The following is a 115343-nucleotide window of genomic DNA, read 5'->3' as shown; positions in this document are numbered from 1 at the left end:
TATTTTTTTTAGAATTTATATATCAGATTCTAGCTATTTAACTGCTATACAAATTCTAGTTAAATAATATACTAAAAAGCCCTTAAAAAACATCTATTTTGGATTTTAAGGGCTTTAACTTTATGATAAAATACTCATCTAAATATTCATTACAAATACATAATAAATATATAATAAGCCTAAAAAAATTATATAAGAATTAAAATTTCATTGTTTTAATATTACTTCAACATTATTTTAATATTGTTTTAATGTTGTTTTAATATCGTTTTAGTATTACTTTAATCTTACTTTAATATGTTTTAATAAAGAACTTATCTCGTCTAAATAATATATGTTTAGCACATGAAGAACTCTTGTACAACAAGTATAAAGGAGCAACCTTTCATCTTCATTATTATAATTTTTATTGCTTGCATTATATATAATAACCACATCAAATTCAAGCCCTTTAGATAGATATGAAGGCATTATTAACACACCGTTTATATACTCGTCATCATCTTTTGTTATACATTGTACATCAACATCATTCTCTTTTACAAACTCGTATACTTCTCTAGTTTCACGAACTGTCTTTGTTATGATGCCAATAGATTTATAATTTTTCTGTTTATAATCTTTTATATCGTCATATTTGCAGAATTAAAGAGTTTATAAAATATTTCATATTGTAATGGAGTGTAATCCTATGCTTCATCTATGATTACATATTTTTATAGTAGAAAGATAAATAGTTTCTAATCTTCATTAATATCCTTTTCGCTATGCTTTTCATCCTTAGATACATTCTGTTCATCAAATCTCTTATTCTTAAAAAACTCTGGATGTTGTTTTACTATCTGTTCAAAAAATCCCGGATGCTGTTTCATCATTTGTTCAAAAAATTCTTCTCTATTAAAAAAATCTTGAAATGCTTCCATACGTGAACTATAAAACTCTTTTCCTTCTTGAGAACTCTCATGTGGATTTGGACGTGAATCCATATGTCCCATTCCAAAGCCTTCTCTTCCATTAAAACCTAAGCGTTGACCAGGATATGGTCTTGAGTGTGGTCCCATATGCGACCCATCAAAATTAATATTATCATCATTTTTTATAGTTCTCTCCAACTCATTAGTAATCTTAATAAGAATATCACTTAGAATGCTTTTTTCTTCTTTTTCTAAAATATCGAATATTTTATTAGTTGGGTCTTCTTCCTGCTCAATTTTATTAATTTCATCCATACCTTTTGATGTTAGTCTTACTACCATTACTCTACGGTCTTTTTCTGAAGGGGTACGAGTAATAAATCCTTGATTTTCTAGTTTTGAAAGCAATTCACCTAAAGATTGAGGTCTCATATCAAGCAAATATGATAGTTCTTTTTGAGTAATTTCTGGCTTTATTTTTAGCATAGATAATACTCTTCCTTGACCTCTATGCGTTCCTCTAAAAAAACCATGTGATTTATGATTTTGAAGGTGAAATTTATGTAGTAATGATTGTACTTTAAAAAATTGCTCTAATAAATTTTCATCTTGAGTTTCATTCATGATTTTTACCTCCTAAATTAATTATTAATTTTGTAATCATGCACTTTACTAATTATATAATTTTTTTCAAATAGGTCCTTTAAAAAGGTACCTTACTTGTATTGAGTATAAGAGCAAGCCTTGGATTTGTCAAATACTTTAATACTTTACTACACTTTTTATGCTTTTTCAGCACCATAATAAAATACTTGTATTGTCTCTTTTAAATAAATAATCAAGTTTGATTTTTCAAATTAAAAACTACAATATATTATTACAAAATAAAAATACCCAATCAACCTAAATAGTCCAATTGGGTATAAATTCTTTAAAAAATCATTTTGTATTTAAATAATTATCTTTGTATTTGAATTTTTATCTAACTCTAATCTTTATCTAACTCCAACTTTTATTTAACTCTAGCTATTAGAGAAATTGTATTAAAGTACTTACCATCTTCTACTTCCATCATTTTTTTATCATTTTTTGCATAAGAATTATCGCAGTTTAACCAATCTTGCCATGCTTCTTCATGACAATTTAAAGCTTCACATTTCTCTAAAATCACAGACTCCGATTCTGACCAAAGTTCATTCCACCATTTGATAGAATGAAAATTCATATTATCTTGCCAAAATGGAATAAGTTCATCAGGTATACAATCTACAAAATCTTGTTTTAATCCTGGCATTGCCATTGCAATTATTCCACCCTCTTTTACAAGAGGCGATATGTGATTTTCTAAAAAACCTTCTTTGTTTCCAAAGTAGTGATAAGAGTGAACACTTATTACTGCATCAAAGAAACCTTCTGCGTAAGGTAATTCATGTGCCTCTGCTTGTATTGGAAATATTTTATTATCTAAGTTAAAGTCCTTAAATCTTTCATAATTCTCAGTTGGTTCTATCCACAAATCTGTTGCAAATACAGTTGCATCAAATTCATTTGCTAAAAATATAGAAGATATACCTCTTCCACATCCCAAATCTAAAATACGCATTCCCTTTTCTAATTTTATCTTATTTGTCATTTCCTCTAGTATTTTTATACAATTAGGCCCCATCATGTTTTTCATGAGGAACTCTTTGTCATATTTATTACTTTTCGTAAATATCATTCTATCTTTCCTTTCCTTATAAATTATTATTTATTTAAATTGTTCCTATTTTAATGTATATACTAATTAATCTATTTAATTTAGCGGATATTTGACACTTTACCTTTTATTATACCATTTATTCTCATAAATATAATAATTCTATTATTTTAAAATTAATATTTATAATAATTTAAAATAAATACTTATAAAATATAGTTTATCATAATAATACTATAAAAAAACATCGAAAAATAAGTATTCTAGAGAGGAGTAGTAAAAATAGCTTTGATATATGTTAGTTATAAAATATGAACAAATAAAGAAGCAAATAGACATGAACTTTGGAATAACTAAAAGAATCTAACTCTGCGACAATTTTTTAAACTCTCCAGAGAGCATTACGACACTACATTATAAAGCTAATTAAGATACTATTCTAAAAACAATAAAATAAGCAGTCAGTAAACACAAATTTTTACTGACTGCTTATTTTTGTTTTCTTAAATTCTGGAGTAATAAAATCATTTTCAAAATTCATAAAACTCCAATCATCATCAATATTTTTAATATCAAATTCTATGTCTAGCTTTTTATAAAGTTCTTTTGCTTTAATATTAATCACTCCTTTATAATAATATTTAACTGATACATATTTATACAAGAGTTCTATAATATGCTTATACTTTAAAAGTCAACTATATCTCAAAATACTGTGAGTATTAACTCATTTTAAAGTATAGTTTATTTTTCTAGTATACGTTTTATCTCAATACTCTTGCCTATAAATATCCGTTTATTTTAATATACTTTATTAACCCTGTCAAATACTATTATTTTATATGAGCTATTCTCAATTTATTTATTATTCTAATTATATTTACTTATTATCTTAATTCTTATTGACTTACTATCTTATAGTTACTCTCATTTATTATCCTAATCCTGTTAATCATTAAGCTCCTAACTACCTAAACTTTTTTTAAATTTTTAGGAGGCTTTTTTTTAACTTCAATAATCTTTAAAATATCATCAAGCTCTTTCTCATTCTCCACTCTATAATTTATCCATCCTCCACTTCCACAAGGGTATCGCTTATCCCAAAATTCATTTGTCTTTGGCAATAAGTTATCCAGTATATCTAATAGCTTATCTACATCATTACTTCCAATTTGAATAGTTACTGTAAAGCAATCTTTCTCAAAAAACACATAAAATAGATGCATTGTTTTATGTGAATACTTATATCCCCAGCCATAATTATTTCCAAAAGGAAATCTTAATTCTTTACGTAAATCATATTTTTTATCTAATAAATTCTCAAGATACAAAATAAGGTTAAAATGATTTTTGCCCACATACTCAGAAATCTCTTTTTCTGATGGCATGACACTTTTATTCAACATTCTTTCATACAATTTTAATCACCACTTTTGATTTATTTTTAATCTGAAAATACTAGTATCAAAATTATTCACTTTTTTTACATTCCTCCACAAATTCAATTGGATGTTGAATAATCTTAGAAACTTCTTCTACAGAATACCCTTCATCTAAATATCTTCTAGCTATAACTTCCATAGATTCTCCTACCTCGATAATATGTTTATCAGGGTCATAAATACGCACTACCCTCTGTTGCCATTCATATTTTAGTGGTTGATGAACATACTCTACATCTTTATATGATTTAAGTTTTTCAATAAATTTATCAAAATCATCAGCTTCAAAATAAAGTTCCATATTGTGTGATTTTTGCACAACTGTATCTGGATTTAGCCCTGTTAACCATGCAAAATCCTCTTGTATTGCAAATCCCCCACTAAAAGTTACATTTCTACCTAAATCTAACACAACTTTTTGGTCAAACAATTCTCCATAAAACTTTTTTGACACTTCTACATTATTTACTGCCAATAATGAACATTGATATTTCATAAATGTACCCCCTAATTTCTATTATTATTTTATTATATCAATTTAAACTTGAAAGCTATATGTCATATTTACAAAAATTATTTGATTATGTATTTTACACAACTACAATCTCCATACAAAAAGCTACCCTAAATATAGTTATTTAATTGATAACTAAAGGTAGCTTTTTATATTGAATTAATAGAATTGTCCATCATTAATTTACACTCATGTTTAATTTTATTTTGGTTCATATTACAATCCACTTATAATTTATAATTTTCCAAAGACAAATATACTATACATCATAAATATACTGTATATGATTTAGGTTTATATTATACAAGCTCTCAAAATTTCTAAAAATAAGTTTTCATATTTTTAGGTATCATGTTTTATTTTACAAATAGCTACTATTTTTCTTTAATCTTCTTTTCTTATTTTTCTTTAATACTTCTTAACCACGCTTCAATAAAAAGTATATCCTCTTCACTTATATTATCATCTGCATGCAGTGATAATAATAAACTTTTTATAGAGGAATCGTGAATATTCCTAAAAAATTCTCTTGTTTCAACATTCAAGTAATATTTTTCATCAATTAAAATCTCATATTGTGTATATTTATTTACCTTTTTAGAATTTAAAAATCCTTTAACTACTAATCTAGATAAAATAGTTAAAGTTGTCGTTTGCTTCCATTGATATTTTTGCTCCATAGCTAAAATAATATCTTTTGATGTTATTTTGGAATCTACTTTCCATATAAACTTCATTATCTTCAATTCTGATTGTGGCAGCTTTTTTATCGGCATAATAAACCTTTGCTACTCAGAATATAGACAAGCAATATCCACAGTAAAATTTTCATCAATTTAATTGATATTATATTCATTTAAATTACTGTGATTTTATAAGATTTTCTCAATCTTAAATTCTAAAGTTAGCTATTTGTACATAATAAACATATGTAAATAGTGTCAAAATTACTTTATATTGCTTAGTTTTATGAAATGTCTTGTACTCAGCTATATACTTCTGGATACTTGTCTCAGTAGCTCTCCCTTCTTTTAAGTTTTTCTTTCTAATTTTAAGCATTTATATTTTAGTAATCTTACTTCTTTTAATTTTGACTTATTGCTTCTCTAGCTTTTAAAAAAATAATCTATCATTTACGATTTTAAATATTATAATCTCAATCTTAATTTATGATTTTAAATATTGTAATCTCAGTCTTAATAATTACACTTTATATAATTAAATTTTGCTAGTTTATTGAATATTCGTTTGTATCTTTTATAATCCAAACCTTTTCCTCAACAGCTCTTTATAGCTCTAATTTAATTCAACATATCTAGACATCTATACTTTATATCACTAAAAATCAGACACCAAAACTCTACTTTAGTAGAGTTTATATGGTCAAAAAATGTCTATTTAAAATACTTTTTCGCTCTAAATACAAAGTTATAATAAAATATTTCTCTAATAATTACATAAAAGTTTTTCTAATTAAATCTGCTCTTAAAATCTGATTATCGTCTTCTCAAAATTAAAAACTACTATATTATAATTCTATTTTAGTAGAATATTTTTGTCAATAACATTTTAAGTATTATTGAAAAATATTAAAAAAAAGGGAACTATTTAAAGAGTTTAACAATCTTACAATAATTCCAAAATATATTATTCCTATGAAAATTTTGATACCATGAGTAACTTAGCTCTAAGCGCATAAAGCAAAAGTTACTATTTTATTTAATAAAACTTGACAAGAAAAGAATTTATATTTATTCTACTATGATAGAGTATTTTTGTCAATAAATAATAAAATTATTTTCAAAATATTTTCATTGTTCACGCTTATTCATTATTTCATTATAAAATATTACTTTAATAGTGGTAATTTTAAAGTTATTTTTAGACCTTGACAATTATCACTTATGATATCTAATTTACCTTTGTGTGCATTTATAATACCTGCTACTATTAAAAGCCCTAGACCATGATTCTGACCTTTAGCATATGCATCACTCAAATTATATTGATGCTTCAATAAATAACTAATTTTATCTTTACTTATACCTTTTCCATCATCTTCAATAGTTATATAGCAAAAATCTAAATCAGACCTTGAAACTACATTTATATTACACCCATGTTGATTGTGAGTTATGCTATTTTGTATCAAATTGCTAATTGCTCTTTTTAATAACTTTTTATCTGCATCTATAATAATATCTTCATCCAATATATTAAGCTCAATATAAAAGTTATTATCCAAATTATTATTTATAAAATCAGAAACAACCTCTCTTAAGAAAGCAGAAACTCTAATTTTACCGCAATCTAATGCTTGCATATTGTATTCTAATTTAGAGACTAAGTTAAGGTCGCTTACTAATTCCCTAATCTTAATACCTTGATTACATATAATATATACTTGCTCATGTTCTCTTTGAGAAAGATTTTTACTTTCCTCAAGCTCTCCAGCATATCCTATTATCATTGAAAGTGGTGTTCTTATATCATGAGATATTCCTGCAATCCAATTAGACCTAGCTTCTTCTCTTTTTCTAAGCTTTGCATTTTTTTCCTGTAATTCTCTAGATACAGAGTTAATAGATTTTGAAATATCACTAAGTATCCCCTTTTCTTGAAGAAGTACTGGCTCGCCCTTTGAAATAAGCTTCATCCCTGTAATAATTGGCTTTATAGATTTTATCATTTTTAATCCTATAAATAAAGCTATTAAAAAAGTAATCATTGCATTAAGCAAAAGCATAATTAATATTAACCTTGGAAATTGGTCTATTTCATTAATAGTATAAGTAAGGTTAAACCTTGTGTACTTGTCTTTGGGATATCCTGTAACTAGAAGCCCATCAGGATGCTCCCATACATACACAGGATAGTCTTTTAAAAAAAATTTTGAAAACTTAGCTACATCCGTTAAAGTATAATGCTTTGGTATTTCGTTTGGTAAATCATACTCCCATATTCTGTCCCCATTATCATCAATTAGCATTGCCCAAGCTTGATTTTTGTGTAACACCTCTTTACTAGATTCATCCAAGACAAACTTACCATCCTTTAAAGTTAACTTTTCTTCAAGCATCATTAAATTTGCTTTAGTTTCTCCACTATTGCTTGTATCTGATTCGCCAGAGTATGGGTATACAAAAGTTACATATGAAAATATCAAAAATCCTGCTATGTTTAAGATAATTAGAAATAATGAAATCAAGATACTTGAACCTATAAATCGTCTTAATATATACTTTACACTATCCAAAATTAAATCCCTCCTCTTGAAATCTTCATATGGCATAAATCAATTAATAATTAACTTATATCCAAGCCCTCTTACTGTAAGAAGATGCTTAGGAGAAGATGGAGCTTCTTCTATCTTTTCTCTAACTCTCCTAACATGTACCATAAGAGTATTTTCATACCCATACATGTCATCCCCCCATATAGCTTGACATAGTGCATCACTAGTAACAATTCGCCCTTTATTTTCATAAAGCTTTAAAAGCAGGGAATGTTCTTTAGCAGTTAAAGATATTTCTTGTCCATCTTTTTTCACACATGCAGTATTTAAATTTACAACAACATAATCTCCTAGTTTAAATACTGGCAACTCATCTTCCTTCATAGGAATATATACACGATTTAATATACCTACTAACCTTAAAGTAAGTTCTTTAGGTAAAAATGGCTTTACTATATAATCATCAGCCCCTAAACCTAGACCAATCAATCTATCTTCATCCTCTCCTCTTGCAGAAAGAAAAATAACTGGTATCTTAGACGTTTCTCTAATTTTTCTCATAATAGAAAAGCCATCTCCATCTGGCAACACTACATCTAAAATTGCACAGTCTGGTTTTATATTTTTAAATACTCTCACAGCTTCTTCATAACTAGATGCTAGAAAAATTCTATTAAATCCCTCTTTTCTTAAGATTTCATCTATCATTTTTAATAATTCTTTATGGTCATCAACCACAAGTATTTTTTTATCCTTTATTGTTTCCATAATCATCACCCTTCCTAAGTATATCATATACCCATTTTTATAACTTTACCTCAATAGACTATTTAAGGTTATTGTAAGGTAAACTTCAGCTAGCTGAAATGTAAGTGCTTTATTGTATTAATATAAGCTACAAACAATGCTATATGTAAGTCATAAAAATTCATACTAAATTATAGAAAAGAGGATAAAACATATGGAAATGATAATTAAGACAAACAGACTTTCAAAAGAATACAATAAAATATTTAGAGTAAAAGACTTAGACCTTAGAGTCCCAAAAGGAGCTGTATATGGCTTTTTAGGTCCTAATGGTGCTGGTAAATCCACTACTCTTAAAATGCTACTTGGACTTGCAAAGCCTACACAAGGAAATATTAGTATTTTAGGCAAAGAATTAAACGATAAAAACAGGATATCAATCTTAAATGACATTGGCTCATTGATAGAATCTCCATCATACTATGGACATTTGACAGGACTTGAAAATATGACTATTATGCAAAGACTTTTAGATTTACCTAAAAAAAATATACATGAAGCCTTAAAAATAGTAAGACTAGAAAATCAAAAGAATAAGAAGGTCAGTCAATATTCACTAGGTATGAAACAACGTCTTGGTATTGCCATGGCAATAATGAAGTTTCCTAAATTATTGATACTTGATGAGCCTACAAATGGACTTGACCCAGCTGGAATTGAAGAGATTAGAGAACTAATAAAATCTCTTCCAGAAAAATACGGTATGACAGTTCTTATTTCCAGTCATCTTCTAGGTGAAATTGACCAAATCGCCACATCAATAGGAATAATAAATCATGGCGAACTTGTTTTTCAAGATAGTATAAAAGAACTTCATGATAAAGGTCAAAGTCATATTGCTATTAAAACACAAAATCCAATATCTGCTCAAAAACTTTTAAATACACAGGGATATATGTCACTTATACAAGATGGATATTTAACTATTGAGAATTTAAAAGATACGGATGTAGCTAAAGTAAATAACATACTTGTACATTCAAATATGGATGTGTTTAGAATAGAAGAACATAAAAAGAGCTTAGAGGATATATTCCTTGAACTTACTGGCAAGGCGGTGACTTTATAATGAAATATCTTAGTTTAGAATTCTATAAGATTAAAAGAAAGAAAATTATTTTGATGACATTTTTATTTGTAGCTGTTGAGATAATGTGGTGTATCATGAATTCAAACAGAGCTCTTACAAAAAATCCAGACATGCTAAGTGGATTTGAATATTCATACATGATTATGAGTTTTACAAGTTTAAACGGATTATTTTTTCCTATTTTAATATCAATAATTACTTCACGAATAAGCGATATAGAGCATAAAGGAGATACATGGAAACTTTTAAAAGCTTCTGCTACACCCTTAAATAGTATTTATTTTTCTAAATTTTTATGCTCAACTATTTTAATATCAGTATCTATACTCTTACAAATATTAGCTATTTTAGGTTTTGCATCTTTTAAGGACTTTATCGAACCATTTTCCATGTCCTTAATTATCAAATATACCTTAGGCACAATACTTGTTAGTATAGCTATAATAGCACTGCACCAATGGGTTGCAACTGTATTCCAAAATCAAATGCTTGCTGTTACGCTTGGTATGTTAGGTAGCTTTATAGGTTTAACATCAGGATTATTTTTTCAAGGTATTCGTAGATTATTTATATGGTCTTATTACATAGAATTAACGCCTCTAAATTATGCCTATGACACTGCCCTTGGTTCATCAGTTTACAAAGTAAATATGAATTTTTCAATGACTGTTTTAATCTTCTTTGTTGGAATGTTAATTTATTATATTGGAAAAAATCATTTATTAAATAAGGAAATATAGGAGGGATTTAAATGTTAAGAAAATCAGTTCTGGGAGAAATCCTAAAGTTAAAAAATTCTTTTATATGGTATATATTATTGTCTTTGCCACTTATAAGTGTGCTAATTGGTTCTGGAAACTTTTATCTAAATCAAGGTGTCCTTAAGAAAGAATGGTATAGCTTGTGGACTCAAGTTAGTCTATTTTATGGTGAGTTTTTCTTTCCTATATTAATAGCAATCTTTTGTGCCTATGTTTGTAGACTTGAACATATGAATCATAATTGGAATAATGTAATGACACTTCCAATCAATTTAAAAAATATTTTTTTATCTAAGCTTATAGTTATTTCAATACTTACAGCTATTACTCAAATTGTTTTTGTTATTTTTTACATAGTTGCTGGAAATATGATTGGATTTTCCCAAAGTGTACCTAATGAACTTGCTGGCTGGATTGTTAAGGGTTGGATTATTTCCATTTCAATAGCTTCTATACAACTATACCTATCTATAAAGATTAGAAGTTTTGCTACTCCTATTGGTATCAGTCTTTGCCTTTCTCTATTTGGAATGGGCTTACTAGTAGCACAACCTTCTATTGGAATATTTTTCCCATACTCTATGTTAGGAAGTGCTATGGGTATTATAAAGCAATCTGCTTTAAATGTTAACGATACTATAGTTACAATATGTGTTGCATTTGCTACTACTATAATATTTTCTGAAATCGCTAAGAGAAACTTTAGAAAAAATGATGTTATATCTTAATATTATAATAAAAGTATATATGACAAGATGGCGTCACCCTTTTGTATTATAATAAATAAAGTATATATGATAAGTAATTCAAATATATTATTTATAATCTTTAAAAAAAGAAATTATGGAACAAACATGGGAAATCGATACTTACTTCTAAAAATTCACCTATTTTTAGTATCTACTCTTCCCTTGTTTATTAATATAAAATATAATATGTATAAATGAAATTCAATCTAATAATATGACTGAAAACAAATTACTAAATTGGTAAATAATTGTAAATAAAAAGAAGGAGAAGAAGAAAAGATTATTTATATTTTATACGAATTGTAAAAGAGCAAAGTTATAATAAAAGATGATAAAACTAGTGATAAGACTATAGTACATTGCTATTTTATTTTCTAGAATTAGCCTTAATCCACAGGAGGATAAATTAAAATGATAATTAGACAAGAAAAAGCCAGTGACAAAAATAAAGTATATGAAGTTGTTAAGTCTGCATTTGCAAATGAAGAATCTTCTGACCATGATGAACAAAACCTTGTTAATCGATTAAGAAATAGTACTAGCTTTGTTCCAGAACTTTCACTTGTAGCTGAAGACGATGGAAATATAGTTGGCCATATTCTATTTACAGAAATAAAGGTTAAAAATAATGTACTACTTGCACTAGCACCAGTATCAGTTTCTCCTAATGTTCAAGGTAAAAAAATAGGTTCAAAGTTAATTGAAGAAGGACATAAAATTGCAAAGTCAAAAGGATATAAAGGTTGTGTAGTTTTAGGTCATGACAAATATTATCCTAAGTTTGGCTATCAAGTGGCAAGTAAGTTTAATATAAAAGCTCCATTTGAAGTACCAGATGAAAATTTTATGGCTATAGAACTACTAGACAATGGGTTGAAAGAAGTATCTGGTGTTGTAGAATATGCAAAGGAGTTTTTTGAACAGTAGTTATAAATTATGATTAGTAATTTTGTTGAATATTCAAGAGATAAGGAGTGATATGATGGGTGAACTTTCTAAATTGCCAAATATAGGTCCTGTAGTTGAGGGTCAATTAAACCAAGTTGGAATCACAAACTATGAACAGTTAAAGGAAATAGGTAGCAAACAGGCATGGTTAAAAATAAAATCTATTGATGCTTCTGCATGTATTAACCGTCTATATTCATTAGAAGCTGCAATTCAAGGCATCAGAAAAAGTCAATTATCTTCAGATGAAAAGGAAGAATTAAAAGAATTTTATAATATATTTAAGTGTTAGAAAAGGAGTGTTTATATGTTTGAATCAAGATGTGGTGTACTCTGTAATAGTTGTACAAGAAAAGAGAAAGTAAATTGTAAAGGATGTACTCAAATGAAAGGCCCATTTTGGGGTGGTGAATGTAAGGTTAAGACTTGCTGTGAAAGCAAAGAACTTAACCATTGTGGAGAATGTGATACTTTCCCTTGTGATATGCTTTCAAATATGGGAAAAGACCAAGGTTTTGACCCTACAATAAAGATTGAACAATGCAGAAAGTGGCTAAATGAAGAAAAAGCTTTAAATGATTCTCTTAATTAATCTAATTCATGGATTGAAATACATATTATTTTAAGATACATATGATGAGTGATGTATTATAAAAGAGCTAAGTAAATAGTTTTAATTATTACTCAAAACTGATATTTAGCTCCTTTATATCTTATATTTAACTCTTTCATAATCACTCTTTAGCCTTTTATAATTATTCTTTAATTCTCTATAGTTATCTTTTAGTCTTTCATAGTTATTTCTAGCTCTTTCATAATTATCTTTTAGTCTTTCCAATAATTGTATGCCTTTTAATAAAATAAATTAATTGCTTTTAATCTAAGTAATACCAGACACTTTATCATTTAATCAATATTTACTTTCCCATAAAAATGGTCATAGAAAATCAATTCTTTATACTTCACTTTTTGCCTGTTTTTTGGTATGATTATTATGTTAAGAAAATTAATATAATTTAGTATTATCAAATTAAATTAGTTTACATTTTCCTAAAAAGTTTATTTAAACACCTTATATGACGTCTATTAAAAAACTATCTTTCCTTTTAAAATTTTTAGCTTAAAATAGGAGGTAAATATTGTGCATAATAAACTTTTGTCAATTACCCAATTAGCAAAACTTAGAAATCTTACAAGTGAAACACTAAGATATTACGACAGAATAAATCTTATAAAACCTAACTATGTAGACCCTAATACTAAATATAGATATTACTCTATCCTTCAATACGAAGAGTTAGGAACTGTAAAAGAATTAAGACAATTAGGAATGTGTATCAATGATATTACAAGTTATTTTAATGACAGAAATTTCCAAAAATCTATTGAAATTTTTGAAAAATACCAAGAAACACTTCACTCAGAAATCAGAGAAAAAATAGAACTTGAAAAGGTATTAAATAAAAAAGTTGAATTTTTAAAACAACTAAATTCTCTATCTCCAGTAAATACAATTACAGAGCTTACACTTCCAGATAGATATATGATTACCTTTGATGAACCAACTGGTGGACCTCATGAATTAGCTCTTGCTGTAACTGAATTAGAATCTCATTTAAATGAGATTGCTCCAATTGTTGCAAGCGATAGAGTGGGTGCTTATGGTAATGATTCGATTTTAGACGAATCGCAAGATTATATTCCTCTATCTCCATTTATATTCGTAGAAGACAACGATGTACAGTCCTCTTTAAAAAAGCTTGTTCCAGGTGGATTATATCTTTCTATGTATTATGATGGTGATGAACTTGAAAGATACCATCCGTCTTTTGATTTTATAAAAGAGTATATGAGTGAACACAACCTATGCCTTAATGGTGATATTTATCAGATATTTAAAATAGATGTGACTCTTACTAGTTACTTAAATGAAACGCTTATGGAAATTCAAGTTCCAGTAAAAAAAATATAGTCTATTACATAAAGGCTATGATTGTTAGCTTACCATAGCCTTTTTACTTACTTTTCTCCATAGTCTTTTTACTTACTTTTGTGATTCCCAATCTGCTGGGTATGTTACATATATAAACCTAGCATAATTAGGTACTGAAAACTTTATACTACTTCCTTTTGGTATAAGTATTAGCTCCCCTTCAGATGCTGTTATCTTTCTGCCATCTATTAATATGTCTAAAGTTCCTTCTATTATATAGTCTACTTCATCATAATTTAATGTCCAATCGAAAGTTGTTTCTTTCATTTCCATAATTCCACAACCTAATCTTGGACTTTCTTCTAAGGTAAATAAATCTTTTGTATAAACTATATCATTTGGATTGCCAGTATCTAATCTATTACTTTCATCTACCTTTACTCTTGGTAATCTTATAGAAGTTATTCCACTTATATCTTTGTGTCTATCAAAATCCACATTATTTTTAGAACCATTTAAATTTTCTTCTATTATTTGTCTAACTAATACTTCCAATATATCTTTATCTAACGTACTTATATCCATCTCTTATTACCTCCTTAACTCTTATATTAAACTCTATAGCATCAATACTTTTACTCATCTGTTACTCATCCGCAAATTCAAGAGAATCGACTATTCCAACTATAGTTGCATCTATTGGAACACTCTGTCTTTCTATTGAAGTTCTGGCAGCAGAGCCTCTCGTTATAAGGACTAAATCTCCATTCCCTGCCCCTGCATTATCTGCAGCTACTAAAAAGCCTTCTTTATATGTATCTTTAGCATTTAATAGTTTCACAACTAAGAATTTTTGTCCATTTAACTTTTCATCTTTTCTTGTTGCCCATACATTACCAACTATTTTTCCTATCTCCATAAGTCTCCTCCACTATATTCTTTTTACTGTTATATTATGTATTCTTATAAAATCCATAGCTAATGGAGTTATTATACTATTTTGACTTACGATAATATCCTTAGTTCCATTTATCATAGGCTTTCTCAAATCAGACTCCGATATAAGCCTTTTATGCGTCAAGTCTATGCTAAACTTATCATCTATTTTTACTTTTTCTTCATTCAATATTTCTTTTTTAAACTTTTCCTCACTAAATGCTATTTCATTAAACGCTACTTCACTTAATGTTATCTCATTTAAATCCTTTATAATCTTTACTCCATATTTACAAATACCATCTTCATACGCTCTGTATTTATTGTATAGTGTTTTAGGTGCAGTGTCTTTATAGAGTTTGTATTCTATTCCTCCATCTAACACATATACTTTCTTACCTTTCATAAGCATTTTTAATAGAAATCTTTCTTCATTTGAAAAACTATTTCCTAATGCTAAATTGCAAATACCTCTCATACAAAGTTTTGATACTATTACTACATCACAATCTTTTGTATCATTATCAAATATTTCTATATTAAACTTATCACTTAATAAATCAAATTTACTTTTATCATTTTCATATAATATAACTAATTTTTTTCTATTTTCATTTTCTATACAACCAATATTCGTAATATTTATTTTTTTGTAAAGTTCTTCTACTATAATCTCTATAAGATTGTTATAATCCATAAGCTTTCCTTTCTAGGTGTATAGCTATCTCTTTATTATCTTTGCAATACTTCCTTTTGAAAATGCGCATGCATTTGCCTCATCGTAATCTATGTGCATATAAGTTTTAAACTTATCACTAACTCTAACAACTACATCATCAAATATTAAAGGTCTTTTTCCAAATACTTTAACTTCAACTATCTCATTGTCTACCACATTAAATTTTTTGGCATCTTCTATCGACATATGTATATGTCTTTTTGCTACCATAAGACCTTTTTGAAGTTCAATTTCCCTTTTTTCTGTAGCTATTTTAATACCTAAGGTATTTTCTAAATCTCCACTTTGCTTTATTGGTGGCTTCAATCCTAATATAGAACCATCTGTTAAAGATATTTCTACTTGTGTTTCCTTTCTACAAGGTCCAAGAACTACAACATTTTTTAATGTACTTTTTGGTCCAATTATTGTAACTCTTTCTTTACAAGCATATTGACCTGGTTGAGATAAATCTTTTAATTTTGTTAATGTATATCCTTTGCCAAATAGTTTTTCTACATCTTCTTCACTTAAATGTACATGTCTTCCTGATGCTTCAACTTCTATAAATACTTCTTTTTTAACTCTACTTACTACTTCTTGTACTATTTCATTTAATAGGTTTTCCATAAATATCCCCCAACTACTGGTATTGTCCAGTTCTTATTTTATAAATCATAATCCAGAACACTGATGACAATCTATTAAGAGCTTTTATTAAATCTTCTCTCTCAACTTCTCCATATTCACCTTTAAACGCTTCATATGCACAGAGTTCAGCTTCCCTAGTACTAGTTCTTATACTATTTATAAGTACTACTTCTTCACCCATTTTATAAGTTGGAAATTCATGACCTATACCAAAATATTTTTTAGGATTATGAGATTGTTCTCTCAACTCTTTTTCAGATAGACCTAAAAGCTTAAAGCTATCTAATTTTTCTTCTAACACTTCACATCTCATTATCTTCCTTACAAACTCTAATATTTCTTGTAACTCATTTACTAATTTTCCCAGACCTTTTTTGTTACATAAAACTTGAACCTCTAGTATTTTTGATTCTAATGAGTCTATTTTGCCTCTTAAAATTATCCTCTTATGGTCTTTAAATACTAATATATTTCCATTTAAATGAGTCATATGTTCTGGCTTTTCATTTAACTTAGCTCCAAATACAGTTTTGTATTTATAAGATTCTTCTTTTACAGTTTCTTTTATGACTTCCTTATTTTCATTGTTTGTATTTGAAATATTATCAATATATTTTATTTCAATTTTTTTTTCAGCTAAATAAGACTTTGCTAAAGGAGTTATAATCTGACCTTTTTCAATGTAATATTCAGTTATATTCCCTTTGTTTTCGCGCATTTCTTTTCTTATTTGATTTTCTGTTAAAACACTCATTTTATCACATCTCCTATTAGATGTATAAAAGGGGACTCCTCAAAATATATTGACATCCCCTTTTTATCAAATTTAAATTTTATTTACTATATAACCTATTAGTCAACATTTACTTTTGGTAATATAGCATCTACTTCAAAGTGTGGTCTTGGTATAACATGAACAGATATTAAATCTCCAACTCTCTCAGCAGCAGAAGCACCTGCATCTGTAGCAGCTTTAACAGCTCCAACATCACCTCTCACCATTACTGTAACTAAACCTCCACCTACTTGCTCTTTTCCAACTAATTGAACATTGGCAGCCTTAACCATTGCGTCTGCTGCTTCTATTGCTCCTACTAATCCTTTAGTTTCTATCATCCCTAATGCGTTTGCGTTTGCCATAATTCTTACCTCCAAAATTTTATATTAATATTTTTTAAAATTATTTTAGTTTTTTAAAATCTAACATAGCTCTAAAGCTATCTTTTTTACTAATACATTTATTAGCTCTTCTCTATCCATAGAGTCAAATATTGATTTTTCTACTTTAGAATTTGTGCCTCTAAGTTCTTCTATTTCTTTAACTCCATAAGCTATTTTCTTTATATTTAATAAATCTAATGGTCCTACATTATTTGAAGTTGAACTTCCACCTATAGCTCCACACCCTAGTGTTAAGGCAGGTGATAAGTTTGTTGCTCCTCCTATTCCTCCAAGTGCAGATGGTGCATTTACTATTATTCTTGATACTGGCATATTAAGTGCAAATTTCTTTACAAGTTCCTCATCATTAGCATGCATTGAGAATGTGTGACCAGCACCTTCGTTTAAAAGTATCTCTCTAGATTTTTGCATAATAGATTCAATATTTTCCTCTACATAAAATGCAAGTATTGGAGTCAGTTTTTCTCTAGAGTAAGCTACATCATTTCCTACTCTAGATTCTCTTGCTATAAGCACTTTAGCATAACTTGGCACATTACTTAAATTAGCTAATTTAGCAAGTGTTTCTACACTCTTTCCAACTATTTGAGGATTCATTGTTCCATTTGCTCTTAATATAAATTTAGACAGCTTTTCACTTTCCTCTTCATTTAAGAAATAAGCTCCTTGATTTTTCAGTTCATTAACAACTATCTCTTCCATAGATTTTTCTACTATTATAGATTGTTCAGATGCACATATTACACCGTTATCAAAAGTTTTAGAATCTAATATTCTTTTAACTGCTAACTTAATATCTGCACTCTTATCTATAAATGCTGGTCCATTTCCTGGTCCTACACCTATGGCAGGTGTTCCTGATGAATAAGCAGCTCTAACCATAGCTTCTCCACCAGTTGCTAAAATAAGTTTAGTATCTTTATGCTTCATTAATTCATTAGTACCTTTAAGGCTAGGATTAGTTATACCTAATATAATATCCTCTGGACACCCTGCTTTTATAGCTGCCTCACTTATTATTTTTATAGTCTCAAGTATACATTTTTTTGCATTTGGATGTGGTGAGAAAATTATTGAATTTCCTGATTTTATAGAAATCATAGCTTTGTAGATTACTGTTGATGTTGGATTTGTTGATGGTATAAGCCCTGCTACTACTCCTACTGGTGTAGCTATATCAACTGTTTTTTCTTCTTTATTTTCACCTATTATCCCAATAGTCTTCATATCTTTTATGGCTTCATATAACATTTTAGATGCAAATGTATTTTTAACTATTTTATCTTCATATTTTCCAAATCCAGTTTCTTCGTTGGCCATTTTAGCTAATTTAGCGGCATTTTCATATGCTGCATCTGCTATTGACTTAACTATTTTATCTATTTGTTCTTGGCTCATTCTAGAAAGTTTAACTTGAGCTTCTTTAGCCTTTTTTACAAGATTTCTAACTTCTTGTATAGATAATAAATCTTTATCTAAAATTTCCATATCTATTTATCCTCTCTAATCAATTTATCAACTAAATCTACTAGGTCTTCTTTTTTCAAAGAGTTTAATTCTTTATTAGTCAAAGAAGAATTGTATTCTCTAGCTAAATTTTTTAGTTCTTTTACATTCATGTTTAGTAAGTTTCTATTATTAGTAACCCCATCTCTTACTGGTTTTACTTCTTCTAAAGTTTCTATATTTCCATTTTCGTTTTCTTCAACTTTTATATCTTCTTCTAATGTTTCTATATTTGTATTTTCTTCAATTTTCACATCTTTTTCTAAAGTTTCTGTATTTGTATCTTTATTTTCTTCTATCTTCATATTTTCTTTGATTGGTATTTCGCTAACTTTATTATATTTTTGAGTAGCTCTTTCTTCTTTTTTCAATAAATTATCAGCTACTTCTTTATGTATCCTTGGTATTACATGAGTTGCTCTTAATACTCCAACTTTATTTGCGGCCACTTCTCCAGCTTCTATAGCTGATTTAACTGCTCCTACATCTCCAACTATTGTTAATGTAACTATTCCCGCTCCTACTTTGTCAATGCTAAGTATATTTACACTAGCAGACTTTACACATGCATCACATGCCTCTATTGCAGCAACATATCCTATTACTTCTATTAAACCTACAGCATTCATTTATCTTTAAAACCTTGTTGGGTCATCAGCTACAGATTTAACAGCTTCAGCAAAAGCATCACAAGCTGCTTTACAAGCTGATTGAGACCCTGTAAGCAATGCTCCACCAAAGTTTGTTTCAGTTGGAGGTGCAAATAATTCACATAGACTTACATCTGCTGCTTTTAATGCTGCATCTAGTGCATACATAGCTTCTAAAGGTGGTGCTACTAAATAAGCTATGGCTTCTCCTTCATTGATTCCTGCCACTTTAGAAAGATATGTTCCTGTTCTAGATACACAGTGAGCATAATATACTATTGAATCATCATCATTTGCACTTATAAAAGTTGATCCATATTCTAGAAAATCAACTACTGCATTTAATCCACTTCTTACTTCAGCTGGGCTTGGTCCTGCTATTATACCTAATACTTCCCCAGCAAGTTTTGTTGAAGCATTTGTAGCTCCTGCATACATTGACTTTGCATATACAACATCAACTTCTGAAGCTTTTGTTGCTTCATCAAGGGCAGTATATGTCACATCATCACAATCAGCAGTTATAAACCCTAAACTTTTATGGTCTGAATTTAATTCTAGCTTTTGTGCAATTTCTGGACTTACGTTTGAAATCATTTTAATTCCCAATATTTTAGGACGAATTATATCATTTTTCATAACTTGTACTCCTTTAAGTTATTATTTTAAATCAATTCCAGAAGCTTTCTTATCTAAAATTGTTTTTATAAGTTCAGCTATATGTGCACCTGCTTCAACAGCAGTAGTTCCACCTTTATGGATGTTTGATACCACTGTTCTCTTAGCTTCTGCTATACCAACTTTAGGCTTGTATGTAAGATATGCTGACATAGATTCTGCTGTAACAAGACCTGGTCTTTCTCCAATTAACACACATACCACTTCACAACCTAACTCTTCACCTAAATGGTCCATAGCCCCAACTCTACAATGTTTAACAAATACAATATCTCCTACTTCAATTCCATACATCTTTAAACCTTGCTTTATAGCCATAATACAATCATTTGAGTTGGCTTCTATAGCAGCTGAACTTAGTCCATCACCTGCCATTATTAATACCTTTTGATTTGTACCTATTTGCGTTTTTATAAAATCTATAGTTTCACTTGAAAATTTTCTTCCAAGGTCTGGTCTAGTTAAAAATTCATCTTTATCCTTACATAAAGTTTCTATTTTTATTAAGTTGCTATTTTCCACAAAATCTTCATCTACGTAAGAGAAAACAGCATCTTGTGCAGCAGCATGGTCTGCTCTAAATCTTAAAACTGTTTCTGTTTTATATCTAGCTCCACATCTACCTATACCTATTCTTGCAGGAGTTTTAGATTTCATATCTAAATAGGCTTCTGCATCCTTAGGATTTTTTACTAATAATTGCTTTTTTAAATCTATTTCCGTTATATCTTCTATGCAAGCATCATCATCCACTGTACTTTTATTTACTTTGTCCACTGTATTTTCAACAACTTCATTTATAACGCTAGAATCGATTTGACCAGCCATTTGATTTACTAACTGCTCTACTAATGCTTTTAAATCTTTTTCATTCATACTTAAGACCTCCTACCCTAATAATATTGATGCATCTCCAGCTTTTTCTGTTAATTTACCATCTTTAGAGAAGCCCATTTGTTCCATCCAAGCATCAAACTCTTTTATTCCTGTAAGTCCAAACATTTCTCTAAGTGATGCTGTCTCGTGGTATCCTGTAGTTTGGTAGTTAAGCATTACATCATCTCCATGAGGTATTCCCATAAAATATGTACATCCAGCTGTAGTTAATAATATCGCTAAATTTTCCATATCGTTTTGGTCTGCTTTCATATGGTTTGTATAGCAAACATCAACACCCATTGGCAATCCATGTAATTTACCCATAAAGTGGTCTTCTAGTCCTGCCCTCATTACTTCCTTTGCATCATATAGATATTCTGGTCCTATAAATCCAACTACTGTGTTTACTAAAAATGGCTCAAACTTTTTAGCAAATCCATAACATCTAGCTTCCATAGTAACTTGGTCTATTCCATGATGTGCTTCTGAAGAAAGCTCTGAACCTTGCCCTGTTTCAAAATACATTACATTTGGACCAGTAGCTGTCCCATGCTTTAAAGCTAAATTTCTTGCTTCTTCAATAGTTGCTGAATTGAATCCAAAAGCTTCGTTTCCTTTCTCAGAACCAGCTATCGATTGGAATATTAAATCTGTTGGAGCTCCATTTCTTATAGCTTCCATTTGTGTCGTAACATGAGCTAACACACAAGTTTGAGTAGGTATTTTATATTTTTGTTTTACTTCCTCAAATCTCTTTAGTACTTTAGTTACACTTTCAACTGAATCATCAACTGGGTTTAATCCAAGTACGGCATCACCTATTCCAAAAGTCAATCCTTCTAGAAGTGAGGCAAGTATCCCATCTGGGTCATCTGTTGGATGGTTTGGTTGAAGTCTAGCTGATAGAGTACCTTCTTCGCCTATTGTTGTATTACAATGAGCTGTAACTTTAATTTTTTTGGCTGCATAAACTAAGTCCATATTTGACATTAGCTTTGCAACTGCTGCTGTCATTTCTGAAGTTAATCCTCTTGATATTCTTTTTATATCTAAACTACTTGTTTCACTATCTAATAGCCACTCTCTAAGTTCTGAAACAGTCCAGTCCTTTATTTCACTATAAACTTTTTCATTTACACCATCTTGAATTATTCTTGTGACCTCATCTTCATCATAAGGAACTGCGGGATTGTTTCTTATATCCTCTAATTTTATATGAGATAAAACTACTTTCGCTGCAACTCTCTCTTCGGCACTTTGAGCTGCAAGACCAGCTAGCTTATCACCAGACTTTTCTTCATTTGCTTTTGCCATTACGTCATATAGCCCTTTGAACTGATAAGTACGCCCAAATAATTTTGTCTTTAAAATCATCTCCTTACCCCCTTTTTTAATTAAAAACTAATGTCTTTATTACTACAGGTAACACTTTACCTTCAGCTATTGGCTTTCCAATATCTATGTAGTCTCCATTTTCAACCTTAATACTATCTATACAAATAATATCTTTTTTGTAATCTAAAACTGCACAAATAGATTGTCCTAGTACTTTTGCCATGTCATTTTCTATAATTACTACAAATGGCAAGTCATTTTCTATAATTTCTTTCATACCACTTACTAATCCACGTGCATACTCTTGTATTTCTAAAAAGCTTGGATTCTTGCTTCCTTCTATAGCTATAACAATTTTTTGTAAGTCATTTTCTAACTTAAACCAATTTAACTTATTTTTTATACTTTCACTTAATGCCTTTTCATCGCTAGTTTCTTCTTCTCTTGATAGTTTTAAAACAGGTAGATTTTTAAGTGGAAAATCCTCACTTGTATAAGTTATAGTACTTCCACTTACTTCAGTCGTATGAGAACCAGCACCTACTACTGTAGCTCTAATAGTCTCTAATGGAGTTATTACATTTATTTTTTTTAGTTCCTCACAATTTTTTATTGCTTGCCCTAATAAAATACCTAAGTCTCCATATTTAAAATATTCATCTATGTTTTTATCATAGTAGATGTAATCAGCGACCCCACCAGAAAAAGATATGTTCTCTATCTTTTCACTTAAATTTATAGATTTATTGGTTACTATAAACTCAAATAGACTTGTTTTCTTTTTTATTCCTATACTTTGTAGTATTAAATCAACCATTATATCTATTATTGGCTTTGTATTTTCTATAGTTGCTATAGTTCCTATTTGAAGTCCTAGATTATAATCTTTTATAATTTTTTCTATCTTAGGTGATATATAAGTTATTTTTTTGCTATGCTTGTCTATTTTTATAAGTCTCCCACCTATATCTAGACAACCAGTATCTAAGACTTCACCTCTTTTAAATAAAGCTAAATTACTAGTTCCGCCACCTATATCTAGATTTACAACACTAGTTGAATGATTTTTAGAATAAATATGAGCCCCTGCTCCTTTACCAGATATGATACTTTCTAAATCTGGTCCTGCTGTTGCCACCACAAAGTCTCCTGCAAATCCACTTAAATTATGAAGTACATAATTTGCATTTTCTTTTCTAGCTGTTTCACCAGTTATAATAACTGCACCTGTATGTATGTCTTCTTTAGATATATTTGCTTTTTTATATTCACTATCAACTATGTTTTTTATTTCATTTCCATTTATCTCATTGTTGGAGATAAGAGGTGTAAAGTATATTTCACTTTTATATACAATTTCTTTGTCTATTATACTTATCCTAGGTACTGAAAAACTAGATGCAGTGTTTTCAACTATCAATTTAGAAAATATTAGTTGAGTAGTACTTGTCCCAATATCTATCCCAACACTTAATAACTCTTCTCTCATTTTCTCACCTCATAATTTAAAAGCATTTCTTAAACAAAGAAGTTAGATTGTTCTATAGACTATCAATATTTTTCTTCCAATGACCTTATCTCATTTAAATATTCAAATAACTCATCTATACCTACATCATCTATTGTGTCTACTTTAAATATTTTATTGACTCCTGCTAAAGTTAATCTTTCTATTCCTAAATCTATTTGATTTTTATCTAATTTATTTATCTTAGTCATAATGCCTATAGTTTCTTTACAAAATATACTTGCAAAGCCTGGTGCCATATAATTTTCTTCTTGAGTTGCATCATAAACTATAGCCACTACTTTAGCATCTACAGCTGTAGTTATTAAAGCGTTATACAATGCTCTATTTTCCATATATTCACCTGGGGTATCTATTGCATTTTTATAAATTTCTATTGACTGTGTTTTCTTATATCGAATCTCTAGTTCATCTAGTTTTTGGCAAAGAGTAGTCTTTCCACTACTTGTTTTTCCCATAAAAATTATATTTTTCATTTTATGTCCTCGTTATCTTAGTTGATGAAAAATTCAACATCTCACCTAACACTTCTAATACTTCATTTAATGCAGATTCTACAGAACTTACATCTCCAGATATTACTAAAGACCCACTAAATCTATCTATAAATCCAAGCGATATATCTGATGATTTTGTTGCCACATCTGCTGCTATTATTGAAGCTTCACTCGGCGTTATTGTAAGAATACCGATTGCATCTTTTCTATCTAGTATTAATCCTAACTTTTTGTATATATCCTCATTTGGATTAGCTATTATATGAGCAAGTGTTACTTGCTTTCCTGGAACATATTCTTGTATAATTCTTTGTTTAGTTTCTTCGCTCAATTTTGCCCCCTAATTTTTATTACATTTTTACTTGATTTTATTTAGTATTTCTATTATGTCTTCTTCTATGGGAACTTTAGGATTTGCATTAGTGCATCCATCTTGAATAGCCAAAACTGCTATTTCACTCTGTAAATTACTTAATTCTTCCAAACTTACATTGCATTCTCTCAATTTAATTGGCATGTTTAATTCTTTTTGTAGCTTTTTTATTTCATTAACTAAACTCTTCACACCACTTCTTGTATTTGAAGTACTAAGACCTATTAACTTTGATATTTGTGCATATTTTTTTGCTGATAATGAGTAGTCTGTATTTGAATATCCTGTGATATTAGCATTGTATTCTATTACATGTGGCAATAATATTGCATTTGCTCTTCCATGTGGTATATGAAACTTTCCACCTAGAACATGTGCTATGGAGTGATTTATTCCTAATGATGCTTGATTAAATGCCATTCCTGCTAGACAAGATGCATTATGCATTTTTTCTCTAGCCTCTAAATCATTTCCATCCTTATATGCTTTCAATAAATATTCAAATACTAGTTTTATTGCCTTTTCAGCAAGTGCATCAGAAAAATCATTAGCATTTACTGATACATATGCTTCTAATGCATGTGTCAAAACATCCATTCCAGTATCTGCTGTTATAAAATCTGGTACTGTTTTAACCAACTCTGGGTCTAGTATCGCTATATCTGGAATTAATTCATCTGACACTAGAGGATACTTTGCACCTTTTTGCTTATCTGTTATTACAGAAAATGATGTTACTTCTGAGCCAGTTCCACTTGTTGTTGGTATAGCAATAAATTCGATTTCATTAGTTCTTAAAATTTGCTTTGAAAAGTCCTTTATAGCTTTAGCTGCATCTATTGCAGAACCTCCACCTAAAGCTATTACTGTATCTGGCTTTATATTTTTTAATACTTCGATGCCTTGTACTACTGTATCTATAGGTGGGTCTGGTACTATATCACTAAATACTTCATATGTACTGTGTTTTAAATTCACCAAGATTTTATCTATAGTTTTTGATTTAACCATAAAAGGGTCTGTTATAACCAATACTTTTTTATCTTTTATCTCTTGTAAGTATTCTAAAGAACCTACTCCAAATTTTACTTTGGTTTTTATTTCAAAATTATTCAATCTAATCTCCTCTTTTATAAAAACTTATTTAAAATTAAACAATTGTTAAGCAAAAGCCCCACAGAACAACCTATGGAGCTTTTATTAAGCTTTCAATATTTCGTTATGACATTATTTTAGTAAATATTGGATTTTAGTAAAGTCAAGAATCTTGTATATTAATACTTTATGTTATGCTTTTTCTTATAAGCTATATGAGATATAAATTCATACATTATACCCGCAGCTGTAAGTGAAGTAACATTTCCAGCATCATATTGTGGCGCAACTTCAACAAGGTCATAGCCTACTATATTTAAATCCTTTAATCCTCTTATTATTTCTAATGTTTGGGCAGATGAGAATCCACCTATAACAGGAGTTCCTGTCCCTGGTGCATATGCTGGGTCAACAAAATCTATATCAAATGTAAGGAATGCTTTTGAATCACCAACACGTTGTTTAATTCTTTCTATTATTTCTTCTGTAGTCATCTTATGACATTCAACAGCTTTTAAAACTTCATATCCTAAATCAGTTGAATGATACTTATCTTCTTCACCATAATAACCTTCTCTTATTCCAACTTGAATTGATTTAGATGTATCAACAAGGTTTTCTTTAGCAGCATGGTAGAAAGGTGTTCCATGACTATAAGGCTTTCCAAAATATTCTGCTATTGTGTCATAATGAGAGTCAAAGTGTATTAAAGCAACTGGTCCATGAACCTTATGACAAGCTCTTAATTCTGGTAATGTTACACTATGGTCTCCTCCCATAGCTATTGGAATTACACCATTTTCAAAGATAGGTAACATACCCTCTGTAATTACATCAAATGTATCTTCTACATATCCTGGCACAGAGCCTAAATCACCATAGTCTACCCCAGAACAATAGTCAAATATACCAACATCAAGAACTGGATTATATGGTTTACAACCTAGAACTGACATTTCTCTTATTGATGATGGACCAAATCTAGCACCAACTCTAAATGTAGCACATGAATCAAATGGTATACCAAGAACAGCAAAATCTACATCGTCTGTTGTAACTACATTTTGTAATCTCATGAATGTTTTAATTCCTGCAAATCTAGGTGATTTTAAAGAATTTATTGTTTTATATTTAATCATAACTACTCTCCCCAATTTTTATTATTTTTGTTATTTTTTTATCAAATTTATTTTAAGCTTCAGATACACCATCTTCTTTTTCCATCTTAAGAACGTATGGAACTGCAATTAATTTTGCAAATATTATACCTATTATTCCACCTACGATTTGACCAACAAGTATTGCAATAACCAAGTTTGGTTGAAAATTGACATTGAAAGCTATAAAATCTCCTAAAGAATATCCTGCACAAACTAAAAATGACATAGATATTACTTTACTTGTCGGTTTCATATCTTTAACTAGTCCAAAAATTGCGATACCATTTGCCATACATGCAACTAATCCAGCACTACCTGCGCTATCTAGTCCAGCTATTGAACCAAGTTTTTCCAGTGGCTTTTTAAAATACTTACGTATAAGGTAAACCATTGGAAATGCTCCACAAAGCATCATTGCAATACTCCCTAGAAGCTCAATAGACCTAAACATTTCTTTCTCATCTGCAAACATTGGGTCAAATCCCCAACTCCCAAATACTTTAGTGAAAATACCTGTATAGTGTTCAACAATAGATGATACTACGACTATTATTAATATGCTTGTAAGACCTTTTCCAAAATACATGAATCCTTTTATCATTCCATTAGGGAACAACTTTAACCCTAATGCAAGCAACACACACACCACAACAATAGGAATTAGATTTTGGAAAATCATTAGCATACTTAAATTTAATGTATAGTTAGAACTTCCTACTGTAGAAAGTGTCGTACGTATCGTAGGATTTGTAAGTAATGCAACCATATATGACGTGAATACTCCAAAAGGTACTGATAAAAATCCAGACATAGCTCCTAAAGCTAAGTACTTGTAATCTTTTTTATCTAAAATTGAAAGTCCTATTGGAATATTAAATGCCACTGTAGATGCACACATAAATCCAACTGCTAATACTATCACTAATATTTCACTCGTTTTCCCAATCTCTATAGCTAAAGCATATGAACCGCAATCTGGTGGCATAATCATAGATGCTGCTACCACTGGGTCTGCGCCAAACATACTAAACAACTTTCCAAATATTTTCTCTACCCCGACTTTTAGATACGGAACAGATACCATAAGACCTACTATTGGTATAAACATCGTTGCCATAGTATGTAAGCCTTCATCAAAAGATTTAGCTAGCTCTGATTCTTCTTTGAAAATCTTTGCTAATCCTCCAGCTACACAACAAGCCATGATGATATACAGTACTGAGTCTCCTAATAATTCCATACAGTATACCCCCTATGTACTAAAAACATTAATCAGCTCTTTATTACTTAATTTTTATTATATTTCTTATGCTAATAAATACTTCTTATAGTGCCTCTACAGATTCTGTAAAGTTAGGGTCATTTATTATATCTAAGTAATGGTCAAAGTTTTCATCCTTCATAAATTCTATACAATCAGCTGCACGAGTTCTTCCATATTCCCAATAGAAGTCATGGTCTTTACCATATGTTATTTGAACTAATGACCATAAAGACCAATGTGCATTAACTAAAAACTTACTTGTAAGTAATCTTGCTCTTTGCTCTTCTGTTGGTTCTCCACCAAAGTATGTTCTTACATAAAGCTCTTCTTTATCTTTTGGAAGAGGATTTTCTACGCACACACATGCCATATCGTAAAATCTATCATTTGTTCCACCGTATTCCCAGTCTATTACACGCATAACTTTTCCATCATACATAAAGTTTTCTGCTAGTGTATCATTGTGACAAGGAACTAATTTTTGTGGGTTATTTTGATAAGCAATTTCTATTATATCTACTTTTTCTGTTATACTATCCCATCCATCGTATCTCTTATCAAATCCATTTTCTTTAAGTATTTGTAAGTACTCTTTCATCTTAGCTATTGGGTTAAATACACTTTTAAACTCCATTCCACTATCGTGGTATTTTCTCATAATTTCTGCTGATTTCATAACTACATCTGAATTATTTATAAAATCCTCTGCATGCATTGTATCTGATTTTATAAATTCACAAAGTTGTGAACCTGTTTTTGGGTCATAGTAATATATTTCTGGAGCTATTCCAAGACATGACATTAAAGAAGCATTGTGCTTTTCTGCTGGACGATTTATATATCCTGCTGTCCCTACTCCTGCCACACGCATTGCTATTTGAGTGCCATCTTCAATCTCAAGCTTAAAGTTTTTATTTGTAAGCCCGCCTGGCATTATTTCTATTTTGCTAAGTTCTTGGCTAAATGCTGTTTTTGTTAAATTAATTAACCTAAGGAAATCTTGAATTTCATACGGTTGTATTACCTCTCCAAATACTGACATATTTTCTCTTATACTTTCATTTTTCATAATAATTTCTCCTTTGTATGATTTGTTTTTGATTAAAACTTTTTCTATTAAAAACCATTTCCCTTTGATTAGAATTCTATATCTTTGTGCAACACAAAGGTCAACACTATTTTTGTTTAATTTTTTGTTATAATGAATTTTTTTATATATTCTTTGGGTTTTATCTCTATTTGTGCAAATAAAAAAGGGGTTATCTCAAAATGGATTTTGAAAGTTTTGTAAAAAATAATGATTTTGGAATTAGAATAGCAGAAGGTCTATGAGCATCTAAATAAATAAAAGAAAATTCAAAATCTAAAATAAGAAAAGATATTGTAAAATATATTATATAATTTCGAATTTTCATATAAATAAATAGAATATAGAATAATGTAATATATTTATGTCATATTCCTTATGATAAAATTGAACTATGTTAAGGGGGAATTTAATATGCCATTTACTGAAATATGTGTTTATCAAGTCAAGCCACAAAAGGTGGACGAGTTTGAAACGCTTATGCTTGAAGTTAAGAGTTTTTTAGAAAAGCAAGAGGGGTTACTTTTACTTCGATTTACCAAAAGAGAGTATCACATAGACTTAGAACAAATTAAAGAGGGGCTTCCTCCTCCCAAACTTACTCGCATTGTAAAAAGCGTTAAGTATATGCTTTATTGGGAGTTTGACACGAAAGAAAATTATGGAATTGCACAAAAAAACCTTTATGATAGTTATTGGAAATCTATCGAAAAGTGCTTAATAGTGCCACATGACTAAAAAAAGAAACCACATTCTGTTTTGTATAGAATATAGTTTCTTGAATTTTAAATAATTAAAAGCAATCTTTTATTTTTTGAATTTTCTAATTTTATAGTAGACAACTTTATTAATTAACTCTTAAATTTTTATCTTCTCTACAAAACTTTTTTCTTATTAAGAAATATGCAGAGATTACAACAAGTTCTATCGCTAAAAATATACCATAAGTAGCTATAGAATCTATACTGTCTATACCATTTCTAAAGAAAATTAATGCTACTCCTGCTACTATAATTCCTATAGCATTTTTACCTATAGCATTCTGACCAAAACCATAAAAAGAAGGGAAATTTCCTTTTATCTCAACAACTGTCAAAATCAATCCAATTACTATAAATAATGCTCCTACAACTTCCATAATCATACTAGCCATTTTACACCCTCCTCATTAGAGAATTAACCACTACTATAAAAATATCTTGCTTTTATAATTACATTATATATTCAATTGAACATTTTTGGAAGCATTATTCAAAAATAATTTTTCATTCTATTTAAATTTATTTTTCATATTAAAATCATCCCAATTTTTATATAAATATTAATCTAACCTGTATAGTTTTATATATTAGAAGGCTTGTAAATAAATTTATTTTATAAAAATCTATTCACAACCTCTTATATACATTTATATATTATCAAGAAAATAACAGCTAAATAACCAATATTTTTTTAATTATTAATTTTGATTATAAATTTCTTCAATCTCATTCTTACTCAAATCAACTAGTTCATAAATTTCCTTTAGACTATGTCCTTTGTCTTTCAACCTTATGATAAATTTACGATTTATTTGTAAAGTTGTTTCATTTTTTCCTATTTCTATTCCCTCTCTTAAAACTTCTTCTCTAAAACTTCTACTTCTATCCATAATGTAAGCACCTCTTTTCAGATTTAATAAATATTCTTCATTACTACCTAATTCCTTTAACCTATCTAATGCCTTTTTAACAATAGTATCATTCTTAGCTATAACCCTGACATCCAAGTTAGAAGGATTATTGATAAGTTTTCCCCATAATATAATTCTATCTACTATGTTATCATGTCTATTAATCTTAGGAAGCTCTACAAAATACAGCACTGTTTTCTTTGAATAAATCTCTGGATGACCATCCATAGTTAATCTCATACAATTTACATAATCATCTATTTGCCTATATTTTACATGATTTAGTATATGTATTCCAATAGTTTTTCCAATATCTTTATATTTCTTGCCTTCTTCTAATTTCTTTCCATGTACAAGATTTAAGTAATACTCAGCTCTTTCTCCATAGTCATCTTCAAGGGCTCTTTGCATTTCAATATTTATATGATTCTTTTCTTCATCCTCGGCTAAAATGTCTAATCTAGGTCTTTTCTCGCCAATATAATTAATAGTTGGGTCAGTTTCAACTCTGATTATCTTCTTGATTTGTGTAAATGGCTTAATGTTTTTATTGGCATTTGGAGCATATTTTATAATATCATTTATGAAATTTGATAGTAAATCATAGTCATTATGTAAGGTAAATAGTGATTTAAATACTTCATCATATTCAGGTTTAGCATAACCATCTTCTGTTATAACTTGACCAATATTTTCATCTGTTAATATTTCTTTTGGAATTAGATTTCTAAGTTTGTCTAGCTCCTCATTAGAAAAAATATCTTTTTTTAATATATCATTTATTTTACTTGTCCATTCTCTATCTTTTTCTTCAACTATGCTTCTTCTATACTCTTTTGCAGTTTTTCCAATTTCTAAGCCATATTTCATCCCAACACCACTTTCTTTTATTATATCAATTATTTATTGAATAATCTTCAATTTCATATCCTTTCTTTCTGTTTTTTATATTACTTTAAAGTGTAATTGGAGGTTTTATTGGTTAAAATTAGCTTTATTTTTCTCTTATATTTATTATTGTCCAAACTTGTATTTTTTAAAATAAAATAGAGCATGTTATCCATGATTTTTAAGAATCACAAATAAAACACTCTATCAGTAACATTTTATATTAGAGCTTATTTATAATATATTACAATAAGATTATTCCTACTAAAAATCTTATTACTCATGATTGATTATTAGATATATTATATAAATATTTAAAGCAAATACGATTGATATTATTCTTTATTATACAATGTGCAACCCGTTTTCTTATTAAAAAGCTGAGCCCATTCTTCTGTACAGTAAAAAACAATACACTCCTGATAACCATCTCCCATGAAAAATAACTGTTTGATATTTTTTTCTTTTTCAAAAACTTCATTCATAAAATATAGCATTTTTTCATTAAACCAGTCATAATTAACTTCTACTTCACACATATACGGATTACTATTGTAGTAAAAACTTATTGTCTGCATGCCAGTTCCTTGATTGAAATCTACTTGGCTTGTGTCTTCTACAATTTGTGTGATTTCAAATTCATTGTTATTAATAGATAAAATTCCTTGCAAAAATATGGTATACATATCATGTCCTTCTACATCAAAACTGTATACTTGAGAAGATTTAGGTATCCATATCCCAGTATTGTAATCGTAAGAACCCCTGCCAAGAATGGTTAAAAGCATGGCTGTTTTATTCATTGAATCTAATACCTCTGATGGCATGATGTTCCAAGTATCTTCAAGATGTTTAATTGCTTCATCTGTAATGCCATGAATACCCAATTCTTTAAGAGTATTAGCTACTTCCTGAAAAGTCATTTGATTAGAATCTACCATAATATTTTCCTCCTTAGATAAGCTACTATTACCTTTTTAGTTATTATTTCAATCACTTAGCCAATAAAAAATATCGTGCATAATGTAATTATAATTTTATTTTCTATCAAATCTGATTGGTTTGCAAGCTAATAGTATCAAATCAAATTGGACAAAACAACTTTGTTATTTCTTTGAAGCAGATTTTTAAATATCTGAATAAAGTCAAGAAAATACTATCTTCACAGTTTTCCCTGTAATAAAATCTAGTTTTGTATCTATATACGTCCCTTTTTGAATGAATTTCATTCAATAGATAATTTAAAAAAATACTTGAGATTTAAAGAAGTTTTGAGTTAAAAATTTACAACAGGATAGAGTATTATATGTAATATTTTTTATGTTTATATTTCGCTTTCTCTTTATGTTTTTAGTTTTATTTTTTTGCTTTGTATTTTTATCTTTTTCTGCCTTTTTCTTTATTTTTATTTGTCTTTTTATATTAGTTTCTATTTTTTAGCAGTTACAATATATGAAGTATGATTCACTTTCTTCCATGTAATATTTCTAAAATCTACAGATAACAATTTACATATTTCTTTTTCTGAGTACATTTTTACATCTCCATCTTTGCTGTACTTTATGAAAACATTCATTATATGTCTAAATAAAAATGGTTGCCAACAGTCACAAATTATCAGGGTTCCTTTTGGCTTTAATACCCTACATACCTCTGACAATACCTTATCGGGTTTAGGATAATGATGAAAAGAATCATTACAATATACAACATCAAAAAATTCATTTTCAAATGGCAAATACTCTGAATCTCCTAAAACTAAGGTAGCATTCTCTTTTAGTTTATTTTTTGCTATATCTAGCATATTCTCAGAAATATCAATTCCATAAGCCTTTTTCCTACAATCTTCATTTAAAATAGCTTGTAATACTGCTCCTGTTCCACACCCTAAATCTAAAATAGTATCATATGAAATATCTGAAAGTGTTTTAAGTAAGACTGGATAAAGCTTTCTTGCATGTTGCCCCTTTATGTCTTGGTCATAGGTATCCGCTTGATTATTAAATGTTTTTCTTGATTTTTCTTTTATATCTGTCATATCTAAACTCCTCCTTTCTTATATTGTTCACAGTATATCACGGGTAGTTCTTTATGCCAATGAATGATATTCATTCACTTTAAATATTTAATATAACTATATTAAGTTCTCTATACTTATATTAATATTCAATTTATACTATGTGTATTATGATTAAGTTATATTACACATATTATGATTAAGTTCCATTATTCATATTATTCTTAAGTTATGCTATATATATTATATTTATTTAGTCAATTTGACCTTTTTATATTTTTTCTCTCTTCTAACTTTTATAAAACAATCATAAAATAAAGTATCATAATAATTACTCATACTTATCACGCATTTTTCTGTTTTATCTGTGACCTTTTATCTTGTCTCTGTAAATTTCACAATTAATATTTTGCCCTAACTAGTTCCTACCTTTAAAAATTTATTTTTAGAACCTATCAATTTTATTCTTTAATTGTCTCTTTACTTTAAAGATAAATCGGTCACAATACTGTTCGTTTTTTACCAACAGCTCATATGCATCCATAATCCCAATAGATTGTACGAAACCAAAAATACCAACTGCCAATCCCAAAAATACAAGTGAATGATATTCTGTCCATTCAATGTACCCTCTAGCTGTTACCGCAATAATAAGAATACCAACCACAAACAAAAATGTACTTGGAATAGCAACTAACTTGTATTTTTTCTTGATTGAAATATATTCCTTTGATAATTCTTTCAAAAACTCATAATCAAATAACAATGGCTCTTTTCTCAAGATTTCATAATCTTCTTGTTCTGTAAACATCCCAAGTATAACAACACCAATACCTAAAACAACACACACTGCTATTCCTAAAATATGCCAACTTGTATGAGTTGGAAGCATTACATAAGGAATACCTGCTAATGCCCAAAACAAAAAACATAAACCCAAATATTTACATTCTCTTTTCTCATTGATAAGATAACCTCTTGCCACTTCCTTGCTTACATAATATCCCTTTTCATTTGTTCCTTTTATTGATTTCTCATCTTTTAATAAAAAATCAATTGATACTTCAAAGATATTAGATAGTAGTAAAAGTTTTTCTGTTTCAGGAAATCCTTGATTGTTTTCCCACTTACTAACCGCCTGTCTTGTTGTTCCGATTTGTTCTGCAATTGCTTCCTGTGATAGCCCTTTTTCTTTTCTCAACTTAAATAATTTTTCACCAAAATTCATATATTATTACCTCCTGTGATTTGATATCCAAATATTATCAAACTATTATGTTAAATTCTATATTTTAAGAAATGCACATTGTCAACTTCAAGTTGCACTCATGTAATTTGTTGCTAAAACATGATTTTATAATAATTTTTGCTTCTCTTTTTGTATTATAGCATCAATGGAAATCTAAATCCTTTCCTTTCTATTTTGGAAGTAATATTTATCAAAATATGATTTTATTAAGTGTACAAACATTTGATTAACAATAGGCTTTTGATTTATGTTCTAAATACAGCATATCCACACATTGAGATTCCCCTTCAAAAATTGGCTCTGGATAATTATCTATAAAAAAGTTTTTAACCTTATGTGAATAAACAAATCCAAATTTCTCATAAAACGGGATTCCACTTTCAGCTGTACCCACAATCATTGATGGATACTTTTCACTATAAACATCTAAAATATGATTTATCACCTTTGATGCATAGCCCATATTTTGAAAATGTTCATATGTAGCAATATTTTTTAATTCACATGTTTCTTTAGAAATTTCATTTACAACTGCTATACAAGTGAGTTCATCATTATCATACAAAGCATACATAGTGCCTTCATCAAGATACTTATCAATCATTACCTCATATGGGTCAGCCACCAACAAAAGGTCAATATGACCTTTTTTATTTTTATCTATCGTTTTTATTTCTATCATATATATCTCCTCTTTTCAGCATATATTTCTTTTATGTTTTTGATACACATAACTAAATGATAATACAATTAGAACACTGAATGATTATTACTATCTAGTATTACTATCTGGTTTTATTGTATTTACTCCTTTTTAGTTTTTAATACTAAATTGATAATAGAATACATTTTTAGAAGAATCAAGAGTAATTACAACTTATAGGTTAAAAAAACTTTAATTGTGTATATGTATCTGATTTCTTATAGGCTTCTATAATGTCTTTCATCTCTGTCAAAATACCATAACGACCACATTCTTTTTTTAGTACTTGTTCACATCTCTTTCCATTCAAGCTAGGACATACATAATTTAGTCCATATGTCTTTTGATACTGAAATACTAGTTTTTGCGATATATTCTTTAAATGCTTATAAAAAAACTCTCTTTGACCATTACGCATTGTCATTCCATACATACAATAGATAAACTTTGCATTAGCCTTATGTGCTTTTTCAACAATTGCTCTTATCTCATTCTCATTGTCAGTCAAAAATGGTATCAAAGGTGTCAATAATATCCCACAAAATATTCCAGCATCATTAAGCTGTTTTACTGCTTCAAATCGTTCAGAACTTAGACTCACATTAGGTTCTATTTTCTTTGCTAATTCGTCATTTGCAGTGGTTATAGTCACTTTGACAATGGCAGAATTATTTCTTGTTATTTCTTTCAAAATTAGTATATCTCTAACTACCAAACTACTTTTTGTATCAATAGATACTCCAAAATGATTTTCTGAAATTAAATTCAATGCTTGTTGAGTAATGCAAAGGTCTTTTTCAAAAGGATTGTATGTATCAGACATGGCTCCAATACCGACAACTCCTTTTTTTCGCTTTGAATGTAACTCCTTTTTTAGAGTTTCTATCACATTTTCCTTATATCTCACTTGGTCAAAATTTTCTATGTTGTATACTGTGCTACGACTGTCACAATAAATACAACCATGAGGACAACCACGGTAGAGATTCATATTATAATCAATCCCAAACCATCTTGAGTTGTCAAATTTAACTTTCTGTAAAATTTGTTTTGCTGGTATACTTTTAATCATTATTAACCTCTTTTACTATCAGCATCTATAATATTCTTTAAGGAATTCACCCATGTTTCTAACGTTTGAGTTAAGACCAATTGCTGGTCTAGAATAGCCTTCCCTGTTTCTGGTACATTCGATTTTGTATTTATATTTTCCTCAATATACGACTTTAATACTTGTATGTTTTCTTCAATACTACTCAAGCACAGTTTTTGCTTTTCTGGTGTAAGACTGTATAAATTTACTATTACAGCATTGAAATCCAGAAAAATATTTACTGGCTTTGAAGCTGTATCAAACATTAAATCTAAAAAATGCTTTTCACCTAATTCTGTTAAAGAGTAAATTGCCTTTTCTGGCATTCTCCCCTCTCTTACAACTGTACTTTGAATATAACCTTTTTCTTCTAACTGAATTACCTTCTTATAAATTGATGGTGTACTGATTTTAACCCAACGTGATATATTTCTATATTCCACCACTTTCTGTATATCATAAGCACTCTGAGGCTGTTGCTTTACTATCCCAAGTACAATTAAATCTATTGTTGCCATAAAAATTCTCCTCTCGTTTTCTCTCTATTGACAAATACTATAAATTATAGTAGCATTTTCTGTATTACTATAAATTATAGTATTATATTTTAGAGCTAATGTCAATAGAAAGGGAGTGTTTAGCATGAAAGAAAGCAACAAAAAAATTGAATTATTAGGGTCTGCCCCAATACCGAAAGCATTGTTATCTATGGGATTACCTACTATGATAGGTATGATGATAACTGCATTGTACAATTTAGTAGATGCATACTTTGTGGGTGGCCTTGGAACAAGTCAAATGGGTGCTATATCCGTTGCATTTCCACTAGGTCAGATTATTGTGGGATTAGGATTATTATTTGGAAATGGAGCAGCTTCCTACATTGCCAGACTCCTAGGTCATGGAGATAAGGAAAAAGCAGGTAAAGTTGCTAGTACAGCTATTTACAGTAGTATAATAGTCGGTATATTATTTATTATTGTCATTATGATTCTTCTCAATCCTGTTTTAAAATTATTAGGAGCTACAAAAAGTATTATGCCTTATGCAATGTCTTATGCCAGTATATATGTCGTATCATCTATTTTTAATGTGTTTAATGTCACTATGACTAATATTGTCACAAGTGAAGGAGCTGCTAAAACAACTATGTGCGCTATGTTATTAGGTGCATTGCTTAATATGATTTTAGACCCAATATTCATTTATACTTTTGGAATGGGTGTAAAAGGCGCTTCAATTGCAACTGCTCTTTCTCAGATGGTTTCAACACTTGTTTATATAGGATACATTTTTAGCAAGAAAAGCATGTTTAGTTTTAGAATTAAAGAATGTTGTTTTTCAAATGAAATCATGTCAGAAATATTAAAGATTGGTGTACCTACCTTAATATTTCAGTTATTGACTAGTCTCGCTATTACATTAACTAATATGGAAGCTACAAAATATGGTGATTCTGTAATAGCTGGAATGGGTGCAGTAACAAGAATAATGTCTTTAGGTAGTCTTATCGTATTTGGGTTTATAAAAGGATTCCAACCAATTGCTGGTTATAATTTTGGTTCAAAGAACTATGATAGATTACACAAAGCAATAAAAACATCTATAGAATGGACTACTATATTTTGTGTAGTACTTGGTCTTGTAATGGTGTTTTTCCCAACAGCTATAATTTCACAATTTACAAGTGGTGACGTGTTATTGATTGAAAATGGTAGTAAGGCTCTTAGGGCAAATGGATTTTCATTTATGTTATTTGGTTTTTATACAGTGTATTCTACATTATTCCTTTCACTAGGAAAAGCAAAGGAAGGTGGATTTTTAGGCATGTGTAGACAAGGGATATGTTTTATTCCTATAATCTTGATTATTCCTATATTTTGGGGATTAAATGGTATTTTATATGCACAACCAATAGCTGATTTTATAGCTGCCATAGTTGCAGGTTTTATGGCGATAAGACTACATAAAGAGCTTCATATTTTAAAAATAAATTCCATTTCTTCTAAAGAATAAATCGAATTTAAAGTATGTGTCAGTTATATAAATCGACTATCAAAGAAGCTTCATGTATATTACTTATACAAATCGACTATCAGAAAAGATACAAAATTATTTCATGTATTTTGTAGGCTTAATTAACTCTATTAGCACTTATAAATTAATTTATCTATTTATATGAATTAACCTACTTCCTAACAGGCAATAATATATATTAACATATATTTTTCACACAAATCATACTATTAATATGTGGTTAAATAATCCTTTTTCTCAAACTACTTGTTATTTTATCTATTCACTTGTATCATGGGATTATAATTATTTTAGGAAGGGAGACATTATATGCTTTCACAAAACGATATTGATATACTTACACAAGGTTTATCTTTTTGGGATAAACTCACTGACTCTCAAAAAAGCTTATTAATCTCTTCAGCCAATATATCCCACTTTGAAAAAGGAAACTCAATTCATAGTGGTGATAGTGATTGTGTTGGTGTTTTGATTATAAAGTCTGGAACAATACGCACATACATACTTTCAGATGAAGGGCGTGAGGTGACACTTTTCCGTCTTGATAGTGGTGATGTATGTATATTATCAGCATCATGTATTCTAAATACAATAACTTTTGATGTCTATGTAGATGCTGAGACAGATTGTGATATTATACAAATTAGTTCTTCTGTTTTCTCAAAATTATCTACAGAAAATATTCATGCAGAATTGTTCTCGTATAAACTAGCCACTGAACGTTTTTCTGATGTTATGTGGGCAATGCAACAAATCCTTTTTATGAGTTTTGATAAGCGTTTGGCATCTTTTTTAGTTGATGAAATAACTAAGCAAAGTAATACTACTGTAAATATGACTCATGAACAAATTGCTAAGTATATGGGAAGTGCGAGAGAAGTTGTGTCGAGAATGTTGAAATATTTTGCTAGTGAAGGTCTTGTATCTCTATCTCGTGGTGGTATAAAAGTGTTGGATAAAGATAGACTTCGTTCTTTAACATTATAAGGGGATGACTCAAAATAAAAATTTAAATCATCTCCCTTTTTATACAAAAATTGAATATCATACATTATAGCTTAATATTTTATTAGATTCATTTTTTTATTTAAATACATCTAATGTTCCTATTTAATATAATAAATAAAAAACATTGACTATTTATCTAACACTTTTTATTTATTATTCTAATAAACTTCTTTTATTTCATTCTCAGTTAATGTAGAATATTTAAATTTGGTTAATGTATCCTCTAATTTAAAACCATTCTTCTTTAGCATTATTATAAATCCAGAGTCTTTTCTTCTAGCTTCTTCCTTTTTAGCTCTTTCTTCAATTTCTTCTTTAAAATTTCTACTTTTATTCATAATGTAAGCACCTCTTTTTTATTATATCAATTCTTCATTAATTTAATTTTATTTTTCATATAATTACCTTCTGTTTTTATAAATACGGATAAATTTAGTTTGAATTTTTATTTGCTAATAAAATAGCTTAGTTTTACTTCTATTACTAATATGAAATAAATTTGAATTTTTTTGAAAAGCTTACTCTTATGATTAGTGTAACTTACCTGCGATTTTACCTGAAACTTTTTTATCTATTTCATCAAGAATATGAGAATATATATTTTTCATTGTTGCATTAACAATTCAAACACTACATTTCAATATAAAACATTACATTTCAAATTGAAATCTTATATTTCTATTTGAAATGTAATATAAAGAAATATAATATTATTTTATTAAATTACAAAAAATATTTTCATAAAATTGTATTAAATCAATTTGATTAACAGTTAAATTACAATAAATCACATAAAAAAACAAATAAAATATTATTAATCTAAAAAGTTGGCATATTTTGTGCTTTTATAATTTAACATAAATCTAAAATTAAATAAGGAGAAGAAAATGAATAAAAAACAGTTGATGAAATTCTTACTTGTTGCAGCTATACCAATAATTGTATGGAGCTTACCTGCACCACAAGGATTAAAGAAAGAAACTTGGGATATTGTTGCTTTATATCTAGGTTTACTAGCAGGTCTTGTTATTAAACCATTTAAAGAGCCAATAATTACCTTAATCATTGTAGGTGTAGCCCTTATGTTTATGGATGAGTCAATACTACTTCATGGATATTCGGATAAAATGACTTGGTTTTTAGTTGTTGTAACTATTGTCTGTACAGCATTTGTAAAGACAGGACTAGGAAAACGTATGGCATACAACCTTTTACTAAGAGCAGGAGATTCTACTCTAGGACTTGGATACTTAATGATGATAAGTGATTTAATACTTAGTCCTGCTACAGGGTCAAATGCCTCTAGAACAACTATTATATATCCTATATTTAGAAATATCGCAGAAGGTGCAGGTTCTAAGCCTGATGATGAGCCTAAAAAATTGGGTGCATATTTAACAGTATTAACATATGTAGTCTCTCAAGGTACAGCAGCATTATTTTTGACAGGTATGGCAACTAATGCGATAACAGTTTCTTTGGCAGCAAGTATGTTAGGTGTTAACTTAACTTGGGGAACTTGGTTTATGGCATCAGTTGTACCAGCAGGTTTATTCTTACTAGTAGCACCACTTATAGTCTATAAAATATATAAGCCAGGTTTAACTCACTTAACAGATATTAAGCCACAGATAAGAAAAGATTTAGATTCATTAGGTGCTATTACAAAACATGAAAAGATACTAGTTGTATTCTTTATTCTTGCAATTCTTGGATGGATGTTTGGTGAAAAAATACCTTTTGTAAACTTAAATATGCAAGTAGTAGGATTTGTGTTCTTAGCATTGGTTCTTATAGCAGGTATTTTAGATTGGGACGATGTTATTGGAGCTAAAGGAGCATGGAATGTATTTATATGGTATGGTGCCTTTTATGGTATTGCTGGTTCGTTAGCTGATGCAGGTTTTTACAATTGGCTGGCTGATAAATTAGGTACAGTACTTAATCTATCAGATGTAAATGGATTATTAGTTACAATAGTACTATTGTTAGTGAGTTTGGCAGTTAGATACTTCTTTGTATCAAATAGTGCATTTGTAGCATCTTTTTATCCTGTACTATTTGCAATAGTTTTATCTACTAAAGCAAATCCGATGGTAGTTACATTATTACTAGCATTCTTTGCAAGTTATGGAGCTTTATTGACTCATTATGGAAATGGAGCTGGTCTTATAGCCTTTGCATCAGGATATGTATCTCAAAAAGATTTCTGGAAAGTAGGTACTATCATGGTAATGGTTGCATTAGCAATATTCTTAGTAATAGGCTTACCTTACTGGAAAGTAATTGGATTATGGTAAGTACACATTAAATTTATATACTGGAGATGAATAATTATGCTAGATTTACTTATTGTAAATGGACATGTAGTAGACCCTAAAAATAATGTAAATGGGAATAAAACAATTGCTATATACAATGGAAAAATAACTGAATATAAACATGGCGATAATGCAAAACACACAATAGATGCAAGAGGTAAATTTGTTTTTCCAGGGTTGATTGATGCACATGCTCATATGTTTGCAGATGGAACTGAAATTGGTATATATCCAGATAGCACCTATCTTCCAACTGGTGTTACTAGTGCAATTGATTGTTCAGCAGGGGTAGCAAACTACCAACTCTTTAAGTCTTCAATTGTGGCTAGAAGTAAAGTAAATATAAAAAGTTTCTTGCAAGTTTGTTCAGCAGGATTAGTAACTACTAGCTATCATGAATGCATTGACCCAAGGTATTTTAATCATGAAAAAATAGAACGAATATACAATGAAAATAAAGACAATATATTAGGTCTAAAAATAAGATTAAGTGAAAATTTAGTAGAAGGTCTAGGAATAGAGCCATTAAAAGAAACTATTAAAATAGCTGAAAAAATAGGATGCCCTGTTGAGGTACATTGTACAAATTTACCAGTTCCTACAGAGGAAGTATTAAATATATTAAGACCAGGAGACATATTTGAACATGTATATCAAGGTGTTCAAAACACTATCCTCGACTCAAATGGCAATTTATATGAATGTGTAAAGAAAGCAAGAGAAAGAGGAATCATATTTGACACAGGAGAAGGTAGAAAACATGGTGATTTTGAAGTCATGCTAAAAGCAAAAGAACAAGGATTTATAGCTGATATTTGTAGTACAGATTTGGTGTTAGAAAGCATGTTTAGAAGACCTATATTCTCTCTACCAAATCTTATGTCTAGATACATGTGTATGGGAATAAGTCTATATGATGTTGTAAAAATGACAACACAAAATCCAGCTAAACTTATGAAAATGGAAAATCAAATAGGATGTTTATCAGAGGGTTCAAATGCAGATGTAGCAATATTTGACATTATGGATGTTAAACAAACTTATACAGATTGGAAAGGTAGTAAATTCGAGGCAGATAAATTATTAAAAACAGAAATGACAATTAAAAATGGATTTATAGTATATTGTGCCCCAGATTACATATATGAAAATTAATTAGGAGGAAAAAAATGGGTTGGAAAATATTATTACCACAAGAAATAATGCAAGAAGGAAGAGATTACTTAGAAAGTAGAGGACATGAACTAATAACTGGTTCAGGCATGGAGACTAAAGATATAATAAATGATATAAAAGGTATTGATGCAATTATAGTTAGGTTATCTAAAATAACGAGAGAGGTATTTGAAGCTGCTGATAACTTAAAAGTAATAGTACGTCATGGTGCAGGATTTGATACTGTAGATTTGGAGGCTGCAAAAGAATTTGGTGTTCAAGTATTGTATTGTCCAGTAGCAAATAGTACTTCTGTTGCAGAGGTAACACTAATGTATATGTTATATTGCTCTAGAAATTATACAAGAGTAAGAAAAAGTTTTATAGATGACTATTATAAAGCTAAATTAAGAACTCCTAAATGTGAGCTTGATGGAAAAACTGTAGGAATTATTGGATGTGGAAACATAGGTTCAAGAGTTGCTAAGATGTGTATGGATGGATTCAATATGAAAGTGGTTGCATATGACCCATATAAATCATCTAAAGACTTCCCACAAGGTGTAGAAGTAACTAGAGATATAAGCAAAATATATAAAGAAAGTGATTTTGTTTCTGTTCACTGTCCAACAACTTCTGTCACTAAACATTTTATAGGAAAAGAACAGTTTAGTATGATGAAGGAAACAGCATTTTTTATAAATGCAGCAAGAGGAAGTGTTGTAGATGAACAAGCTTTATATGAAGCATGTAGAGATAATATTATAGCAGGTGCTGGCTTGGATGTATTACAACAAGAACCAGTAGATTCTAAAAACCCTATATTATATTTAGATAATGTTGTGGTATCGCCTCATATAGGAGCAGCAACTAAAGAAGCTACTAATAGAGCCTCTTTACACTCTGCAATTGGAATTAATGAGGTGTTTGAAGGTAAAAATCCTACTTGGCCAGTAAAATCAATAGATTGGGACAATGCAACTATATACAATGATTAGTAAACAACAAACACTTATTAGGAGGAACTTAAAATGACAATAGGAAATAGAGTATATTTAAAAAGAGATTTACCAGATAAAGAACTTGTAAAAAGATTTAGTGTATTACCAGCAGCTAATGTAGGAGACTGTATGTGTAGGTCAAGTGCATTAAGTTCAGAAATAAAGTTAATGTCTTCACCAAAAAACAGAATGTGTGGAGTTGCATTAACAGTAAAATCAAGACCAGGAGATAATTTAATGCTTCATCAAGCTCTTAATATAGCTCAAGAAGGAGATATAATAATACTATCTAATAATGGAGATAGAACACAAGCTATCATGGGAGAAATCATGTACAAATATCTTGCAGATTTCAAAAAGGTAGCAGGAATTGTAATAGATGGTCCAATAAGAGATATTGATGTTATATCAAAGTCTAGTTGTCCAATATATGCTACAGGAACTACTCCAGGTGGTCCATATAAAGAAGGTCCTGGAGAAGTGAATGTACCTATATCTATAGGAGGAATTGCTGTTAATCCAGGAGATATAATATTAGGAGACCAAGATGGTGTAATCGTAATCCCTAAAAATGATGCAGCAGACCTTATTGATAAAGCAGAAGCAAATGCTCAACAAGACCATGCTAAAGTAGTAAAAGCTTCTGAAGGAACTGCAAATAGAGAATGGGTAAAAGAAACATTAGAAAAAAAAGGTGTACAAATTATAGATGATGTTTACAGAGTTTAGTAATAGATGACTTCTACTCTATGTCTATAAAATATTTATACATATAAATATTAAAATAAAAATGGATGTGTCTCAAAATGAACTTTTTAGTTCATGAGGCACTCTTTTTTGTATGAAATCAATTATATTTTCATCATTTCAACAATGAAAAAGAAGCTTATCTCTATTTTGAGACAGCCCCATTTTTTATTTTATTCAATGAACATTTTATTCAATGAACATTTTATTTAATGAAGATTTTATTCAACAAACATTTTATTTAATAAATATTTTATTTATCATATATTTAATTTGAAAGTTGATACTTTTTAAGTTTACGCCAAAGAGTAGTAGTACTGATACCTAGCTGACTTGCAGTAACAGATTTTACTCCATTATTTTTCTCTAATGTTTCAAGAATTAATTTTTTTTCATAATCTACAATTTTATTATCTGCCAAAGTAGGAGAATAATCTATTGTGGATGTTGAATTTATATCCTTTCGAAAATGTGGCTCAGAAGTTAAAATTTCAGAAACTAAGTACTCATCTATAAAATTATCATCACACATAACTACTAGTCTTTCTACTATATTTTTTAATTGTCTTATATTACCAGGAAAGTCATATCTACTTAAAATTTTAAGTGCAGAATCAGATATTGACACTGGTTTGTTATAATGAGATATAATAGCATATGTCAGTTGTTCGATATCTTCTTTTCGCTCTCTAAGAGGAGGTAAATCTAGCTTCAACACACAAAGTCTGTAAAATAAATCTTCTCTAAAATTATTATTATCAATCTGCTCCACTAAGTTTTTATTGGTAGCTGTTATAACTCTTACATTAATAGGTACAACTTTAGTATCACCTATTCTAGTAACTTCCCTCTCCTGCAATACTCGAAGCAGTTTGACTTGGACATCTTTAGAAATTTCTCCAATTTCGTCTAAAAATATAGTCCCATTATGTGCCAATTCAAAGACACCTGCTTTCCCTTCATTTCTAGCACCTGTAAAAGCTCCCTTTACATATCCGAATAGTTCACTTTCAAGTATATTTTCAGGTATAGCTGCACAGTTTATAGCCACAAAAGGTCCATTAAATCTATTGCTATAATTATGTATACTTTGAGCAAATATTTCTTTTCCAGTGCCAGATTCGCCAGTTATTATTATTGTAGAATCAGATTTAGCAAATTTCTTAGCCATATTTACTGAGTGCATTAATGCATCACTTGAACCTAATATATCGTTAAAATTGCTTTTTGCACAATGAGATTTTGAAATTAAACTCTCTCTTATTTCTTTTTCTGTTGATTGAATATTTTCGATATCTTGTATGGTTGCAACACATCCAAAATGCAAACTATCAATTATAATTGGAAAACAATCAAATGTGAGAGAAGACCCTTTAAAATTAATTATATTGTTACATAAAGAATGCCCATTTTTCAATGAATCCGAAATATCACCAGAAGTTAAATAATCTTTTATAAATTTATCAACTTGGTTAAATAGTAGCCTTTTTGCTTGATTATTTATAAAAAGTGGTGAGTGATTTTTATCAATTGCAATTATACCACTATGGGTACATTCTAGAATTTCTTCTGTAATAGAGTTATTTATTCTCTTTTCAATTCCTATGTTATATAGATGAATTGCTTCATTAATAGATGCATGAATAGAAGACTTTTCAACTTCAGTCTCTATACAGGGCTTATTGTATTTAGAGGTGATTTCTTTTGTTGTTTTTCCACCTATGAAAATTTCAGTACCATTATCAATTAATTCTTTTATTGTATCTTCAAACTCATAAAGAGAATTTAACTTGGGTATTTCTAAGTCAAAATTGGAGATTTCTTTGAATCGCTTAGCCGTTTTATATGATAATTCTAAACCTATAAATCCTATTTTTGAGGAATATTTAAGTGCTTTTTTGTACGAATAAAATATGTCTTCATATTTATATCCAATATCTACTATAGGAATTGAAACATGCTTACGCAATAAATCAACATTTTGCCCACGAGTAATTATTACTTTAGTGCCTAAGTTAATTAGGTTATCTGCTAGTTCTATAGTTTCTTTACCTGTAGCAATGTATGATGGAATTTTTATATGTAGTTCTTCAAGCACTTCATATACAGTATCTGAAAATAACTTAGAAGGAGCAATAACTACTATCTCGTTTTTCATATCATCAAATCTCCTTTTATTAATCTATTTTTAATCTATTTTTTATTTTATATATGTATTCTATTAATACCTTGTACTCTCATTTTACCATGATAAAAGGGGATGTCTCAAAATAAAAATTTGAATCATCTCCTTTTTTATACAAAAAACAGAAAAGGAGTTCCTAAGAACCCCTAATCTATATGATAATTGCTATGTAAAAAAACAAAAAACACATTATAATTATTTATAATCTTATTTGTCGTCTTACTTGTAATATTCAAATATCTATCCATAAACATAAAATAATATTATCCACAAACAATAATATACAAACAATAAATAAAAATAAATATATTATATATACATATTATAAACCTCAAAAAATTCTTCAGTCGTAACTGTATCTAACCATTCTTTAGAAGGATATAAAAACTTATATTGATTGTTTTTAATAAGACTATCATCTATAGTATCATAAATACAAGATAGCAATGATGCAGACTTCACAAAAGAATTACAAAACTCCTTAGATACAAGAGATTCCAATACCTCCAGCATAGTTTTTTCATCTAATGATTTACTTGCAGCAATATAAGATGGTAATGCTATAGCTCCATCATCAGGGTATGACATAAATAAATCGTTATTATTAGCACGCTTTGCATATATACTAGGAGTTATTGCTAATCTATCCGAACCATTTTTTACATCATTAAATGATTGTATTGGCATATCTAATATAATTGAATTAGATAAAAATCTCTCCACGTACTCTTTTCCATATCTACTCCATATAGCTTTAACAACAGATTTCGCACCAGAGTTATTTATACCACCAATGACAGTTTTTGTATCAGCGTCAATTACGTTTTTTATAGAATCTGTTAAACCCTTGTAATTCTGGTTATAAGAAAATACTAATGGTATAACCAAAAATGGAAGTAATCTTTCATCGAAATATATAGATGATGATTTAATCTCACTTTTAATATTGAAATAGCTCGATAACGAGTACAATTTACTTGAAAACTTTGAATAGATATTCTTGTCTTCATACACTTCTAAATCTGTAGAAACTATAATATCAGGAATTAAAGCATCTGGTTTTTTTAAATACTCATTGAGTTTGTAAGGATAACCTATACCAAAATAAGTTACCTCTAAATTAATATCCTTCTCTTTTAAAGACATAATTAAATTATCTAAATAGTTTTTCTCATATTTATGAAGTATACAAATATTGCTCCAATACAGCCTAACATTTTTCATAAAGAGTCTCTCCTTTTCTTAATTTATATTGACATTCTAATTGAAATTCATATATATCTTTAAGTTTCCCTAAGATTTCTTTTTCTTCTTTAGTCTTATTGATTACTTTGAAGATTGAACCATTTTTCATTATTATACGCTTCTCTGCTATAAGTGCTGTATGAGGGTCATGAGTAACTATAAAAATCAGCTTATCACTTTTCAATAAGATGTCTAATGCAACATTTTTATTTATTCCAGCATTCTCTATTTCATCTATCAAAACAATAGGATTATTTGAAATGAGAGCAACATCTGCAATCATCAAGGCACGTGTCTGTCCCCCACTCAATGATGTAAGGTCTTGAGATAGGGAAATAGGTTCTGCTGTTATGGAGTTTGCTACATCTAATACTTCTTTGATTGAGACAGAAGTATTGTTTTTACATTCTTTATGTATAACTAAAAATTCCTCAACTGTAGAATCAAGAACAAACCTCATGTTTTGGCTAAGATGAGAAATTAGATTTGTAGAAAATTTATTTCTTTCCTCAATAGCAACTTCCATATTATCAATGACTACTTTTCGATTAGTCAAAGAATCTTTATTGACAAACTGCTCTATATCTTTGATTAACCTGCTTTTACCAGAGCCAGTATTACCTACAATAGAATAAATATGACCTCTATAAAAAGTTAGAGATTCAAAGTTCTCTGTATTCCCAAGTTTGTTTTTTCCAGGATATATGGTTACACTTTTCATTAAAATTCACCTCTAAAATTCATTTTAGAAACTATGCCTTGTTGGAATTCATCACCAATTCTACATTCCCCAATACAATAAGAACATACTCCACTTGGCATTGTATGTCTTAATAAATGTTCGTCATTGTTTGGAATATTAGTACTTTTTATATAGTTTGAAATTAGCTCTACACCAAAACCAACTAATCCATCTATAAAGAATATATTAGAATTAGGATTTATTTTTTTTATATTAAATGATATTATCTCTCTTTCTGCTTGCGATACCATGTCTATTTTACTTAGAACTATGGCATCACTTTCACTTAACATAGGGCCTAGTTTTTGAGGAGTCTTAAAGCTAGATGTACAATCACATACACATATGTGTAATGTTTTATTTGTTGCAGGTGAGCATCTATTGCAAAGCCCAGCAGTTTCTATTAGTAAAATATCGCTACTTTTATTTTTAGCCCAAAGTATAAGTTCGTTTATGTTTGAGATAAGAAAATGGTCTGGACATATATCTTTACTAAGTCCAACAATATAAGGTATATTCAATTTTTTATATATTAAATCATCATCAGTAGCTAGACAATCTATCTTACATATTGAAGGGTTAAGCCCATTAGACTTCAGATAAGGAATTAAATGTTTTATTAAAGCAGTCTTCCCTACAGAAGATGAACCAGAAATTAATATAGTTTTCATGGCTTATGTAAAATCTCCTTTCATATTTTGTTAAGAGATATGATAGCATTAAAAACTACTAAAAACTGTATCAAATGAGACAATTAATAAATAAACTTGATTGAAAATAATTATCAATATTATTGAATTTTGGTAAATACTATGATATTATTTCAATCAAAGTGAATATTTATCAGAAAAGGTGATGACTTTGAATGAGAAGGAAGTACTAATAAATAGCAAGTTATTTTCTGAAAGATACATTGTAGAAGATAAGATAAAAGCAAAGAGTTATAAAAAGGGTCAATTTATAAGCGATTTTTTTGATAAAGAATATTATGTAGGTGTAGTCAAAACAGGACAAGTATCCATCTATTGTATATCAAGTGATGGAACTGAAGTTAACATGTCTATTCTAAAGGAAGGAGATGTTTTTGGAATTTCTAATATATTTGATGAAGAATCCTTAGATACTGTACTAAAATGCAAAAGTGATGTTTACGTAGTTTTTTATCCAAAAAAATGCTTTATAGATATGATGAAGTTGGATATTGCTGTTGCTTTAGAGTATTCAAGATATTGTAATAGAAAAATACAATTTTTACTTAGAAAGGTAGAGTTTTTAAATATACAATCTAGTAAAAAGAAAGTTATTGAATACTTACTAGAAAAAGCTAGTAAAAATGACACTGTGCTATTAGAGTGTTCTAAGGAGGAGTTAAGTAAAAGAATTAGTGTAAGTCGAGCATCTTTATATAGGGAATTGCAGTCATTACAAAATGAAAATTGTTTAGAACTTGGTAAAAAGTGTATAAAAATATTGAATAAAGAAAAGTTAACACAGATTCTATATGAAATATAAACTTAAATAACAGATTCTATATAAAATATAAAATTAAATACTAGGAGGAAGTTTTTATGAAAAAGAAATTATCAATATTATTACTAGCAGCATTAATAATAATTTCATTGGTAGGGTGTACATCAAACCCACCAGAAAAACAAACAAAAGAAGAAGCTAAAGTAGTTGCAAAGGTGACAGCACTAAAGGGTCCTACAGGAATGGGAATGGTCAAAATGATTGGTGATGAAAACGATAAAAAAGAAAAGGATTATGAATTTTCAATAGCAAATTCTGTTGATGAAATTACACCCAAGCTTGTTAACAAAGAGCTAGATATTGCTGCTATTCCTGCAAATCTGTCATCTGTTTTATATAATAATAGCAATGGTGAAATAGAAACACTAGCCATTAATACTTTAGGAGTCTTATACATAATTGAGAATGGAAATTCTATAAACAGTGTCGATGATTTAAAAGGAAAAACGATTTATTCTAGTGGTAAAGGCTCTACTCCTGAATATGCTTTGAATTACATATTGAAAGAAAATGGAATTGACCCGACTGAAGATGTCAACATAGAGTACAAATCAGAACATACAGAATGTTTGGCGGCATTATTAAATGATAAAAATGGAATAGCACTACTTCCCCAACCATTTGTAACAACAGCATTGACTAAGAGTGATAACTTAAGAGTAGCTTTGGATTTGACAAAAGAATGGGATACTTTGAATAAAGATAAAAATACTGAAAGTGCTTTAGTAACAGGAGTTGTTGTTGCACGAAAAGAGTTTATTGATAAATATCCAGAAAAGGTTAAAAGTTTCTTAGAAGAATATAAGAAATCAGTTGATTTTACAAACAATAATATAGAAGAAGCTTCAAAACTTATTGAGGAAAATGAAATAGTACCATCTCAAATAGCAAAGCAAGCAATACCAAAATGTAATATAACATTTATAGAAGGTAATACAATGAAAGATAAATTAAGTGGATACTTACAAGTACTTTATGATGCTAATCCAAAGTCAATAGGAGGAAAGATGCCAGGTGAAGATTTCTACTACACTCAAGAAAATTAGTAAAGCTCATATACTAGCAATAATCTTTTGGCTTATAGTTTGGCAAATAAGTAGTATGATAATTGGTCAGGAGATACTTTTAGTATCTCCTTTTTCCTCTTTAAAAAGGTTATTCGAATTATCTATGAAGTTTGAGTTTTGGCAATCTATACTCTTTTCTTTTATGAAAATAACAACAGGATTTATATTAGCTTTTATCATTGGAATAATATCTGCCATAATAGCATCTAATAAAAAAAATTTTAGGATACTTATTGAACCCTTAATACTGACAATACAATCTATACCAGTAGCTTCTTTCATAATATTATCTTTAATATGGATATCTTCAAAGAACCTGTCTATTTTTATATCTTTCTTGATGGTATTGCCAGTGGTATATAGAAATATTCTAGATGGAATAAATAGTATATCTAGGGAGTTAAATGATATGGCAAAAGTATTTAAGGTCAGTAAGATAAAAAAAATAAGGTACATATATTTATCTGAGGTAGCACCATATCTAAGAGCAGCATGTAGTGTTTCTTTAGGGCTATGTTGGAAGTCTGGAATAGCAGCAGAAATAATAGGAATGCCAGCTAATTCTATAGGAGAAAACTTATACAAAGCTAAAGTATACTTAAATACACCAGATTTATTTGCATGGACTATAGTTATTATTATAATAAGTATTTGCTTTCAAAAGGGCTTTTTATCATTGATAGACTATTTATTAAAAAGATTGGAGATAAACTAAATGGATATAGTAATTGAGAATCTAAATAAAAAATATAATGATAAGGTTGTTTTAGACAATTTTAATAATGTATTTAAAGATGATGCTATCTCATTTATAACAGGAACATCTGGTATTGGTAAAACAACATTGATAAGAATATTAATGGGCTTGGAGAAAGCAGATAGTGGAAAAATTATAGGTATTAGTAATAAAAAGATTAGTGCAGTATTCCAAGATGATAGTTTGTGTGAAAATCTAAGTGTGTTATTGAATATAAAGTTGGTATGTGAAAGTCTGGGTAATTCAGAAATTGAAGATGCTTTAGAACTATTGGACTTAAAGGGTTGCATGAATAAAAGAGTAAGGGAATTAAGTGGTGGTATGAAAAGAAGGGTTGCAATATTAAGAGCTTTATTATATGATTTTGACTTGCTTATAATGGATGAGCCATTTAAGGGTCTTGATATTGAAACTAAGTATAAGGTTATGGATTTTGTAATAAGAAAGATGGAAAATAAGAGTGCTATAATAATTACTCATGATATGGATGATATAAAATACTTTAGAAATCATGAAAAATTAATAATTGACTTTAAAATGTCTTCGATATATTGATTTCATATTGGTTTTAAAATCAACTAAAGTTTTTATATGAATATTATTTCAAACTTACTAATTCTATATACCAAAAAGGCTGTAGGCAAATTTGTTTTTACATAAAAAAGTACCTGCGATTAAAACAAGTACTTTACATATTTTTTCTAATTTGTGATATAATAAAAGCAAGAAGAACTACAATCTATTTGCAGTAGAGTGGAGTTCGTAAATTAGTGTTTCTTTTTGAACTTAATCTTTAGTTCAAAACTAAAGTCACTCCTGCCAGAGTGGCTTTTTACTTTTTTAAACAATTTATCCGTTAAGTAAACTATTAAACTGGCAACTAAACTTGCTAGTACACCTTGTAAAAAATTATCCACACATACTCACCTCCCTTCTATACGTTGGGAGGATAACCTTTTGTATGAACTCCACTCTATAAATTGTAGATTACATCTTCTTGCTAAAACTATTATAACATATAATTCCTACATATTTTACCTATTCTATAGTTATTTTCCTATCTCCTTCGCCCTCTTTTTCTTTCTCTTTCAGCCTCTTTCATTGCTTTATATTCTATCTTATTATTTAATTATTATTGCTATCTAAATTTATCATGTCTACTCTTTTTAATTTTCCTACTTAATTAAAACTCTTACACATAAAAAAGAAGCATAAACAAGTTTATTTTATACAAACTCTATCTATACTCCTCACAAATTCACATAAATTCTCTCTACACAGACTTACTCTTTGCCTTACATATCATCTGAGTCATAGTACCCATAGGGCAATAAACACACCATGAACGAGGCTTAAATAGTATCATCGTAATCAATCCAAGAACAGTTGATGTAAGCATAACACTATAAAAACCAAACGCAAACTGTACCACCCAAGGTGAAACTAAAGTCCCATGATATGCCCATTGCCATGGCATTTTTATAGTCCAAAGCAAAGTCACTACCTCTTTAAAGTTTCTACTACCCTCAAACACTAGATAAGTTGAAAAAAGCATATTAGCAAACATCACCATAAAAAATGTCAAAAAACCATATCTAAACCACTTACTTCTAATAAATTTAGGAATATCTTTATTTCTTGACAACTTTAATTTATTTCCAAGCAAATTAAACAGCTGTCCTCTTCCACAATATTTATTGCAGTACGCTTTATTTCCTTTAATAATAGAAATAAGTAATGGGATAAAGAAACAAATTAACCCAATCCAAGCGAAAATAATATTTACAAATCCCAATATCAAATATATCGAAGAGAAAATCCATAAATAGTCATACCAATGTTTTTTATTATTCATGACACTTACCTTCTTCCTCTTTTAATATTGTTATAATCTCAATCACAGATGCTGGACATACCTTCTCACAAATACCACATCCAACACATAAGTCTCTATCAATCTTTGCACTAATACCATGTGGTACTGAGATAGCCCCTCTTGGGCAGACTTTTATACAGCTACCACAAGCTACACACTCGTTTTCTAAAATATTTGCATACTTCTTTTTTTTAGAAGACATAATAACCTCCCTATATTATTATTCTATAGGAATTATATCAATATATTTACTTTTTATCTGTGACTTAATCACATAAGATATCAAGATTAAAAATTCTACTCTAATAGTCACACTTGCCTTATCCACAATATATCTATTTTTTTCTAACAATGTACCTGACATTAATAACACTCATGTCAAACATTCTCGCTAATTCCATATAATTTTTTCCATTAAATAATTTAATCATAAGCTCATTTCTAGCCTCTTTTAAAGCACCCTCCACTGTCTTAATATAAAAATATGTTCCCCCACTTTGTTGACACAATTTCAGATACTCCAATAAATTATACTTATGTAACTCCTTTGGAATACTCACTTCTATATTGTGTTCTTCAAGCAATTCTATAATTTTTTCCAATTCTAACATCTTTTCACCTCATATTTTATATTATTTTTAGACTTTCAATAAGCTTGTTATGGCTATCTTATTACTCTAATAATTTAGTTCTTGAAAATGTAACCTATCCCCATAGTAACAAAAATGCTTATGCCTAGTCTGTCCATCCCTACACTTCGCAACTATTAAATCAACAATCTTAATTCCCCTGTACTCTGATTCCCTAACTAATTCCTCACTTTCTCCTATATCTTTTACTGCTTCTTCATAATCACTCCCTTTTAATTGATGTATATAAACCACATTGTTGCTATCGTGGTAGATGGCTTTACTATCCCTCATAGGTCTATCTCCATAAGGTCTAAAATCTTTCATTTCATCATTTAATTGACTTAACTGAATTATTGGTATATCAAAATCCAGAGTCATACTTTTTAATTCTCTAGAAAAAGTGGCTACTTCTCTTTCTCTTTTTTCCATACTTTTTTGAGATGTAAGAAGTTGCACATAATCTACAATTAATAAGTCGGGCTTTATTTGCCTTATCCTCTTTCTAATTGCACTGATTGTGTCTATCTTGTCATTTATATAAATTAAGTTATTCTCGCGTAAATCTCCTATTGCATTTACAATTAGTTTCCAATCACTTTCATTTATCTCTTTAGATTTCATATTTCTTGTACTTACCCCTGTTATCTTGCATATATTTCTCATAAACACTTGCTCACTTGTCATTTCTCTACTTATAAATAGAGTCTTTTTCCCTTGCTTGGCCGAATTTAACATTATTTGAAGAGCTAAAGCAGTCTTTCCAACCCCTGATTTAGCTGCTATTGTTGTTAGCTCCCCTTTAAAAAGACCTCCTATAGTCGAATCAAGTAAACTTATCCCAAACTTAAATCCAACATCCTTTTTACTTTCTAAAAAATCAAGGACTTTTTCTGCTATGCTATGTACATCATCATTTTCATAAGTATCTTTGTCCAAGATTTTTCTTATATTATTTTCAAATTTATAGATGCAAGTATCGATATTTTCTCCAAAATTTATACCTTCCAAGAGTCTTTGACAATTTTGATTTATGCTTCTTCTTGCTAAGTTTTCTTTTAAAATTTTTATATAACCATCAATACCAAAAGTTTGACCCCAAGTGATTACACTAGTTAAACTGCTCATTTTAATTGCTAAAGACTTCTCATCTATCTTTGATTTTACAGTTGCTACATCAATTATTATCTTTTCTTTTCTAAGTTCTTTCATGATTTTAAATATTTCAAGGCATGTAGAATTCATAAACATATTTTCATTTAAGTCATCTAATTTGTAGTTTAATTTATTGTCTAAAATAATTGTGCCTAAAATAGCCTGCTCTATTTCAACAGCTTTTGATTTAACCATATAAATTAATCTCACTTTCCTCTTAAGTTTTATATTTTAATATTATTAAGTCTTTTATTTTTATATTAGATTACAATGATATTGTCAGTTAGAAATATACTTTTAATTGTAAAAGATATAAATATATTTCCAGTTAAAAATGCATTATCAGCTATAAAATATATAAATTCATGTTAGTTATAAACGCATTGTCAGCTATAAAATATATAAATTAATTTCACTTATAAATGCATTCTCCGACTAGTTAAAATTCACAGACTGGATTCCAATACCTTACATTTTCATGTTTTTTTCTTTCACGCTTGCTGTCATCATATGTGGTATAGTCAGAATATATATAATTATTATTGTTATGATTGTCGTTCTTTTTACACTGGTAAACATTACTTTGATTTTTTACAGATATGTTTTCATTAACATAGGATTCAAATTTATGGCTAAATAAGGTCTCTGGTCTTATATACATTTCCATTATGGTATCTTTCCACTTAGCTACTTTTACCTCAATAACTTTGTAGAAATCTTCTAAGACATAACCCTCCTTTAGTCTTTCATTGATAAGTTTGATGCTCGTTGGAGAATTGATTTTAAAGTTTTTTCCTGTTTTTTTATTTAGCATATTTATAATGCTTTGCTGTATATTTTTTTTATTAAATTTATTTAAAGATTCTTTTTTATTTGTTACAAACTTAGCTTCTTTTTGTGCATCATGAGTATTATCAAAATCACTCTTTTTACTATATCTACTCATGCTACTAAACACTTTGCTATTGCTTGATTTTATAACATTTTTACTTTGATTATCTTCTATGTCATTTTTAGTTATTTTATCTATGTCATTATATGTTTCATTAAATCTGACATTTGAAGACCTCGATTTTAAATTAGAGTTTTCTATTTTCAATTCTTCTCCAATAAATGGTTTGTTAGTATAATCTTTAATTTTATTAGTTACATTAGTAAAATTAATAGTAGGTTTTTCAGAGTTGATATTTTCATTATTAGAACGAGTATTTTTACCATGATTTTTTATTCCACTATAATCTAAGTCATTGCTTTTTTTATTTGCAGAATTATTCTTACTACTTGAATTATTACTACTTAATATACTACAGTCATCACAACTACTACATTCTGTATTATCATCAGTACTACTATCATATTTTGACATTCCACCATAAATACAATCTTCATCAATACAACCTTTATTTTCTGTATTTCCATAACTATACTCTAAATTACTGAACTCATAGCTCTCTACACTGTCATAGTTAAAATCTATAGTTTTATCACTATCAAATAAATTCTCACTAATACTATCAAATAAATCTTCACTAATTTCTGAACTAATATAACTATATATAGAATGCATCTTCCCCTTTGCTCCCTTAGATACAAGCCTTATTACTCCTAAATCTGAAAACTCTCTTACAAGCCTACTTATAGTAGAAATAGAAAGTTGTAAATCTGTAGCAGCTCTTCTTACTGTCATATAAAATTGACCTCTTGGTAAAGTCCCTTGCAATCTCTGTATATTTTCTTTTCTCATTATATAATGATTAAATCTTATTTTATTAATATCACTTGTTATATCAAAGCCTAATACTACCGAATTCAATTTATAAAATCCATTATTCATCTCTACTAACCCCTTTTCTACTAATAAGTAATCGCTTCTCAATAATTATTACTTTATATAAATAACATAAAGTTTAAATTTAAATATACATTTATTTTAATATATTTTAAATATACTTATTAATCCCTTAAAATCCCTATTTATATTCTTAAATATGCAAATGTATTATGTCATATTTATTTATATTTTTTTATTTATATAGCTTATTTATTGTTTTTTCCCCTTTATACAAGCAATTGTACCATTTTGTTTATTTTTTATCCAACAAATATTTTCGACTATTTTTTTGGATTCTCAATATATCTCCATTATTTAACAGAATATTTTATAGAATATACAGTCTATTTAAATTAATAGGCAATAAATTTAGTAAATTTGTCTAAAAAAAACTTTATAAAATGTCTTTTACCTACTCCATACTTAATCTTTACAAAATATTTTGTATAGCATTTTATATATTGTTTTCATTTATTATTCGCTTAATATTGCTCACACACATGTTGTGTTTAATAGCTAGTTCCCCATAATTAACTCCATTAAATTGTCTCACTATCTCCCTATTTCTTGCATATCTAAAAATCCCCTTACATGTAGGTATATAAGTGTTTGTACCTCCATACAATTTAGCAATCTCTACAAACTTATCAATTCCCACTATTTCCACCATTGCATGAAACTGAACTGGTATATCTTCTAATTTTACTTTCATAAACTACACTCTCCTTTAAAATATTTTTAATAGCTTTAATAGCTTTAATAGCTTTAATAGCTTTAATAGCTTTAATAGCTTTAATAGCTTTAATAGCTTTAATAGCTTTAATAAAGATTTTAATGGTTTAAGAGTAAAATGTTAATATTGGACTTTTAACTTTTTTATTTACAGATTAAATTTAATAATTTTTTTAACATAAACCTTAGACTAAAACGAACACTTCTAAAGAACTTTGACTATAATAATATTTTTCTATAAGTAACATAGAGCTATATATTCCATGTTATTTCTATATTCATATTTAAAAATATAATAACTTTGATAAAAGTACCTAATACTCTCTCCCTATATTCAAAAACTGATTCTTATCATGTGAATTCATAATTGAAAATTTCATTCATTGTATTTAGTGAATGAATGACTGTCCTTGCAAAACTTTATTAACAAATCATAATCCTTTCAAATCTAACAACAAAAAAAGCAGTAAACCTTAGTCGATTTACTGCTCTGGTAATTTTAAATTTACAACTTAATAGCACACTCCATTGCAAGCTCAAAGGTATGTACTTTTTGTGAAATCGGACGTATAGTTAATCCTCGTTGTTCCCATACATCTGAGTTTAGATTATCACAAGCATAAACAAACTGTGAAAATATAACATTTCTAAATTGTGCTGCGGCAGCTACAGCAGCACATTCCATATCAACTGCAATACATCCCTGTTTCTTCCGTGTAAGCATTTTATTACGTGTTTCACGATATGGAGCATCAGTAGTCCATATTTTACCTTTTATGTATGATAATCCTTTACTTTTAAATACAGATTCAATCACTTTAACTCCATGTGGGTTAAGTATAATTTCATCAGAGGCTGGTTGATAATGATAACTTGTGCCCTCATCACGGATAGCTGATGTTGGAATGATTAAAAATGCATCATCAATAGAATGGTCTAACACACCACATTCTCCACAGATAAATATCTTCTTTGCTCCTAACGCGACTAATTCTTCAAAGTTGGTTACACATGCTGGTGCACCTACCATAACCTGACAAATCCCAATTCTTATATTCTTGAAAAATACTTCATAAATTGGTATATCTCCAGCAACACTAATTAAACGACCTATTTTTTTGCCATTATACTTTTCAACAATTGTTTGTATCATAGATTTTGAAAATTCACATACGATAGTTTCAGGAAAATGACAATCAGGTTTTTCTATTACATAATCTGGCCTCAAAATCCCCCAAAAATCAGAGTCAAACTGTTCCAACAGAATTTCACTCATAATATAACCTCCTCTCAAAATTTAGTATAGCGTATTCCTGTTAAATATATGGAGTATATTATATCACGATGAACTAGCTAAAACAATTAAATATGTATATTTACAATCTAGCTACTGGACACAGATACTGGATACATCTAGATAGTTCATTCTAAAAGAACATATTGGATATTTTATCCCCCATATAAAATATTCTAAACAAAATCAATAAAAAACTATTGCACATATCACATATAAACATTAAATCATTCATTAAATCATTAAAACCATATATACTTATAAAGTTTTTTATAAAATTTTAACAAAAAATCTTAAGAAATTACTGTTTAACTCCGATATTATCTTATATGATACTATAGATTTAACAAAGAAAGTCGACAAATCTTTGAAATTAAATTTTTAGGAGGTAGTTTTATGGCAGTTGTTTCAACAAAAAATTTATCTAGTATAAAACTAAAATTGGATGCTGGTTTTGATGATAAGGGTAAGGCAGTTATTAAAAGTAAATCTTTCGCAAATGTAAAGGCAGAGGCATCAAACGATGATGTTTATGCTGTTGCAGAGGCAATCGCAAGTCTTCAAGAAAATCCTATTGTAGATATTTTAAAACTAGATAGCACATCACTATCTAAATAGTAACTTTCAAATATAGTCTACATTAAAATTCATCAACTATTTATATATCATGTTCAATATATAATACACTTGATATTATATAGATTTAACAAATTATACACTTAATATATTGATACTTTAAACAGGTTAATATCTTAAGTAATTTAAACATGTTCGTAAATTAAACATGTTAGTTATTTTAAATACTGTTGTGCTTTAAGTATAACAATATCAAAGTATTTTCTAAACTAACAATAATTAAAATACTTAAAGCAATTAAAAAAATAAATTATTATCGTGGAGGTAACTGTATGGAGATTAAGAAAAAATTAGTCATGAGTTTCAAGAATGTAAAGGATAAACAAGTTTCTTTTTCTATAGAAAATCCAAAGGAGGACTTAACTGAAGAAAATATAAAATCTGTTATGGATTTGATAGTATCTAAAAATGTTTTTTCAGTTGGAGGATTTGACCTTGCTTCTGCTGTTGAAGCTAAAATTGTAGAAACTAATACTACTCCTTATGACCTAGTTATAATATAGGAGGTAATTTTATGGATGATAGTTTACAATTGTTAATAACTAATGTTGGTTTTCCTATAGCTCTATCCATGTATTTATTGGTTAGAATTGAAGGGAAATTGAACACACTATCCAACAGCATTGATGCACTATCTAAAAATATTTTGACATTTGAGAAGTAATTTGACAATATATGCAAGTCATAAGATAGGTCTATTTGTAAAATAATTAGAGATATTCTATGAAAAGTACTACGATATTTGGATAATATTCCCAAATGGTCGTAGTATTTTTTCGAATTTTACCACTTTAAATTTGAATTTCACTATTTTAAATTTGAATTTAACTGTACTTAATTTGAAATTTAGCACTCATCTAGTTGGACTCAATAAAATATAATGCTATTCTAATGACAGTAATAAAATGAGGTGATAATTAATGAAAATACATGTCGAACAATCCACTAATTTTGATGATATTGAAATAATTATAAAATGCTCTGCCATTGACAATAATATTGAAAAAATAATTTCATTACTAAATACACCATTACTAGATATAAATGGTAAAAAAGCAGGAGAAATTTATAAGCTTAATATTTGCGATGTTTTATACTTTGAGACGGTTGGCAATAAAACATTTGCTTACTATAAAGATGATGTATTTGAAATTGACCTAAAAATATATGAATTATCAAACCTACTACATAATACATCTTTTTTAAGAATATCTAAATCCATGATTTTAAATATGGATTACCTAGAAAGTATAAAAGTAATATCACACAATCGCATGCAGGCTACTTTATCAAATAATGAAAAAGTTATTATAAATCGCCGTTACATAAAAAATATTAGAGATAAGCTAAATATTTAATAAAAATTACAAAAGTCCAAAATATTTTATTAATATCACTAATTATCTACTTATTAATTCACTTTATAGTCAAAGTAAAATAATCTATCTGGTATTAAATCTAAACTAATTATACATAGTGTAAATAGCTAATTATGTATAGTATAAATAGTTTAAAAATAATTAGTTAATACAAAAGCTAATATAAGTACGCATCAACGAAAACTAGTAAACTATAATTACTAATAGACTATCAATAAACACCAATAAGCTATTAATATTACTAACGGACTATTGATAAACACTAATAAGATATCAACAATTACTAATACTAAATAATACTTTCAGCCCTAAAAAATAAATATAAATTAAACCACTATTAACAAAACGAAAGGATAGTGAACATAAGATGCAATTATATAACCCCCATTTTAATTCAGATAAAAATTTAATTTTTTTCTTTACAATCACGCTATTATGGACTTGGGTATTCAGCTTTACACCTGTATTACTAGGAGTTACAAATACCATGCTTGGAAAACTTCTTTTTTACTCTGCATATACAGCCCCTTCCATCATAGGGCTACTTTTTGTTTTCACAATATATCCAAATAGTGCAAGAAAAGATTTTCTTTACAGGAGCTTTAGCTTCAAAGAAATAGAAATAAAATGGCCATTACTAACAGTACTCTTTTTTGCTTTAATTGTCATTTGTTCTTTACTAATAGGAAAGTATTTTCATCTAGAAATTAATGATGTAGATTGGATGCACATAGCTATTTATACACCTTATAAAATACCAATTATGCTATTTATAAGCTTTATACTAAGTGTACTTAGCCAAGAATTTGGATGGAGGGGGTATTCTCTTGATAAATTATTAGTCAGGTTTGGATTTACAGGTGCTTCAATTATTTTAGGAACTATTTGTGGAGTTTGGTATCTGGGATGGTATCTTACACCTGGTCAAATTCCATATAATCTACTGCAATATTCTTTATTTGATGCACTTTTATTTATACCATCTACTATACTTTTAAGCTTTGTTATTACATTTGTATATATTAATACACATAGAAGTATTTTAGCAGGCGGATTTGTACATATGATGTGTAACTTCTTTACCATTCAACTATGTTCTTACTATCATATTGAAGTATATGTAATAACTCAATATGTAAAAATAATATTTTGCCTCATATTAATTATTTACATAATTTCTTCTACTAAATTTAAACAGAAAATTAACTCTGAAATTGAGCAGATAAAATCAGACGAATTTGAATTCGAGTTAGACTGGGGATTATAGATTAAACTGGTAATTAAATGCATTTTCCTAAACACTTGAAGTATACAAAAACAATATATATACTGATTATAAGTGAGAAGGAGGTCATATTTTCATGTTTAAAATTGGAGAATTTTCAAAACTAACACAAGTCTCTATTCGAATGTTACGTTATTATGATGAACTTGGCATTCTAAAACCAGCAAAGATAGATAAATACACAGGTTATCGCCTATACTCTGCTGACCAAATTTCAACTTTACAAAGAATTATTTTACTAAGAGATTCAAAATTTACTGTTTCAGAGATATCAAATATTATTCATAACTGGAATGACGAGCTTGTGATTAAAGAATTGAATCGAAAAAAAATTGAAATACAAGATGAAGTCAAAAAAGAGCAACAAAGAATAAATAATATTGATAAATTGATTGATGCTATAGATGACAATAAAGATGAGATTCATTACAATGTTATCTTTAAGGAAATTCCCAGTTATAAGATTATCTCGCTTAGAGAAATAATTCCAGACTATCACTATGAAGGTATACTGTGGGAAAAATTATATGAATTTATTAAAGAAGAACATATAGAAATATCCCATCAAGCAAACAACAATATGGCACTTTATCATGATGAAGAACTTAAAGATTGTGGTGTAGATATAGAGGTTGGAATGGTTGTAAAAAAATTAGGCAAAAACAAATCTGGATTTATATATCGTGAGACAGAAGCAGTTGATATGATGGCATGTAATATGGTATATGGTCCATATGAAAATATAGCTGGTGGGTATGAGTCATTTGCTTACTGGCTAGATACAAATAGTGATTATAAAATGGCTGGTATAAATAGGCAAATTGGTCATAAAGGGGTTCACAACGAGGAAAATCCTGAAAACTATCTTACAGAAATTCAAATACCAGTTATAAAAGTTAAATAGATTTCAATATAAATATTTACATATTAATGTTAAAGGTGGTGTCTCAAAATGAACTTTTTAGTTCATGAGGCACTCTTTTTTGTATAAAATCAAAAATATTTTTCTCCAATCTTTTTTAACTTAGATATCTCAAAGTAATATCTTTTTTTTGAATGCGACTAATTCTTGAGTTAAATAAGAACTTGATTATGGTATATAGTAAATTTAGTAAAATGAAAATAAACAAAATTACAAATATATTACATTGAAAAGGAATATAGTCATTTGTTGATAAAGATAAACTTTTATGAATGAGCTTACAAATTTCAATACTTGGTATAAGTAAAATGATAAAAGCAATGTTTAATATTGGACGGTACACACTTATGAACATCTTGTTGATTTTCTTGGCAGTATATCCCATCATATCTAAAATAAAAATGTTTTTGGTATCTTCTTGAAATTTTAAAAGAATAGTTAAATATAAAAGCAAACACCCAATAACACAACCTAATATTTGGCATATTACAGCACTGGTGCGGTTTGAAACATTATTCTCTTCAAGTTTAGCTATTCGTTCTGATGTATTTTGTATATGGGCTGTTCCTATCTCTGGTATATCTGTTATACTATTTGTATAAATACCGTTGTAAGAGTCTTGCGATATATTTAATAATTTTTCCAAATTACTTTTTGATGTGTATACGGAATAATTATCTGCATTTTGTGCAATATTGTAAACATGAAGTGATTTTTCTATATTATTTAATCTTACAGTTATATCAGTTCCCTTTTGAATGTCATACAAATCTGCCAATGCCTCACTTACAACAACATTATTAGTTGGTATATTCTCTATTTGACTTCCCCTCTCATCAGTTAGAAAAAATAAGCCCTTACTGTTTTCTATTCCCATAATAGAACCATTGATTTTTTTGCCATTACTTTCTACTTTTATATTTTCCTTTATGTAATACTCAAATTTTTCGTAATCCTGATGTACAGTCTGATAAACAGGATAAGATACATCATATTGATAGTTTCTTCCATGAGATTGTGTATCAAAAATATATTGACTACTTAAATTTAAAGAAAAGCTCATAATAAAAAGTATAGCAAATATCCACACAGAAAGAATAGAAATAAATATCTGAAATGGTTTTCTTAGTGCAAGTCTCATTGAAAAACTTGAAAATTTACTTAAAATCTGACTAAACATTCCCACATGAAATGTATTCATATTGTTATTTGCATTTAAAAAGTCAATAGTATCCTTTTTATTCATTTTTTCAAAAATTATCATAACTGAAATTGCAGGTAAAAAAGAACTTAGTAAGGCTGTACTATAATTTTGTATATATATCCCTTTAACCAAATGCTCCAAAGAATATACATCATTATATAAACCTAACATCACATCTGAGCCTATCCACCCTAAGCATAATCCGCAAATATTAGCAATAAAATTTAAAATTATGCTAATCAAAAGAATTATTAAAGCCATCTTTTTTGTAGAATATCCTAATGCAATATAACACCCTAATTCTTTTTGGTGCAAAGAACAATACTTCTTGTAAAACATAAAATATACAAAAACAGTAATCAATGTAAGCATTACTAAAAATGTAATAGCTAAAGTTTGATTTGATTGTAGAGATATAAGAAATTCTTTTTCTATATTTGTTAATACTGGTTTACTATTCAAATATTCTAAATTACCATCAATAGAAATCTGAACAAAAAAATACATAAATGACGATAATAAGCTCAACAAAAAAAGAATTATAATATTAGATTTCATGGATAATGCACTCTTACAAAAGTATTTTGCAAAAAATTTCATTATTCAATCCCCCAATCTATATCTTCAACAGCTAGTGGTGTATGATTTTGTATATCATTTATGACTACACCATCTTTCATTGTAATAATACGGTCTGCCATTTTTGATATTTTAACATTATGGGTAGAAAATATAACCGTTGTACCATATTTGTAGTTAAGTTCTTTCAAATATGAAACTACTTTTTTGCTGTTTTCTTCATCTAATGCTCCAGTTGCTTCATCACAAAAAAGAATATCTGGATTTTTTATAATTGCTCTTGCAATAGCCGTTCTTTGTCGTTGACCTCCCGATAGCTCAAAAGGAAATCTATCCTCTAAATCTTCTATATCTAATTGTTGCATAATTTCTTTATACGGAATATTATTGCTTCTAGACGATTTTCCTAATTCGATATTCTCTTTTACAGTCAATTCTGGCAAGAGAAAATACTCTTGAAAGATATTACTGAATTTCTCGTGACGTAAATTAAGTTGCTCTTTCTTTGATATATTTGTAATTGCTTTATTACGATAATATACTTTTCCATTAGTCGGATGTAGCAAACTGGACATAATATTTATTAATGTTGATTTTCCAGAGCCACTCTGACCTAAAATAACAGTAAATGTTTCAGAAATAAAATCCAAAGTTACTTCTTTTATTGCGCTCTCAAAAGAATTAAATTGTTTAGTAATGTCGACTACCCTTAAAATTTCTTGCATCATATAACCTCCATAGTAATAAAATCAAAAAACGCAATGTACTTTTGTGTTCCCAATGATTTATTTACTAATTCTTCCAAAGCTTTAATTTTATTTTTCATGTTCTTTGCTTCCCATTGAAAGAGTATATTATCAAGGTAGAAATTAGATAGTGTCAATAACATTTCAGCAACTTCCAAAGGGAAAGATGTCTCAAACTCTTTGCCTATTACTCCATCCTTTATAATAGAAGCATAGAAAGGCGACATATACTTTGTAAATGCAATCATTAGTTTTTGATGAAAAATAGCATTCTCAGGTTTATTTATTACTTTTGACTGTTCAATGTTGTCATGGAATAGGGAAATTCCATTCTTGATTGCCTTTTGTAATCGAACGACAGCACATTCTGAATAGTTATCCATATTTCGCAAAGCAATTACTGACTGGTTCACATACTCAATGATTGCTGAATCGACACATTCTTCTTTAGATTCAAAATAGTGATAAAAAGCACCTCTTGAAATAGATAACTCTTTAATAATTATAGAAATCGACATTTGCTCATATCCGTATTTTAATAATATCTGCCATATAGAAGCAAGAAGTTCTTGTTTTTTACTATCAAAATTAACTTTAGTTCGTGCCATATTTACCTCCTTATAAATAAACCGACTATCGGTTTATTTATATATTATCAAACCTACTTCACACTGTCAATGAAATATAGCTTATAAAATTTTACCTAAATATTATAAGCTCATAAAAACCTTAGAGATAATGGAGTTATTTAATCATCATCCTACTGTTACTCTTATTTAATTATTCTTATTTAATTATTCTTATTTAGTTGTTCTCATCCAATAATATTATTTATATATTGTCTACTTTTATCAATGTGGAAGAATTTCTAAACTCTCTATATACATTTTACCAATATTTGTATTTTAAAAACAAAGATTATATTACAATTAAAAAATTATTTCTAACCTTTCATTTAGTAGCCACTTTTTATATCATTTTGTACAAAAAGATGGTATTGATATAGTTTTTGCAAAGGTATATATGAAGATTTTAAGTTCATTAAAATATGACGGAGAATGGATTTATGCTCCTTCTATACATTTTATAGAAGATTTATTATCTACAGAAGAATATCAAGTTAAACGAACTCCTGTAAATCATGAATTCAACAAGACAATTATAAAAAAACTGCCACCTTCTACCCTACTTAAAAACTAGCACTACATTGACATATAAAAGCTTTCGTGATAGTATCTAAACGTGTATTAAACACGTTTAATTTTTTTATGAGGAATTCTTAAGGGGAAAAATATGAAAATAGATTCAAAAAAAGAGCAACTAATTAACACAACAGTCCAGCTATTAACTTCAAATAGAGATATTTCAAGTATCACAGCTAGAGAAATCATCGCTAAAGCAAATGTCAATTTGGCTATGATTAATTATTATTTTAAATCTAAAGAAGCACTAATTAATACTGCTATTAAAAGAATTTTAAAATGCCATATGGATGAATATAAAGCTACACATGATAAAAAAAATTTAGCACCTAGGCAGGAATTAAAAGAAATGCTAATGACATTTTGTGATGTTATAATTTTATATAGTCAATTTATAGAGATTTCTGTACCTTACATATTAGTGCAGGAAGACATTATTTATCCATTTGAAATATTGCCTTTGATTAGGGCTCATTATAAAAATCACGACAATAACAAAACTGAGGAAGATTACAAGGTTATTGCATATCAAATAACTTCATTTATACAGTTAGTTCTTCTTCGCTCTAACGCTTTTTTAAGGTATAGCGGTATTGATATTATGGATGCTGAGAAAAGAAGTGCTTTAATTGACTCTCAATTAGATTTATTTTTAGTAGACACTATAAAGTAGTACTATTTCAGTTTAGTATTATCTCTATTTAGTATTTATATGTGTTTAGTATTATGTCTGTTTGGTACTATTTCAGTTTAATTATATGTCTACTTAGTTATATGTATATTTAATTATATGTTTGTTTAACTATATGTCTATTTAGTTTTGATACATAACTCTGACATAACTTAAAGATATTCTCATAGACTCAAATACTTACATTAAATAAAGGGGGAATTTTAATGTTTTTTACATTTATAGGGATAATATCAGCAGTTTTATTAGTATGTACAATTATATGCGGACTCTGGATAAAACTTAATAATCGCAACAATGACTCAAATTCTCACTTTACTTTTTCAATACTTTCAATTGTATTTTCGTTATTGATTGTGGTAGCTTTTTTAGTAAAAAAATAGTGTTTTTATATCATAAGATAAAAACATATAATTATTTTATGTTGTCTTCAAGTTATCATATAGAAGCTTTTTAGGCAACTAGTTTTTATACTATCACAATAATACTCTTTTCTATTGATTAAAATAAGTACAACCGCATTAACATAAATTTTATCTAAACAATTATAATAGTCTACCCTTTACATATCAGCATACCTTTTATCTAAATAATCGTAGCAATACCCTCTCAACAATTTTTCTAATTCAAACATTACAAAAAAACACCCAATTCTTACAACGAGACTTATATTCCCAGACCCCTTTCAAATGCTATCATTAACTTACAAGATAAACGAAAGCGAGGATGATATATATGCTTAAAGTAAACAATTTATGTAAATCATACAAGACAGGTAATAAAACGTACCCTGTATTAAAAAATATTTCTTTTGAAATCAATAAAGGTGAATTCGTTGCAATCATGGGTGCATCTGGAAGTGGAAAGACAACTCTCTTAAACTGCATTTCATGCTTTATACCAATTGATGAAGGTGAAATAACTCTTGGAAACAATAATATAAGAAATCTACAAGAAAAAGAACTTTCCGAAGTTAGAAATCAGCAGTTGGGATTTGTATTCCAAGATTTTATGCTGTTTGATGGTCTTAGTGTCTTTGAAAATATCTGTGTTCCACAAATTATCAAAGGTGGTCAAGTTATACAAATGGAAAACCGTGCTACTAGTCTATGCAAGTTATTTGGTATTGAACATATACGCAAAAAATACCCTGCCGAAATATCCGGTGGTGAAAAACAACGTACCGCCGTAGCAAGAGCTCTTATGAACAATCCAGATTTGATATTAGCAGATGAACCAACTGGTAATCTTGATAGCAAATCTTGTCGTACAGTAATTGACTCATTCCTAAAAGCCAAACAAGAACTAGATGCTACTATATTCATGGTTACACATGATAGCTTTGCTGCAAGTTTTTGTGACCGTGTTATTGTCCTTAAAGATGGAATGGTTTACAAAGAAGTTGTAAAATCAAATTCAAGACGTGAATTCCTAGACGAATTGTTGGAACTTTTAAAAGAAATGGGAGGTGGTCAAGATGACAATTAATAAATTATATGGAAAACTTCGAGCCTACAATTGGAAAAACTATACAACATTATTCTTTTGTATAATACTTTCTGTAGTCTTAATAACTTCATATGCTTTAATTTATTTTAGCCCTACAGTACAAACAATCCTTCCAACTGGTGGAGATAGTAGAAAACAAGCCATAATGATATTTGCAGTTGCTATATTAGGATGTGCTGTTTTTACTACTTATGCCTCTTCCCTATTTTTAAAATTTAAAAGTAGAGAAATTGGTATTTTTATGGCTCTAGGAACAGATAAGAAAAAATTGAAAAAGATTCTATTTTCAGAAATACTACTTATTTCAATAGTCTGTTGTCTTTTAGGTCTTATATTAAGTATACCTGTATCTTTTGGTATATGGAAGATATTCCAATTAGTAATTATTGATACAAGAGAAATGGCGTACCAATTTGGAACTCAAGGATTTATATATGGTTTCATATTTTGTATATTTGTAACTCTATGTATTTTCTTACTTTCAGTAAAATTCATTAATCGTACAAATATAATTGATATACTAAATGACCAAAGAATCTCTGAACCAGTTCATGAAGTGAAAAGTTGGTATGGTATATTGGGAGCATTTTTTATGGTATTAGGACTTCTTCTAGGTTATGTCGTACCTTCAATAGTCATAAATAAACTTAATTACAGGTTGCCATCTATATGGAGCATCACTTACATATTCTCTGCTGTTGGAATTTACATGATTATGACATATGTAGTGGTACATGCAAAAAGAGGAAAACATCCAGAAAAATACTATAAGAACATTATATCTACTAGTATGATGCGATTTATGGGCAAACAAACAGTAAAAAATATGTGTGTTATTGCATTTTTAATTGCAGGAGCCTTATTTGCTGTATTCTATGTACCTAATATGGTTACAGGAATTAACGAAAATATTAAAAAGAATCCTATAGATTACACGTTCACTTATAATCAAAGTGTAAATCAAATATCAAAAAAAGAAATTGAACAGTTGGCAGATAAGCATAACGTAAAAATCCAAAACTACATGGAACTTCCTTCTATTGAATTAATTGTAGATGGTACAGAATCAATATTTAATAAAGATAGAACTATTGATGATGTATATATGAAAAAACATTCTTTAGCTATGTTCTTTAATTCTAAGGATTTCTCTAAATTAATTGGTAAACCTATCACTATAAAAAATGGCGAATATCTTGCTGTTGTAAGTAAAGGGAATGAAAATAGAGATTATGATTTTCCAAAATTTATATCAAGCCCAGCCACAGAAAAAGAAACTCCTTTTAAATACGCTGGAAGCCTAATATTTAATGGTTCTTTCTTTCAAAATGCTGGTATGAATGCTTATGTCCTTAGTGAAGATGATTACAACACATTTACTAAAGGTTTATCTATAAACAATTACAATAATTCTGTCCTATTTGATGTAGATAAAGCTACAGATACCTATGCTTTTGCTAGTGATTTAAAGGCAGAGACTATAAAAAGAACACCTAAGGAAATGGGAAAATACACTAGTTATGATGAATATGTGAAAAAACGCTATGAATCAGCTGGTCAAAAATATTTTATGGATGAAGAGTATCCAAGTGGAGAAGGTTCTTTAAAATTAACTCCAGATAATAATCAATTATATCTCCAATGGAAGTACTATCCTAATTTTAAAATTTTACAGAGTCAAGATATGATAAAAAATACGGCAGTATTCTTAATGTTATTTATCTATGTAGGTATCATCTGCTTTACAGCTGTGGGAATCATTGCATATACAAGAGGTGTTACAATAGCAGTAAATCACAAACAAATTTTTATAGACTTAAATCGATTAGGTGCTAACAACGACTATATAAAATTCTGTATTCGCAACCAATTAAAGAAAGTCTTTTCGTACCCTCTTATTACTGGAAGTTTTGTAATATATCTTTTTAACTTTATGATTATGGTAAACAATGATGGTAGAATTGTTCATAGTGAAGTCAATGCTCTTCTGATAAATCTAGGTTTGCTAGCGATTTGTGGGGTTTATATGTACCTTATATATCGGTTGACTTATAAAAAATTCAAAGAAATTATTGGGATTTCAAAATAAGTTTGCTTAAATGATTCTAGATAAGGCTTCTCTAAGTACATCTATATAATTTTTATCTGTACGATTCTAGTTAAAACTTATTTAAATAAGATTCTACTTTGCTACCTAGATATATTTTCTCTTTTATATATCTAGGTATCTCAATTTATTATATACTTAATTATATAAATATAAAACTTGAAAGGAGAATACTCATTGATTTCAATTTGTATTTGTGATGACGAAAAACAACAAAGAAGTATGCTAAACAAAATCATCACAAGAGAAATGGATTTGTGGGGCTATCCCTGCCAGATAAAAGAACACTTAAATGGCGAAAGTCTAATATACAACCTAGAACACGAAAATTATTATATGGACATCATTTTTTTGGATATTGAACTTGGAGAAATTAATGGAGTTGATATAGCAAAAGTCATCCGAAAATACTCAAAAGATACTATAATTATCTTTGTCACAGGTTTTTCTGACTATGTGTTTCATGGATATGATGTAGGAGCTTTAAACTATATCTTAAAACCTTATAAAAGTGAAAAAATATGTGAAGTCTTAAAAGAAGCACTAAAAAAATTAGAACAATGGAAAGAACACTTTATTACAGTTCAGATTGGAACTAACCTTTGTAAAATCAATACAAAAGACATTCTCTACTTCAAAAGTGAATTAAGAAAGTTGACTGTAGTAACCCCTGACAAATCTTTAGAATATTATGGAAAACTAAATGACATGGAAGACATCCTTCCATCTAATTTTATACGTACACATCAGAGATATATTGTCAACTTAAACTATGTAGACAGTGTAAATCAGACGTATGCTAAAGTACAAAATGAAAAAATTCCTATAAGTCGTCAAAAATATCAAGAAGTTGTAGGAAAATTTGCAAGACATATGCTAGAATCTTAATTTTTAGAAAGGTTTTTCAAATGGATACTTATTCAATAACATCAAACGCTACAATTTATATTACAGTTTTAATTAGCATTTTTATAGCTTTTTTTCTTTATAAGCTAACATCTTATTTTATAGACTTTAGGAAACACTGGATTTTTAAAATAATATTGATTTTGGGTTATTCTATTATCACTCAAATGATAATATGGCTTTCTGACCCTGTAAATATCCTCTTTACACTACTTGGATATTTTATACTCCTTATAGTCTGTAGTAAAAGTAGGTTGATTCCTATAATATCAGTTATAATGATACTCTATCCTATTATAGTTGGTATTAATTTTCTTTTTATAAACAATCCTCTATATAGAGAACTTGTAAGCTCAATTGAGTATACTGCAATACTTTCAATTGTTAAAATAGTTTCTGCCATAATTAAAGCATTTTTATGGTTTTTGATACATTTTTTCTTAAAAAATAGATTAGTTAATATAAAACAGTACCTTACAAATCGCATATGGATTTTTATTGATGTTGTATGTATGTCTTCGTTTTTATCAATATTAATCGCCATTATTTTACCACCTACTAATTTAATTCCTATGGGTAAGGATACTATTATTTTAGGTAACTTGCCTTATGGTACTTATCTAATTATTTTATCTGCAATTATAGCTAATATTGGTGTAATACTTCTTTTAAATCCACTAATTGAAAATGTAAAGATGAAGTTAGAAAATCAATCGAATCATATAAAAGAAGAATATTACGACTTACTAGAGAATCAACAGGTTCAGATACGCAAAATACGACATGACATAAATAACCACTTCCAAATGATTGAATCTTATTTAGAGGTTGAAGATATTGATGGAGCTAAAGATTATTTTACACAATTAAAACTTGGTTTTGGGACTTTAAGTGGTAAGCAGTTTTGTAAAAATCCAGCCCTTAATTCAATTTTAAATCTTCGTCATGCAAAGTTGGAAGAAAATGGTGTTGATGTTCATTTTAATATAGATATAGACAATCACTTTGGTATAGAGCCAATGGATTTATGTACTATTTTTTCAAACTCTTTGGATAATGCTATCGAAGCATCCTTAAAGATTCCCGACTTATCCAATAGAAAAGTGATATTAAAAGCACGTTGTGAAAATGAATATTTTAGTTATTTATTGACAAATAACAAGGTAAATACTATCACTAAAAAACATGGCTTATTTATTTCAGATAAAGATAATAGTAAATCTCATGGATATGGTGTTGAAAATATCAAGGAAATTGTTGATAAGTATAGTGGAGAGTTGAACATTTCTTATACTGATACAGATTTTTCTTTATTTCTTTATATTAGGTTATGTTAGTATTAAGCTGAAAATCATATTATATAATAAGAGAGCAGGACATTGTTTGCACCCATTAAACTATACACCAGTTTTTCAATCTCACTGCCCACATTATCAAGTTCCATTTGCAGGTCACTGATTGCCAGACAAATTGGACAGGTCATGTCTATGAACGAGAAAACCTCTGAGAAGTTTCAGCAGTTAACGAAAAAGATTATGGATAAGGTGTGAAAATAGAGTTTTGAATGTGATTGTTATTTCATAGCTTGAATGATATAATATTGAAAATAAAAATTTTTTAAGGAGAATAATCATGAAATATATTGTTGATGATTATGAATTGGATGCTAAGGTCTTCCTATCTTTAGCCAACAGTGTTTGGCCTGGCAAATATGATGTTGAAAAAACACAGAAGGCATTGAAAAAAACAATCAATATTACAGCATATGAAGAAAACCAACTTATTGGGTGCATCAGAATATTATCTGATGGATATTATTTTGGTACAATCACAGAACTGCTGGTTTTACCAGAGTTTCAAAAGAAAGGTATTGGAAGCAAATTGTTAAACTTGGCCAAAGTACACACACCGACATCACTATACTTTGGTGCACAGCCAGGAGTAGAAGAATTTTATGAAAAGAACGGTTGTCAAAAAGATATGCAATCATATATGATAAAAAAGACAAATTTCTAAGTAAAACCATATCTACTTCTATACATGAAATTGAATTGACAAATCCTAATTTGCTGGGAGGATAGTAAAGTCAGTCGAGTCAGTCAACGGTTAAGCCCATTAATTTAAGACTTGATTGGTTGACTACTCCCCTCTCTAGGAGCATACGATATTTGTTACCAACAACCTGCTTCACTATCTACATGTACTTCCTTGTAAACTTATCTAAACTTAAATTTAAATATATTAAACTTAAATATGGCAAATAATATCCTAACTGTATCTATTAGAATACAATTCCCTAGCCTTTTCAGTAACCTCTTTAACAAAATCTGATTTATTATCTGTATAAGCATCACGATTATGCTCATATTCCTTCCATAATTTCAACTTAAGACTTTCATATTCCTTCGCAACACTTGGATTATCAATCAAATAATCTCTAAAAAATAATTCATCATTATCTCCTGCACACCTTATATGTAAATGAAAAACCCGTTCTGCAAACCCATCTACTGTATATCCTTTATTAAGTGAAACCCTCTCACCACTTTCAGACATGCAAATATAGCCATTTGACTCAGTTAATTCTTTAATCTTTTGCATGTTGCAGTCAGGCTTTATCTCAATCAATATATCAACAATCGGTTTTGCATAAATTGTATTCACAGAAGTACTTCCAATATGACTTATTCTCACAATTTTTTGCATAGGAAGTAACTCAGTTAGTTTAGATTCTTCTTCTTCAAACCAATCTTTCCAACATTCCCTATGATTAGTTAAAAATATAGGAAATAGCTCCCATAATTCTTCTAATGTCATATCTGGCAATTGTTTTTTCATAAATCAGTTACTCCCTTTTAGATTAGTAAATTTAATTGTTCTTTATACAATTTTATTGCTTTTGATTTTATTAATTTCTACGATTTTATTAATTTTGATTTTATTTCTACAACTTTATCTCTTTTTTAATCTTACTTAGAGAACACTCAGCTTCATTTTTTATTAAATCATTTTTATCACTATATAAAACTTGCTCAAGAATATCTATACTTTCTTGAGTCTTAAAAGAAGAAAGGCACATTACACATTTCCAAATAATTAAATCATCTTCCGAATACTTTTCCATTACACTTACAATCTTTTTAAAATAATACTCACTAGCTACCTCTTGATTATAAAATATCATAAATCCTATCGCATCAATTACTTCAGAAATCTTAATCCTATCATCACTCTCTAAAACATCAAACAATGCAGGTAAAACCTCTACATTCATCCTTGCTAAACTTCTCGCAATTATATCCCTTGCCAATGGGTAACTCTTCTTTTTAGAAACCTTGTCTGGCAAATATTTATGTTGATTGTTTCCTATTATTCCAAGATATTTAATCATCTGTTTTGCAGTATAAGTATTACCCTTTTCAAGGGCATTACAAATCTCAATCTTCGTATATAGAAATTTTTCACCACAAAGCTTTCCTAACAAAAATTCTACAAATTCTTTATTTTCGACTCCATATCTTTTTGACATTAAGTTTATAGAAACTGACCTTTCAACTGCTTTTGATGAATTTGCTAGTTCTAATAACTCTTCATCTGAATACGATTGAAATTTATTGATATATTCTTCTGTAATAAAACCTCGCTTTATCCAATCTTCATTATTACTTTTCATAAATTAACCTCATATTATTAATAAATTAAATTCCATCTTATAGCTAACAAGTTTTAATTTAACAATTTAATATTACTTACAACAATCTAATATACTTCCTTTGCATCTCTCGGTAGGCTTCTCACATGCTCCAAAAAACTCCTACTCCTCAAACTTCTTCAAACAAATAGTTGCATTATGTCCACCAAAACCTAAAGAATTAGAAAGTGTATATCTCACATCTTTCTCAATACCACCCTCTACAACATAATTTAAATCACAATCTGGGTCAAAATTTTTATACCCTACAGTCATAGGAACAAATCCCTCATCTATAGATTTTACACAAACTATTGCCTCCAAAGCTCCAGCTGCACCTAATAAATGTCCTGTCATTGATTTTGTTGAACTAATAAGTACATCTTCAGAAGCCTCTTTTAATGCTAACTTTATCGCAATGGTTTCGTATTTATCATTAATTGGAGTAGATGTACCATGTGCATTTATATAGTCAATTTCACTTGGGTTGATTCCACCTTCATTACACGCCATTAAAATTGCTTGGCAAGCTGCTTCTCCTGTAGGGTCTGGACTAGTAATATGATATGCATCTTCTGTTACACCATAACCCACTACTTCAGCATAAATCTTAGCATTTCTTTTTTTAGCATTCTCCAAGCTTTCTAATATCAAAACAGCTCCTCCTTCACCCATGACAAATCCATCTCTGTCTTTATCAAAAGGAATTGACGCTCTATCAGGATTATCGCTATTACTCAAAGCTTTCATATTATTAAATCCAGCCAATGTAAATTCAGTTATACATGCTTCAGAACCACCAGCCACACAGACATCCAATCGTCCATGTTTAATAGCTGTAAATGCTTCACCTATTGTATGAGTAGATGTTGCACAAGCAGAGACCAAAGCATAATTAATTCCTTTAAATCCATATTTAATGGCAATAGTTCCAGCAGCCATATTTGATATTAACATTGGTATTGTGTATGGAGAGACACGTCTCCCACCCTTTTCTACAAACTTTCTATATTCACTTTCAAAAGTATGTATTCCACCTATACCACTACCAACTATTACACCTATACGATAAGGGTCAAGTTCTTTAAAATCAGTTCCACAGTCAGAAATTGCTTGTCTTGTTGCTTCAACTGCATATTGACAATACAAGTCATTGTGTCTAATCTCTTTCTTAGAAAATGATAACAAAGGATTAAAATCTTTTACTTGCCCTGCTACTTTTACAGATAAATTCGTAGTATCAAATCTATCAATCATCTGTATACCATGATTTCCTTGTTTTACATTACCCCAAAACTCTTCAATATTATTTCCAATAGGGGATACTACCCCAACGCCAGTTATTACAACTCTATTCATATTTACTCTCCTTTTTATTATACTCTTTATACATATTACCCCATTCAACTAAAGAAACTAATATAGGACGCAAAGTCATACCTAATTCAGTTAAAGAATATTCAACTTTAGGTGGAACTTGTGCATAGACTTCACGATGCACCAAGCCTTCATCCTCCATACTCTTTAGATTCTGCGATAACATTTTTTGACTTATATTTTCAATTGATTTACTTAATTCACCAAAACGCTTTTTTCCACTTATTAATTCTCTTAATATTAAAAACTTCCATTTATCACCTATCATTTGCAGTGTGATTTCTACTGGACAAGCAGGTAAATATTTTTTCATATTATCCTCCTTAACTAACTTAAAGTTATATACTCACTTTTAGTTAGTATAATTATATGATACTATATTTACTACGTCAAGGTAACAGATTTTATTTGTAAAAAGCTTCTGTATTTATTATAGAAGCTTTATATATTCATTTAAAAAACTCTTTGTATTTATTTGTAGAAACTTTATATATTCATTGTAAAATCTATTTATATTCATTTAAGAAGCACTTTGTATTTATTCCACAAACTTTATATATTCATTTAAGAACTTATAAGATATTTTCTTTCCATACTTCAATACAACAAGAGGTATCAACATATTGCTGATACCTCTTTTATATACTTAACATAATCACGTATTAATATATTTATAATATTTACCCAATAAAAAATTAAAGATGAATGATTAGAGATTAAGAATTTAACCATCATGGAAAGTATGACATTATTGTCAAATCTAAGTAAGTGTGGGAAGATTACTCTTCCACTTCCCTTTCATCAAATATTTTATGCTGAAATATCACACATGCACCACCATATTCCGCATTTTCTATTCTGATTGAACCACCAAACATCTCAACTAACTTCTTGACAATGTACAACCCCAAACCAGAATGCCCATCTTTAGTTTGTCTAGCCTCATCACCTCTATAAAATTTTTCAAAAACTTTATGCATATCTTTAGCACTGAATCCAGTACCAGAATCACAAATCTCATATGAGATATATTCTTTTTCTGCCTTTGCTGATATTTTGATTTTTCCACCTTCCGGAGTATATTGCAGACTATTGGATACGATATTATCAAAGATTCTTTCCAATTTCTCTATATCAATCAAGATAGGTTCTTCTACATCACTTTGAATATAATGACTACAGGCATAAAAAATGTAAGCCAACGAATTGCTGTACGTTTTGTTTTTAGCCACTCTGATGATAATACTCCTATCATTTTACTTCCCTCCTATTAAACCAAATGCTTGTAATTACTGTAATTACAACAAATACAACCATGGATACGATAATTCCAACAGGAATCACAGATGAATCTAAAAGGGGATTTCCAGTCTCCAAAATAGCTCCATTTGGATGCACACCAACAATAGGACACATCAGCCTCATAGCCCAACTCCATGGTACTGCAAACCATAAAGATTTTATTGCTGTAAGAACACTTACCATCATACCTACAAGTGCAATTCCCATACTTAAGAATGTTCCTTTCCATGTAGCTGCCCACAACTGAATAGGAATAAGTGTAAGAGAAACAAACCAACAAACAAAGCCTCCAGCAATAATCTTTCCAAATGGGATTGCTCCTTCTGATAAAAACAAACCACTAATGATTGTTGCAACTATCAAAACTAGTGTTGAAAGCAGAGTGTAAACTGCCATAGCCATAATCTTATTAATCCAAATAGTCATAGGTGAAACATTATATGCACACAAAGTGCGATAATTCCCAGCTTTTCTTTCCTGACCAGCTACCAAAGTTGCAAATAATCCCATACCAAGAGGTAAAAATACAAGTTGCCACGAATATTTATTTATAAATGAAAAAAGTTAAGCAGTACTAACAAAGAAAAAGAGCAGGATATCATCCTACTCTTTTTCTTTGTTAATATTATGTATTTATATCTTACACTACTCTATTCTCAATACTTGTATTTATTCAAAAGCTTTAAACTCAAGTATATTTTCTTTAATATACTGCTTCATATTTCTTTAAAACACTTCTTCATAGTTCTTTAAAACACTGCTCCAAAAAGGTTAATAGTATTTCTATAGTATTTAGACTAAAAACATATCTTTTTAATTATCTTATTTAGTATCAGAATCAAAAGGAATCCATGCACGTCCAAACTCTTTATCTTTAAATAAATAGGATAATCCAGTTATTTGCTTTAATCTAAGAATCTCCTCAATATCCATCCCTAAGTGCTTTGATATCCATTTATCAGATTTTCCAATATCACAAAGTTCCTTTATAATATTGCTCATTAAATCCACATTATGTGAACCTCTTGCACGATTGTGACGAATAGTACTTGCCATTCTCTCATCAAGTGATTTATCAATTACTGAAACAGGAAGTACTCCACCTTCTCTATCATATATATCCTTATTTTCAAGCATTATTCGATATCTATGAAAACCATCTACAATAACATATTTGTCATTTTCTGGATTATAATAACAAACAATCGGCATTGTATATCCATCTTCTTTTATACTTTTATACAATAACTGCATTTCTGGTGGAGCCACTGCATTTGGATTATAGTCGTTAGATTCTATCTTTTCAATCGGGACAGCGATAATTTCATATACAGGACTTTTATACTTCATAGCATCTTAACTCCTATCTCAAAAAATTTTTCATACTTTTTCTTAATGTACTCTGTTTTCATTCTTTGCTCTTTTGTAGGACTAAATCCCATAAACTTACACATATGGTCATTTTTCAAAATACAATAACACATTCTTTTCCAACTTGGTATATCTTTAGTAAATTTAATATCATCTGTATCATCAGGTATATCTCCTAAGAATATAACTCTACTTTTTTTATCTTTTGTATGATTAGAAATTCCATTTCTTTCTATATTATACCCTTTTCTTATCAACTCACATATAGCGATTTCTGGCAAACCTCCGCCTTTATTATTCCAGAAGTCAATAGATGTTGAAAATTTTTTAATATAATTATTTCTTATATTTTCAGGTAGAGTATCAAGCAGAAAATAAGTGAAACTTTTCCATGTATGTCCTTCTGGCAACTTTACACTACGATACCCCATAGCTTTTGTTTTTCCATAAATAGAAGTAAAATTAGCCCCTTGTACTCTAGCAACCAATTTCACCCATACTTCTGGGTCCAATATCTTATATAAATTTAAACTCTCTTTTGCTGAATCATTGAAAGGAGATGCTACTCTCATTTTTCTTGGAGGCAATCCAGCTTTATAGAACAAATCATAGATTTTATTGTATTCATAGTCGAATTTATAATTGGCTACCCAAACATCTTCTAGTCCCCAGTCATATAAAGGAGATGCTGTCCATACATTTTTAAACTCCTTTGTTATCCAACACTTGCCTTTATATCCATGCTGTTTATTCACAATAGCACAATAACGTTGTAAGGATTCCGAGGCTCTTGTTCCAAGTAAACAAACAATTTTTGCACCCTTATGCTTGTCTCTCATCCACCTACCAAATTGCTTTGCCAAACTTTCCTGCTTCATCTTATATTTATAGTAGGTAAAAGGATTACTTTCTTGATTTATTACGTATTCTTTGTTTGGCATTCTTCTTACCCATAATTCTTCTTTCTCATCATCCCATGGATACCAAAACATTTCATGATTACCTACAGCTGTTCTCGTAGCCATTGGCAGACATACCCAATATGGTTCAATATCTTCAAGATTGTCTTCAAACATTTTTTCAACATATTCTGTTGTCATACTATATTGAGCCTCAAAATCTTGATGAAATACTCCTATTTTGGATTTTATATTATATTTTCTTTTATAATCCAAAACTAAATTCAATAATAGACCACTATCTTTTCCTCCACTGAAAGATACATAGATATAATCAAATTCACTGAAAACATAAGAAAGTCTGTCTTGAAAAGCTTCAAATACACTGGATTCCAAATATCTTTTATCCATTTGTAATCTCCCCTTTCAAATAGAAGTTCATGAAAACTTATAACATAATATTATATATGCACTTTTAGTAGTAATCAGCATAAATTATGCATCCTCTAAGTGCATAAATCCAAAAAAATAAATATAATTATAATATAAATCAATTTTTCTATTATAAACTATATTTTACCATTATTTTACATAATTTTCCAACAGCATAATTATCATTATTTCTTCAGTATTTAGCCCAATATTTTGTATTTTACATATTTTTAAAATCAAATTTTTATTTTCCAAGTTTATAATTTTTTAGATTATATATTTCTTAGGTAAATTTTAAAAATGTCTTTGCTTTTTTTATTGTTTTATAAGAAAAATAATATAAACATATATCATATTTAAAATAATATAGACATGTATAGTATTTAAATATACTATTAACTTATAAGGTCGTAATTTCATACATCAATAATTTTTATAAAAATCAACTATTTTTAGATTAATTATTTCATTGATTAATTTTTAAATTGATTGTTTCATTGATTATTTTCAAGGTAATTATTTCATTGATTGTTTTCAAGTCAATTATTTTATTGATTATTTTCAAGTTAATTATTTTTAAATTGATTGTTTTATTAATTATTTTTAGGAGGATTTATGAATTTTTCAAACATAAAAAAGTATTTTTTAAATTTTTGTGGAGCAATACTAGTATCTTTATTAATAGTTTTCGTATATCTTATTGCTTCAGCCTTTGAATCAACCAATAAATTATTCTCAAATCAAACGATTAATTCTATGTCAACTTTTATAATTTCTTTTATAATCGTATTCGTATTAGCTAAGGTATATAATGAAGGTATACTAGAGGATTCATACAAAAAACTTTCTATAAAAAGTTTTTTAAACTATGACAAAAAATATATCTCATTGACATTATCACTATTAATAATATCTATAGTATTTTGTAAAATACTAGCATTAATTATATATGACTTAACACAGGAATATGGTTCTGACACAGAGCTTAGTCTTGCCATTTTTATAAGTTCTTTTACATATGTACCATTTATAGAAGAATTAATATTTAGAGGTATGTTTTTTAACATTGCGTCTAACTTACTAGATATGAAAAATAACACTGTAATTAAGATTACAATTATAGTCAATCTCATAACGTTTTTAATAATGCATTATACTAGTTTTGGTTTTCCAAATTTTAATTTATTTTTATCCTTATTAGCGTCTATTCTTCCAAGAGTAGTGATTTCAGCATCACTTATATATATTTACATTAAGACTAAAGACATTAAGTACAATATTATTTTGCATATGTTATATAATTTTATTATTATTATCATAAATTCAATTTTCTAATTATCATCACAAATTGTACTCTCTTTTACATATGTTATATTATTTTATATCGCATCATAAAACACACTTTTATGACCTAATTACAAATTATCCCCTATAACTTAATTAGTATATATTTTTAGTTAAATTGGGTAATAAAAAATAAAAGGATGGTGATTTCATTGAAACTTAATAAAGGTATCAAATTTACAATAGGATTGCTTATGGATATAGGAATTAGCTTAGTTTTAGGTCTCAATCCTCTATTAACAACTTTATTTGCTCTACTATATATAACACTCTATATTCCAGATATTTGTAATATTATAAAAAAATAAATATTCATCTGAAATAGACTATATAGAAAAAGCTCCCTACTTAAAAGACTACTCTCGCTTGAATTTAATTGATTTTTATGTAGTACCACATTCCCAAAATTGGGAATTTGGAAAAGCTGTAGAAAAAATAGTAAATGCGTATTCTAAAACTTTAGAATTAAAAGCTATTAATGATAATCAAGCAATATTAATTGAAAACGACAGTGTTAGAATTTTAAAATAATTTAATATAAATAGCACCAAAGAATGATAAACACTGGCTTGTCATATCTTTGGTGCTTTTTTATGCAATACGTTTTAGAATACTAATTGACAAAAAAACTAAACCTCATTATAATTAAACTACTAGTTTAATTAATTTCATGAAAGGAATATGATATGGGAAGAAGAAAAAAAGAGCCAAAAAGTGTACACCGTGAAAACATTGCTTCTGCTGCTCAAATTCTATTTATGCAAAAAGGAATTGAAGCAACATCAATGGATGATATTGCAAAAAAAGCTGGTTACAGTAAAGCAACCTTATATGTATATTTTAAAAACAAGGAAGAAATTGTTGGTGTATTAGTACTTGAAAGCATGAAAAAACTGCATACATACATCACTTCTGCTTTAGAAAAACAAACAAGTACAAAAACAAGATACGACTTTATCTGCAATGCACTATTAAAATATCAAGAAGAATTTCCATTTTATTTTAAAATAGCTCTCGATGAAATCAACATTGACTTTGAAAATACCGACTACTTACCTGAGGAAAAAGAAACCTTCCGTGTTGGTGAAGAAATCAATGAGAAAATAAAACAGTTGCTAAAGGCTGGTATCTTATCAGGTGAGCTTAGAGAAGATATTGAAATTATGCCTACTATATTTTCACTTTGGGGAATGTTATCTGGCATTATACAGACAGTAGCAAATAAAGAAGCTTATATCAAACAAGAAGTAAAACTTTCTAAACAGGAATTTCTTAAATACGGATTTGATATGCTTTATCGTTCTATTTCTAAATAGATAAGATAAATCTACAAATATACAACTATACAATTTCTTATAATAGACATTATTACTTTATATATTTGAATATATCTGAAATTCCATTAAAACAAAAGATATTCAAAACAATTACCAAATACTCTAACTAAAAGGATTGAGAGGTATTAGAAATGAAAGTAAGCAAGAAAAAAATCATTTATCGTATTATCGTTATAGTTTTGCTGATAGGACTTGCATGCCTTGGAATATATTTAAAACAAGTTAAAGATTATAAACAAACAGTAAAAAATATGACCTTTAAAAAAGTAAATATTTCCGATATTGCTGATGGAACCTATGTTGGAGAATGTAATGTAAATATCATATCTGCTAAAGTAGAAGTCACTGTAAAGAGTGGTAAAATTTCAAGCATTAACCTTTTGGAACATAAAAATGAACGAGGAAAAACAGCAGAAAAAGTTATTGATAAAGTACTTAACAAGCAAAAAGTAGATGTAGATGCTGTATCAGGTGCAACAAATTCAAGTAAAGTTATAAAAAAAGCAATCGAAAATGCACTCATAAAAGGATAACTATACTTAACAAATTTCTATAAGAGTAAAAATATTGTTTTTGAATATCTGTACCAATTTGTGGTATAATAAAAGCAAGAAGAACTACAATCTATTTCGTCGTAGAGTGAAGTTCATAATTAAATGAAGCTATTTGAACTTATGGAACTTGATTTTAAAATCAAATTCCCAGCCACTTTTACTCTTGCCACGAGTTGAGTGGCTTTTTACTTTCGTAAATACTTTACAAATTAAGTAAAATATTAAACTAGCAACAACGCCAGCTATTACATTAAGTAAAAAGTTATTCATACTTCCCACCTCCTTTCATTAGGAAGTAGGTTTTATCCTAGTATGAACTCCACTCTTAAATTATAGGTTACATCTTCTTGCTATAAATATTATAACATATACTTTCCCATATTTTACCTGTGTTTTTATTCTAATAACTCCTTTTTCTTTTCAGCATCATATATACCTACTATCATCAAATATTATTTAGAAATTAGATTTAATATAATAAAATCAACTATAAACAAGAATAAGTTTGTTTCTCTAAACAATGTGATACTTATAGGAATATGTTACAAATAAAACTTTCAATAATTGAGCCTTGAGTAGTGATAAAATAATATTTTTCACAAAACAAGCCAAATAATTGATATAAATTATCATTTTCTGTTGAAAGTTACATTCATGCGTGCTATACTTAATTTCATAAATGGTAATAAATGTCATATGATTTTACAATTCTATTAATAATAATTATTATTAACTTTTAAATTTCGAAATGAATATCAAGAATTTTCTAAAATATAGAAGAATTCTCTAAAATACAAGAGAATTATTAAAATATAAAAGAATTATATATGTTATATAAAAACACATAAAACTACACAAAAACATATAGTACACTTAAAAATATAATAGAACTATATAATACTACTTTCGTAAAATCATACTCTATTTTTAGCATTTATTACTCTATACATAAGATATATAAATAAAATTTAACTTAATGAAAGGATACGATAAAATGAATATTTTAAAAATGAAAAAAACAGGGATATTTTTAGGAGGAGTACTTTTAGGTACTGTAGGTGTCAAAATACTTTCAAGTGATTGTGTAAAAAAATCTTGTACTAAAGCAACTGCTGGAGCATTGAAAGTTAAGGATTCTGTTCTTGAGACAACTACTAAAATCCAAGAAAATATGGAAGATATTTTAGCTGAAGCAAAAGAAATCAATGAACTAGAAGAATTATCTTCATCTAAAGTAAAAAAAGTGCAAGAAGATGCTGAAGTTGTACAAGAAGCTCTTAAAGCTGAAAATGTACAAACTGTAGAAAAAAACACTGATTCTAATAGCATTAAATGTGAAGACATCAAGGAAAATGGTACTGAAGAAAAAAATAGTACTTGCACAGCAGAATAAATTTAACGATTATTATGGTTAATACTATCAGGTGTTATGATTAATAATATCAAGTATTATGATTAATAGTATCAGGAGGAAGTAAATTGAATCTTTATATAAAGCATGAAATCAGAGGTCGTATACGTTTTGATTTACAGCTTGGTAAATTGAATAACAAGCAGGCAGATACTCTACTATATTATTTGACTTCTATAAATGGTGTTACCAAAGCAAAAGTTTATGATAGGACTGGTGACGCTGTTATTTATTACACTAGTGAAAGAAACTCTATAATAAAAGAAATCACTAAGTTCAGTTTTAATAATAGTGAAATAGAAAAATTAGTCCCTGAACACACTGGTAGAGAGTTAAATAATTACTACAGGGATAAATTAGTAAATAAGCTATTGGTAAAGAGTGTATCTAAGATATTTTTCCCAAAATCTTTAAGATTTTTTTTTATAGGACTTCACTCTATAAAATATTTCAAAAAAGGTATCTCTTCTTTATTAAATAAAAAGATAGAAATTTCTGTTTTGGATGCAACTGCAATAGGTATCTCCATTTTTAGAAAAGACGTGAATACAGCTGGGTCAGTGATGTTTCTTCTTGGTATAGGCGAATTACTAGAAGAATGGACTAGAAAAAAATCTATAGATGATTTAGCACAAAGTATGTCGTTAAATATTGAAAAAGTATGGTTAAAAAAGGATGATACTGAAATTTTAGTTCCAATTTCAGAAATAAAAGAAAACGATTTAGTTAGTGTAAATATGGGAAATATGATTCCATTAGATGGAGTTATTGAATCTGGTGAAGCAATGATTAATCAGGCATCTCTTACAGGTGAATCTCTTGCAGTTAATAAAAGACAAGGCTCTTACATCTATGCTGGAACTGTGATAGAACAAGGTAATATCGTAATGTGTGTCAAAGAAAAGGCTGGTACTACCAGATTTCAAAAAATTGTAACTATGATTGAAGAATCTGAGAAACTTAAGTCTTCTGTCGAAGGAAAATTTGAACATTTAGCAGATACCTTAGTTCCATATAGTTTTTTAGGAACTCTATTTACTTATGCAGTTACTAGAAATCCTATAAAGGCACTTTCTATTTTGATGGTAGATTTTTCTTGTGCATTAAAACTCTCTATTCCTATTTCTGTATTATCAGCTATGAGAGAATGTAACAATTATAATATTGCTGTAAAAGGTGGGAAATTCCTTGAAAATGTTGCATATGCAGATACTATTGTATTTGATAAAACAGGCACATTGACAAAGGCTCAACCAACTGTTTCAGATATAATTACCTTCCAAGATTATAATAAGAAAGATATGTTAAGACTAGCTGCTTGTTTAGAGGAACATTTCCCACATTCTATAGCTAATGCAGTCGTGCATGAAGCTGAAAAACAAGGTCTCAGTCATAAGGAAATGCATACAGAAGTAGAGTATATTATTGCACATGGTATTTCAACAAAAGTTGATAATAAAAAGGTTATAATAGGTAGTAAACACTTCGTATTTGAAGATGAAAAATGTATTATACCAGATGGCGAGGAGTATAAATATAATAATCTTTCAGACGAATATTCTCACCTATTTATGGCAATATCGGGGAAATTATCAGCTGTTATTTGTATCAGTGACCCTTTACGAACAGAAGCTAAAGATGTAATTTCAAACTTAAGACAATATGGACTCAAAAAAATTGTAATGATGACTGGTGATAGTGAAAAAACAGCTAAATCTATAGCCAGCAAAATTGGAGTGGATGAATATTATTCAGAAGTCCTACCAGAGGACAAAGCTAATTTTATTAAAGATGAGAAACTAAAAGGTCGTAAAGTTATTATGATTGGAGATGGAATCAATGATTCTCCTGCTATATCTGAGTCAGATGTTGGAATTGCAATGAGTGAAGGAGCTGAAATAGCAAGAGAAATTTCAGATATTACTATATCAGCAGATAATTTAAATAATTTAATTACTTTAAAACAGATTAGCAATAAACTTATGAAAAGAATTGGTTTAAGTTCTAAGTTTATTATTGCTTTCAACTTAGGTTTGATTTTTCTTGGTGTAGGTGGATTTATTAGACCAAGTACATCCGCATTTTTACATAATGCTTCTACTGTTGGAATAAGTTTAAACAGTATGACAAATTTATTAGATAAACCTAATACTTATAACTACAATTAACCCCCATTGTATAACACATTTCTATCTAAAAAATTTATAATTCATATTAAAAAAAGCACTTTTAAACAATTAAGCAATAATATTTAAAAGTGCTTTTATGACTAAATTTTATAACTAAAATCAACCTACTTCAATATTACTTCTCAATAATATTCAATATTGCGTAATACCATTCAATATTACCTCTCAACACTACTTTAATACTATTCAATATTACCTTTCAATACTACTCAATACAAAAGGTAAATTTCCATAATATTTCTACTTCACTACTAAAAACACCCTTCCTTAAATCTCACTTCAAACTGCTATATTTCAATCAATCTCTGTTCATAGCATTTTAGCTCATTTTGTTTTAGATAGTTAAATTCAGACTCTACATAAATACCACAACCAATAAACTCAATTGTTAGATTTGGTATATTCTCTTTCAATATACTCATCTGTTCATATATAATTTTTTCCCACAAATCAGCCTGTAATATAGAGAAATACTTCATACTTTCTCCACTGTTATCCATATCCTTTTTGATTTCAGACCAGTTTTTTAGCAAGACGCCTCTTTTATCAATATATCCAAGTTTTTTAAAGCTCTCTATACTCTGATTCCATGCATCTTTACTACTCTTATCAAAATATGACTCTAGCTTTTTACTTTGCTCACTTGTCAATAAGTCATAAGAAAGCTTCTTATTAAAATGTGCTTTCAAAGAAAGTTTAGCCATAGAATACGGGCTTCTACCAGAGTTTAATCCCGCATTTTTAAACTTTTCTATTCCTTTATCTTCTATTGAAGACCATATAGAGTTTACTGAATCTGAATCATCATCTTTTCTATATTTAACATCCAAACCATGTGTAATATCGATATAATTTTGTGGAAATACATATTGATAGTACATATCTTTGTTATCATCATACAGAGAAAAATATCCTTTATCATATAAATGCATATGTACATTTATTTTTAAACTATCATCTAAAATATTTCGTCTAAGATTAGGTATATTTGCATAAATAGTTACATATTTCATTGCATCATAGTTTTGATTTATTGGAATTTCAAAGCTAATTTCTTCTCCTGTCAAAAGCTTTTTCACTTCTTCTTCATCACAATCATATAAAGAAAATGTATTTTCAAATCCCACACGTGATTTTCCAGCCAAACTTCCTGCTAATGGTATTTTCAAAATATGATTATCTGTTTTTTGCCATTGATAAGTATCTTGAGCTAAAAACTCTTTAATTTGTCTATTTTGTTCCTTTGCCTGCTTTAGCACCTCATCTTCATTTTCTGTTATTCCTACATGGCATCTATTTAAGATATTTACTATATTGCTTCCAAATGGAAACGTCCATAATTGAAAAGCTGCTGCCTCCACTTGGCACAAATATCTAATCTGATTCAATTCAATTTGATGAATAAGCTTTTTCTGATACTCATTCATTTGGTTACCACTGTCTGACATGTGATAAATCAGTTCTCCCATTGCAAGATTGTCTTTTTTCTTGTCAATCTTGTCAGTAATAATAATCTGAGCATCCATCATGTCCTGTACTTTTTTGAAAATTCCCGAAATATCCTCTGCATTTTCCATTTTCAAGCTTTCAAACTTCTTAATTAATTCAGTTAATACATCTTTCATTTTTAGTCTGCTTATCTCATTTTCAAAAATATCCTGATTTTTAACTATAGTATCAAATCCGTCTACAAATGGTATAATAGATTCTTTCAATGTTTTATCTTTGAACTCTGCCATCTGAGTATTTAAACTATCTAGTTTTTTAATATTATCTTCTTTTGTCTTAATCGCATCTTTGACTACTTTTATTTTATCTTCAAAACTAGCTTTTACATTTAGACAATTATTAACACTACTAATTGCTGTATTGATAAAAGAACAACTTGCACTACCAATACTTAATACATTTTTAATAGTTGCTGTTCTTTGCTGTCTTTCAATAGATGCTTTACACTTCTCTAGTGCAGCCAACTTATCTTTTTGTTGTTTATTACTATAATTTGCTTCCAACATACCCATTTCTTTTTTCTGAATGTTTGTGTATATCTTTTCATACTCGCCTTCATCCAGTCCATTTTTTGCTGCTACAATGTCATTATCTTTCCCTTGGTAGTCATTATTATCTAAAGACTTAGTCATAATCTCTTTAATTTTATTAAAATTATCTATCTTTCCATCATCGACACCAACTAATTTATTTGTCATTGCTCCTAAAGCATTCTTTCTATCTTCATTTAACTGAGCTCCAAGGACAAAACTCATACCTTCAGAATCCATTTTGAAATCTGAAAAACTAACCATTCTGTTAGTCCATTGGTACTCTTCTTCCTTAGCTGAAAGATTTTCTTTTAAAGATTTTGCACTATCAAAAGCTCCCAGACAAGCTTGACCAATACCACTTAATGATGATAGTAAGCTCAACGCACTCTGTATTCCAGAAAGAATTAGCTGTGTTTTCATTTGTTCCTGAAGTTTTTCCTTCTTTTCTTCTAATTTCTTTATGTCTCCTTTTTCATCTTCTTTTATCTTTAGAATTTCTTGAATCAAAAGATTCATTTTTGCTCCAACAGAAAGCATTTTATTTTCAAGTTCTTTTTTCAAAACTTCTATTTGTTGATTTCCTGAGTCAATTTGAGTTAAGACATTTTCCTTATATGTATTGAAATATGCTTCTTTTAATTCATCTTTTTTTCCTTGTTCCAATTCTTTTAAAGTCTTCTCTAGATAATCTGTCAGAGTTCGAATATCTGTAACACGATTTCCTCCAATTTCATCTTCCTCTATCATCTGCATATAAAATGCTGCTTTCTGTTCTAATGCAAATAAAATCATGCTCCATTCACTAAAATTCTGATTTTCTTTTACAAAAGCTTCTATTCTATTAGACTGCATCAATTTATTTATAAGATAGTCATAAATCTCTTTTGCTTCTTGGTAAAACTCTTTCTTTGTATGCATATCATCTAGTGAAATTACTTCTTTATTTTTCTTATCAAATTTATAATACTTCTGAAGAATTTCTCTATTTAACTGCATTTCCACTTTCTCAACTGCATTAAAAATCTCATAAATATGTGAAATTTCTAAAATATCTGCTTCTAAAATTCCTACTGCACACAAAAGTTTAAGGTTTCTATATCCTTTACTTCCAGAAAAACCAAATCTTTCAAAGAATTGATAGAAAAATGTATCCATTGATAGAGAATACTCCTGCTTTAGCAATGCGTTTTCTACTAATGATTTTCCAGGATGCCCTTCTTTTCCATCTGCTCCATCTAGACCTGAGTCTGCAAGTTTTTTAATTGTCCAGTCCTTGTGTTTTGCATAAAGAGCATCTAGTGCCTTTCCATCATCTGCTGTTTCCTTACTGTCTGAACCACGACCTATCACATATCTATCAAAATAGTAATAGTTTCTGTCACTATCATCTATTGGAACAGAAGTTCCTATATATCTTATTGTTTCTTCAAAAATTCCTCGGATTCCTCCAAGACCTCCAGCTCCACCTTTTCCTCCAGAACCGCCTTTTCCTGCTAAGCCATGTCTTCCGTCTCTTTGGTTTATAGAATTTTTTAGTACTGTTGCTTGTCCAAGGAGATAAATCTGTCCAGCCTTACTTCCAAGACCAGCATTTCCACCATCTCCACCTGTTCCTCCAGTATTTCCTTGTTTTCCTTTTTCTGCTTCTACTATATAGTATTTTGTATCTTTCTCCTTAGTAAACTCTTTTTTCTCTGGCTTAGAACCTAGTTTTGCATTTGCTCCAGCTATTCCGGATGCTCCTGTTTCTCCTACTTTTCCATCTTGGCCGTTTCCACCTTGTCCACCATCAGCATAAAGCTTAAGTTCGCCTTCTTTTTGTATATGTTTAAAAGATATTAAAATATCGCCTGAAGTTCCTGCATTATTTCCAGCTCTGCCATTCATTCCGTTATAAATAGAACTTTCTCCATCCAATTTTTTTGCATCATTTCCAGAAACATTAATTGAATAAGAACCTTTTGGTATACATAATTTTTCAACTAATAGAACTATGTTTTTACCTGAGAAAACATCCTTCTTCATATCACAATCTATTTTTAGCTCACACTCTCCATACATATATATAGATGATAATTCATTAAGTTTATAGCCAGATATGATTTTAGTCAAATCTGATAAATTCACTTTAGGTACAGGAATATATATAGAAAGTACTTTGTCTTTTTCATATGATTTTATATATGTACAGTTTTGAATTTTTTCTCTTCTATATTCTTCATCTAGAAGTTTCTCAGCTTCTTCCTCTTCCAATTCCTTCTCTGCTATCCAGTATTTAATACATTTTAAAGTGTCTTCTAGCGTTGTATTTAATAATGATTTTAACAATTCACTTAGACCGACAATATTAGTTTCTCTACAATAACTATTTAGCTCTAAAACAAGGCGTATTTTTTCTAATATGTTTACTTTTTGTACACCATCACCATAGAAAAGTTCTTGCACAAATCTCATGAGTCCTTCAATACTATTTGTTTTTCCTAAGCTCTGACTCATTTGTTCCAACTGAGTTTTTTTCTCTTTTAGATTTTCTATAGAAGATAAAATAGAAATAGAATCTTCTAACGCCTTTTTTACACTTTCTATATAAGGAGCTAGAAGTTTTTCTAGTTCTTTATATGTTATATCAACAGCTTTTTGTATCTCTATTTTACAAGAGGCAGTAAGCATTAATCCCATATCAGTTTTTTGGAAAGTATTTGGAAGTTTTTCTAGTTCTCCCAATAGATTTTCTGGCTTTGTGTCCATCGGATTACATAATTCTATAGACACATTATCTGATAGTACCACATTTAACAGATATACCAGTTCTTTATAACCTTCATAATCTTTTTCTTGGCTATCTAGGTCTTCTTTTACTTTTTTCAGTATATTTCTAACTTTTTCTTTTGTTACACTACTACTAGGTGACTTAGGTATTTTATTGATAAGAAAGAAAAAATTTTCCTTATACTGTGTATATTCATTAAACATATCTTTTAAGTTTTTAGCTGTATCAATTAACAGTGTATGTCTAGAGTCCAGTAAAGACTGGTAGTCTAAAATGACTACTATCCCTTTTACATTTGAAGATGCAGAGATAGTTTCTCTTACAAGCATTGCTCCTGCAATCATATATTCAGCTCCACGATTATCAAAAAAACCAGGACAATCGCATAAAGAAAATGCTTTATTTTCAATATCTACAACTTCTGGGCATAAAGTCTTAGAATATACACCATTTCCAATATCAACTGCTGAATCTTTAGCTGTGATGTATACTTGTCCAGTTTCCGCATCTGTCTTTTCTTCCATCTCACAACCTTTTAAATAGTTGATACAAGTACTTTTTCCAACTCCTGAAGCACCCAGGAATAACAAAATCGATTTTTCTCCTAAATTGTATCTTTCCAGTTCATGCCTTCCATCTTCTAAAAGATTTATGATTCCATTGTACAATTCATTTGCCATGTGTTCATCCCTTTCTATACTTCAGCACAATAGTTTTGATATTTCTCTTTAACAAAACTTTCCTCTACTTTTAAAACTGCTGTTGATACTTTAGAATTTGGATTATTATATCCTCCAGATTCTCCTCTATCTCCATAATCAGCATACTCTCTTGATGGACCTTCTTTTCCTTCTTTCCAACTTCCACCTTCAAAAGTTATACGATAACTAGCAATACCAGTTAGCTTATAATCCCAACTTGTAAAATATCCTGTATAGTATACAGTGGAATCTATAGCACTTGGAGAAAATGAAAGTGTATTATAACCATGATGACCTCCTTTTCCTCCATTTCCACCAAAACCTGGTCTTCCATCTGGACCTCTTTCTCCATCTCTTACTGTTATATCACAACAGCTGATTAACTTATCTCTCTTTTCATCTGAATCTGCCAAGAAGTAGATATTTCCTTTACTTCCTCCATTTCCACCTCTTCCAGCATTTCCTCCTTTTCCTCCATTATCTCCTTTTGCACCACTTGTTCCTGATGCAAAATAACCTTTAAACATTTTTCCATGGAAACTACTTGTATATCCTGCATCACTTCCATTTCTACCTGTGCTTCCAGTCTCACCATCTTTACCATCTGTTCCTCTTGAACCATTTCCTCCATTTGCTATTAGTGTAAGGCGATAGTTTTTAATTTCTTCTTTAATATATAAATAAATATTTCCTGCATCTCTACCATCTTCACCATTTCTTCCATATATAGAATTATCTATAATATTTCCACTCTTTCCGCTTACATTAATCTTAGCATTACTACTTACATCAAGATTCTTACAAGAAATAATGATATTTTTTTCTGATGCAAAATCCATTCCAAGATTATCATCCATATAGATAGTATCTTTAGCTGAAAACATAATTGTAGAGACATCCTCTCCCACTTTTCTATTTCTAAAAGCCTCTAGAACACTACTTATTACTAAGTTTGGAATTAGTGCCTTCACTTCTATGACTGTCTTGTTTTTAATTTCAAATGTTTTTATTATAAATGGAGTTAAAATATATTTACTTACAAGATTTCTAATTATTTCATTACCTTTTTCTCCATAGGTATTTAATCTTGTTATATTTTCTTCTAATTCTTCACTATTTCTATCTGTAAGATTCTTTAAAATAGGCTCAAAATCACGTTTACTATATATGTAATCTGTTTTATTTGCAACTTCCATCAATTTATCTCTATTTGATAATGTCCATACCTGTTTTTGTACCTCATAAGAAACTAAAATCTCTTCTACTTTCTTTCTTATAATAATAAATTTTTGTTCCATTATACTTTTACTTGTTTTTTCTATAATAGATTCCATATATACAGAAGATAGTGAAATTTCAGCATCTCCATGGTCTGTATATTTATTTAAGTCTTTAATTATACCCAAGTTTCTCTTTATCTCATTTTGTAACTTTATACATGTGTCTTCCAAGAATAATCCACTTTCTCCTGACAATAAATTGATAAATTTATCTAAAGTAATACTAGCTGTATTAACTGAACTTTCTAACCAGTCTTTAAATATGTCTACTACTCTATCATATTTTGACATTTCTTGAATCATTGTTACTCTTTCAACCTTTTCAATAAAGTCTTCTGTATATTCCTTAACATAAACTTCTAGTCTAGATACTATACCACCTTGAATATCTTTTATTAATGTATCTAAAACTAATCTTGCATCTGCACTGATTGGATATTGGAATGCTGATGTTTTATCTTTTACTTCTTCTAAATTTATTACTTCTTTTAATAATCCTTCTCTTTGCTCTGCTTCAAGTGGTTTACAAAGATGAATATTTTTTCCTTCTCCTTTTAGCAATTCTTCAAATAACCAAGCTTTATCTTGTATATTATTTTCTGGACTTTCACACAATTGTTCGTATTTTTTTCTAATCACATTATATATTTGTTTTTCTGTTCTTCCTAAAAAGCTTTTAGAAACAAAGAAAGTAATACTTCCTCTAAAATTCTCTTTATGAAGACACATATTTAATTGTTGAAATAAATCAAGTACTTTTGTAAGTCTAGCCTCTAATATATCTGCTTCTGGTATTAGTACAACTACGCCACATATAGATGCAGAATTTCTAAACACCTCTCCCAACGAAACTGCTGCACTAATGTCATGTGCTACACCTCTGTTATCACTGAATCCTGCAGTATCACATAATTTTGCATCCATTCCTTCTACTTCTCTTCTCATATCTACAATATTTGGATACAAAGTCTGTGAAACAGCTCCTGAACCAATTTCTGCAACAGGGTCTACACATTCAATATATGAGATACCAGTATCTTCATCTTCTACTTCCTTCATTTCACATCCTGCAAGATAATTAATTGCTGTACTTTTCCCACAACCTGTGCCTCCAAGAATCAAAATTAGATTCTTATTTATAGCCTTATCTATTGCTACTTTCCCTTCATCTAATAGGATTTTGATTTCTTCTAAAAGCTGATTTTTTTCTTCCATGTATCTTCCCCCTTGTTTATAAAATTTTTTAATGTTAAAATAACTGTGCTTGTAAAATATAGCCTTTACTAACACAGTAATTTTATTTTATATATCTAATTATACTTTTTATTTTATATCTAATTACATTTTCTACTTTATATTATTTTTTCTACTGCTCTAAACTTTGACCATCCTCCACAATAAATATTCATATAAAAAACCTCCTTATATGTTTAAATTTATTTATATAATAGTACCAATTTTCTAAATATTCAATACAATTCGTGTAACTAGTCGATAAAAGTGCATAACTGGACAAATAGTTTGTATAAAAAACTTTGAAAGTCAAATTTATTTAATTAAAAATAATATAATACAAAAAAACAGTCAATCTATTAAAATCAACTGCTCCATAAATTGAATTTTTACTTATTAGATTTTACAAAGTTTATACATTTGCATGTGTTCCCCTATACAAAACTGATATTGCCACTGCTATAAGTATCATGCCCATAAAAGCAGGTGCCGCATGACCAAGAGACACATAGATTTGACCTCCAATGATAGGTCCAATTATTCTCGCTAAAGATTGAATAGATTGACTACCCCCTTGAATCCTTCCCTGTTCACTAGAATCGACAGACTTGGATATCATCCCATTGAATGAAGGTCCAAAGATAGAATCGCCAAAACCAAATATAAACATTCCAACAATAAAAATAGGATAGAATGAAAACAGTGCCGATGCTGCAATAAAACTGTAACCTATAATCTCCGAAATCATTCCAAGAATGGCTATCTGTGCATCACTGAGTTTTCTCAAAAGCTTTGGCATTATAAAACCTTGTGAAATGATGTCTTGGATACCCATAATTGAAAATACAAGTCCAATTAGTGCGGGTTTCCAATTGAAAGTATCTATTGTAAATTGTGAAAAGACAGACTGTAAAGACCCATTTGGTATCCAAAGTAAGAATGCTGATACAAGTAGCCTTTTTAAGTTTTTTACAGAAAGTACATTTGCAAGCTGTATAAATGGATTTAGCCTTGCAAGTGTAATCTCCTTTAATCTATTCTTCTTATCAAGGCTCTCAGGCATATATAAGAATCCATAAATAACATTCAATAAAGTTATTATTGCCCCAAAGTACATTGGTACAGAATAACCAAACTTAGCAAGTAATCCACCTACAGTTGGACCAATAACACAGCCTACACCTGAAAAGGCACTCACCCATCCAAAGTATTTGCTTCGATATTCTCTAGGAGTGATGTCTGCAAAATATGCGAAGATAGTGCTTATGCTACCACCTGTTATACCTTCTATTATACGTCCAACAAATAGTACCCACAGAGCTCCTCCTATTCCAAAAACTAAGTACCCTATTGCAGAACCCAAAAGGCATGATAAGAGTAATGGACGACGTCCATATCGGTCGCTTAAAGCTCCAAGCCCAGGAGCTGCAAAAAACACGCAGATTGCATAAACAGAAGTTAGCATTGTAACAACTATAGCTTGTTCTGATGGACTATTTGTATAAGGTTGCACTAAGAATGGAACAACAGGCGCTATGATAGTGAATCCGATTCCGCAAAGAAACGCAGATATAAGACCAAATATCAAAGCCTTTTTATTTACAATTTGTTCTGTATTCTGTTCATTATTTGATTTAAATATAAACACTTAAATCCTCCTCTCAAAAATTATAATTTGGTTTCCTTCAGAAACATATTCCTTCTATTTCTTTATTACTTTTTTACTTTTTTACTTTTTTACTTTTTTACTTTTTTCATTATTTTAATTCCTTGAAGACATATTATTTTTTTTATTACTTCAACTCCTAGGGAATATATTTATCTCTTTATTATTTTGATTCCTTGGAAACATATTTATCGTACCACCATTTTGTTTCCTTGTCAACAAAATAATAGCAATAAAAATACAGCCCGTTCTCAATAGAGTTGGGCTGTCTATAGTTTCAATTTCTTTATTCTAATTTATTTTGACTTAATATTATACCTTGTTTCTTTATTTCTGCATCCAGATGCCTATTGTAATTTTCCGCAAAGCCAATCATAATATCAAATTGTTCGTCAGTTACCTGCTCAAATACAGCTTTATCACGTTCTTGAAACTCATTGTGCAGTCCCTCATGAATTTTATAAACTGCTTTCCCCTGTTCAGTAAGTCTAAAATAAATTTCTTTCTTGTTATCAGACTTCTGGTAGCTTTCGATAATTCCTTTTTTTATGAGTTTCTTAGTTAGCTTACTTATTGCACCTCTAGTCATATAAAAGTGCTCTGCAAGCTTTGTCACGTTGCAATCTACATTTCTTTCAATGTATTCGATACAATGTACTTCAGAAGATTTATAACCTTTAAGACTTTCTTCCATCTTAAATTTATTAAGCCAAACCATCTTGTTTAATAAGTCCCTGAAACCCATTATGACCTGTTCTTCTTTATTCATAGCCTGTCCTCCCACCCGTTAGTGCATTAACAATATTATATTAAACTTTTGTTTCTATTTCAACAATGTTAAAATAATTATTTTAGGAATCGAACTATACATAAACATAAAAAAGGAAAACAGAATCATCTAATTTAAACCTACATTCTTTTAGATTTAATCAATATCATATAAGTGTTGATAACTATACAAGTAAACATAAATTTGAATGATGATTAAGATAATTAAATGGTTTACAAATAATTTATATTATAAATAAAACAACATGACAATACATCTCTTGTACTGTCGTGTTGTTAAAATACATGTAATGTTTTAATAATAGTTTTTACAATAAAAGGCAGTGTTAACTAAGTTTTATTTATATACTGTTTAGTCTTTAGTCTATATACTATTTAGGATTACTGAAAGTCATCTTCCTAGAATCGAAATCAATTGACCATTTATAGTTTTTCAAATAATTATGACCTATCAAACCATCTTCAAAGAATCCAACTTCCTCATAATATCTGGATTCCTCACCTGTTGTATAGTTCCCAAATCCATTTTCCAGTTGCAAGCTACCTAGACCATATGATGAGATTTCAAAAGTACCGTCTTTATAATCACTTCCTCCCATTCCACTACTTTGTCCTTCAGAAGCTGACTTTAACTCAGGCATTGGAATCCCAGCTAAGTCCATTGTTTCTTTAGGTAGTTGCATTCCAGCATCTTCTCCATTAGCAAACCCTGAATCCATAAAGAAGTTCATTCCACTTTTCTGATTTGTTGAACCTTTAGCATACATGTAATGAGTAGAAGCAAGCGTGAATGGAATCTCTTCTAATACTTTATCGTTGGCAAGCATTTTATTGGCATTGGCCATACCTACTTCATTTCTAGGTCTTAATACTAACTGGCCACTAGAATAATCAATTGTAGGTATAAATTCCTTCAATACACTTGTACCAATAACGCCATGAACATTTGACGCATTACCTTTAAATGCTTCTTCAAATCCCTCAAATGAACCCATCATTACAGGGACATTCTTCATGTTTACATCTCCTATAGTAAGTGAGTCAACTTGACCAAAACCAACTTCGACGATATTACCTCCTTGGAATGTACCTTCTTTCTTTGAAGCTGTTTTAATACCAAGCTCTTTTGTAAGTTTACTATCCGCAACAAACATTGCACCACCAGTATCAATAAAAGCATTTATTCTTTTTCCATTTATCTCAACTGGAACAACAGGTAGGGGTTCACTTGTTACAAATGGAATAGCACTTTCTTCTTTTCCATTCCAGTTAATTTGTCTAGTTTTGCAATAAATAACTCTCAAATTCAAATGAGCTTGGGAGTTTTATTTAGTAATTAGTAATATTTTAAGCTTATACCAAAAGATTCATTCCTCTAATTTTATCCCCTGTACTATACTTAGATATTAAAATTTTCTTGAATTCATAACTTTAAGCTACTTTATCAAATAATAAAATTTATATAAAATGCCTATTATTACAAAGATGCAACTCAAAGTTGACAAAAAACATAGTAGGATTGATAGTGTGCAACTTGTATATTTGTTAATATTTTAGAATAAAGATTGAGAAATATTGAGGAGGAAAATAAAATGGATATATCTGAAAAAATTTTAAAACTAAGAAAAGCAAATAATCTATCTCAGGAGAATTTAGCAGAACAACTTAATGTATCAAGACAAAGTATATCAAAATGGGAAACAGGTCAATCTGTTCCAGAAACAGAAAAGTTAATTGCTTTAAGCGAAATATTTAATGTTACAATAGATTATCTTTTGAAGCCATCTGAAATAGATGAGATATCAATTAGAACAGAAATTCTAGAAAAACAGCAACAGCAGTTAGTTGAAAAGGAAATAAAAAAGGATAAAATCTTATTTATTGTATTAAGCTGTCTAGCCACATACTTAATTGCATTCGCTATATATATTATTGGACACTTCTATTTTGAAATTTGGAATCCAGGTGTAATATTAAGCGAGTTTATAATAGCAACAGCAATTGCTATTACTATTAATTTAAAGCATAAGTATAAAGTTGATAAAAATTCTATAAATAATTAAATCGTAGGATAATGTAAAGTTATTTGAGGGGGAAAACAAATGAAAAAAACTAAATCAAAGGTATTAAGTTTAACACTAGCAACTACTTTTTTCGTAGCAACAACAGCAAATTCATATGCTATGTCAGCAGCTAGAAAAAATCAAGAGGTAGGAGCTCCAAAATACAATGATGAGGTAGTATATATGTATTTATCTCATTTTGTAGATTTTGAAGGAGATAATTATGAAGAAGGTTTGTGTACATATATAACTAAATACGATAGAGAGGCTTATGATAGATATTTAAGTAGAGGTTCTGCTTTTAGAAGTGCTAATTCTATGCGTTTATTACAAATCTAATAGCATTGAAGGGAGATTTACCTTCATTTTAAAGAATATTGGACTGTATATGGAGTTGGAAATTTTATAATAATTTTAGAGTGTATGTTAATTATTTTTGATGACAGTTACTATTTATCCCATATAAATAAAAAATCTAATTCTGATAAATAATAAAAAGGGTTCACCCTAATTAGAGTGAACCTTTTTTTATAGTAAAATATGTATTGTTGTTAAATAAACATTTAAAAATTAATAATGGATGCTTTCAACTGCTCCACCCATAAAACATCCACTATCTAGCCTATTATACGTACAAGATAAATAAAATTTATACTATCTCTATATTGTCTTTAATGATACTTTTAACTTCACTCTTCTATTATACTTTCTATATAGACATAACATTTTTTCAATTGTTGAAAAGACTTCTTAAAAAGATTTGAAAATGCTACTGAAAATCCTTTAACATCACCTTTTTTTAAGTACATCAATATTTCAAAACATATCCCGAAACGTGTTTTTAAAATTTCGGGATATTTTTCAGGAAAAAATCGCTCTATATAAATCCCAAATACAATATATTGCTTTAAATGCATAAATATTTCTTGCATTATATAAATTTCTGAACAATCCACTATTTTACATAGCAAAACGAAATCTGGATAGATATTGCATTCTTCAGAATTCTTTTGTAAATGTCTTAAATGAGCTTCTATATTTTCTATCACCACAGAATCTATATTCTCACCCACTAAAAGTACCACATCTTCTAATGTAATTGTAACAAACTCCATAGCATCTAAAAGCAATTTTAATCTTTTAGCTCCTTCTTTTGTTTTAATATAATCATCAGTATACTCAGAAAAAAGAGTTATATATGTTCCCTTTCCATTAATTGTTTTAGCGATTCCACATTCATTTAATTCATTATATGCACTTCTAACTGTTGGAAGAGATATATTATACTTACTAATTACAGAATTAATAGATGGTAGACAATCCCCTGTTTTAAGATTTCCTTCAAAAATTTGAGATATGATATCAGAAACAATTAAATCATATAGATAACAATTTTTTAATGCCATAGAACTAAAATTATCTCTAGCTTTCTCCTGTGAAATACGGTTTTTTACAATTTCCAAAGTAAATTCCCTATTTTTTTCATACATATAAATTAATAATTGTTTAAGTGCAGTAAAATTTCTATTTAATACATATAAATAAACCTGCTTTATTTGTTCAATATACTTATCTCGAAAAAAATCTACAGAACTATCATCTAATTTATCAATACTATAGGTTATTTGTGAAACCATTACATTACTCTGAATAATATCACAAAAAGAATGAATAAGTAAATTATTTGACTTGCTGATTAGTTTATTTATATATTTTAGTTTTTGCTCTCTAAATATAAAATGGTTTGAATTATTTTTTTCCATATAGCTGATAATATCATATAATTCTTGCAAGTCTTTTGATGTAAATCGCTCTATATTATAAACAGCAAGCGCAGGAAATATTAAGCTAAAAACTTGATACATATCTGCTATTTGCAAAATTTTCTCATACACCAATTCAGATTCCACTAATTTTTCACTTACATTATGAATCAATACTGGTCTAGCACCAGCTTTTGTTTCTATAAAACCTTCTTCTGATAACATTTTAATTACTGTTTTTATGGTATTTTTTGATACCATATATTCTTTAGACATTTTTTGAATGGAGTCGAGTTTATCTCCAACTACAATTTTGCCTGTATAAATTTGCTGAATTAAGCATTGAAAAATAATTAAATACTGTGGTTTTTTTTTCATATTTTTTCCTCTTTAATAATTTAAAATAGTTGCTTATTTTTATGCTATAAACTATAATTATTATGAACCATTTATATATATGGTCTAAGTTTTATAATCTTATAACACTGTAAAATATCCTACCATTATTTATAAATGAGTTAGAAAATTGTCAATAATGCAAATTTCTAATGAATATATACATATATTTAACAATGAAATGGTTTAACTTATTTTACAGAATAAGCAGATAGAATTATGGTAGTAATATAAAATGGGTGAACAAGATTGAAATACTCTATAACATAAACACATATGATAAAAAAATATAATCATATTAAAGCAATTTGTAGATATACAACTAAGATTCGCAAAATTTGAATACATTAGACTTATTCTATTTTAATTAAACACAATTTCACTTTAAAAGAGGATTTACTATGAAATACTATATTTTTTTAGCTATAGCTATTATATCAATAATTGAATTCTGTAATATTTATATATGCAGAATATTATCTGCCCAAAACAAAACTGTATCACCATATAAAAATTATAAATCAATATTTTTAATAAAACCATTAATTTTTTTGATAATGATGTTTACAAAATTACCATTACCACTATTTTATATATTATTTCATCTAATGAATCATAAGGCATTTTTAATAAATAATAAAAATGCTAATAAATACTTTATATCTAATATGTCAGTGATAAGTTTTTATATTTTTCACCTTATTACTTTAAGTGTAATATCACTCTTGGAAAATACAAGCTTATATACCCTATATATGGATACATACTATAGGTTAATTAGTATTTTAATAGCTTATACTTTAATTTTTATCTTGTTGTATTGTATAGATAAAATAAAAGAACATGTTTTTATATTAGTTCAAAATAATATAGAACTTAATTTGTTTTCAAAGTTTATTTGGTTTGCTATAGGATATATCTTGTTTGACAGCATACAGGTTATACTTTCACCTCCAAAGGCTTTAACTTCCTACTTTATAATTGGAAGTAATATATTATTAGCTTTACAAATAATTATATTTATTAATCATATATATTCTATTGAAAAAAATATTTATTTAGAAAAAGAACACCATAAATTAGAAATAACAAAATATGAACAATTATTAAGAGTTGACTTATTAAATAAAAAGGCTAATATTGATGATTTAACATCAGCATATACTCGAAAATTTGCTTTTGAAAAAATGCAATCTTATATTGATAATAAGTTATTATTTTCATTAGTATATATTGATTTGGATAAGTTAAAAACAATAAATGATACATATGGACACTTGGCTGGAGATAGCTACATTATTAGCTTCTCAAATATAGTTATTGACAATTTAAGAACAGAAGATATATTTGCTAGAATAGGAGGAGATGAATTTATAGTGATTATGCCTCAATATAGTGAAAATATTACAAAAGAAGTCATGGATAAAATACGTAATACCATGAAAAATCAGATATCTTTTAGTTATGGTATTGTAGAGGTATCCAGTAAAAATAAAATGACTCTAGAAGAAATTATTAATACTGCAGATATTAGAATGTATACTGATAAACAAAATAATCATAGAAAGAACAAAAACTAAAATGAAAATGTATATGATAATTATCCTAACAACGTTACCATGTTATTTATCTTATTATCTTTATCACTATAATTTTTTTAAATATCTTGATGCTATAACTGATAACTCTAAAAACAAATATAAAATATATATTATATATTCTTTATTTAATTATTCAATTTTTTTAATCTGTACCTATCTAAGGTTAAATTTAATTATAAACTGGACAATTTTTATGTTAGTTTTATTTACACAGATTAAAGTAACTTACTCCATGTCTAACATAAAAGCCTTTTTTTATTCATTAAACTGTACTATTATTGGTCTGTCAATAAATATATTTTTCAGGTCATTAATTTCGATAGTCTTAGATATGCCAGCATATTTATTTGATAGTAACTCTATTACAAATATTTACAGAGTATTTCCTATAGCATTTAGTTTTATTGTTACAGGATTATATTTTTATTATAAAATTTATAAAAATACTCAGATTAGCTTTGAAAATATCTTAGAAGATAAAAAAAATTTAATTTTTTTACTGAGTCTTATGTTTGTAATGTATCTATATTTGTGCCTGAGTCTAATGGTATACTATACTGTTGAAAACACATTAATTTTGAAGTTATATGGAATTAAATCATCCATAATGGTTTTAATAGGTAACTATATTGCAGAAAAATATAGCTTTAGAATCACTCAAATTAAGGGCTATGATATTAAAAACCAACTAGATTATTTGGAAAGTCTAAAAATAGAAGATGAAATTAAAAGATTGAGTGATACTGTATATAAAGACTTATTGACTGGTTTTTATAATAGGCCTTTTGCAAATAAAAAGCTATCAGAATGGAGATTTAATAACTATGAATTTACTTTATGTTTTGCAGATTTAAATAATTTAAAAATTGTAAATGATAAATTTGGACACCAGTTTGGAGATAAATACATATCCACTACTGCTCAAATAATAAAAAAATGTATAAATATAGAACAATCTTTATTGTTTAGGTATGGTGGAGATGAATTCTTATTTCTTTTATACAAGATAACTACTTCCCAAGCAGAGCAAATAATGATTGATATTAACCATGAACTATCAAAATTAAGTAACACTGAAGATTACCCTTATACACTTTCTATTAGTTATGGACTAGTTGAATGGGACGGAATATCTGATACTGAAACTTTAATAGCAAAAGCAGACTCCTTGATGTATGAAAATAAGCTTAAAAATAAGTAACAGTCAAATAAAACTATTATTACATCTCTAGTTATAATATATAAATTATTAATAATTTATATATTATGTTTTTGCTTAATTGAAATTAATCTATAAAAAATGTATATTGTGGAGGAGGCCCGATAATGTCAAAAGACACAGACTTTACAAATATTGAATACGACTTCTTAATGAACGCATTAGATGTAAGCGTAAGTAGACATCTAATTGATGAACATTACACTGTGGTTTGGGCTAATAATCGTTATTATGAAATGTTTGGTTATACAAAAGAGGAATATGAATCTCTTTTTCATAACCAGTGTGACCTTTTCTACAAAGAAAATCCAGATGATTGGAATGAACTTGTGAATAATGTCGCAAAAGCTTTCTCTAAGGGAGAGAGAAAATACGAACACCTTGGTCGTATGAGACATCGTAATGGGAAAAAACTTTGGATAAAATTAATGGGGTTTTTAACTGGAGAAGTTGTTGATGGATTCCCTGTTTCCTACTCTGTCATGGTTGATATTACAAGACAAATGCTGACTCAAATAGAACAAACTGTAACTTACAATAATTTTCCAGGTCTTATTGCTAAATTTAAAGTTACTGATTTTGGTTTCCAACTATTAGATGCAAATAAAAAGTATTTTGATATGTTTAAAAACAAAGTAAATTTTTTAATAGAAGATATAAATTCAGAAATTTACCTCGACTCTATTTATAAATATTATGATGATTTTAGAAATGGAAAATATATTTGCTTTCCAATTTCTCCACAGAATCTTAAAGGTGAAATTGTCCATATGCAAGTCATAGCTGAATGTATAGATTGGGAAGATGATAAACCTATCTATCTTTTGATATACTCAGATGTTACAAAATTAGTTGAGCAAAACAAAATTATTGAAGAAAATAATAAGGAACTAGAAAAACTAGCATTTACTGACCAGACTACAGGTGGAATGAATCGCACACAGTTTAATATAATAGCAAATGAAATCATAAGTTTGTCACCAGCTGGCACATACACTCTTGTTTGGCTAAATATGCAAAAGTTTAAATTAATAAACGATTTAGCAGGAAATATTGCTGGAGATAAGCTTTTAAAATATATCTACAACTGTATAAAATTACATTTAAATGAAGGTGAATTTGTTACTAGAATTTTTGCTGACAACTTTACTCTTCTTCTAAAAGAAGATAAAAAAAATATCAACTCCAGATTAAACGCAATAGTTACACATATTAATAGATTCAATGATAACAAAGATTATAAATATATGCTCTATTTTACTGCTGGTGCCTATATAATTAATGACACTTCTTTGGAAATAACAAAGATTCAAGATAGAGCAAATGTAGCTTCTAAATCTATTAAGAATATTGAAAATCATGAGCTATGTATTTTTAATTTCTATAGTAAATCAGATAAAGAAAAACTTATACTTGAGAAGAATATAGAAAACAGAATGTATGAGGCACTTGAGAAAAAAGAATTTCAGGTTTATTTACAACCAAAACTAGAATTATCCACCCAAGTTATATGTGGTGCAGAAGCTTTAGTAAGATGGGTTCATCCTGTTGAAGGAATAATGCCTCCTAATGAATTTATTCCCTTATTTGAAAAAAATGGATTCATTGTACAATTGGATTTATATGTGTTTGAAGAAGTTTGTAGTACTTTAAGAAAATGGATTGATAGTGGATTAAATGCAGTAAAAATCTCTGTGAATATGTCTCGCTATCATTTTTCATTCAAAGATTTTATTAATGCATATAAAGAAATAGCTGAAAAGTATTCTATCCCTCCACATCTTATAGAAATTGAAATTACAGAAACGATTGTATTTAAAGATGTTAAAGTGTTTAGTGAAATAATAAATGAGATTCATAAAAATGGATTTAAATGTTCTATTGATGATTTTGGAAGTGGTTATTCTTCAATTAATATGCTTAAAGATATCTATGTTGATACTATAAAATTAGATAGAGCATTTTTTAAATCAGAACGATTAGATTCTCAACGGGAAAGAGATATAATTGTTTCTATAATTGATTTATCAAAAAAGTTAAATATGACCACTGTAGCTGAAGGAATAGAGACTAATTTTCAAAAAAACTTTTTAAGAGAAATAAACTGTGATATGTTACAAGGTTATGTATTTTCTAAACCATTACCAATAAAGGATTTTGAAAAACTTATGTTTCAGAAATATACTAATTAGTGGTATAAAATGATTCATTCTAAAAGATATTTATTTTAAATATACTAATTAGCAATATGACATGATTCGTTCTAAAATAAAGAATAAATAATAGAAATTATTTTATATAGCTTTGTATTTTTAAATGCACATTTAACTATAAAATTCTTATATTAATATTCTTAATGATATGAATATCTATACTTTGTAAAAATAACAGATAAATTTAATACTTTATAAATTAAAATTTAAATTTAATTTTTTGCTAATATAAAAATGTATCGATTTATCTTAAAAAACAAAATATAAAGTGGAGAAAATTAATACCTCCACTTTATCCTGCCTTTATATTAATTTTTATATATTTATACTTTTATCTTTATATTTCTAGTTATTTATCCATACCTCTAGTTATTTTTTTACATTTCTAGTTACTTATTTTATTTCCTTTATTTCTTCTATTTCCTTTACTTTTTTTACTTCTTTTATAAGCAGTCTACAGCCCCTTAACATTTACTACTACCGCCTTAGGTCTAGTCATAGCCTCAATTGAATACTTAACGCCCTGAGTTCCCATACCAGATGCCTTCACACCTAAAAATGGGAAGTGGTCTGGTCCTCTCTCAGTCTTATTATTTATTTGAACAGTACCAACCTCAAGCTTATCAGCTATATAAAAAGCCTTATCAATATCACTTGTAAATACTGATGATTGAAGTCCATACTCTGATTGATTGGCAATTTCAATTGCTTCATTTATATCTTTAACTCTTATAATCGGAAGTACTGGTCCAAAAGGTTCATCCCAAGCAATTTTCATATCAACACTTACATTATCTAACAATGTTGGATAGAATAAATTATTTTTTCTAACATTACCTGTTATTAATTTTGCACCTTTATGCAATGCATCATCAACTAATCCTTGAACAAAATCAGTTGATTTGTTATCTATAAGAGGCGTAATAACTACTTCATCCATTGGATTTCCAACTGTTAACTTCTCTACTAACGGTTTTATTTTTTCAACTAGTTTATCTGCCACACTCTCTTGAACCAAAATTCTCTTTACTGCTGTACATCTTTGACCTGAATATGAGTAAGCTCCAGCCACTATATTTTGGGCTGCAAAATCCAAGTCTGCATCTTCTAATACAATAGCGGCATCTTTTCCACCAAGTTCCAATAATAATGGTACCATTTTAGATATTTTGGATATATGTTGACCAACTTCAGTACTACCAGTGAAATTTATAAAGTTGATTCCCTTATGAGTTACAACATAATCTCCTATTTCGCTACCTCTACCTGTAATTGTATTAAGTACACCATCTGGTATACCAGCCTTTCTCATAATTTCTACTAAATGAAGTGCACTAATAGCTCCTTGTGTAGCAGGCTTTAGGACAACTGCATTTCCACCAATAAGTGCTGGTGCAATCTTTGACATGGATAAATTTACAGGATAATTAAATGGAGATATAGCTAAGACAGTACCTAATGGAACTCTTGAAACATAAGACATCTTATTACGTGTTCCTCCAGGGAAATTATCACCACTAATAGCTTCACCTTCCATATTCTTTCCTACATCTGCTGTATATCTTAAAAAATCTGCTGTTCTTTCAACTTCTGCTCTTGCAGATTTTATATCTTTTGCTATTTCAAGTACCAATATTTTAGCTATTTCATCCATATTCTCTAGCAATAAGTCAGCTGCTTTATGAAATATATTAGCTCTCTTATATACAGGCATATCAGACCATACCTTCATACTTTCTTTTGTATTTTTAATAGCTTCATCTACTTCATGCTTTGTCATAGATTGTACTTTTCCAACAAGTGAATTATCTATTGGCGAGTAAATTTCTATTGGTTTTTTTGAATTGGATTCTACCCATTTTCCATTTATTAAATTTTTATATACATTTTCTTCTGTTCTAAGTTCATTAAACATATTTTTATTCCTCTCTGTGATATAACATTATGTATTTAAATTATAGCCATTTATTTGTTATGTAAACATTTCTTTTTTTCATAAACGTTTACCTCAAAAAAAAATTTATAATCAGTATTTTTTTTAATTTAAGTATCTTTGTAATTTATGTGATTTTATCTTAATATATCCCTGCAATTTAAATACTTCTCTCTTAAGGTATCCTAACTACTTTTGTTTACTACTTCTCTTTTTATCTATTCATTAAATTAGTTATCTTTATCAATTTATATATGATTTATTAACCTATTTAACTGAAAAACAATCTATAGTTTAATTTTTTAAATTAAAAATAACATAAATATAAATAGCTTTATACTTGACAAATTTATAAATGGACAATATCATATATGTATGACTAAAAAAACTTTTTAAGTCATACATAATACATGCTTATGGAAAGGATTGATAAATATGGCTAAAAGCTTTACAGAAGTTGAAAAAAACAATATAAGAGAAAGATTAATTTTAGAATGTGAAAACCACTGGTCTAGATATGGATATAAAAAAACTAATATTGACGAACTTTGTTCAAAAGCAGGAATTGCAAAAGGTTCTTTTTACACATTTTTTGACTCAAAAGAAAAGTTATTTTTTGAAGTATTAAATGGAATTCAAAATAGACTTATATCATCAATATACGAAATATTGAATAATATGCCTGCAAAAGAAGGATTTGTAGCATCTTTAAAGATGTTATATCGCTTATATGACAAAAACCCATTCTTATATTGTCCTAGAGATTCTGATTCTATTGCTTTTTTAAATAAATTACCTAAAGATATGGTTTCAACGCTTGAACATAACAATATACAAAGCTTCTACGATTTAATTGAAAAATATGATTTTAAACTAAAAATAGAGAAAGAAAAAGCCTTTGGTGTTTGTAATGCTCTATTATCAAGTCTACTGTTAAAAGAAGATATTGGATATAACTATTTTGAAGTATTTGATTTCATGATAGATAGTCTTGTAGATGACATGTTTGAATAATATGATGTGCTAATTTTGCTAGATTATATAAGTAAAATAAATGATTATGTAGAATAAGTAACTATAAAATTAAATAAACAAATAAATTGAATTACACAGCAAAATAGCAAATTTTGTTTTTCTGTTAAAATTGCTTTAAAATTCTTTTAGGAGGTCTCTATGATTGAACTAATACAAAAACTAAACGATGCTATATATAAAGTAAATGAAAAATTAAACATACATACAAAACTTGTAGACCCTGGTAGTGAACTTATGCCTTTTTACTCTATTCTATCTATAATATTTTCTATATTTTTGATAGTGTTAGGAATTAAGATAAAAAGAACATTTCCAATAGTAATTGGTGTTATAACAATTATTATAAATATTTTAATAATTTTAGATAGGTAGGTGTATATATGACAAAATCACTAAATACTTTCAACAGAAACTTCAACTTAATGGTATTAGGTCAAATAATTTCGCTGTTTGGTGCCTCAATACTTAAATTCGCTTTATCTCTATACATACTTGATATAACAGGAAAAGCAGGAATATTTGCCACAATACTTGCAGTATCTTCAATTCCAATTATAATATGTTCCCCTATTGGTGGAGCTATTGCAGATAAATTTAATAAAAGAAATTTAATGGTTATTTTTGATTTTTCAAGTAGTTTAACTGTTCTAGTCTTAGCATTATTTTTATTTAACAATAAAGGTTCAATACTGCTTGTAGGTATTATCATGACCCTACTTTCAGTAATAAGTACGATGTATCAACCCACTGTTCAGTCGAGTACGCCTATCCTAGTTGATAGTAAAAATTTAATGAATGCAAATGGTATCGTAGCTGGAGTTGCATCTCTTACAAATATCGCTGGACCTGTGCTAGGTGGTGTTTTATATGGCATTCTTGGAATTAATGCTATTGTAATTATCAGTTGTATAAGCTTCTTTTTATCAGCGATTATGGAAATATTTATTCAGATGCCTTTTGTTAAACAAGAACAGTCTGGTAATATCATAAAATCTATCTTTAATGATATAAAAGATGGTGTTATCCACATATGTAAAGAAAATCCTACTCTATTGAAAATATTATTTATAGCAATGGCATTAAATCTCTTTTTAACTTCAATGCTAATTGTAGGTATCCCCTATATAATAAAAATAACAATGGGTGCTAATGATACCTTATATGGTACCGCACAGGGAGCAATATCATTTAGTTCGCTAGTAGCTGCTATAAGTGTTGGCATGTTCTCTAAACATCTAAAAATTAGTAATTTATATATATATCTTTGTGTATGTGCACTGATGTTTATTCCAATGGCATTTTCAGTATATCCATCTATATTAGAAACAGGGTTGGCAGTACCATTTTTATTTCTTGTAATATCCTCTATGTTAATATTTTTCATGACAACAATTATCTCAATATTTGCCATAACAATCACTCAATTAGAAACTCCAAATGAACTGTTAGGAAAAGTAATGGCAATACTTTTTTCAGGAACAGCAGCCGCAATGCCTCTTGGTCAGGTCATATATGGTAAACTTTTTGATTTATTATCAGATAGAGTTTACATTATTATCATAGGCGTTGGTGTAGTTACATTCTTTATAGCAATTATTTCAAAAGTAATGTTAAAAGACAAAAGTGCAAAGTACAACAAATAGAGATTTTATTATATATCTAATTGTATTTTTCATAAATAATATCAGTATAACATTTATATTCATAGATACATTACTATGTTTAATTTTAGTATTAACTTTACAAAACATACAAAACTATATAACTGTAGCATAATATACGAATGTGTCATATACACTGATAAAATTTTAATTTTCACTAATTTCTGAATTTAAACGCAAAATTATGTATTAGTGTGTTGACGTATTGGAAATTGATTGATATAATCAATGAAAAACAAGCTTTATAAAAATTCAAAATATTCAGCTAGAGGAGTGATAGTAATGAGTTACATGCCAAATTTAGAACAAGCATGGGAAATCTTAAAAAAATACAATAAGGAAGAATTTCATATAAGACATGCTCAAATTGTATCTGGTGTTATGAGATATTATGCAAAAGAATACGACCCTGAAAGAGTAGAATTTTGGGAAATCGTTGGACTTTTACATGACTTAGACTTTGAGATGTATCCTGAAGAACATTGTGTTAAGCAAAGAGAATTAATGACTGAACTTGATTTAGATAAGTCAATAATCGATTCTACTGTAAGTCATGGATATGGATTAACTGACTCAGATGTTAAACCAGAGCAATTTATGGAAAAAGTTTTATTTGCTGTAGATGAGCTTACTGGATTAATTGGTGCTGCTGCAATAATGCGTCCTTCAAAAAGTGTATCTGATTTAGAATTAAAGTCTGTTAAAAAGAAATTCAAAGATAAGTCTTTTGCTGCTGGCTGTTCTAGAGACGTTATAAGAAGTGGTGCAGAAATGCTTGATTGGGAACTTGACAAACTTATACAAACAACTATAGAGGCTATGAGAAGCCTAATTCCAGAAATGGAAATATAGGCTATCATACATATAAAGTAAGTATAATAAAATCAAATTAAATACTAAAACAACTTTATTTATATAAAGTATCTGATTATTTATTTATCAATTTAATAGTTTCATTAATAAGCAGTTACCTTGATACAAACATTTTGTTAATTTAATAATTTTATCAATATAACATAACTTTAATTGCAATAGAAGTTACATCTCTAAAGAGTTTTTCTCCTTTCGATGCAACTTCTTTTTTATGTTATGTTATCTACTGATTCTACCCCTGTTATCTACTTCTAACCACATCATCTATAAATCTCAGATTTTATATTTTAAAACTCATTATATGTACGACTCTCTATATGTATAACACACTATATGCATAACTCACTATATAACACACTAATTTAAATAGATTCTTATAATTGACACACTCCCATAGCTAAAGCAAGGGGATTCTTGGTGGCTAACGACTTAATACTATCTAAACGATAGAATCATAGGTGGTTACA

At 28.6% G+C, this 115343-nt stretch carries 116 protein-coding genes; 47 read left to right on the top strand and 69 right to left on the bottom strand.

Annotated features, from left to right (window positions below):
- Window positions 1-276: 276 nt before the first annotated feature.
- The 10 genes from KGF41_RS21140 to KGF41_RS13055 form a co-directional block, all read right to left on the bottom strand.
- Complete coding sequence (locus KGF41_RS21140; RefSeq protein WP_413840943.1) at window positions 277-471, bottom strand: ATP-binding domain-containing protein; 195 nt, start codon at window positions 469-471, stop codon at window positions 277-279.
- A gap of 269 nt (window positions 472-740) precedes the next feature.
- Window positions 741-1538: a MarR family transcriptional regulator gene (locus tag KGF41_RS13095; RefSeq protein WP_227842709.1), complete on the bottom strand. Its 798-nt coding sequence runs from the start codon at window positions 1536-1538 to the stop codon at window positions 741-743.
- A 388-nt stretch (window positions 1539-1926) separates the two neighbouring features.
- Window positions 1927-2634: an SAM-dependent methyltransferase gene (locus KGF41_RS13090; RefSeq protein WP_227856722.1), complete on the bottom strand. Its 708-nt coding sequence runs from the start codon at window positions 2632-2634 to the stop codon at window positions 1927-1929.
- A 457-nt stretch (window positions 2635-3091) separates the two neighbouring features.
- Window positions 3092-3238: a hypothetical protein gene (locus tag KGF41_RS13085; RefSeq protein ID WP_227828708.1), complete on the bottom strand. Its 147-nt coding sequence runs from the start codon at window positions 3236-3238 to the stop codon at window positions 3092-3094.
- 346 nt (window positions 3239-3584) lie between these two features.
- A complete protein-coding gene (locus KGF41_RS13080; protein ID WP_227839773.1) occupies window positions 3585-4031 on the bottom strand; it encodes a DUF3788 family protein in 447 nt (148 codons plus the stop codon).
- 52 nt (window positions 4032-4083) lie between these two features.
- Window positions 4084-4551, bottom strand: a complete 468-nt coding sequence (locus KGF41_RS13075) for a VOC family protein (protein WP_227828710.1) — start codon at window positions 4549-4551, stop codon at window positions 4084-4086.
- 416 nt (window positions 4552-4967) lie between these two features.
- On the bottom strand, window positions 4968-5345 hold the full coding sequence (locus KGF41_RS13070) for a BlaI/MecI/CopY family transcriptional regulator (protein ID WP_227842710.1): 378 nt from the start codon (window positions 5343-5345) through the stop codon (window positions 4968-4970).
- Between the two features lie 115 nt (window positions 5346-5460).
- Window positions 5461-5628, bottom strand: coding sequence for a hypothetical protein (locus KGF41_RS13065; RefSeq protein WP_227842711.1), 168 nt, complete (start codon window positions 5626-5628; stop codon window positions 5461-5463).
- A 790-nt stretch (window positions 5629-6418) separates the two neighbouring features.
- Window positions 6419-7825 carry a sensor histidine kinase gene (locus tag KGF41_RS13060; protein ID WP_227842712.1) on the bottom strand — a complete coding sequence of 469 codons (1407 nt, stop codon included), beginning with the start codon at window positions 7823-7825 and terminating at the stop codon, window positions 6419-6421.
- Window positions 7826-7864: 39 nt separating this feature from the next.
- The gene (locus KGF41_RS13055) at window positions 7865-8572 is read right to left on the bottom strand and encodes a response regulator transcription factor (RefSeq protein ID WP_227828713.1); all 708 of its coding nucleotides are present in this window, start codon (window positions 8570-8572) and stop codon (window positions 7865-7867) included.
- A gap of 193 nt (window positions 8573-8765) precedes the next feature.
- Between KGF41_RS13055 and KGF41_RS13050 the strand changes: the two genes are divergently transcribed.
- The 6 genes from KGF41_RS13050 to KGF41_RS13025 all read left to right on the top strand — a co-directional run bounded on the left by KGF41_RS13050 (window position 8766) and on the right by KGF41_RS13025 (window position 12751).
- Window positions 8766-9680, top strand: a complete 915-nt coding sequence (locus tag KGF41_RS13050) for an ABC transporter ATP-binding protein (protein WP_227828714.1) — start codon at window positions 8766-8768, stop codon at window positions 9678-9680.
- Complete coding sequence (locus tag KGF41_RS13045; RefSeq protein ID WP_227828715.1) at window positions 9680-10441, top strand: ABC transporter permease; 762 nt, start codon at window positions 9680-9682, stop codon at window positions 10439-10441. The genes KGF41_RS13050 and KGF41_RS13045 overlap by 1 nt, the downstream gene beginning before the upstream one ends.
- A gap of 11 nt (window positions 10442-10452) precedes the next feature.
- Entirely contained in the window at window positions 10453-11190 is a 738-nt protein-coding gene (locus tag KGF41_RS13040; RefSeq protein WP_227828716.1) for an ABC transporter permease, read from the top strand.
- 432 nt (window positions 11191-11622) lie between these two features.
- A complete protein-coding gene (locus tag KGF41_RS13035; protein ID WP_255611422.1) occupies window positions 11623-12138 on the top strand; it encodes a GNAT family N-acetyltransferase in 516 nt (171 codons plus the stop codon).
- 55 nt (window positions 12139-12193) lie between these two features.
- Window positions 12194-12451, top strand: coding sequence for a TfoX/Sxy family protein (locus KGF41_RS13030; RefSeq protein ID WP_227828717.1), 258 nt, complete (start codon window positions 12194-12196; stop codon window positions 12449-12451).
- Window positions 12452-12466: 15 nt separating this feature from the next.
- The gene (locus KGF41_RS13025; protein WP_227828718.1) at window positions 12467-12751 is read left to right on the top strand and encodes a DUF3795 domain-containing protein; all 285 of its coding nucleotides are present in this window, start codon (window positions 12467-12469) and stop codon (window positions 12749-12751) included.
- Window positions 12752-12865: 114 nt separating this feature from the next.
- On the opposite strand, the gene KGF41_RS20905 is transcribed toward KGF41_RS13025, so the two are convergent.
- On the bottom strand, window positions 12866-12997 hold the full coding sequence (locus tag KGF41_RS20905; protein ID WP_255287817.1) for a hypothetical protein: 132 nt from the start codon (window positions 12995-12997) through the stop codon (window positions 12866-12868).
- A 303-nt stretch (window positions 12998-13300) separates the two neighbouring features.
- Here KGF41_RS20905 and KGF41_RS13020 point away from each other — a divergent pair, with 303 nt between their 5' ends.
- Entirely contained in the window at window positions 13301-14131 is an 831-nt protein-coding gene (locus KGF41_RS13020; RefSeq protein ID WP_227828719.1) for a MerR family transcriptional regulator, read from the top strand.
- Between the two features lie 72 nt (window positions 14132-14203).
- Here KGF41_RS13020 and KGF41_RS13015 read toward each other — a convergent pair whose 3' ends face one another.
- The 18 genes from KGF41_RS13015 to KGF41_RS12930 all read right to left on the bottom strand — a co-directional run bounded on the left by KGF41_RS13015 (window position 14204) and on the right by KGF41_RS12930 (window position 29613).
- Complete coding sequence (locus KGF41_RS13015; protein WP_227828720.1) at window positions 14204-14677, bottom strand: cupin domain-containing protein; 474 nt, start codon at window positions 14675-14677, stop codon at window positions 14204-14206.
- A gap of 61 nt (window positions 14678-14738) precedes the next feature.
- Entirely contained in the window at window positions 14739-15011 is a 273-nt protein-coding gene (locus tag KGF41_RS13010) for a EutN/CcmL family microcompartment protein (protein WP_227824686.1), read from the bottom strand.
- A 12-nt stretch (window positions 15012-15023) separates the two neighbouring features.
- A complete protein-coding gene (locus tag KGF41_RS13005; protein WP_227828721.1) occupies window positions 15024-15725 on the bottom strand; it encodes a TIGR02536 family ethanolamine utilization protein in 702 nt (233 codons plus the stop codon).
- A gap of 24 nt (window positions 15726-15749) precedes the next feature.
- Window positions 15750-16376 (bottom strand): ethanolamine utilization phosphate acetyltransferase EutD, encoded by a 627-nt coding sequence (gene eutD / locus KGF41_RS13000; protein WP_227828722.1) that lies wholly within the window; start codon window positions 16374-16376, stop codon window positions 15750-15752.
- A 13-nt stretch (window positions 16377-16389) separates the two neighbouring features.
- Window positions 16390-17151: a cobalamin adenosyltransferase gene (locus KGF41_RS12995; RefSeq protein ID WP_227828723.1), complete on the bottom strand. Its 762-nt coding sequence runs from the start codon at window positions 17149-17151 to the stop codon at window positions 16390-16392.
- Window positions 17152-17249: 98 nt separating this feature from the next.
- Window positions 17250-17537, bottom strand: coding sequence for a BMC domain-containing protein (locus tag KGF41_RS12990; RefSeq protein WP_227828724.1), 288 nt, complete (start codon window positions 17535-17537; stop codon window positions 17250-17252).
- A gap of 60 nt (window positions 17538-17597) precedes the next feature.
- Complete coding sequence (locus KGF41_RS12985; protein ID WP_227828725.1) at window positions 17598-19067, bottom strand: acetaldehyde dehydrogenase (acetylating); 1470 nt, start codon at window positions 19065-19067, stop codon at window positions 17598-17600.
- Between the two features lie 2 nt (window positions 19068-19069).
- Window positions 19070-19714 (bottom strand): BMC domain-containing protein, encoded by a 645-nt coding sequence (locus KGF41_RS21030; protein ID WP_285894822.1) that lies wholly within the window; start codon window positions 19712-19714, stop codon window positions 19070-19072.
- Window positions 19715-19720: 6 nt separating this feature from the next.
- A complete protein-coding gene (eutL, locus tag KGF41_RS12975; protein WP_227828726.1) occupies window positions 19721-20374 on the bottom strand; it encodes an ethanolamine utilization microcompartment protein EutL in 654 nt (217 codons plus the stop codon).
- Between the two features lie 21 nt (window positions 20375-20395).
- Window positions 20396-21289, bottom strand: coding sequence for an ethanolamine ammonia-lyase subunit EutC (gene eutC / locus KGF41_RS12970; RefSeq protein WP_227828727.1), 894 nt, complete (start codon window positions 21287-21289; stop codon window positions 20396-20398).
- Between the two features lie 12 nt (window positions 21290-21301).
- Window positions 21302-22666 carry an ethanolamine ammonia-lyase subunit EutB gene (locus KGF41_RS12965; protein WP_227828728.1) on the bottom strand — a complete coding sequence of 455 codons (1365 nt, stop codon included), beginning with the start codon at window positions 22664-22666 and terminating at the stop codon, window positions 21302-21304.
- Between the two features lie 16 nt (window positions 22667-22682).
- Window positions 22683-24116, bottom strand: a complete 1434-nt coding sequence (eutA, locus tag KGF41_RS12960) for an ethanolamine ammonia-lyase reactivating factor EutA (RefSeq protein WP_227839199.1) — start codon at window positions 24114-24116, stop codon at window positions 22683-22685.
- Window positions 24117-24178: 62 nt separating this feature from the next.
- On the bottom strand, window positions 24179-24631 hold the full coding sequence (locus KGF41_RS12955) for a EutP/PduV family microcompartment system protein (protein WP_227828730.1): 453 nt from the start codon (window positions 24629-24631) through the stop codon (window positions 24179-24181).
- 1 nt (window position 24632) lies between these two features.
- On the bottom strand, window positions 24633-24983 hold the full coding sequence (eutS, locus tag KGF41_RS12950; RefSeq protein ID WP_227828731.1) for an ethanolamine utilization microcompartment protein EutS: 351 nt from the start codon (window positions 24981-24983) through the stop codon (window positions 24633-24635).
- Window positions 24984-25010: 27 nt separating this feature from the next.
- A complete protein-coding gene (locus KGF41_RS12945) occupies window positions 25011-26141 on the bottom strand; it encodes a 1-propanol dehydrogenase PduQ (protein WP_227854785.1) in 1131 nt (376 codons plus the stop codon).
- 158 nt (window positions 26142-26299) lie between these two features.
- The gene (gene speB / locus KGF41_RS12940) at window positions 26300-27259 is read right to left on the bottom strand and encodes an agmatinase (RefSeq protein WP_227828733.1); all 960 of its coding nucleotides are present in this window, start codon (window positions 27257-27259) and stop codon (window positions 26300-26302) included.
- A gap of 52 nt (window positions 27260-27311) precedes the next feature.
- Window positions 27312-28520, bottom strand: a complete 1209-nt coding sequence (locus KGF41_RS12935) for an ethanolamine utilization protein EutH (protein WP_227856721.1) — start codon at window positions 28518-28520, stop codon at window positions 27312-27314.
- 85 nt (window positions 28521-28605) lie between these two features.
- Entirely contained in the window at window positions 28606-29613 is a 1008-nt protein-coding gene (locus KGF41_RS12930) for a choline/ethanolamine kinase family protein (protein WP_227839196.1), read from the bottom strand.
- A gap of 432 nt (window positions 29614-30045) precedes the next feature.
- Between KGF41_RS12930 and KGF41_RS12925 the strand changes: the two genes are divergently transcribed.
- Window positions 30046-30369, top strand: coding sequence for a hypothetical protein (locus KGF41_RS12925; protein WP_227828736.1), 324 nt, complete (start codon window positions 30046-30048; stop codon window positions 30367-30369).
- A gap of 109 nt (window positions 30370-30478) precedes the next feature.
- Here the strand turns inward: KGF41_RS12925 and KGF41_RS12920 are convergent, their stop codons facing one another.
- The 8 genes from KGF41_RS12920 to KGF41_RS12885 all read right to left on the bottom strand — a co-directional run bounded on the left by KGF41_RS12920 (window position 30479) and on the right by KGF41_RS12885 (window position 37771).
- Window positions 30479-30784: a hypothetical protein gene (locus KGF41_RS12920; RefSeq protein WP_227828737.1), complete on the bottom strand. Its 306-nt coding sequence runs from the start codon at window positions 30782-30784 to the stop codon at window positions 30479-30481.
- Window positions 30785-31090: 306 nt separating this feature from the next.
- Complete coding sequence (locus KGF41_RS12915; protein WP_227856720.1) at window positions 31091-32173, bottom strand: Rpn family recombination-promoting nuclease/putative transposase; 1083 nt, start codon at window positions 32171-32173, stop codon at window positions 31091-31093.
- 353 nt (window positions 32174-32526) lie between these two features.
- Complete coding sequence (locus KGF41_RS12910) at window positions 32527-33132, bottom strand: hypothetical protein (protein WP_227828739.1); 606 nt, start codon at window positions 33130-33132, stop codon at window positions 32527-32529.
- Window positions 33133-33620: 488 nt separating this feature from the next.
- Window positions 33621-34229, bottom strand: a complete 609-nt coding sequence (locus tag KGF41_RS12905; protein ID WP_227828740.1) for a class I SAM-dependent methyltransferase — start codon at window positions 34227-34229, stop codon at window positions 33621-33623.
- Between the two features lie 424 nt (window positions 34230-34653).
- Window positions 34654-35436 (bottom strand): helix-turn-helix domain-containing protein, encoded by a 783-nt coding sequence (locus tag KGF41_RS12900; protein WP_227842718.1) that lies wholly within the window; start codon window positions 35434-35436, stop codon window positions 34654-34656.
- Window positions 35437-35683: 247 nt separating this feature from the next.
- Window positions 35684-36139, bottom strand: coding sequence for a GNAT family N-acetyltransferase (locus KGF41_RS12895; protein ID WP_227828742.1), 456 nt, complete (start codon window positions 36137-36139; stop codon window positions 35684-35686).
- A gap of 202 nt (window positions 36140-36341) precedes the next feature.
- The gene (locus KGF41_RS12890) at window positions 36342-37232 is read right to left on the bottom strand and encodes an SPL family radical SAM protein (RefSeq protein ID WP_227828743.1); all 891 of its coding nucleotides are present in this window, start codon (window positions 37230-37232) and stop codon (window positions 36342-36344) included.
- Window positions 37233-37234: 2 nt separating this feature from the next.
- Window positions 37235-37771, bottom strand: coding sequence for a PadR family transcriptional regulator (locus KGF41_RS12885; RefSeq protein ID WP_227828744.1), 537 nt, complete (start codon window positions 37769-37771; stop codon window positions 37235-37237).
- A 124-nt stretch (window positions 37772-37895) separates the two neighbouring features.
- Between KGF41_RS12885 and KGF41_RS12880 the strand changes: the two genes are divergently transcribed.
- Together KGF41_RS12880 and KGF41_RS12875 are read left to right on the top strand one after the other, a co-directional pair.
- The gene (locus tag KGF41_RS12880; protein ID WP_227842720.1) at window positions 37896-39269 is read left to right on the top strand and encodes an MATE family efflux transporter; all 1374 of its coding nucleotides are present in this window, start codon (window positions 37896-37898) and stop codon (window positions 39267-39269) included.
- Between the two features lie 330 nt (window positions 39270-39599).
- Entirely contained in the window at window positions 39600-40277 is a 678-nt protein-coding gene (locus KGF41_RS12875) for a Crp/Fnr family transcriptional regulator (RefSeq protein ID WP_227839188.1), read from the top strand.
- Between the two features lie 179 nt (window positions 40278-40456).
- On the opposite strand, the gene KGF41_RS12870 is transcribed toward KGF41_RS12875, so the two are convergent.
- Window positions 40457-40636: a hypothetical protein gene (locus KGF41_RS12870; protein WP_227839187.1), complete on the bottom strand. Its 180-nt coding sequence runs from the start codon at window positions 40634-40636 to the stop codon at window positions 40457-40459.
- A 549-nt stretch (window positions 40637-41185) separates the two neighbouring features.
- Here KGF41_RS12870 and KGF41_RS12865 point away from each other — a divergent pair.
- From KGF41_RS12865 to KGF41_RS12850, 4 genes are read left to right on the top strand one after another with little or no spacing between them, the layout of a single operon-like run.
- Window positions 41186-42598 (top strand): DASS family sodium-coupled anion symporter, encoded by a 1413-nt coding sequence (locus tag KGF41_RS12865; protein WP_227828748.1) that lies wholly within the window; start codon window positions 41186-41188, stop codon window positions 42596-42598.
- A 36-nt stretch (window positions 42599-42634) separates the two neighbouring features.
- Window positions 42635-43774 carry an amidohydrolase family protein gene (locus KGF41_RS12860; RefSeq protein WP_227839185.1) on the top strand — a complete coding sequence of 380 codons (1140 nt, stop codon included), beginning with the start codon at window positions 42635-42637 and terminating at the stop codon, window positions 43772-43774.
- A gap of 14 nt (window positions 43775-43788) precedes the next feature.
- Entirely contained in the window at window positions 43789-44772 is a 984-nt protein-coding gene (locus KGF41_RS12855; protein ID WP_227828750.1) for a hydroxyacid dehydrogenase, read from the top strand.
- A gap of 33 nt (window positions 44773-44805) precedes the next feature.
- Entirely contained in the window at window positions 44806-45504 is a 699-nt protein-coding gene (locus tag KGF41_RS12850) for an RraA family protein (RefSeq protein ID WP_227828751.1), read from the top strand.
- 286 nt (window positions 45505-45790) lie between these two features.
- On the opposite strand, the gene KGF41_RS12845 is transcribed toward KGF41_RS12850, so the two are convergent.
- The 4 genes from KGF41_RS12845 to KGF41_RS12830 form a co-directional block, all read right to left on the bottom strand.
- The gene (locus KGF41_RS12845) at window positions 45791-47680 is read right to left on the bottom strand and encodes a sigma 54-interacting transcriptional regulator (protein WP_227839182.1); all 1890 of its coding nucleotides are present in this window, start codon (window positions 47678-47680) and stop codon (window positions 45791-45793) included.
- 336 nt (window positions 47681-48016) lie between these two features.
- The gene (locus KGF41_RS12840; RefSeq protein WP_227828753.1) at window positions 48017-48931 is read right to left on the bottom strand and encodes a hypothetical protein; all 915 of its coding nucleotides are present in this window, start codon (window positions 48929-48931) and stop codon (window positions 48017-48019) included.
- Window positions 48918-49673, bottom strand: a complete 756-nt coding sequence (locus KGF41_RS12835; RefSeq protein ID WP_227828754.1) for an ATP-binding cassette domain-containing protein — start codon at window positions 49671-49673, stop codon at window positions 48918-48920. The genes KGF41_RS12840 and KGF41_RS12835 overlap by 14 nt, the downstream gene beginning before the upstream one ends.
- The gene (locus KGF41_RS12830; RefSeq protein WP_227828755.1) at window positions 49673-50365 is read right to left on the bottom strand and encodes a GTP-binding protein; all 693 of its coding nucleotides are present in this window, start codon (window positions 50363-50365) and stop codon (window positions 49673-49675) included. The genes KGF41_RS12835 and KGF41_RS12830 overlap by 1 nt, the downstream gene beginning before the upstream one ends.
- 190 nt (window positions 50366-50555) lie before the next feature.
- On the opposite strand from KGF41_RS12830, the gene KGF41_RS12825 reads away from it, so the two are divergent.
- The 4 genes from KGF41_RS12825 to KGF41_RS12810 are packed head-to-tail and all read left to right on the top strand — an operon-like array spanning window position 50556 to window position 53603.
- Entirely contained in the window at window positions 50556-51206 is a 651-nt protein-coding gene (locus KGF41_RS12825; RefSeq protein WP_227828756.1) for a Crp/Fnr family transcriptional regulator, read from the top strand.
- 56 nt (window positions 51207-51262) lie between these two features.
- Window positions 51263-52270: an ABC transporter substrate-binding protein gene (locus KGF41_RS12820; RefSeq protein WP_227828757.1), complete on the top strand. Its 1008-nt coding sequence runs from the start codon at window positions 51263-51265 to the stop codon at window positions 52268-52270.
- Complete coding sequence (locus tag KGF41_RS12815) at window positions 52239-53006, top strand: ABC transporter permease (RefSeq protein WP_227828758.1); 768 nt, start codon at window positions 52239-52241, stop codon at window positions 53004-53006. The genes KGF41_RS12820 and KGF41_RS12815 overlap by 32 nt, the downstream gene beginning before the upstream one ends.
- Window positions 53007-53603: an ATP-binding cassette domain-containing protein gene (locus KGF41_RS12810; RefSeq protein ID WP_227856719.1), complete on the top strand. Its 597-nt coding sequence runs from the start codon at window positions 53007-53009 to the stop codon at window positions 53601-53603.
- A gap of 212 nt (window positions 53604-53815) precedes the next feature.
- Here KGF41_RS12810 and KGF41_RS12805 read toward each other — a convergent pair whose 3' ends face one another.
- From KGF41_RS12805 to KGF41_RS12770, 8 genes are all read right to left on the bottom strand, one after another.
- The gene (locus KGF41_RS12805) at window positions 53816-53965 is read right to left on the bottom strand and encodes a type I toxin-antitoxin system toxin (protein ID WP_227433538.1); all 150 of its coding nucleotides are present in this window, start codon (window positions 53963-53965) and stop codon (window positions 53816-53818) included.
- Window positions 53966-54321: 356 nt separating this feature from the next.
- Window positions 54322-54903: a 4Fe-4S binding protein gene (locus KGF41_RS12800; RefSeq protein WP_227828760.1), complete on the bottom strand. Its 582-nt coding sequence runs from the start codon at window positions 54901-54903 to the stop codon at window positions 54322-54324.
- Window positions 54896-55126, bottom strand: coding sequence for an ATP-binding protein (locus KGF41_RS12795; protein ID WP_227828761.1), 231 nt, complete (start codon window positions 55124-55126; stop codon window positions 54896-54898). Before KGF41_RS12795 ends, KGF41_RS12800 begins: the two co-directional genes overlap by 8 nt.
- 133 nt (window positions 55127-55259) lie before the next feature.
- Complete coding sequence (locus KGF41_RS12790) at window positions 55260-55535, bottom strand: Mor transcription activator family protein (RefSeq protein ID WP_227828762.1); 276 nt, start codon at window positions 55533-55535, stop codon at window positions 55260-55262.
- A gap of 66 nt (window positions 55536-55601) precedes the next feature.
- Window positions 55602-56903: a replicative DNA helicase gene (locus tag KGF41_RS12785; protein WP_227828763.1), complete on the bottom strand. Its 1302-nt coding sequence runs from the start codon at window positions 56901-56903 to the stop codon at window positions 55602-55604.
- A 244-nt stretch (window positions 56904-57147) separates the two neighbouring features.
- A complete protein-coding gene (locus KGF41_RS12780; protein ID WP_227828764.1) occupies window positions 57148-58542 on the bottom strand; it encodes a conserved phage C-terminal domain-containing protein in 1395 nt (464 codons plus the stop codon).
- A gap of 451 nt (window positions 58543-58993) precedes the next feature.
- Window positions 58994-59251 (bottom strand): Mor transcription activator family protein, encoded by a 258-nt coding sequence (locus tag KGF41_RS12775; protein ID WP_227828765.1) that lies wholly within the window; start codon window positions 59249-59251, stop codon window positions 58994-58996.
- A 525-nt stretch (window positions 59252-59776) separates the two neighbouring features.
- The gene (locus tag KGF41_RS12770; RefSeq protein ID WP_227828766.1) at window positions 59777-60547 is read right to left on the bottom strand and encodes a nucleoside phosphorylase; all 771 of its coding nucleotides are present in this window, start codon (window positions 60545-60547) and stop codon (window positions 59777-59779) included.
- Window positions 60548-60961: 414 nt separating this feature from the next.
- Here KGF41_RS12770 and KGF41_RS12765 point away from each other — a divergent pair, with 414 nt between their 5' ends.
- The 6 genes from KGF41_RS12765 to KGF41_RS12740 all read left to right on the top strand — a co-directional run bounded on the left by KGF41_RS12765 (window position 60962) and on the right by KGF41_RS12740 (window position 64769).
- A complete protein-coding gene (locus KGF41_RS12765) occupies window positions 60962-61183 on the top strand; it encodes a DUF1659 domain-containing protein (protein WP_227828767.1) in 222 nt (73 codons plus the stop codon).
- 290 nt (window positions 61184-61473) lie between these two features.
- Entirely contained in the window at window positions 61474-61704 is a 231-nt protein-coding gene (locus KGF41_RS12760) for a DUF2922 domain-containing protein (protein WP_227856718.1), read from the top strand.
- 11 nt (window positions 61705-61715) lie between these two features.
- Window positions 61716-61865 (top strand): YvrJ family protein, encoded by a 150-nt coding sequence (locus KGF41_RS12755; RefSeq protein WP_227828769.1) that lies wholly within the window; start codon window positions 61716-61718, stop codon window positions 61863-61865.
- A 256-nt stretch (window positions 61866-62121) separates the two neighbouring features.
- Entirely contained in the window at window positions 62122-62559 is a 438-nt protein-coding gene (locus KGF41_RS12750) for a LytTR family DNA-binding domain-containing protein (RefSeq protein ID WP_227828770.1), read from the top strand.
- Between the two features lie 508 nt (window positions 62560-63067).
- Window positions 63068-63847: a CPBP family intramembrane glutamic endopeptidase gene (locus KGF41_RS12745; protein ID WP_227828771.1), complete on the top strand. Its 780-nt coding sequence runs from the start codon at window positions 63068-63070 to the stop codon at window positions 63845-63847.
- Window positions 63848-63941: 94 nt separating this feature from the next.
- Window positions 63942-64769, top strand: coding sequence for a MerR family transcriptional regulator (locus KGF41_RS12740; protein WP_227856717.1), 828 nt, complete (start codon window positions 63942-63944; stop codon window positions 64767-64769).
- A gap of 115 nt (window positions 64770-64884) precedes the next feature.
- On the opposite strand, the gene KGF41_RS12735 is transcribed toward KGF41_RS12740, so the two are convergent.
- From KGF41_RS12735 to KGF41_RS12725, 3 genes are read right to left on the bottom strand one after another with little or no spacing between them, the layout of a single operon-like run.
- Window positions 64885-66591, bottom strand: a complete 1707-nt coding sequence (locus KGF41_RS12735) for an FtsX-like permease family protein (protein ID WP_227828773.1) — start codon at window positions 66589-66591, stop codon at window positions 64885-64887.
- Window positions 66591-67295, bottom strand: coding sequence for an ABC transporter ATP-binding protein (locus KGF41_RS12730; RefSeq protein WP_227828774.1), 705 nt, complete (start codon window positions 67293-67295; stop codon window positions 66591-66593). The genes KGF41_RS12735 and KGF41_RS12730 overlap by 1 nt, the downstream gene beginning before the upstream one ends.
- Window positions 67295-67924 (bottom strand): TetR/AcrR family transcriptional regulator, encoded by a 630-nt coding sequence (locus tag KGF41_RS12725; RefSeq protein ID WP_227828775.1) that lies wholly within the window; start codon window positions 67922-67924, stop codon window positions 67295-67297. The genes KGF41_RS12730 and KGF41_RS12725 overlap by 1 nt, the downstream gene beginning before the upstream one ends.
- Window positions 67925-68339: 415 nt before the next feature.
- Here KGF41_RS12725 and KGF41_RS12720 point away from each other — a divergent pair, with 415 nt between their 5' ends.
- From KGF41_RS12720 to KGF41_RS12680, 8 genes are all read left to right on the top strand, one after another.
- Window positions 68340-68516 carry a hypothetical protein gene (locus tag KGF41_RS12720; RefSeq protein ID WP_227828776.1) on the top strand — a complete coding sequence of 59 codons (177 nt, stop codon included), beginning with the start codon at window positions 68340-68342 and terminating at the stop codon, window positions 68514-68516.
- Between the two features lie 93 nt (window positions 68517-68609).
- Entirely contained in the window at window positions 68610-69191 is a 582-nt protein-coding gene (locus KGF41_RS12715; RefSeq protein WP_227839158.1) for a TetR/AcrR family transcriptional regulator, read from the top strand.
- A gap of 224 nt (window positions 69192-69415) precedes the next feature.
- Window positions 69416-69592, top strand: coding sequence for a hypothetical protein (locus KGF41_RS12710; RefSeq protein WP_227828778.1), 177 nt, complete (start codon window positions 69416-69418; stop codon window positions 69590-69592).
- Window positions 69593-69944: 352 nt separating this feature from the next.
- Complete coding sequence (locus tag KGF41_RS12705) at window positions 69945-70697, top strand: ABC transporter ATP-binding protein (RefSeq protein WP_227828779.1); 753 nt, start codon at window positions 69945-69947, stop codon at window positions 70695-70697.
- Window positions 70687-72807: an FtsX-like permease family protein gene (locus KGF41_RS12700; RefSeq protein WP_227856716.1), complete on the top strand. Its 2121-nt coding sequence runs from the start codon at window positions 70687-70689 to the stop codon at window positions 72805-72807. The genes KGF41_RS12705 and KGF41_RS12700 overlap by 11 nt, the downstream gene beginning before the upstream one ends.
- Window positions 72808-73002: 195 nt before the next feature.
- Window positions 73003-73713 carry a LytR/AlgR family response regulator transcription factor gene (locus tag KGF41_RS12695; protein WP_227856715.1) on the top strand — a complete coding sequence of 237 codons (711 nt, stop codon included), beginning with the start codon at window positions 73003-73005 and terminating at the stop codon, window positions 73711-73713.
- Window positions 73714-73733: 20 nt separating this feature from the next.
- Window positions 73734-75068, top strand: coding sequence for a GHKL domain-containing protein (locus KGF41_RS21135; RefSeq protein WP_413894754.1), 1335 nt, complete (start codon window positions 73734-73736; stop codon window positions 75066-75068).
- 295 nt (window positions 75069-75363) lie between these two features.
- Window positions 75364-75747 (top strand): GNAT family N-acetyltransferase, encoded by a 384-nt coding sequence (locus tag KGF41_RS12680; protein WP_227856714.1) that lies wholly within the window; start codon window positions 75364-75366, stop codon window positions 75745-75747.
- A gap of 252 nt (window positions 75748-75999) precedes the next feature.
- Here the strand turns inward: KGF41_RS12680 and KGF41_RS12675 are convergent, their stop codons facing one another.
- The 8 genes from KGF41_RS12675 to KGF41_RS12640 all read right to left on the bottom strand — a co-directional run bounded on the left by KGF41_RS12675 (window position 76000) and on the right by KGF41_RS12640 (window position 82782).
- On the bottom strand, window positions 76000-76569 hold the full coding sequence (locus tag KGF41_RS12675; protein ID WP_227856713.1) for a GrpB family protein: 570 nt from the start codon (window positions 76567-76569) through the stop codon (window positions 76000-76002).
- Window positions 76570-76675: 106 nt separating this feature from the next.
- Complete coding sequence (locus KGF41_RS12670) at window positions 76676-77404, bottom strand: HEAT repeat domain-containing protein (protein ID WP_227828786.1); 729 nt, start codon at window positions 77402-77404, stop codon at window positions 76676-76678.
- A 141-nt stretch (window positions 77405-77545) separates the two neighbouring features.
- On the bottom strand, window positions 77546-78781 hold the full coding sequence (gene fabF / locus KGF41_RS12665) for a beta-ketoacyl-ACP synthase II (protein WP_227828787.1): 1236 nt from the start codon (window positions 78779-78781) through the stop codon (window positions 77546-77548).
- Window positions 78774-79112, bottom strand: a complete 339-nt coding sequence (locus KGF41_RS12660) for a winged helix-turn-helix transcriptional regulator (protein ID WP_227828788.1) — start codon at window positions 79110-79112, stop codon at window positions 78774-78776. The genes fabF and KGF41_RS12660 overlap by 8 nt, the downstream gene beginning before the upstream one ends.
- 466 nt (window positions 79113-79578) lie before the next feature.
- A complete protein-coding gene (locus KGF41_RS12655) occupies window positions 79579-79923 on the bottom strand; it encodes an ATP-binding protein (protein ID WP_227856712.1) in 345 nt (114 codons plus the stop codon).
- Window positions 79924-80050: 127 nt separating this feature from the next.
- The gene (locus tag KGF41_RS12650) at window positions 80051-80653 is read right to left on the bottom strand and encodes a lantibiotic immunity ABC transporter MutE/EpiE family permease subunit (protein ID WP_227828816.1); all 603 of its coding nucleotides are present in this window, start codon (window positions 80651-80653) and stop codon (window positions 80051-80053) included.
- Between the two features lie 270 nt (window positions 80654-80923).
- Window positions 80924-81451: an IbrB-like domain-containing protein gene (locus KGF41_RS12645; RefSeq protein ID WP_227828789.1), complete on the bottom strand. Its 528-nt coding sequence runs from the start codon at window positions 81449-81451 to the stop codon at window positions 80924-80926.
- Entirely contained in the window at window positions 81448-82782 is a 1335-nt protein-coding gene (locus tag KGF41_RS12640) for a phosphoadenosine phosphosulfate reductase (RefSeq protein WP_227828790.1), read from the bottom strand. The genes KGF41_RS12645 and KGF41_RS12640 overlap by 4 nt, the downstream gene beginning before the upstream one ends.
- A 636-nt stretch (window positions 82783-83418) precedes the next feature.
- Here KGF41_RS12640 and KGF41_RS12635 point away from each other — a divergent pair.
- From KGF41_RS12635 to KGF41_RS12620, 4 genes are all read left to right on the top strand, one after another.
- Window positions 83419-84138 (top strand): CPBP family intramembrane glutamic endopeptidase, encoded by a 720-nt coding sequence (locus KGF41_RS12635; RefSeq protein WP_227828791.1) that lies wholly within the window; start codon window positions 83419-83421, stop codon window positions 84136-84138.
- Between the two features lie 330 nt (window positions 84139-84468).
- Window positions 84469-84678 carry a Type 1 glutamine amidotransferase-like domain-containing protein gene (locus KGF41_RS12630; RefSeq protein ID WP_227828817.1) on the top strand — a complete coding sequence of 70 codons (210 nt, stop codon included), beginning with the start codon at window positions 84469-84471 and terminating at the stop codon, window positions 84676-84678.
- Window positions 84679-84833: 155 nt separating this feature from the next.
- A complete protein-coding gene (locus tag KGF41_RS12625) occupies window positions 84834-85463 on the top strand; it encodes a TetR/AcrR family transcriptional regulator (RefSeq protein ID WP_227828793.1) in 630 nt (209 codons plus the stop codon).
- Window positions 85464-85615: 152 nt separating this feature from the next.
- On the top strand, window positions 85616-86017 hold the full coding sequence (locus KGF41_RS12620) for an FMN-binding protein (protein ID WP_227828794.1): 402 nt from the start codon (window positions 85616-85618) through the stop codon (window positions 86015-86017).
- 129 nt (window positions 86018-86146) lie between these two features.
- Here KGF41_RS12620 and KGF41_RS12615 read toward each other — a convergent pair whose 3' ends face one another.
- A complete protein-coding gene (locus tag KGF41_RS12615; RefSeq protein ID WP_227433577.1) occupies window positions 86147-86308 on the bottom strand; it encodes a type I toxin-antitoxin system toxin in 162 nt (53 codons plus the stop codon).
- A 724-nt stretch (window positions 86309-87032) separates the two neighbouring features.
- Between KGF41_RS12615 and KGF41_RS12610 the strand changes: the two genes are divergently transcribed.
- Both KGF41_RS12610 and KGF41_RS12605 read left to right on the top strand, forming a co-directional pair.
- Window positions 87033-87431: a DUF6110 family protein gene (locus KGF41_RS12610; RefSeq protein ID WP_227828795.1), complete on the top strand. Its 399-nt coding sequence runs from the start codon at window positions 87033-87035 to the stop codon at window positions 87429-87431.
- A gap of 86 nt (window positions 87432-87517) precedes the next feature.
- Window positions 87518-89617: a heavy metal translocating P-type ATPase gene (locus KGF41_RS12605; protein WP_227842733.1), complete on the top strand. Its 2100-nt coding sequence runs from the start codon at window positions 87518-87520 to the stop codon at window positions 89615-89617.
- A gap of 308 nt (window positions 89618-89925) precedes the next feature.
- Here the strand turns inward: KGF41_RS12605 and KGF41_RS12600 are convergent, their stop codons facing one another.
- The 5 genes from KGF41_RS12600 to KGF41_RS12580 all read right to left on the bottom strand — a co-directional run bounded on the left by KGF41_RS12600 (window position 89926) and on the right by KGF41_RS12580 (window position 101429).
- Window positions 89926-95130 carry a GTPase gene (locus tag KGF41_RS12600; RefSeq protein ID WP_227856711.1) on the bottom strand — a complete coding sequence of 1735 codons (5205 nt, stop codon included), beginning with the start codon at window positions 95128-95130 and terminating at the stop codon, window positions 89926-89928.
- Window positions 95131-95144: 14 nt separating this feature from the next.
- Window positions 95145-97646 carry an ATP-binding protein gene (locus tag KGF41_RS12595; protein WP_227828798.1) on the bottom strand — a complete coding sequence of 834 codons (2502 nt, stop codon included), beginning with the start codon at window positions 97644-97646 and terminating at the stop codon, window positions 95145-95147.
- A 430-nt stretch (window positions 97647-98076) separates the two neighbouring features.
- Window positions 98077-99312: an MFS transporter gene (locus KGF41_RS12590; protein ID WP_227828799.1), complete on the bottom strand. Its 1236-nt coding sequence runs from the start codon at window positions 99310-99312 to the stop codon at window positions 98077-98079.
- 304 nt (window positions 99313-99616) lie between these two features.
- A complete protein-coding gene (locus KGF41_RS12585; protein WP_227840410.1) occupies window positions 99617-100099 on the bottom strand; it encodes a MarR family transcriptional regulator in 483 nt (160 codons plus the stop codon).
- 391 nt (window positions 100100-100490) lie between these two features.
- Complete coding sequence (locus tag KGF41_RS12580) at window positions 100491-101429, bottom strand: retropepsin-like aspartic protease (RefSeq protein WP_227856710.1); 939 nt, start codon at window positions 101427-101429, stop codon at window positions 100491-100493.
- A gap of 282 nt (window positions 101430-101711) precedes the next feature.
- On the opposite strand from KGF41_RS12580, the gene KGF41_RS12575 reads away from it, so the two are divergent.
- Both KGF41_RS12575 and KGF41_RS12570 read left to right on the top strand, forming a co-directional pair.
- Window positions 101712-102182, top strand: coding sequence for a helix-turn-helix domain-containing protein (locus KGF41_RS12575; protein WP_227828802.1), 471 nt, complete (start codon window positions 101712-101714; stop codon window positions 102180-102182).
- Between the two features lie 39 nt (window positions 102183-102221).
- On the top strand, window positions 102222-102521 hold the full coding sequence (locus tag KGF41_RS12570) for a hypothetical protein (RefSeq protein WP_227828803.1): 300 nt from the start codon (window positions 102222-102224) through the stop codon (window positions 102519-102521).
- A gap of 350 nt (window positions 102522-102871) precedes the next feature.
- Here KGF41_RS12570 and KGF41_RS12565 read toward each other — a convergent pair whose 3' ends face one another.
- Window positions 102872-104323 carry a GntR family transcriptional regulator gene (locus KGF41_RS12565; protein WP_227828804.1) on the bottom strand — a complete coding sequence of 484 codons (1452 nt, stop codon included), beginning with the start codon at window positions 104321-104323 and terminating at the stop codon, window positions 102872-102874.
- Between the two features lie 773 nt (window positions 104324-105096).
- Here KGF41_RS12565 and KGF41_RS12560 point away from each other — a divergent pair.
- The 3 genes from KGF41_RS12560 (at window position 105097) to KGF41_RS12550 (ending at window position 109353) form a co-directional block, all read left to right on the top strand.
- Window positions 105097-105921 carry a GGDEF domain-containing protein gene (locus tag KGF41_RS12560; protein WP_227828805.1) on the top strand — a complete coding sequence of 275 codons (825 nt, stop codon included), beginning with the start codon at window positions 105097-105099 and terminating at the stop codon, window positions 105919-105921.
- Between the two features lie 565 nt (window positions 105922-106486).
- The gene (locus KGF41_RS12555; protein WP_227854768.1) at window positions 106487-107143 is read left to right on the top strand and encodes a GGDEF domain-containing protein; all 657 of its coding nucleotides are present in this window, start codon (window positions 106487-106489) and stop codon (window positions 107141-107143) included.
- Between the two features lie 125 nt (window positions 107144-107268).
- Window positions 107269-109353 carry an EAL domain-containing protein gene (locus tag KGF41_RS12550; protein ID WP_227828807.1) on the top strand — a complete coding sequence of 695 codons (2085 nt, stop codon included), beginning with the start codon at window positions 107269-107271 and terminating at the stop codon, window positions 109351-109353.
- Window positions 109354-109828: 475 nt separating this feature from the next.
- Here the strand turns inward: KGF41_RS12550 and KGF41_RS12545 are convergent, their stop codons facing one another.
- Window positions 109829-111289: an NADP-dependent glyceraldehyde-3-phosphate dehydrogenase gene (locus KGF41_RS12545; RefSeq protein WP_227856709.1), complete on the bottom strand. Its 1461-nt coding sequence runs from the start codon at window positions 111287-111289 to the stop codon at window positions 109829-109831.
- 453 nt (window positions 111290-111742) lie between these two features.
- Here KGF41_RS12545 and KGF41_RS12540 point away from each other — a divergent pair, with 453 nt between their 5' ends.
- The 4 genes from KGF41_RS12540 (at window position 111743) to KGF41_RS12525 (ending at window position 114855) form a co-directional block, all read left to right on the top strand.
- The gene (locus KGF41_RS12540) at window positions 111743-112321 is read left to right on the top strand and encodes a TetR/AcrR family transcriptional regulator (protein ID WP_227828809.1); all 579 of its coding nucleotides are present in this window, start codon (window positions 111743-111745) and stop codon (window positions 112319-112321) included.
- A gap of 159 nt (window positions 112322-112480) precedes the next feature.
- Window positions 112481-112714, top strand: coding sequence for a hypothetical protein (locus tag KGF41_RS12535; protein WP_227828810.1), 234 nt, complete (start codon window positions 112481-112483; stop codon window positions 112712-112714).
- 8 nt (window positions 112715-112722) lie between these two features.
- Complete coding sequence (locus tag KGF41_RS12530; RefSeq protein WP_227856708.1) at window positions 112723-113985, top strand: MFS transporter; 1263 nt, start codon at window positions 112723-112725, stop codon at window positions 113983-113985.
- Window positions 113986-114285: 300 nt separating this feature from the next.
- Window positions 114286-114855, top strand: a complete 570-nt coding sequence (locus KGF41_RS12525; protein ID WP_227856707.1) for a hydrolase — start codon at window positions 114286-114288, stop codon at window positions 114853-114855.
- The last annotated feature ends 488 nt before the right edge of the window (window positions 114856-115343 follow it).

Source organism: Clostridioides sp. ZZV14-6150 (assembly GCF_020657875.1).
In the GTDB taxonomy this organism is placed as follows: domain Bacteria; phylum Bacillota; class Clostridia; order Peptostreptococcales; family Peptostreptococcaceae; genus Clostridioides.
This window is presented reverse-complemented; position numbering and strand designations above follow the sequence as displayed.

Bases quoted from the DNA above. Each gene is read 5' to 3' on its own strand.
- KGF41_RS12955 (WP_227828730.1), bottom strand. From the start codon at position 24,631: ATGAAAAATATAATTTTTATGGGAAAAACAAGTAGTGGAAAGACTACT.
- KGF41_RS12820 (WP_227828757.1), top strand. From the start codon at position 51,263: ATGAAAAAGAAATTATCAATATTATTACTAGCAGCATTAATAATAATT.
- KGF41_RS12910 (WP_227828739.1), bottom strand. From the start codon at position 33,132: ATGGTAGATTCTAATCAAATGACTTTTCAGGAAGTAGCTAATACTCTT.
- KGF41_RS13090 (WP_227856722.1), bottom strand. From the start codon at position 2,634: ATGATATTTACGAAAAGTAATAAATATGACAAAGAGTTCCTCATGAAA.
- KGF41_RS12890 (WP_227828743.1), bottom strand. From the start codon at position 37,232: ATGATTAAAAGTATACCAGCAAAACAAATTTTACAGAAAGTTAAATTT.
- KGF41_RS12770 (WP_227828766.1), bottom strand. From the start codon at position 60,547: ATGAGTGAAATTCTGTTGGAACAGTTTGACTCTGATTTTTGGGGGATT.
- KGF41_RS12930 (WP_227839196.1), bottom strand. From the start codon at position 29,613: ATGAAAAATGAAAGTATAAGAGAAAATATGTCAGTATTTGGAGAGGTA.
- KGF41_RS12790 (WP_227828762.1), bottom strand. From the start codon at position 55,535: ATGTTAGAATTGGAAAAAATTATAGAATTGCTTGAAGAACACAATATA.
- KGF41_RS12525 (WP_227856707.1), top strand. From the start codon at position 114,286: ATGAGTTACATGCCAAATTTAGAACAAGCATGGGAAATCTTAAAAAAA.
- KGF41_RS12835 (WP_227828754.1), bottom strand. From the start codon at position 49,673: ATGAAAAGTGTAACCATATATCCTGGAAAAAACAAACTTGGGAATACA.
- KGF41_RS13015 (WP_227828720.1), bottom strand. From the start codon at position 14,677: ATGGATATAAGTACGTTAGATAAAGATATATTGGAAGTATTAGTTAGA.
- KGF41_RS13035 (WP_255611422.1), top strand. From the start codon at position 11,623: ATGATAATTAGACAAGAAAAAGCCAGTGACAAAAATAAAGTATATGAA.
- KGF41_RS21030 (WP_285894822.1), bottom strand. From the start codon at position 19,714: ATGAATGCTGTAGGTTTAATAGAAGTAATAGGATATGTTGCTGCAATA.
- KGF41_RS12985 (WP_227828725.1), bottom strand. From the start codon at position 19,067: ATGGAAATTTTAGATAAAGATTTATTATCTATACAAGAAGTTAGAAAT.
- eutA (WP_227839199.1), bottom strand. From the start codon at position 24,116: ATGAGAGAAGAGTTATTAAGTGTTGGGATAGATATTGGGACAAGTACT.
- KGF41_RS12645 (WP_227828789.1), bottom strand. From the start codon at position 81,451: ATGAAGTATAAAAGTCCTGTATATGAAATTATCGCTGTCCCGATTGAA.
- KGF41_RS12675 (WP_227856713.1), bottom strand. From the start codon at position 76,569: ATGAAAAAACAATTGCCAGATATGACATTAGAAGAATTATGGGAGCTA.
- KGF41_RS21140 (WP_413840943.1), bottom strand. From the start codon at position 471: ATGCCTTCATATCTATCTAAAGGGCTTGAATTTGATGTGGTTATTATA.
- KGF41_RS12745 (WP_227828771.1), top strand. From the start codon at position 63,068: ATGCTTGGAAAACTTCTTTTTTACTCTGCATATACAGCCCCTTCCATC.
- KGF41_RS12845 (WP_227839182.1), bottom strand. From the start codon at position 47,680: ATGAAAAACGAGATAGTAGTTATTGCTCCTTCTAAGTTATTTTCAGAT.
- KGF41_RS12780 (WP_227828764.1), bottom strand. From the start codon at position 58,542: ATGAATAATGGATTTTATAAATTGAATTCGGTAGTATTAGGCTTTGAT.
- KGF41_RS12575 (WP_227828802.1), top strand. From the start codon at position 101,712: ATGGATATATCTGAAAAAATTTTAAAACTAAGAAAAGCAAATAATCTA.
- KGF41_RS12905 (WP_227828740.1), bottom strand. From the start codon at position 34,229: ATGACAGATATAAAAGAAAAATCAAGAAAAACATTTAATAATCAAGCG.
- KGF41_RS12795 (WP_227828761.1), bottom strand. From the start codon at position 55,126: ATGTCTTCTAAAAAAAAGAAGTATGCAAATATTTTAGAAAACGAGTGT.
- KGF41_RS12840 (WP_227828753.1), bottom strand. From the start codon at position 48,931: ATGAAAAATGTTAGGCTGTATTGGAGCAATATTTGTATACTTCATAAA.
- KGF41_RS12710 (WP_227828778.1), top strand. From the start codon at position 69,416: ATGTTTTTTACATTTATAGGGATAATATCAGCAGTTTTATTAGTATGT.
- KGF41_RS12855 (WP_227828750.1), top strand. From the start codon at position 43,789: ATGGGTTGGAAAATATTATTACCACAAGAAATAATGCAAGAAGGAAGA.
- KGF41_RS13070 (WP_227842710.1), bottom strand. From the start codon at position 5,345: ATGCCGATAAAAAAGCTGCCACAATCAGAATTGAAGATAATGAAGTTT.
- KGF41_RS13030 (WP_227828717.1), top strand. From the start codon at position 12,194: ATGGGTGAACTTTCTAAATTGCCAAATATAGGTCCTGTAGTTGAGGGT.
- KGF41_RS12995 (WP_227828723.1), bottom strand. From the start codon at position 17,151: ATGAGTGTTTTAACAGAAAATCAAATAAGAAAAGAAATGCGCGAAAAC.
- KGF41_RS12670 (WP_227828786.1), bottom strand. From the start codon at position 77,404: ATGAAAAGTAATAATGAAGATTGGATAAAGCGAGGTTTTATTACAGAA.
- KGF41_RS12885 (WP_227828744.1), bottom strand. From the start codon at position 37,771: ATGGCAACAATAGATTTAATTGTACTTGGGATAGTAAAGCAACAGCCT.
- KGF41_RS12755 (WP_227828769.1), top strand. From the start codon at position 61,716: ATGGATGATAGTTTACAATTGTTAATAACTAATGTTGGTTTTCCTATA.
- KGF41_RS12785 (WP_227828763.1), bottom strand. From the start codon at position 56,903: ATGGTTAAATCAAAAGCTGTTGAAATAGAGCAGGCTATTTTAGGCACA.
- KGF41_RS12635 (WP_227828791.1), top strand. From the start codon at position 83,419: ATGAATTTTTCAAACATAAAAAAGTATTTTTTAAATTTTTGTGGAGCA.
- eutC (WP_227828727.1), bottom strand. From the start codon at position 21,289: ATGAATGAAAAAGATTTAAAAGCATTAGTAGAGCAGTTAGTAAATCAA.
- KGF41_RS13025 (WP_227828718.1), top strand. From the start codon at position 12,467: ATGTTTGAATCAAGATGTGGTGTACTCTGTAATAGTTGTACAAGAAAA.
- KGF41_RS12720 (WP_227828776.1), top strand. From the start codon at position 68,340: ATGAAGATTTTAAGTTCATTAAAATATGACGGAGAATGGATTTATGCT.
- KGF41_RS13010 (WP_227824686.1), bottom strand. From the start codon at position 15,011: ATGGAGATAGGAAAAATAGTTGGTAATGTATGGGCAACAAGAAAAGAT.
- KGF41_RS12545 (WP_227856709.1), bottom strand. From the start codon at position 111,289: ATGTTTAATGAACTTAGAACAGAAGAAAATGTATATAAAAATTTAATA.
- KGF41_RS13005 (WP_227828721.1), bottom strand. From the start codon at position 15,725: ATGGATTATAACAATCTTATAGAGATTATAGTAGAAGAACTTTACAAA.
- KGF41_RS12700 (WP_227856716.1), top strand. From the start codon at position 70,687: ATGACAATTAATAAATTATATGGAAAACTTCGAGCCTACAATTGGAAA.
- KGF41_RS12765 (WP_227828767.1), top strand. From the start codon at position 60,962: ATGGCAGTTGTTTCAACAAAAAATTTATCTAGTATAAAACTAAAATTG.
- KGF41_RS12860 (WP_227839185.1), top strand. From the start codon at position 42,635: ATGCTAGATTTACTTATTGTAAATGGACATGTAGTAGACCCTAAAAAT.
- KGF41_RS12595 (WP_227828798.1), bottom strand. From the start codon at position 97,646: ATGGAAGAAAAAAATCAGCTTTTAGAAGAAATCAAAATCCTATTAGAT.
- KGF41_RS13045 (WP_227828715.1), top strand. From the start codon at position 9,680: ATGAAATATCTTAGTTTAGAATTCTATAAGATTAAAAGAAAGAAAATT.
- KGF41_RS12640 (WP_227828790.1), bottom strand. From the start codon at position 82,782: ATGGATAAAAGATATTTGGAATCCAGTGTATTTGAAGCTTTTCAAGAC.
- KGF41_RS12540 (WP_227828809.1), top strand. From the start codon at position 111,743: ATGGCTAAAAGCTTTACAGAAGTTGAAAAAAACAATATAAGAGAAAGA.
- KGF41_RS12680 (WP_227856714.1), top strand. From the start codon at position 75,364: ATGAAATATATTGTTGATGATTATGAATTGGATGCTAAGGTCTTCCTA.
- KGF41_RS12530 (WP_227856708.1), top strand. From the start codon at position 112,723: ATGACAAAATCACTAAATACTTTCAACAGAAACTTCAACTTAATGGTA.
- KGF41_RS12925 (WP_227828736.1), top strand. From the start codon at position 30,046: ATGCCATTTACTGAAATATGTGTTTATCAAGTCAAGCCACAAAAGGTG.
- KGF41_RS12585 (WP_227840410.1), bottom strand. From the start codon at position 100,099: ATGAATAAAGAAGAACAGGTCATAATGGGTTTCAGGGACTTATTAAAC.
- KGF41_RS12550 (WP_227828807.1), top strand. From the start codon at position 107,269: ATGTCAAAAGACACAGACTTTACAAATATTGAATACGACTTCTTAATG.
- KGF41_RS12600 (WP_227856711.1), bottom strand. From the start codon at position 95,130: ATGGCAAATGAATTGTACAATGGAATCATAAATCTTTTAGAAGATGGA.
- KGF41_RS13040 (WP_227828716.1), top strand. From the start codon at position 10,453: ATGTTAAGAAAATCAGTTCTGGGAGAAATCCTAAAGTTAAAAAATTCT.
- KGF41_RS12800 (WP_227828760.1), bottom strand. From the start codon at position 54,903: ATGAATAATAAAAAACATTGGTATGACTATTTATGGATTTTCTCTTCG.
- KGF41_RS12715 (WP_227839158.1), top strand. From the start codon at position 68,610: ATGAAAATAGATTCAAAAAAAGAGCAACTAATTAACACAACAGTCCAG.
- KGF41_RS12875 (WP_227839188.1), top strand. From the start codon at position 39,600: ATGCTTTCACAAAACGATATTGATATACTTACACAAGGTTTATCTTTT.
- KGF41_RS12620 (WP_227828794.1), top strand. From the start codon at position 85,616: ATGAAAGTAAGCAAGAAAAAAATCATTTATCGTATTATCGTTATAGTT.
- KGF41_RS13075 (WP_227828710.1), bottom strand. From the start codon at position 4,551: ATGAAATATCAATGTTCATTATTGGCAGTAAATAATGTAGAAGTGTCA.
- KGF41_RS12570 (WP_227828803.1), top strand. From the start codon at position 102,222: ATGAAAAAAACTAAATCAAAGGTATTAAGTTTAACACTAGCAACTACT.
- KGF41_RS12810 (WP_227856719.1), top strand. From the start codon at position 53,007: ATGGATATAGTAATTGAGAATCTAAATAAAAAATATAATGATAAGGTT.
- KGF41_RS12865 (WP_227828748.1), top strand. From the start codon at position 41,186: ATGAATAAAAAACAGTTGATGAAATTCTTACTTGTTGCAGCTATACCA.
- KGF41_RS13055 (WP_227828713.1), bottom strand. From the start codon at position 8,572: ATGGAAACAATAAAGGATAAAAAAATACTTGTGGTTGATGACCATAAA.
- KGF41_RS12935 (WP_227856721.1), bottom strand. From the start codon at position 28,520: ATGGAATTATTAGGAGACTCAGTACTGTATATCATCATGGCTTGTTGT.
- KGF41_RS12900 (WP_227842718.1), bottom strand. From the start codon at position 35,436: ATGAATTTTGGTGAAAAATTATTTAAGTTGAGAAAAGAAAAAGGGCTA.
- KGF41_RS13050 (WP_227828714.1), top strand. From the start codon at position 8,766: ATGGAAATGATAATTAAGACAAACAGACTTTCAAAAGAATACAATAAA.
- KGF41_RS12920 (WP_227828737.1), bottom strand. From the start codon at position 30,784: ATGGCTAGTATGATTATGGAAGTTGTAGGAGCATTATTTATAGTAATT.
- KGF41_RS12660 (WP_227828788.1), bottom strand. From the start codon at position 79,112: ATGAAAAAATATTTACCTGCTTGTCCAGTAGAAATCACACTGCAAATG.
- KGF41_RS12740 (WP_227856717.1), top strand. From the start codon at position 63,942: ATGTTTAAAATTGGAGAATTTTCAAAACTAACACAAGTCTCTATTCGA.
- KGF41_RS12615 (WP_227433577.1), bottom strand. From the start codon at position 86,308: ATGAATAACTTTTTACTTAATGTAATAGCTGGCGTTGTTGCTAGTTTA.
- eutD (WP_227828722.1), bottom strand. From the start codon at position 16,376: ATGGAAAACCTATTAAATGAAATAGTACAAGAAGTAGTAAGTAGAGTT.
- KGF41_RS12705 (WP_227828779.1), top strand. From the start codon at position 69,945: ATGCTTAAAGTAAACAATTTATGTAAATCATACAAGACAGGTAATAAA.
- KGF41_RS12750 (WP_227828770.1), top strand. From the start codon at position 62,122: ATGAAAATACATGTCGAACAATCCACTAATTTTGATGATATTGAAATA.
- KGF41_RS12565 (WP_227828804.1), bottom strand. From the start codon at position 104,323: ATGAAAAAAAAACCACAGTATTTAATTATTTTTCAATGCTTAATTCAG.
- KGF41_RS12730 (WP_227828774.1), bottom strand. From the start codon at position 67,295: ATGCAAGAAATTTTAAGGGTAGTCGACATTACTAAACAATTTAATTCT.
- KGF41_RS12870 (WP_227839187.1), bottom strand. From the start codon at position 40,636: ATGAATAAAAGTAGAAATTTTAAAGAAGAAATTGAAGAAAGAGCTAAA.
- fabF (WP_227828787.1), bottom strand. From the start codon at position 78,781: ATGAATAGAGTTGTAATAACTGGCGTTGGGGTAGTATCCCCTATTGGA.
- KGF41_RS12725 (WP_227828775.1), bottom strand. From the start codon at position 67,924: ATGGCACGAACTAAAGTTAATTTTGATAGTAAAAAACAAGAACTTCTT.
- speB (WP_227828733.1), bottom strand. From the start codon at position 27,259: ATGATTAAATATAAAACAATAAATTCTTTAAAATCACCTAGATTTGCA.
- KGF41_RS12775 (WP_227828765.1), bottom strand. From the start codon at position 59,251: ATGAAAGTAAAATTAGAAGATATACCAGTTCAGTTTCATGCAATGGTG.
- KGF41_RS13065 (WP_227842711.1), bottom strand. From the start codon at position 5,628: ATGCTTAAAATTAGAAAGAAAAACTTAAAAGAAGGGAGAGCTACTGAG.
- KGF41_RS12560 (WP_227828805.1), top strand. From the start codon at position 105,097: ATGGATACATACTATAGGTTAATTAGTATTTTAATAGCTTATACTTTA.
- KGF41_RS12555 (WP_227854768.1), top strand. From the start codon at position 106,487: ATGGTATACTATACTGTTGAAAACACATTAATTTTGAAGTTATATGGA.
- eutL (WP_227828726.1), bottom strand. From the start codon at position 20,374: ATGAAAAATGATATAATTCGTCCTAAAATATTGGGAATTAAAATGATT.
- KGF41_RS12535 (WP_227828810.1), top strand. From the start codon at position 112,481: ATGATTGAACTAATACAAAAACTAAACGATGCTATATATAAAGTAAAT.
- KGF41_RS12610 (WP_227828795.1), top strand. From the start codon at position 87,033: ATGAATATTTTAAAAATGAAAAAAACAGGGATATTTTTAGGAGGAGTA.
- KGF41_RS12830 (WP_227828755.1), bottom strand. From the start codon at position 50,365: ATGAAAACTATATTAATTTCTGGTTCATCTTCTGTAGGGAAGACTGCT.
- KGF41_RS12990 (WP_227828724.1), bottom strand. From the start codon at position 17,537: ATGGCAAACGCAAACGCATTAGGGATGATAGAAACTAAAGGATTAGTA.
- KGF41_RS13095 (WP_227842709.1), bottom strand. From the start codon at position 1,538: ATGAATGAAACTCAAGATGAAAATTTATTAGAGCAATTTTTTAAAGTA.
- KGF41_RS12735 (WP_227828773.1), bottom strand. From the start codon at position 66,591: ATGAAATTTTTTGCAAAATACTTTTGTAAGAGTGCATTATCCATGAAA.
- KGF41_RS12880 (WP_227842720.1), top strand. From the start codon at position 37,896: ATGAAAGAAAGCAACAAAAAAATTGAATTATTAGGGTCTGCCCCAATA.
- KGF41_RS12965 (WP_227828728.1), bottom strand. From the start codon at position 22,666: ATGATTTTAAAGACAAAATTATTTGGGCGTACTTATCAGTTCAAAGGG.
- KGF41_RS12625 (WP_227828793.1), top strand. From the start codon at position 84,834: ATGGGAAGAAGAAAAAAAGAGCCAAAAAGTGTACACCGTGAAAACATT.
- KGF41_RS12760 (WP_227856718.1), top strand. From the start codon at position 61,474: ATGGAGATTAAGAAAAAATTAGTCATGAGTTTCAAGAATGTAAAGGAT.
- KGF41_RS12895 (WP_227828742.1), bottom strand. From the start codon at position 36,139: ATGATAGAAATAAAAACGATAGATAAAAATAAAAAAGGTCATATTGAC.
- KGF41_RS12915 (WP_227856720.1), bottom strand. From the start codon at position 32,173: ATGAAATATGGCTTAGAAATTGGAAAAACTGCAAAAGAGTATAGAAGA.
- KGF41_RS12850 (WP_227828751.1), top strand. From the start codon at position 44,806: ATGACAATAGGAAATAGAGTATATTTAAAAAGAGATTTACCAGATAAA.
- KGF41_RS21135 (WP_413894754.1), top strand. From the start codon at position 73,734: ATGGATACTTATTCAATAACATCAAACGCTACAATTTATATTACAGTT.